The following is a 114,034-nucleotide window of genomic DNA, read 5'->3' on the forward strand; positions in this document are numbered from 1 at the left end:
ACGGCCTATCGCATTCCCAAGGCCTGGGCCAGTTCCAGCCATTGGCTGATGAAAACCATTGTCGGCACCACCTTCGAAATCGAGGGGCTGGAGAACCTTCCCCAGGGAGGCTATATCCTTGCTCCCAAGCACCAGTCCTTCTGGGATACCTATGCGCTGCTGCCCTGGCTGAACGATCCGGTCTACATCCTCAAGCGTGAATTGATGTGGATTCCGCTCTTCGGCTGGTATGCCGCCAAGCAGCGGATGATCCCCGTCAACCGTGGCGCCCGCGGCAAGGCCATGGTGAAGGTCATGCAACGAACATCGCAGGAGATGGCCAAGGGGCGCCAGCTTGTCATCTATCCCGAAGGCACGCGACGTCCTCCGGGGGCTGAACCCGTTTACAAATACGGCATTGCCCGCCTCTATCGCGATCTCGGCATTCCCGTCGTGCCTGTGGCCGTTCATGCGGGCCTGTTCTGGCCCCGCCGCAGCACCATGCGCTATCCCGGCCATTACAAGATCCGTATCCTGCCGCCAATAGCGCCGGGCATGGAGCCTGACCGCTTCTTCGAAAAGCTCACGACGGAGCTGGAAGCCGCAAGCGATGCGCTTCTGCTGGAAGCTGCCGCAACCAATCCCGATCTGCCGCTGCCGCCCACCGCACTTCAGCGGATCGAAACGCTGAAGGCCAGCCGCTGAGCAGGAAACCGCCCCGCAAGGAGCATGGCTGTTTCAGCCCGCCGTCTCAAGCATCGAGCTGGCTGGCAACGCTCTCCAGCCAGCGGTCGCGAATTCCCATGCTGCGCAAATGCGCTACGGTATTGAGAACATAGGCATCGTTCGGGCCGGAATGGCCCGAAGCATTTGCCACCACGCCAACGGCTTCGTCCACGGATAGCCTTCCGGCATATTGCGGATGATCACGATCCACGACATAGCCCAGAGCCTGCACGGCGCGGCCATCGCCGAGAAGCAGGGAGAGGGTGCGTTCCTTGTAGACATGCGTCACCAGTTCGCGCTCGCGCAGATAGCTGAGAGCGCCGGGCCATTCGGCAGGCCCCACCCGGAAGGCCACCCCATGGCAGGAGCCTCCGAAATCCAGCCCCAGCACCAGTCCCGGCCGCTCCTGCGAGCCGCGATGGTGCCAGGAGCGCACGCAAAGCGACCGGCGATAGCCATGTGCCCGTGCCGAAATCTTCTCTTGAAACGGGAAACCCGGGTTCCACATCAAAGAACCGTAGCCAAAGACCCAAAATTCGTTCATATCCCAATACATACCAAAAGCTTCGAAGCGGCACACAATTGGAGAAGCCTATGGCCACGTCAAGCCGAGCGGGTAAAAGCACTGGAAAAAGGCGCCTTCTTTCCGCGCTTGTCTGGGCCATCCTGGCCATTATCGCCTATACGGCGGCATGGTTTGCCGTTGCCAATTACACCACGCAAAAAGTCGAATCGGTGTTTGACGGGGATAATCCGCTCGCAGCAGCCCTTGATTGCGACGACATGAGCATAGCCGGTTTTCCGCTGAGGTTCGGCCTGTTCTGCTCGAAGGTGAATATCAACGACCAGCGCAACGGCATCATGGGAACGGCGGGGGCCTTCCGCTCCTCCGCACAGATTTTCAGGCCCGGCAACATCACCTGGGAGCTGGATGGCCCGGCCATCATCCAGACTGCCAATCAGATTGCCGCGACGCTTCGCTGGGACCGGATGCACTCCAACATGTCGGTGGGCTGGAGCGGCACCGAATCCGCATCAACGAAGCTCGAACGCTGGCAAGCCAACATCACCGAGGCCAGCACCGGCGCCATGCTGGCGCTGGCAGGTGAGGAAGGCCGCATCAAGGTGAAGCGGGAGGGCGCCGATCTCACTGCCAGCCTGCGTCTTGTTTCTCTTGCCATTGGTGAAAACGACGATGCACAGCGCCTGCCCAACGCCACGGTGCAGGGCCAGTTGCGGCTCTTCGGTCAGGCTGGTGTTCTGGATATAGACCATCCCGTTCCCTTGCAGATCCATGGGCTCGAAGGTCAGTTCGATACGCTGGAAGTGGATATGGGCGAAGGGCGCAAGCTCAAGGCAAGCGGCCCGGTTTCCATCGATGAACGCGGCCTTGTCTCCGGCACGCTGAAAGTGGAGCTGGACAAGGTCGATAGCTGGCGGGATATGGTCATCGGCGCCTATCCCGGCACCAGGGATGCCGCCCGCCTTGCCGCCAAGGGCTTGCGGGCGCTGTTCATGGGCCAGAACCAGGGCAATGTAACGCTTCAGATCACCAACGGCGTCATCGTTCTGGGCTTCATTCCGCTCGGAAACATTCCGCCGCTTTAGGAAAAGCGGAATAATTCCAGAAACTTACTTTTTCTCCTCCAGCGCATGGCGGCCGAAGTCGGGAACGTCCACGTCCTGACCGGCCTCGACGATGGAGCGGCGGATGGCGCGGGTGCGGGTAAAAAGTTCGAACAGCTTGTCGCCCTCCCCCCAGCGTATGGCACGCTGCAAGGAAGCGAGATCCTCCGAAAACCGCGCCAGCATTTCAAGGATTGCATCCTTGTTGTGCAGGCAGACGTCGCGCCACATGGTGGGATCGGACGCTGCCAGGCGGGTAAAATCGCGAAAGCCGGAAGCGGAATATTTGATGACCTCGGATTCCGTCACTGTCTCGAGGTCATCCGCCGTACCGACGATGTTATAGGCGATGATATGCGGCAGGTGGGAAACGATCGCCAACACCTTGTCGTGATGCTGCGGGTCCATTTCATCCACCTTGGAGCCCAGAGCCTCCCAGAAGGCCCGAAGCCGGGCCAGCGGCTCGGCCGGTGTTTCGGGCAGCGGCGTGAAAATGCACCAGCGCCCTTTGAACAGGCCGGAAAAGCCTGCATCCGGACCGGATTTTTCCGTTCCCGCCAAGGGATGGCCGGGAATGAAATGCACGTCATCGGGCATGTGCGGCGCCATCTGCGCGATGACGGAAGCCTTGGTGGAACCGACATCGGTGACGATGGCGCCGGGCTTGAGGGCAGGCGCCATCTGCACCGCCACGCTTTCCGATGCCCCCACCGGCACCGAGACGATGACGAGATCGGCATTCTCCACGGCTTGCGCGGCAGAGGTCGTATAGCGGTCGCCAAGGCCGAGTTCTTCCGCCCGCGTCAAGGTATGCTGCGAGCGGGTAGAGATCACGATTTCACGCGCAAGACCGAGCTTGCGAATGTCGCGGGCAATGGACGAGCCGATCAGGCCAATGCCGATCAGCGCGATCCGGTCAAACATCGGCTGCATCAGGCCTGTCCCAGAAAGTCTTTAAGAGCGGCAATAACCCCGAGATTGGCCTCTTCCGTGCCAACTGACATGCGCAGCGAATTGGCAAATCCATAGGCCTTGACGGCGCGCAGAATAAACCCGCGCGACGTCAGGAATTCATCGGCCTGCGGCGCACGCTTGCCATCCACATCCGGAAAATGGATCAGCAGGAAATTGGCGACGGAGGGTGTCACCTTCAGCCCCATGGCCTCGAATTCCTGCGTCAGCCGGTTGATCCAGCCAAGATTGAAATCCACCACCTTGTCGGTAAAATCCCGATCCAGAATGGCGGCGGCACCAGCGGAAATCGCCGCACTGTTCAGATTGAAGGGGCCGCGTACCCGGTTGACGGCATCGATAATGGCGGCGGGCGCGTACATCCAGCCGATACGCAGTGCAGCAAGACCATAGATCTTCGAGAAGGTGCGCGTCATCACGACATTGCGGTTTTCGGAAACGATCTCGATACCCGCCTCATAGTCGTTGCGGCGAACATATTCGGAATAGGCGGCATCCAGCACCAGCAGGACATGCCTGGGCAGACCTGCCACCAGACGGCGAATATCCGCACCCGGCACATAGGTGCCCGTCGGGTTGCCGGGATTGGCGATGAAGATCATGCGGGTCTTGTCGGTGACAGCGGCGAGAATGGCATCCACATCCACCTGGCCGTTATTTTCCTTGACCGTTACCGGCGTGGCCCCAGCGGCGGTAATCTGGATCTTGTAGACCAGAAAGCCGTGTTCGGTGATGATCGCCTCATCACCCGCCCCGAGATAGACATGGGCCAGCAGTCCCAGCAATTCATCGGAACCGTTGCCGCAGAGAATATTGGCCGGATTGAGGCCGTGGGCGCTGGCAATGGCCTGGCGCAGCTTCACCGCCTGCCCGTCCGGATAGATCTCAAGCTGGCTGGCGGCAGCCTTGAAAGCTTCGATGGCCTTGGGGCTGGGGCCAAGCGGGGTTTCATTGGAGGAGAGCTTGTAAACCCGCTCCACGCCCGGCGCATGTTCCTTGCCCGGAACATAGGCTGCAATGTCGAGAATTCCCGGACGTGGAACAGGCTCAAGCTTGGCACTCATGGCAACGGATCCTGATGAAATGGACTTTGATGGAGGGTTTTGCCTTATCCGCTCGCACTTACTTTGTCGAGGGTGGAAGGTGCGAGGAGAGGTGTTTGACAATATCACGGGTTGTAGGAACACCCTGCGGCGCAAGCACCGGGGCAAAAACCCGGCGGGAAGCACGCACTGCCACCGGCAGGCCCTGATAAAGCCGCTTCTGCGCTTCCACGACGATCACGCCGCTGAAGGCGGGCGAAAAGATCCGCCCCAAGCGCTCGAAGGCGCTGCGCAGGCCAAGAATGGTCTTGAGCTGCGAGGGCGGGAAAAACAGCGCCTCCGCCGTTGCCCCCGGCGTAAAATTGGTCTCGCGAAACAGCGCCGTCAACTGGCGGCGCGAATAGGGGCGCCCGGAACCGAAGGGCGTGTGCTCCATGCGCGCCCAGACCCCGCGCCGGTTGGGCGCGACAATGACGAGGCGGCCGCCCGGCGCCAGCACCCGCCAGATTTCCTTGAGCGTCTCGCGCGGATTTTCGGCAAATTCCAGCGAATGCACCATCAGCACACGGTCGATCGAACTGTCGGGCAGCGGCAATTCCTCATCGAAAACCAGCGCCGTGGCCGACAGCTCCCCCGGCGGCCAGTTCACGGCGCCCTGCCCTGCGGGCATGAAGGCAAAGGCGCGCTCGGTATCGGCACGGAAACGGTCCAGATAAGGAATGGCATAGCCCAGCCCCACCAGTCGCTCTTCAGGAAGCCGAGCCCATAGCGAGGCAAGCGCCATGGAGATGGATTGTTCCGCAACCCGTCCGAGCTGGGAATGATAGAACTGGCGAAGATCGACAATATCCACATGCATAAACACGAATGTGACAGCACATTCCCCTGATTTCAAGGCGCAAGACTGGGTATCGGCCCGGCAAAAGGGGCATCCGGCTTTTGACCTCGACGGCGCGCCGTCCTACAGTTCCTCGGCAAACATGTGAGGAATCGCCTGATGAAAAGCCTTGAACTGGAAGTCTGTCTCTGCCGCAGCGATAATTTTGGCGTCTTGGTCCATTGTCCGGAAACAGGCCTCACGGCTTCGATCGACGCGCCGGAGGCAGGCCCGATCATCGCCGCGGCCGAGCGGCGCGGCTGGACCATCACGCATATCCTCACCACCCACCATCATACCGACCATGTCGAAGCCAATCTGGCGCTCAAGGAAAAATACGGCTGCACCATTATCGGGCCGGTCAACGAGGCCGTTGCCATTCCCGGCCTCGACCGCACCGCCGCCGACGGCGACGAGCTGTTGTTTGGCGCCCATCGCGTGCAGGTTATCGAAACCCCCGGCCACACGGCGGGACATGTCTGCTATCATTTCGTGGACAGCAAGCTGCTTTTTGCCGCCGATACGCTGTTTGCGCTGGGTTGCGGGCGGCTGTTCGAGCGCTCCGCCAGCGAGATGTGGCATTCCCTGCAAAAGCTATGCGTATTGCCAGACGAAACAGCCATTTATTTCGGCCATGAATATACGCTCTCCAATGCCCGTTTCGCGCTGACCATCGATCCCGACAATGCGCGACTGAAGACACGGGTGGAGGAAATAGAAGCCCTGCGGGCGGAAGGCCGCTTCACCATTCCCACCACGCTTTATCTGGAAAAGGAAACCAACCCTTTCCTGCGCGTCGCAGACCCTTCCATTCGCCGGAACCTGCTGATGGAAAGCCGCAGCAACGAAGAGGTTTTTGCCGAGATCCGCAAGCGCAAGGACAATTTCTGACATGCGCGCGCAAGACATCATTACCGCACTTTCCATGCAACCGCACCCCGAAGGCGGCTGGTATACGGAAACCTTTCGCGACAGCGCCGACGGCACGCGCGGGCACTCGACAGCCATCTACTATCTTTTGGAGCGTGGGCAGCGCTCGCATTGGCACAGGGTGCGCGATGCCGCCGAAGTCTGGCATTATTACGCGGGCGCGCCGCTTGCGCTTCATCGCTGCGACGATGGCAGGACCGTAACGACCATTCGTCTCGGTCCGGATGTACTCAAAGGCGAACGCCCTCAGGCCGTTATTCCGGGTAATAGAGCATTTTCAGGAAAAGTGGAAACCGGTTTTCCGTCCGAAAATGCGTAGAAATAAACAGCTAGAGTAGGACATTGTTTCCTTGAAACAATGTCCTACTCTAGCTGGCAGGCGGCGGAAAGTAGCGGCGATTTCACGCTCATCGGCTGCACGGTGGCGCCCGGTTTCAGCTTCGCGGCCTTCGAGATGGCGCCGCCGGGCTGGGCGCCTTGCGCCTGAACATGTCGCTTGCCGCCAGCACCGCGCCGCCGGTGATCAGCCCGCAGGCAGCCGCAATGCGCAGGTCCGGCTCGGCATAGCCGAAGAGAATGAGGATCAGCGTGGAAAGAAGCGGCGCGGCATAGCTGGCGGCACCCAATATCTGGATGTCGCCGTTCTTTACTCCGAAATCCCAGGCATAGAAGGCCGCCCCCACCGGTAAAAGACCAAGACCTGCCACGGCCAGCCATTGCGACAGGCTTTCGGGCCAGATCGTCTCTTCCAGCCCCAGATGGCAGACAAGCGACAGAAGCGACGTTGCCAGGCAAAAACCTGTGACGACATCGGTGGAAGCTGCCTCGAAACGCCGGGTGATCAGCGAATAGCCGGACCAGGTGAAGGCGCAAAGAAAGGCCGCGCCATAGCCGAAGGCATAGGCCGGATCGAAATGAAAGCCGTTCTTGCCGACGATCAGCACCGTTCCGCAAAGGCCCGCCACCGCGCCTGCGCCATGATACCAGCGCAGCCTCTCGCCCGGCAGCAGCGCCGAGCCGAAAACGATGAGCAGCGGCCAGAGATAGGCAATCAGCCCCGCTTCGACGGCAGGCGCATTGCGAAGGGCCGTGAAGTACAGAAAATGATAGCCGAACAGACCGGCAATGCCGACGACCCACACTTTTGCCGGCTGGTTGAGCAGACGAAGCCGCTGAGGCCGCAGAAGGAAGGTGAAAAGCCCCGGAAGCGCACCGATGGCAAAGCAGATGGCGGAAAGCTGGAAGGGTGGCATTTTTCCCGAAGCCGCCGTCATCAGGGCTAAAAACGACCACATCAGAATGGCGCTGAAACCGATCAGCGTCGCCTTGATTTTCATGCGCCCTCCGGCGGCAACAACCGCCTGCGGTCAGGCGCCGAAACGGGTTGCCGTGATGTATAGCGGGCCAACGCGGGTCGGCACCTTGGCATAGACAGGAGCATATAGCTTCATGCCGCCAGCCTTGGCAAACCAGATTTCCATATCCTGAGCCTGACGAAGATATTCAATATCGCTGCGGCCCTTGTTGAAGCCCGATTTCGGCACATAGCGCACATTGCACACGGTTGCCTCGCCGGAAGTATCGCCCGCCGTGAACTTCGCCTTGCCCTTGGGCGAAAGCACCAGATCCATGCGGCTCTCGCCATCATAGATCGGGATGGTGCGATTGCAGAGCCCGCCATTATCCGAAAGCACCAGCCCGCCCAGCGGATCGAATACGGACCGCAAATCCCCAGGCGCAACCGGAATCCAGCGCTCCGCGTTACGCTTCGGCTCCGGGGTTATGCTCGTTCTGACCACCGATCCGCCGGAAAAGCGCACATCATAGGTGCGCGTGCGCTTGCCGCGGGTGTAGACAAGCTCGTAACTGGCAGGCTGAAGCTTCTCGGCGCCCACCATCTGCCCTTCCACGCTCGTGCTGGCCGTAAGGCTGGTGAAGACATTGACGAGCCCCGCCGAGGAAATGTCCCCGGCAATCCGGTAGTCGCGATCACTGATATGCGTGGTGAAGGAGGCCCGCGCCACGGGCAGGCCCGCCAGCGTCACCCTGTAGTCGGTGCGATAGCTTTCATCGGCCCATGCTGACCCGCCAAAGGCCGCGGCAGCGGCCAGAGCCGCCACAAACAATCTACCAACATCCCGAAAAGCCATCATCGTCAGCGCCATCCTGTTGCACTCGAAAGAAACTATCTAGGACGGCTACTGTGGCAAGACGATAGCGGGAGACTCGGGAAATGCGGCGATTTTAGAAGTTTGGCTTGACGGGGGCGGTCAAGCTGACTATAGAACCGCAACTTTCCAATCAGACCGCGTTGGATTGCGCGCCCGAGTTATAGCCGGGACGTTTTCCGATTGCCAAGAAGAATATAGGTGCAACATGTCCCGTGTATGTGAATTGACCGGCAAGGGCGTCCAGTCGGGCAACAATGTCAGCCACGCCAACAACAAGACCAAGCGCCGGTTCCTGCCGAACCTGTGCGACGTCACGCTGATTTCCGACGCTCTCGGCCAGCGTTACCGTCTGCGCGTTTCCGCTGCCGCCCTGCGCTCTGTCGAGCATCGCGGTGGCCTGGACGCCTTCCTCATCAAGGCTGATGAAACCGAATTGTCGATGCGCGCCCGTCTGCTGCGTCGCCAGATCGTCAAGAAGACCGCTGAAGCTGCCTGATTTTCGGCCCCTTCATTGAAGGGTAGCGTTCTTTTGGAATTGAGAGGCTTGGACGGGCAACCGTTCAAGCCTTTTCATTTGCAGGCATTCCCGGAATTATGGAAAGCCCTTGCCGGGGCATCCGGAGAGCGCGCCGAAACAGGCTGGTGGCATAACCCAGGATAAAAAAATGCTCTCTCTCAAGCACATGCTCGCCTATGGCGCATTGATGACCCTTGTGGTCGTTGCGTCCAACATTCTCGTGCAATATCCGCTGACCGGCGAACTGGCTGGCATTCAGTTGGGCGACCTCCTGACCTATGGGGCCTTTACCTATCCCGTGGCCTTTCTGGTGACAGACCTCACCAATCGGCAATTCGGCCCCTCCATGGCCCGCCGTGTGGTCTTCGTCGGCTTTCTGGTGGGTGTGACGATTTCCTTCCTCACCTCGCAGCCGCGTATCGCCATGGCCTCCGGCACTGCCTATCTGGTCGGGCAATTGCTGGACATCAGCGTCTTCAACCGCCTGCGCCAGCAAAGCTGGTGGAAGGCGCCGCTTGCCGGTTCGCTCTTCGGTTCAGTGCTGGATACGCTGCTGTTCTTCTCGATCTCCTTCGCCCCCGCCTTTGCCTTTATCGGCGCCAATGACGACTTTGCGATTGGCTGGGCGCCGCTGTTCGGCGTGTTTTCCACCGAAGCACCGCGCTGGATTTCCTGGGCGCTTGGCGATTTCACCGTGAAGATGACGGTGGGCCTGGTGATGCTGCTGCCCTATGGTGCGCTGATGAACGTTCTGAAGCCTTACCGGGCTACGGCAGCAACCTGAATTCCAGCATCAGACTGCGCTGCAAGATGGAATGGTTGTCGTCGGAGACGAGGATCAGCCGCAGGTCGCCCTCACCGGCATCGATCACGTCCAGACCTTCCATATTGTCGATCTGGAAGCTGTAATCGGCTTCCAGCAAAACCTCGCCGTCCACCGGAGAAGTTTCAAGACCGGCGGCAGGCTTCACCGCCTTGCCTGCAATGCGAAGGATGCGCATGGCAACACCCGTGGAGAAGCGAAAGCGCCGTTCCAGCAGCAGAAGATCGCCATTTGGCAACCACGCTCCGTCCGTCACGTCGAAGCCGTCATGGCGGGCAACACGGAAAGCGCCAGAGGCGGGGCCATCCACCACACCGGCCAGAAGATTGCCGTCATTGTCGAGGCTTTTCTCCGTCACCGTCACAAGCCCGCCAGCAAGCGGACCAGAGGATGGAGAAACCGTCAGCGTTTCAAGGCTTTGATTGCCACGCAACTCGGCAACGGGAAATGGTAGTTTCAAACTGCGTTCAGGTTTTGCCGTCTCGAAATCCTTCAAGGGATATTGATCGATGCGGTGCTGTTGCTCGAAACCGACATAGATCTTTTCGCCGCGAATAGCGAGGCTTTCGGCATCCATGGCCCATTTCGGCGCATTGCTGCGCCCGCCCGCATCCAGCATGGGCGCAATGGACAGGCCTGAGAGGCCTGAGAGCTTGCCCTTTTGATCGCGCTCGATCGTGCCGGAAATCCAGTCTCCGGTATCGAGAACACCAATGAAATGCCGCCGATCCGGCAGAAAGCGGATAGAGGACCATGCGCCGAACAGACTGTTGGGCGAGGTCATGGAAATTCCGCCCAGAAACTCCAGCTTGCCGAACAGCTTGTGATCACTGCCCGGCTTGAATTCCGTGATCTGCCGGCTTGTCACTGTCAGCGGCTCGGCCGAGGCGCGCAAGCCCCCCAGCATCGACAGTGACAGCACCAGTGCAAGCCCCGGCAGCCTGAAGGCTTTCAGCATCAGCCGGTCCTGCGGAAGGAGCCGAGGGGATTGCGGGCAGGCTTGTCCTCGAACAAGGCAGCCAGTTGCTCGGTCATCGCGCCCGCCAGCTCGTCGGCATCGACGATCGTCACGGCGCGGCGATAATAGCGCGTCACGTCATGGCCGATGCCGATCGCCAGCAGCTCCACCGGCGAACGGGTCTCGATCTGCTCGATCACGGCGCGCAAATGCCGCTCGAGATAATTGCCCGGATTGACGGACAGGGTCGAGTCATCCACCGGCGCGCCATCGGAAATCATCATCAGGATCTTGCGTTGTTCGCGCCGCGCGATCAGGCGGTTATGCGCCCACATCAGCGCTTCGCCGTCGATGTTTTCCTTGAGCAGGCCTTCACGCATCATCAGGCCGAGATTACGCCGCGCCCGCCGCCAGGGGGCATCCGCCGCCTTGTAGACGATATGGCGCAGGTCGTTGAGACGTCCCGGCGTTGCGGGTTTGCCATTGGCCAGCCAGCGCTCACGGCTCTGCCCGCCCTTCCAGGCCTTGGTGGTGAAGCCGAGAATCTCGACCTTCACGCCGCAACGCTCCAGCGTGCGGGCCAGGATGTCGGCGCAGGTGGCCGCAACGGTAATGGGACGGCCACGCATCGAGCCGGAATTGTCGATGACCAGCGTCACGACCGTATCGCGGAACTGCGTATCCTTTTCCCGCTTGAAGGAAAGCGGCTGCATGGGATCGATGATCATGCGCGTCAGCCGCGCCGGATCGAGATAGCCCTCTTCCAGATCGAAATCCCAGGACCGGTTCTGCTGCGCCATCAGGCGGCGTTGCAGCCGGTTGGCAAGGCGCCCGACGGCCCCTTGCAAATGCGCAAGCTGCTTGTCCAGAAACGCGCGCAGACGGTCCAGTTCGGCGTCGTCGCAGAGTTCTTCCGCCGTGATTTCCTCGTCGAACTCCTCGGTAAAGACCTTGTAATCGACCTTTTCGTTGAAATCGTCGAAGGGGCTGGCCGGGCGGCGCATTTCGCCGGGGGTTTCGCTGTCGTCGTCGCCTTCTTCCGACATGTCGTCGTCGGAAATTTCGGCGCCGTCCATTTCGCCGTCTTCCATCTGCTCTTCGGCAGATTCGCTTTCATCGGCAGGCGCGCTTTCGGAACCGGCCTCCTCCTGAGAGTTTTCCTGTTCCTCCTCGCCGCTGCGGGGCTGGTCCTCCTCGGAGTTTTCCTCCTCCTGCCCCTCTTCCGGGTCTTCGCCCATGTCCTCGGCCACTTCCATGGAAGAGAGCATATGACGCACCACGCGCGCGAAGGCCTTCTGATCCTCGATCACCGAGGCCAGGTCTGCAAAATCACTGCCCGCCTTGTCCTCGATGAAGGGCCGCCAGAGGTCGAGAACCTTGCCGGCACTTTCCGGCGGGGTCTGCCCGGTCAGCGCCTGACGCACCATCATGGCCACGGCCTCGGAAAGCGGCGCATCCTCGCGCCGCTCTATGCCGGTAAAATTGGCCTTGGCATATTTTTCGGTGTTCATAGAGTGCAGGTTGCGGGCCACGCCCTGCATTCTGAGCGCGCCGATGGATTCCACCCGCGCCTGCTCCACCGCGTCGAATACCGCCCGCGCATCCTGGCCCTCCGGGGCCATGGCGGCGTGGATCTTCTGGTCATGACAGGCAAGGCGCAGCGCAATCGAATCGCCAATACCACGGGTGACGGCAATTTCCTGCGCCGTGGGGCGCTTGGAAATCTCCGGCAGGCGCACACGTTCGCCCGCCAGCCCCGGCCGCTCATTGGCGAAGGCCACCTCCACATTGGGATTGCCGGCAATGGAACGCACACAGCCGGTTATGGCCCGGCGCATCGGTTCGGTATCCACCGCCGTGCCGGGTCTTGCTTGGGAATTATCGCCGCGACCTGCCATGATGAACCCGTCCCCGCTCAGGCGCCGAGGACGATATTGGCGGCGCTTTCCTTAAGCTCCACGCCGAAGGCGCGCTGATATTGCTCCGCCACCAGCGTCCGCTCCAGCTCATCGCATTTGTTGAGGAAGGTGGTACGGAAGGAGAAGGCGACGTCGCCGAAGATCTCGGCATTTTCCGCCCAGGTGATCACGGTGCGCGGGCTCATGACGGTGGAAAGATCGCCATTGATGAAGGCAGAGCGCGTAAGATCGGCAAGCCGCACCATCTTGTTGACCGTATCGCGGCCCTCAGGAGTGGCGTTGAAGCTCTTCACCTTGGCCAGCACAATGTCCACTTCCTTTTCATGCGGCAGGTAATTCAGCGTGGTGACGATCGACCAGCGGTCCATCTGCGCCTGGTTGATCTGCTGGGTGCCGTGATAAAGCCCCGTCGTATCGCCAAGGCCGACCGTATTGGCGGTGGCAAACAGGCGGAAGGCAGGGTGCGGGCGAATGACCCGGCTCTGGTCGAGAAGTGTCAGGCGGCCGGAGCTTTCCAGCACGCGCTGGATCACGAACATCACATCCGGGCGGCCGGCATCGTATTCATCGAAGACCAGCGCCACATTGTGCTGATAGGCCCAGGGCAGAATGCCGTCCTTGAACTCGGTGATCTGCTTGCCATCCTTGAGAACGATGGCATCCTTGCCGACGAGATCGATACGGCTGACATGGCTATCGAGGTTGACGCGCACGCATGGCCAGTTCAGCCGGGCAGCGACCTGCTCGATATGGGTGGATTTGCCGGTTCCGTGAAAGCCCGACACCATGACACGGCGGTTATGCGCAAAACCGGCCAGAATGGCCAGCGTCGTTTCCCGGTCGAACAGATAGTCGGGATCGAGGTCGGGCACATAGGGGTCGGCCTTGGAATAGGCCGGAACGCGCAGGTCGGTATCGATGCCAAAAACCTCACGCACCGAAACGGTCGTATCCGGCAAATTGGCAATATCCAGATCAATCTTGCTCATACTATCTCCAGGCCGGACGGCAAAGACCGGCGCATCTTGCATTGTCTGGCACGCCCCCGCGCACCGACTTCATTCAAACAAACGCCCGAAATCGAACTTCGTGCGCAACCGCAAACATCGATTACGATCTTGCAACGCAAACAGATCCAAAATCAAGGAAGCAAAGCGCTGCATGTGGCGGGATTTCATCATCAGGGCTTAGCAAAAACCCGACTGCTTTAACAACTGATAGGCCTGCACGACAGCGCGAAAACGTTCTTCCGAGCCGCGATCGCCGCCATTGGCATCGGGATGATGTTTTTTGACGAGTTCCTTGTAGCGTGTCTTGATGTCTTCCCCGCTGGCAGAACCGGTCAGCCCCAGCGTGTCGAAGGCCTTGGCCTCCAGCGTCTTCAGCTTGCGCTGCGGCTCCACCCGCGCTGCCCCCCCGTGCCCCTGATTGACGAAGCCGAAGGGATCCTTGACGCGGGAATGGCCCGTGGCCGCCCCCGAACGCAGCGTGGAATGCAGCGGCGCATTCTTGGCGTCGCGGTTCACCCCCACCGTCCAGGTCGGGCGGTGGCCGGTAATGGCTTCCTTCTGGTAGCGGGCGATCTCGCTATCCGAGAGGCCGGAGAAATAATTATAGCCCTTGTTGTAGTCCTTCACATGCTCGAAGCAAAACAGAAAGAACTGCCCCTCGGCATTGCGGCCCACGGGTGCGCGATGCACGCCCGGCTTGTCGCATCCGTCCCATTGACAGGTGGCGACAGGCTTGGCCTGCTCTTCCGCGCGCTTGCGGCGGGTGCGGATCTTGTCGAAATATTTTGAGTCGAGTTTCATTCCGCAATTATGGGGCTCAGCCCCTCTCACAACAAGAATTGACAAATCGGAATGTTCTTGCCTTTTTGAGGGCTTTTTCCAACCCACCGAAAAAGGCCTTCCCATGTCCCTGCGTCAGAGCATTGAAGCCAAGCTGACGGCCGCCTTTGAGCCGGACCGTCTTTTTGTCATCGATGAAAGCCACCTTCATGCAGGCCATCAGCCCGACATGACCGGCACCGGCGAAACCCATATGCGCATTCGCATCGTTTCCGCGCATTTTTCCGGCATGGGAAGGCTGGCCCGCCACAGGGCCATCAACACCTTGCTGCAACCGGAGCTGGACGCTGGCCTTCATGCACTGGCACTGGAACCGGCGGCACCGGGAGAAGCGGTGCGCTGGTAAACGCCCTCAGGCCAGCTTTTCGGTGAGGAAGGACAGGACTTCCGAAGGCGGCACATCATCCGCCACGAAGGATTGACCAATACCGTGGGTGAGAATGAAGGTGAGCTTGCCGGCCTTGACCTTCTTGTCCTGTCCCATGGCATCGAGCAGGATTTCCGCCGGAGGAATCTCGCCGGGAATCTGCGAAATGCGGGTAGGAAGCCCCACCTCACGCAAATGTGCTTCCACCCGCTTGCCATCATCGGGGCTTGCGAGGTTGAGGCGGGCGGAAAATTCATGCGCCAGAACCATGCCGATGGCGACACCTTCGCCATGCACGAGACGGGAACTGTCGTAACGGGTCACGGCCTCCAGAGCATGGCCGAAGGTGTGGCCGAGATTGAGGAGCGCGCGACGGCCATTTTCGCGTTCATCGGCCACCACCACATCCGCCTTGGCCTGGCAGGAGCGGGCAATGGCCTCGGTCCTTGCCGCACCACCGGCGAAAACCTCGCGCCAGTTGCCTTCGAGCCAGGCGAAGAAATCCGGCTGGTCGATCAGGCCATATTTGGCCACCTCGGCATAACCGGCGCGAAACTCCCGCTCGCTCAGGCTGTTCAGCACGCCGGTATCGGCCAGCACGAGATCGGGCTGGTTGAAGATACCGACGAGGTTCTTGCCCTGCCTTGCATTGATGCCGGTCTTGCCGCCAACGGAGGAATCCACCTGCGACAGAAGCGAGGTCGGGATCTGCACGAAGCGCACGCCCCGCCGCACGATGCCCGCGGCAAAGCCGGTCAGGTCGCCGATCACCCCGCCGCCCAGCGCAATCACGGTATCGTTGCGCTCGATGCGCGCCTCCAGCAGCACGTCGCAGACCTTTTGCAAATGATCGAAGCTCTTGGTCTTCTCGCCCGCCGGAAGCGTCAGCGAAATCGCCTCGATGCCATCTGCCTGGAGACTGTCCATCAATTCTTCGAGATAGAGCGGCCCGACATTCTCGTCCGTGACAATGGCGGCCTTGCGGCCCTTGATGCGGGTGGAAATCTCGCCACCGGCGCGACCAATCAGGCCGGAGCCGATCAGAATATCATAGGCGCGCTCGCCCAGCGGCACGTGAATGACGCGCTCGGCATTTTGCTGGTTCTCAGCCATGGCTTTTCCTGCTTTCACTCAGATAGGCAATCACCGCTTCCAGAACTTCCGCTGAAATGACTTCCTTGCGCACATCGCGCGACAAGATCGTCAGGTCGGCCCGTTCATAAATGGGGTAACGATCCTGCATCAGCTTCTCCAGCGTCTGCTTCGGATTTTCGGTTTTCAGCAAAGGGCGGTGGTCACGCTTGTTCACCCGCTCCCACAACACGTCGAGATCGGCCTTCAACCAGATCGAAATGCCGCCGCGCTCGATCTGGCGGCGCGTCTTGTCGTTGATGAAGGCGCCGCCGCCGGTGGACAGGATCTTCGGACCGCCGCGCAGAACCCGTTTGATGACCCGCGTTTCAAGGGCGCGAAACTCCGTTTCGCCATAGGTGGCGAAAAGCTCGCTGATCGACATGCGCGAAACGCGCTCGATTTCCGTGTCGCTATCCACGAAGGGCAGGCCGAGCTGGTGGGCCACCATGCGGCCTATGGCCGATTTTCCAGCCCCCATCAGCCCCACGAACACCAGGTTCCGGCGGCCAAGAACGGCGCGTGTTCGCTCTGCAAGCGTGAGAGCAAGGGGGGAGCTTGAATCTGTCATCCGCTTTTTCGTAACTGTTTTGCAACCCTATTGACAAATGCTGGTTCAACGTCAAGCCATCGCCGCAAATGGCCGCGATAAAGACTGTTGTTTACCCGCTTTTCCCGAACCATGGACCCTTGATGCCAAGCCTCCTGCGCCTTCTTTTCATGCTCATGGTGATCGCGGGTGTCTTTTACGTCGCCATGTGGGCGCTGGTGATCTTTGTGGAACCGAAAGCGCGTGACATAAGCGTGAAAATTCCGGCCGCCCCGATTGCCCGGCCCGCCAGCCCCTGAGACCGCGCCCCATGGATCTGAGTGCCGCCCGCATAGAGGCCTTTCTGGAAATGATGAGCGCCGAACGCGGCGCGGCCACCAATACGCTTGCCTCCTATCAGGGCGATCTCGACGATCTCTGCGCCTTTCTGAAGGAGCGGGCAACGACGGCCATGCAGGCGTCCTCGGCGGATCTTTCCGCCTGGCTGGCCGGTCTTGCCGCGCGCGGCTATGAAAGCTCCTCGCAGGCACGGCGGCTTTCCGCCGCCCGGCAATTCTATCGTTTCCTTTATAATGAGGGCCTGCGCGGCGACGATCCGACCGCCATTCTCGATCGCCCGAAAAAGGCCCGTACCCTGCCGAAAACACTCTCGGTGGCCGAGGTGGACAGGCTTTTGACCCTTGCGCGTGAGGAAGCCGATCTCGACGGGCCAGACCGGGTAAAGCGGTTGCGGATGCACGCCCTGATGGAGCTGATCTATGCCACCGGAATGCGCGTGAGCGAGCTTGTCTCCCTGCCTGCCAATGTCTTGCGGCAGGAAGGCCGCTTCCTGATCATCAAGGGTAAAGGCAACAAGGAGCGCCTTGTCCCGCTTTCGCGTCCCGCCATTGCCGCCCTTGCCCGCTATGGTGCGGAGAGGGGCACGGAAAAGGCGGGACAATCCGGCAAGGGTGAGGGATTTCTCTTTCCCTCCACCGGCGCCGACGGTTTTTTGCCGCGGCAGGTGTTTGCGCGCGAGCTGAAGGATCTGGCCATCCGCGCCGGCCTGAACCCGGATGCGATTTCGCCCCATGTGCTGCGGCACGCCTTTGCTAGCCACCTGCTGGAAAACGGCGCCGACCTCAGGGTTCTTCAGGAATTATTGGGTCATAGCGACATTTCCACCACGCAAATCTATACCCATGTGCTGGCCGAAAGGCTTCAGACGCTGGTTCAAACGCATCACCCTCTTGCCAAATATGGGAAAAACCACGATTAGAAGCCCGGCCAAGCCGGATTATAAAGGCGGAAGCCAAAATTGGCGTCCGTCGGGAAACAGTGGTAGGACCATGGCAAGACATTGCGACCATGACCTTTCCACGCTGAACAAGACGATCTCGACGCCCCTGGAAGAACGATCGGAACGGACCTGATGATCAATTATCTGGACTTCGAAAAGCCCATCTCCGACCTCGAAGGCAAGATTCACGAGTTGAAGAAGCTGAAGAGCGAAGACGAAAGCATCGACACCTCGGAAGAGATCGGTCGTCTGGAAACCCGCGTCCGCGAGGCGATGGAAGAGATTTATGCCAAGCTGACGCCCTGGCAGAAGACGCAGGTTGCCCGCCATCCCCAGCGCCCGCATTTCGTGGATTATGCCGCCGCCCTTTTTACAGAGTTCACGCCTCTGGCCGGCGACCGGAAATTTTCCGAGGATGCCGCCATTCAGGCTGGTCTTGCCCGCTTCAGGGGCCAGCCCGTGGCCGTGATCGGCCAGGAAAAGGGCAATGACACCAAAAGCCGCATCAAGCACAATTTTGGCAGCCCGCGGCCGGAAGGCTACCGCAAGGCCGTGCGCGTCATGGAAATGGCCGACCGTTTTGGCCTGCCGGTGATTTCGCTCGTCGATACGGCAGGCGCCTATCCCGGCGTAGGTGCGGAAGAACGCGGACAGGCGGAAGCCATCGCCCGTTCCACGGAAATGTGCCTCAACATCAAGGTGCCGCTGATTTCCATCGTCATTGGCGAGGGCGGATCGGGCGGCGCCATTGCCATTGCCACCGGCAACCGCGTTTTCATGCTGGAACATGCCATCTATTCGGTGATTTCGCCGGAAGGTGCCGCCTCCATCCTCTGGCGCGATTCCACCCGCGCCAAGGAGGCCGCCGCCAACATGAAGATCACCGCCGAAGACCTGAAGGCTCTGGGCGTGATCGACACCATCATCCCTGAGCCGGTGGGCGGCGCGCATCGCAATCCCGATGCCGTCATCACCAAGGCAGGCGAAGTGATCGCAGCCGCGCTTCAGGATCTTTCCAGCCAGACCGGCGAACAGCTGCGCAATGCGCGCCGCCAGAAATTCCTGGAGATCGGCCGCAATCTGTAATGCCAGGAGGCATTGGAATGACAGGTCAGGCCGAGGCTGCCCTCCGCAGCTTCGGGCCTTCTGCCCCAAAATGCGGCGGCAAACGCGGATGCTGAGAGATTTCTCGAAAATCAGCGTTCAAATGTTCGGCATGATTTGCTAGATTAATTAGCGGACCTCGTGCATTCAAAGCATGTCGCGCAAAAGTGTGCAGCGGTTTTGCGATAACGACATGCGACAAAACAATGACCTAGAGCATTTTCAGGAAAAGTGGAAACCGGTTTTCCGTCTGAAAATGCGTAAAAACAAATAGTTAGAGCGGTTCAATGTTTCCGTGAAACAATGAACCGCTCTAAAGCGTCAGGAGCGAACCTGAAAGATCGCGACACGCTTTAGATTTCGTAAACCATATACTGCCAAGGTGTTGCTCGGCCTTGCCGTAGCCCACATTCGGCAGCACCTTGCATGGCAATCACAAGCCCCAAGGAGCCGGAGCGAACCGTCGAGCTTGAACATGCCAGCTTCCAGAATGACCCTACCCAAAGCTGCCCTTCTGCTTGCTACCGCCGCCCTGCTCGGCGGCTGCAACGACACGCTTGACAGCGTCACCGAAAAGAAGCTTCCCGACAATGTGTCCAACAAGGTCGAGCAGCCGCTGCCGGACTCCATTCTGCAAAGCATGAAAGCGAAAGGCATGGAGCGGAATTCGCCTATCGCCATTCGAATTTTCAAGGAAGAAGGCGTTCTGGAAATCTGGAAGGCGAAAACGGACGGACGCTTCGACAAGATCGCCGATTACCAGATCTGCGCCTGGTCGGGCCGTCTCGGTCCAAAGGTCAAGGAAGGCGACCGTCAGGCTCCCGAAGGTTTCTACAATCTTACGCCCGCCAATCTGAACCCGGCTTCGAAATATTATCTGGCCATCAACACCGGCTTTCCCAACCGTTTTGATGCGGCCAACGGCCGTACCGGCACCAATCTGATGATCCATGGCGCCTGTTCGTCATCGGGTTGCTATTCAATGACGGATGCGCAGATTCTGGAAATCTACGCCTTTGCCCGTGACGCCTTTCGCGGCGGCCAGCAGACCGTGCAGCTTCAGGCCTTTCCCTTCCGCATGAGCGCCGAAAACATGGCGCGCCATCGCTATAGCCCGCATTACAGCTTCTGGCAGATGCTGAAGGACGGCTATGACCAGTTTGAGATCACCAAGCGCCCGCCAGAGGTTGGCGTTTGCGACCGGAAATATGTCTTCAATCAGCAGGTCGAGGGCGGCAAGGGCCTGAACCCGAACGCCTCATGCCCGCCCATGACGACGCCTCCGCAGCTTTCCGTAGCCTTGGCCTCCTATAATGCCGCCTATCAGCGGGATTATGCCAAAGCCATGAAGAAATTCGAGGACAAGGTCTGGTACGATCCAACCGAAGCCGAGCGCAAGGCACTCGTGGCCAACCAGCTGAAAAGCCACGATCTCGCCTTTGCGCCCACAGGGTCGGCATTGAAGGCTGGCAAGCTCCTGAAGATTTCAGAGGTTGCGGACCCGGCAAACCCCGTTCCCGGCAGCAAGCAATCCACCATGCCGGTTCTCTTCGCCTCCACCGAGACCGCCACGAAGGGTGGCCGCGTGGTGGGGCCGGAAACCACCGGCACGACAGCAGCGCCCCAATCCGTGGCAGCGCTCGCTCCGGCACCGACAGATGCCGGTCTGGCTTCGGCAACGGTTGCCCTGCCCGCCACCGGCCCCATGCCGCTTGCCAATCCGCTCAGCCCGCCGCCGCAAACCAGCATGGCTTCGCTGGATACGCCAACGGAACCTGCCGCAAAGCCCTTCTGGAAATTCTGGGCCACCCGCTGATGGACAAAGGTCCGGCGGAGGCTGACCAAACGGGTCAAAGCCACAGCGCCCCAACCCCGCCGGTGCTGGACCTGCGAGGGCTGAAATGTCCCTTGCCGGCGCTGAAAACCCGAAAGCGGCTCAAAGCCATGGCAGAGGGCCAGGAGCTGCTGGTGGAAACCACGGACCCCATGGCGGTGATCGACATTCCCCATATGTGCCGCGAAGACGGACACGTAATGGTCAATGTGCAGCCGACAGCCACAGGACACCGTTTCCTGATCGTCAAAGGCAGCGATGTTTAGAACATGTCGCACAAAAGTGTGAAACCGCTTTCCTGAAAATGCTCTAGAGCGGTTCATTGTTTCACGGAAACATTGAGCCGCTCTAACTATTTGTTTTTACGCATTTTCAAAGGGAAAACCGGCGTCCACTTTTCCTGAAAATGCTCTAGAACCTCACCCCCGGCACCGCGAGGGGGTTATCCTCCAGCGCCTGACGATCGGGCCGGTCTATGGCCACCTTGCCGGTAAAAGCATCGAAAAGATCGCGGATATAGGCCTCCTCCAACCCGTCCACGATCATCACCAGACGGCTCGACCGATCGGCCCCTTGCGGCCATGCGGGCAGGCGGACGGGCGGATGAAAGATGGTCTGCACGCCATGAAGGATCAGCGGCCGCTCGGGATTGTCCCGCAGGCAGACCACGGCCTTCATCCGCAAAAGCTTCTCGCCATGGGCAGAACGAAGAAGATCGATGAACATGTCCAGCGCCGCCGGATCGACCGGCTTGTCATGCAGAATGGAAAATGACCGGATGCTCGCCCCATGCCGCGTCACATCGTGGTGATGATGGGACCGGGGCTCATCATGGGTGTGATGGTGATGGTGATGGCAGTCAGGCCCATGGTGATGGTCATGGTCATGGTGATGTTCGTGCGAGCCGCCCTCTTCCAGCAGCCAGCGGGCAACGTCTGGCGTCTTGCTGCGGGGATCGTAAAGACCATTGTCCAGCAAGCCGGCAATCGCCATCTCGGACTGATCGGCATCCACACGCGGCGCACGCGGGTTGAGCGCGACAAGCTTCTCCTGCAATGCGCCAGTTTCCTCCTTGCCTGCCAAAGAAAGCTTGGTCAGCACCAGCCGGTCGGCCACCGCGACCTGCCGGACGGCTTCCTGATAGTTTTCAAGCGTGGCCAAACCGTTGACGGCATCCACCACCGTCACCACGCCCTCAAGCTGGAATGACTGGGCAAGCACCGGATTGCCGATAACCGACTGCATGACCGGCGCGGGATCGGCAAGACCCGTGGTTTCGATCACCACGCGCGAAAGCGGCTTGATGCGGCCTGTCTGCATCCGGTCCATCAGTTCGGCAAGCGTATCCACCAGATCGCCGCGTACGGTGCAGCACAGACAGCCATCGGCCAGTTCCACGATGGAATCATTGGAGCTTTCCACCAGAAGATGATCGATCCCCACCTCGCCGAATTCATTGATGATGACGGCGGCATCCCGCATGGCGGGATCTTTCAGCAGGCGATTGAGCAGGGTGGATTTGCCCGCACCCAGAAAGCCGGTGAGAATGGAAACGCGCACACGCTCTGCCGGATTTACCATGATCTTGCCTTTCGCGTGAAATGGTCAGGCCCTTGCCTTGAGGCAAGGAGCCGAAGCTGCGCACCGGTCAGAGGTCCGGGCGCGGCGCGGGAACGGGAACATTGGTCAACGCGCTCTGGTCGGCCGCCTTGGGCGGGTCCGGCGGCTCCGTACCGGGAATGATGCCGGCGAAAACCGCATTGGGCGGCGCCGTCAGCTCGTGAATATAGGGTGACGTCAAGCGCATACGGCCGTTTTCATCGCGCGTTTCGCTGCGGGCCTTGCGCGCTTCGGTGGAACACATTTGAGCGCTGACATCATTGACGTCATTGAGACCATCAACCGTATCCGGCTTGAGGCCATCAAGCCTTTCGCCGCGAAGCTGGCCGGTGGCGAAATATTTCTCCAGCAGATTGGCTGAAATATCCGCACGCTCCGCCAGACTGTCCGCCCCCAGCACCACGGAAAGCAGCGTGCGCCCGTTGCGCGTGGCGGAGGTGATCTGATTGAAGCCGGAGGCGCAGATATAGCCCGTCTTCATGCCATCCGCGCCATCGAAACGGCCGATCAACATGTTGACATTGGGATAGATCTTCTTGCCGGTATCGATGGCTTCGATCTTGAAATAATTGGCATATTCCGGAAATTCCCGGCGAATTGCAACCGCCAGCACAGCCAGATCGCGGGCGTTGGAATATTGCCCCTGCGCCGGCAGGCCATTGGGATTGACGAAATGGGTGGAGGTCATGCCAAGACGCTGGGCTTGCGCATTCATCTCCGCCACGAAATTCGCCTGTGTTCCCCCCACGGTTTCGGCAACAGCCATGGCCATGTCGTTGGCGGATTTCACCAGCGTCATTTTCAAGGCGTCATCCATCGTCACCTTGGATCCGGGCTTGAAGAACATCTTGCTGGGTGATTGCGAGGCGGCAAGCTGGCTGAGCGTCACCACTGTATCCGGCTTGACCCGCCCGCTTCGCAGCGCCTGAAACGTGACATAGGCCGTCATCAGCTTGGTGAGCGAGGCAGGATACCATTTCTTGAAGCTTTCGCGATGCTCCAGAACCGTCATGGTATTCACGTCCACCACCAGCACCGGATTGGCAAGCGCAGGGGCGGCGACCGAAAGAGCAGCCGCGAAACAAATCGCGCTCCTGAAACAGCTCGACAGCAGGGACACGGATTTCTCCTCAAGAAACGTTTGGCCTCGCAACCGGCGGGCTAATGGCATATATGTCGAAGCAATGACAAAGGGCCAAGGTCCAGTCAATCGGAACGAGTAGATTTAAGTGCCGGAAAGCCCTTCCGGTCAAACGCATGTGATCGGGATTACCCATGCCTATTTTGAACCGCGCCGCAGAACTTGAGGATGAAGTCAGGGCCTGGCGCCGCCACCTGCACGAAAATCCGGAAATTCTTTACGAGGTTCACGAGACGGCAGCCTTCGTAACCGGGAAGCTGAAACAATTCGGCGTGGACGAGGTTGTCGGTGGCCTTGGCCAGACGGGCGTGGTGGGCATTATCCATGGGCGCGGGCAAGGCAATCGTGTGATCGGCCTGCGCGCCGACATGGACGCCCTGCCGCTGACCGAAATCTCGCAAAAGCCCTGGGCCTCCAGGCAGGCAGGAAAAATGCACGCCTGCGGCCATGACGGCCATACGGCCATGCTGCTGGGCGCGGCGAAATATCTGGCCGAGACTCGAAACTTCAACGGCAGCGTGGCCGTGATCTTCCAGCCTGCCGAAGAAGGCGGCCAGGGCGCGCTCGCCATGGTGGAAGACGGATTGATGGACCGCTTCGGCATTTGCGAGGTCTACGGGATGCACAACATGCCCGGTATGCCGCTCGGCACCTTCGCCATCCGCAAGGGTGGCATCATGGCGGCACCGGACAAATTCGTGATCACCATCAAGGGACGCGGCAGCCATGCCGCCGAACCCCACAAGGCCATCGATCCCATCGCCATCGGCGCACAGATCGTGCAGGGCCTGCAAATTATTGCCGCCCGCAATGCAAATCCGGTGCGCTCGGTGGTGGTGTCCGTCACGCAGTTCCATGCAGGCACGACCCACAACATCATTCCGGAGGAGGCCGTGCTGACCGGCACGGTGCGCACCCATGATGAAGCCGTGCAGGATCTGGCCGAACAGCGGCTGCGGGAGATCGCCACCGGCATTGCCGCAAGCCACGGCGCAACGGCCGAGGTGGAATATGAGCGCCCCTGCCCCGTTACCGTCAATCACGCATCGGAAACCGACCACGCCGCCCGCGCGGCGCGCGACATCGTCGGCGATGCCAATGTCAACGCCGATGTCGATCCCTCCATGGCGGGCGAGGATTTTGCCTTCATGCTCAAATCCCGTCCCGGCGCCTATATCATGATCGGCAACGGTCAGACCGCAGGCCTGCATAATCCCGCCTATGACTTCAACGATGAAGCCCTTGTTTACGGCATGTCCTACTGGATCAGGCTGGCCGAGCAGAGATTGGCGGATTGAGCAAAAAAGCTTGGCTTGCGGCCAAGGGTTTTGTATGGAGACAGGAATGGTCCCGTAGCTCAGCAGGATAGAGCATCAGATTCCTAATCTGAGGGTCACGCGTTCGAATCGCGTCGGGATCACCATTTCATCAGACACGTTGGAAAAAGTCGGACAAACGAAGAAAAATCACATCCTGCCTCTAAATTTTCACAGGCTCTTGAGATGTGTCCTCTAGATTTCCATGAAATCTGCAAGGCAATTTCCTTTATGGGGCGGGCGGCCAACAGCCTCCTCATCCCGCAGCTTCACGGCATGGTGCGTGTCATCAAATCCACGGCCATTGCGCATGAAGCCCGTAAAGGCGGCTATTGGGTAACGGTTGCGCGAAGAACCGCGCAGAGCGGAGTGTAAAGGTGAGCTTGCGAAACGCAAAGAACGACCAGACGGCAATCTCAGCTTCGCCGCGACGGGCTTTTTCCGACCGTAATGCCCTGGTGGGGCCAACCTCTGCGGCGCGCTGGCTGCTGGTGGCGGTCTTGCTGGCAGGCGCTTATTTTTTCTATGGCTTTATCGTTCCGGTGCTGGCGGCCATGGTCATCGGCTTTGCCAGCTGGCCCCTTTACCGGCGCCTCCAGTCGGCGGTGGGCGGCAACAGCACCATTGGCGCCACGATTGCCATCTTTCTGGTCGTATCCTTCATCGTCGTGCCGATCTTTCTGGCTGGCGCCTACGCAGTCGATGAAATCAAGACGTGGAGCGTGTGGGCGCTCAAGGCCAACGAAACAGGTGCGCCAACCCCCGTCTGGCTGCTTCAGGTTCCCTTTGCAGGCGAATGGCTGGCCGAGCATTGGGCCCGCTATGTCGGCCATCCCGGCGCGCTGGGGGAATTGGTCCAGCTCATCAGCGGCGCCAATATCGGCACCATTTACCGGGGGGTTCTGGTCATCGGCTCCTCCGCCTTCCACGGCCTGCTGACCCTGCTTTTCATGCTGATTTCACTGTTTTTCGTCTATCGCGATGGCGAGCGAATCGTTCGGCAACTCGATGTCGTGGGCGAGCGCATTTTGCCGGGGCGCTGGGGGCGGGTTTCACGGCTGGTACCGCTGACCATCAGCTCCACAGTCACCGGCATGGGTGTCATTGCCGTGGGCGAGGGCATTGTTCTCGGTATCGCCTACTGGATCGCCGGTGTCCCCTCGCCTGTGACGCTTGGCATCATGACCGGCTTCATGGCGCTCATTCCAGGCGGCGCTCCGCTCTCCTTCACGCTGGTCTCGATCTATCTGGTCGCCAGTGGCTCCATGGTCGCCGGCATCGGCCTGCTGCTTTGGGGAACGGTGGAACTTTTCATCGTGGACAAGACCCTCCGCCCCCGCCTCGTCGGCGGCCCGATCAAGCTGCCCTTCCTGCCAACCTTCTTTGGCCTCGTTGGCGGGGTGAAGACCATGGGCTTCCTGGGATTGTTCGTTGGCCCGGTGCTGATGGCCATTCTGGTCGCCATCTGGCGTGAGTGGCTGCATGAAGCGCAGGAAACACCCGCACAGACCCCGGCACCGGCCGATTACACGGATCGCTGAACGATAGCTGTCTTCTCGTCCCTGCCCCTCGGGGGAGCAGTGGAAACGGTTCAGTTGATATAGCCAAGGCGAATGGCCTTGGCGATGGCCTGAATGCGGTTGACCGAATCCAGCTTGATCGTTGCCGAACCGAGATAGGCATTGACCGTATGGACGGATAGCCCGAGATTCTCGGCGATTTCTTCGCTGATACGCCCGTCTCCGGCCAGTTGCAAGCAGGCGATCTCACGGTCACTCAGGGCTTCGGAAGGCGTCACCCTGCGCTCGCTCTGAGAAAGCACGTCCAGCATCAGCTTGCAGCAGCGGTTATGCATGTCAATGATGGTGGAACTGGCAAGATCGACTGACGTATTGAAACCGAAGACCACATAACCATTGCCGACCGCGCCAAGCCGCACGGGAAAGGCAAGCCCTGCAAAACCCAGATTTCCCGCCGGCAGCCGGGTGACGAATGCACCGAATGAACTGCTATCGCAGATGATGCTGTTCTCGCGGCCATTCCAGAGCAGCGGCAGAAGAAACTCGTCAATATGCTTGAGCAGCAACTCGCCGTAGCACGCAACGAAGGCATCGCTCTGACCGCCATGCCCGCCAGCACCCCAGCTTTCATACTCGCAATGCAGCTTTCGCTTGCGCGGCAGACCTGAGCCAACCATGCGGAAAATCGCAAAGCTGCGGGCGCCAAGGCTCTTCTGCATGGCCATCAACTTCGGGAAAACGTCATTCGGCCCCGTGGTCAAACGTCCACGGATGTCGCCGGAAGCAGCACCGGTTCGTCCAACAGGCATGTCAGGATTGAAGGCCATGGAACTCTCTTAAACAAGATTGTTGCGAACCGCATAGGCAATGGCTTCAGACCGGGTCTTGGTTGCCGTTTTGCGCATGACGCTGGTGATGTAATTATTGATGGTATTGCGGGAAATGCCCAGAATCGTGGCTATTTCGTCGCTGGTCTTCCCCTCGGCGATCCAGAAGAGGCATTCCAGCTCACGTTCCGTCAGTTCGAAATCGCGGTCGGCCTTCTGGTCGCGGCCGGTGGACAGGCTCACACAATAGGCAGCAAGCAACCCCACCTCCCGCAAGCGGTCGGGAGAAATGATGAAGCCTTCCGGCAAGAGCATGACAAGCGCAAAGCGCGTGCGCCCCACATTGAACATGACCCAGCAATATTGCCGGCTGGAGCCTTCCGGCACATCCAGCTCATCCGGCAAAAGCACGAATTTCGCCTGAAGCAGGGAAAGGCATTTTTCAAGCTCTGTGGTGCGCGAGCAGGCCGAAGAAAGCTCGCAGGCAAGGCCCCGGACCAGATCGAAAGGCCAATCGGCCGTCACCACGAAATCCAGGCCCTGCTCCTGAATGAGGTCGTAGCGCGCCAGCAAAAAATAGGAGGCACCGGCATAGTTCGTCAGAATGCGCATGGCGGATCTGAGATTTCCCAGAGACGCCGAGGCCGACAGCTGCGCAATCATATGATCGCGACGAATATCGCCTTCCGTTGGCTCGACCATGTCGAGTACGTGCAAATCATGACCAACTCCCGATTCAAGGAGTTCAACGCCCATAATCTTCCCCCTTCAAGGGACGAAACGGCCATTCCTTTCTTGAAAACAGCTGCGGAAGCCGCCCATTCCGCAGTTACCCGTTGGCTCGAGCCCTTCGAATCAACTTGATTTATTTTAGATGAATGAGCGACGAATTCTATATGGTTGGAGCCTCAAGCTGTTGCAATTTAGCATCATTCACAAAGAAGCCTGCGACCTTTTTGCGGTGCGCAGGCTTCCTGGGGTCATTTGGTCAGCAAATCGTCAAGCGGCTTTGTCTACAGCCCATTTCCGGAGGATCTTCGCAGCCCGCTCCTCGGAGATCTCCACCATACGCGCCAGGCGACGTTCTGGACCTTCCTTGACACGGCGATTGAATCCGCCATTCGGGTCGTTGTCGAGGGCCAGAACATCGTCGGCGCTGTCAAATCCGAAGTCCGCGCCGAAGCCGTCCATCAGCGCGCCACCGCCCGCATCCAGCCCCGGCGAGAAGTCGGGCAGTTCAAGACCTGCCACGCCTTCGGCGCCACCTTCCGCGGTTGCCACGCCGCCACCGCCCATGGAGCGGACCATCGGACGGATGCCCATCCAGACGATGAGGAAGGCAACGGCCACGAAGGCAAGCGAGTTGATGATACCCGCCAGGTTGCGGCTCAGCATGTCCATGACGCCGGGGCCGGTCGAGGCTTCATCAAGAAGCTGGTTTTCCATGAAGTCCATGGCCGTCAGCGTCACGACGTCACCGCGCTTGTTGTCTATGCCAGCGGCAGACGTCACGATCTTCTGCATTTCAGCCAGATAGGCGTCGATCTTGGCCTGATCCACCGGCTCGCCAACCATGGTGGCAAGACGCTGCTTGTTCACGACGACGGCAACCGAGAGCTTCTCCAGCTTGTAGCCGTTTTTCACGGTGGCAATGGTCTTGCTGTTGATTTCGTAGTTGGTCTGCTCTTCCTTCTTGTCCTGCTGGTCGGAAGATTGCGGACCGGCACCACCGGATTGAGGCGCGGCCTGCGGAATGTTCTGTTCCACAGTGGCTGCGGTGTCGGACTGGCGCTGTTCAGACTTCTGCGCTTCCTTGGTGGTGCGAACCGAGCGCTCGACCTTGGATTCAGGATCATAGGTGGTTTCCTGGATCTGCTGCTGGTCGGTATTCAACTGCGCGGTCACGCTGGAGCGGAAGTTATCCATGCCGAGGAATGGCGCAAGCGCCTTGTCGATATTGGATTCCACTTCCTGCTGGAACGTCTGCACGGCCGTAAGATTGCGATTGGCCGCACCGCCCGTTTCATCACCGGAGGCAAGAAGCTGACCGGTTGAATCGAGGATCGTCACGTCCTCCACATCCAGGCCCGGCACGGCAGAGGCCACCAGATGGCGAATGGAGGCCGCCGACTTGCGGCCCGTTGCGCTGCTGGCGCGAATCATCACCGAGGCGCTGGGCTTTTGCTCGCCACGCCGGAAATTGCCGACATCCGGCATGACGATGTGAACGCGGGCTGCGGCAATGCCGCTGATCTGCTGGATGGTCCGGCCAATCTCCCCTTCAAGCGCCCGCACGCGGGTTACTTCCTGCATGAAGGATGTCAGGCCCAGCGAGCCGACATTGTCGAACAGTTCGTAACCTGCATTGGTGCTGTTGGGCAGGCCATGCTCGGCCAGCAAGAGCCGGGCCTTGCTGGTCATGCCAGCCTGCACCTGAATGCTCTTGCCATCCGTCCCGGTCTGGAAACCAATGCCGGCTTCGGCCAGCGCGATGCTGATCTGATTGACGTCATTGGCTTCGAGACCGACATAAAGCGTCTCATAGGCTGGTTTGTTGACGAAATAGGCCGCACCGATCACCAGCGCCATGGAAACAATGCCCACGCCGCCAAGGGCCCAGAGTTTTGCAGGCCCCAAGGTCGATAAATTCTTGAAGACTTGGAGGATTTGATTGAACAGATTCATTCTGTCTAGCACCGTCGAACGAGGAGGTTACGGCTTTTGCCCTGCCGCCACCCTAGCCAGCGAAACTTGCGCGAACGTTTCCTCCTCAAGCGGCCGGGCGGTTGTGGAAAAGCAAGTGCAGCACGTCGCGGCTACTGCATAATTCCTTAAATCGGAATCGAGTTAAGGTTAAAATCATGCAGCAGTTTTAAAGTGTTACAGCGTCCTTTGTGCGTTTGATAAAACGCACCGCGCTGTAATGCGCCCGGCACAGGAAAGCTGGAAAACAAAAAAGCATTTCTGCCAATCAAAGCAGAAATGCCTTCCGGATATTTCGACGGTATGTCTGTCACGCTATTCATCGCACCTGGGGCAGGGTGCGAGGATGCTTTGCGAAGGGGCCGTTCATCTGGCGTCCGGTCCCCGGAAAGCGTCTGGTTCTCACGCAAGCTCGAAACCGGTCGCCGTCCCTGTTTCATTCATGGCATCGAGGCAAGTCCGATGACCGGCTTTGCCGCAGCCAGATTAAAAGAAGTCGAAATCTCCGGAGGCCTTGTTGATCGGCTGAGAGTGTCCATGCCGCAGGCCATCACCAAGCGCCCGCTGCATTTCGGCAAGTTTCACCAGGCTGAGCGCGGTCGTCATGTCCACGGTCCAGCCCTCCGGCACATCCGCCGTGATCGTATCGATAAATTCGGCCAGGCCACGGGCCTTTTGCACGGCAAGGTCGATACCCTGCAATACTTTCAACGCCTCGGTGGATTCCAAAATCTTCGGTCCGCCGATCTCGAGAATTTGCGGCTCGATGCGTTCAATGAGATAGGCGACATCGTGCAATTCCGTCACGACACGCATTAAAATTTGAGGCAGGGATTCACCCGTGCCCGTGATCTCCGGTGATTGCTGCATCTGTCGCACGTGTCCCCAATTAGAAGAATTCGATAGAGTTTTCGACCGGCTTGGCCGCGGGTGCTGGCCTCTGCTGCTCCATGGCCACCGTCTTCTGCGTTTCGGCGCCCGTGAGCGGATATTGTCTGGCCCGTCCGCTGACCGGCCAGAATTCGAGCTTTCGCCCATGTTCACCGCCGACGGAGGAACCAACAACCTTGATCCCTTCATCGCGGAGGAACTGCATGGCAAAAGCAGCATTCTGCTCGCCCACATTCGAGAAGGTGGCGATGGTTTTCGCACCGCCAAAAATCTTCGCTTCAAGCCGATCGCGTCTTGCCCCCTGTTTTAGCAAGCCGTTGATCAACAATTCCATCAGATGCACGCCATATCGCGTGGCATCGCCACCGCCCATGCCGGGCGATGCTGATCCGGGCAGGAGGAAATGATTCATGCCCCCGACTCCCGCAACCGGATCCCGCAAGCATGCGGCCACGCAGGAGCCCAGAATGGTTGACAGCACCACATTCGGGTCGCTGATAACCTTGTATTCCCCTTGAATAATATGGACCCTGCGAGCCGCAGCTTCTTGGTTCATTTTAATGCTCCGAACACAGCTTCGATGGCCGCCTTCATCTTTTCGATGGTGAACGGCTTGGCCAGAACGTTATTGGCGCCCAATTGCGCCGCCTTCTGCACCAGCGCCCGGTCTCCCTGGGCGGTGAGAATGATGAAAGCCGCCTTCTTGGTCGCAGGGTTGCTGCGCACCGCCTGCAAAAGACCAAGACCGTCCATCTTCGGCATGTTGAAATCCGAGATCACCAGATGATGCGGCTGCTGGGCCATGATCTTCATGCCCTGCTCGCCATCACCGGCAGCGGTAATCTGCTTGAAGCCGAGCTGTGTGAGAGCATCACTGAGCAGCAATCGACTTGTTACCTGATCGTCCACGATGAGGACTTTAATTTTTTCAGCTATCGACATTATTGTTAACCTTCTTTCCGTGCGGCCGTAAGTTTGAGAATTTCTTCGCCGATCGATCCAAGCGGCAATTGATGCTCGACTGCGCCCAGTTCATGGGCGACCCGAGGCATTCCGTAGACCACACAGGTCTTTTCGTTCTGCCCGATGGTCCGTGCGCCTGCACTTCGCATCTTGAGCAATCCGGCCGCTCCATCGCGCCCCATACCCGTGAGTATGACGCCGACGGCATTGCGGCCAGCCAGTTCCGCCACCGAGTCGAACAGCACATCCACCGAAGGCCGATGTCCGTTCACAGGTGACTGCTCCACCAGGCGGCAGCTCGGTGCTGAGGGATTGACCACCTGAAGGTGACGCTCCCCGCCCGGTGCGAGATAGATTTTGCCGATCTCCAGCCGAGCCCCATCCGTTGCCTCCTGGACAACCGGCGCGCAAAGCCGGTTCAACCGCTCCGCGAAGCTCTTGGTGAAGGTCGGCGGCATGTGCTGCGTAATGACCGTGGGCGGACAATTACGCGGAAACTTTTGCAGCACCGTAATCAACGCTTCGACACCACCGGTTGACGAGCCGATCGCAACGATCTTGCGGCCCACGCGGAAATCGGTGGACGGCGCAATAGCGGGCGCCGCCGGCTGCGAGGCGTGCCGGCGAAGCTGCGAACGGGCAGCCGCCTTGACCTTTTCTGCCAGATCGCCGAAGGGACGCGGCTCGCCCGGCATCGGTTTTCCCACGCAGTCGAAAGCACCGATCTCCAGCGCCGCAAGCGTCGCCTCGGCGCCGCGATGGGTCATGGTCGAAACCATGATGACGGGCATCGGGCGCAGCCGCATGATCTTTTCAAGAAATTCCAGACCGTTCATGTCCGGCATTTCGATATCGAGCGTCACGACGTCCGGGTTGAGCTGCTTGATGGCGGCACGCGCCTCCATGGCATCCTTCGCCTGACCGATGACATTGACTTCCGGGTCGGAATTCAAGACAGCCGTGATCAGGCCCCGCATGGTGGGGCTGTCATCGACAACAAGAACGCGAGCGGGTAAGTTCATGCCCTGCGCCCTCCAAATTTTCCAGTATATTTATAGGTTGTAATGGCAGTGTTATCGAAGAGATTTTTCGCCTCGCCAGACACCCGCTCCGAATGACCAATATAAAGATGGCCACCTTCAGCCAGAAGCCCGGAGAAGCGCGACCAGATTTTCATCTGGGTCGGCTCATCGAAGTATATCACCACGTTACGGCAGAATATCACATCGAACGGGCCTTTTACCGGCCATTGCGACATAAGGTTCAGCTCGTTGAAGGTGATGAGTTTCTTGACCCGGTCATCGACCTGGAATTTGCGCCGGCCATTGATGTCCACCTCCCGAAACCACTGCTTGCGCATGGCCGGATTGACCGTTTCCAGCGAGTTTTCGTCATAGGCGCCAGCGCGCGCCAAGGCCAGGATCTTCGGATCTATATCCGTCGCCAGAATGCGGAAGTCGTAATCGGCAACATTCTGCATCATCGACAGAACGGTGAGCGCAATCGAATAAGGCTCCTGTCCGTCGGAGCAGGCAGCAGACCAGATGCGCACGCGCCCGCCTGCCTTGGCACGATTGAGCAGGCCAGGCAGGACCTCCGCCTTCAAATGTTCGAAGTGGTGATTTTCACGAAAGAAGCGCGTGAAATTCGTTGTCAGGTGCGAAAGCATCTCGCGCCGTGCCGCCGAGCCCTCGGCAGAGGCGACAAGCTGGCAATATTCCCTAAAGCCGCTCAGCCCCAGGGACCGAATATGCTTGGAGAGGCGCGAATACACGAGCGACGCTTTCGAATCGTTCAGCGCAATACCTGCATCGGCATAGATCATTGCAGCGATTTCGCTGAGGTCGCGGCGGGTCAGCGGATATTCACCACTGGCCATGACCTCATCGTCCGACTGCCGGCTATGCGCAGAAAAGCTGTTGATCATGCGGCTTCGCTTTCGCTTTCATTAATCAGGGCTGCCAGTTCGATCAGGCAGATCATGCGCTTGTCGATTGCCAATATGCCACGGGCATACTGCCGCTCGAGATCGGAGGAGACTTCCGGAGTGGGCTGAATATCCTCATCCGTCACGGTAAGAATATCCGACACCGCATCGACCAGCAGGCCAACCACCTTGGAGTGAACCTGCGCCACGATGATAACGTGGCGCGGGGTCGGTTCGGCGGGCTTCATGCCCAGACGGGTTGCCAGATCCATGATCGGCAAAACCACCCCGCGCAGGTTGATGACGCCCATCACGTAATGCGGAGAATGCGGCAAAGGCGTCACGGGTGTCCATCCGCGGATTTCCCGGACCGACATGATGTTTACGCAAAACTCCTGTTCACCGATGCGGAACGCGATAAGCTCGCGGCTGCCCTGAACGAGATTTTTGACCGCATACGACATACACTTACCCTGCGACGGCTAACGACATTTCCTGCTTTAGAGACTGACCGCGCGAAGCGGCGACGACGGCATCCACGTCCAGAATGAGCGCGACGCGGCCATCGCCAAGAATGGTTGCAGCCGCAATGCCCGGAACATGGGTGTAGTTGGCTTCCAGCGACTTGATGACCACCTGGCGCTGACCCTGGATGGCATCGACCATGAGAGCGCGCTGACCGCCGCCCTCCGATTCCACCAGCAGCGCCACACCGTCCATCGGATTGGCCTGGCTGGAGCGGAAGTTCAGGATCCGGCCGACATCGACCAGCGGGCAGAAGCTGTTGCGGATGGAAATCAGGCGCTGGTTGGCACCGAAGGAATGGATGTTCTGCGCTTCCGGCTGAAGTGTTTCCACGATGGCCGTCAACGGAACGACCAGCGTCTGACCGGCCACCGTTACCACCATGCCATCGAGAACGGCCAGTGTCAGCGGCAGGCTCATGGTGAAGGTGGAGCCCTGCCCCGGACGCGAGCTGATCGAGATACGGCCGCCAAGAGCCTGGATCGAACGCTTCACCACGTCCATGCCAACGCCGCGGCCGGAAATGTCGGAGATCTTGTCGGCTGTCGAGAAGCCCGGCATGAAGATCAGGTTGTCGATTTCCTCATCCGAAAGATTTGCGTCCGCCGGAATGAGATCGTTGTCGATTGCCTTCTGGCGCACCTTCTCGCGGTTGATGCCCGCGCCGTCATCCACCAGTTCGATAACGATACGGCCCGAGCGATGCTTTGCCGTCAGCTTGACGGTGCCTTCCGGGTTCTTGCCGGCTGCGCTGCGCTTTTCGGGCGTTTCGATGCCGTGGTCCACGGCATTACGGATCATGTGCGTGAGCGGCTCGGCAAGCTTGTCGATAACCGTCTTGTCCACTTCGGTGTTTTCACCTTCCGTCACCAGACGGATCGACTTGCCGACCATGTCGGCCACTTCGCGGACGATACGGGACATGCGCTGGAAGACCGGCTTGACCGGCTGCGCACGAATGGCCATCACCGAATCCTGGATCTCGCGGGTAAGCTGTTGCAGCTCTTCCAGACCCATGTTGATCGATGAGGTACCGTTATTGTCGTTCTCGATCACGCTTTGCGACAGCATCGCCTGGTTGATGACAAGCTCACCCACAAGGTTGATGAGGCGATCAACGCGGTCGAGATCGACGCGGATTGTCTGAACGGCCTGCGAGGCCTGATTTTGCGCTGCGGCAGCGGCTGCGGCGGCAGCGGCGGCGGCGGGAGATTCCTTCTTTTCCTTGGAGGCAGCCGCGGCCGCCATGTTGACGACCTTGGAGGCCGTCTCGGCAGCTTCCACGGCATCGGACACGATCGAATCGCCGCCATCGGAAGCGCCATCGTCCTCGCCATCGTCAAGGATCGAAAGGTCGAAGGGCACCGGCACCATCGGCAGCTCTTCACCGCCGGCGCTTGCCTCTTCCTGCTCCTTCACCTCGAGGTCGCAATCCCATTCAGCGAATTCGAAAACGGTGCGGACACCCTCCTCGCCTTTTTCGCTCTTGATCGAAATCGTCCAGTAGAAATAGGCCTCTTCCGGGTCGAGATTATCGAGATTGGGCAGGTTGTCGGTGTTGCAGTTCAGGCTCATCTCGCCGATGCGGGAAAGATCGCGCAGCAGCAAGGCGGCATCATTGCCCTTCGAATAGAGTTCCCGCCGCGGCTTGAAGACAACCTCAAGCGTGGGAGCCACAATAACAGGCTCCTCGTCGGAAAATGCGTCGAAGGAGAAGGGAATGGGCTGGAAGCCGCTGTCGTCGGTTGGCGGCGGCGCGGCAGCTGCTTCCGCCTTGGGTGCAGCCTTGGCGGGCTTTGCTGCTGCCGGCTTGGGCGCGGCGGCTGTAGCCGAAGGAGCTGGCGTTTCGCCATTGGCCAGAGCCTCGAGCTCCTTGACGAGGCCACTGGAGCGGGACGCATCGACGCTGCCGCCATCGCGGGCGGCATTGGTCAGATCCGCCAGCACGTCGGCAGAGCGGAGCATGACCTTGAGAACGTCCTGCGTGGGTTCCAGCTTGTTGGAGCGGACACAGTCGAGCGTTGTCTCGAAGACGTGTGCGAAGGATACGAGATCATCGAGACCGAATGCGCCCGCGCCACCCTTGATGGAATGAACTGCTCTGAAAACGGCGTTGACCGTTTCTGGATCGCGATCCCCATCATTCATTTTCAGAAGACCGGATTCCAGTTCCGCGAGCTGCTCCTCGCATTCCTGGAAGAAGATCTCTTTGATTTCGTTCATATCCATCGCGGGAAACCCTGCTTTAAGCGGTTACACGTTCGATTGCGTCGATCAGCTTGGTCGGATCGAAGGGCTTGACGATCCATCCGGTTGCGCCGGCCTGACGCGCACGGTTCTTCTTTTCCGCGTCGCTTTCCGTGGTCAGCACGAGAATGGGAACCGCGCGATATTTCTCATTCTTGCGAACGCCTTCGATGAAGCCGAAGCCATCGAGACGCGGCATGTTGATGTCGGTGACGATCACGTCCGGATTGCATTCCTCCAGGACTTCCAGCCCTTCGACGCCATCCTCAGCCTGAATCGTCTCAAACCCTGCATTGTTCAGGGTGACGAGGAGCATGTTCCGGATGGTCCGGGAATCATCCACCGTCAGTACTTTTTTCTTCATTGCCCAATCTCCTTCGCGATCAGTCGATCGTTGTTCAAGCCCAAGAGCTGCAGGGTTTTCGAAAAGGCATCAGAGGCCTTGGTGATGGAGAAGGGATGCTTGTCCTCTTCCCAGGTCTTTGCGCCGGACAAAAGCACCTGGGCGCATAATGCGCCCATGCGTTCCACACCGGATGCATCGATTTCAACTGCGCCGCCCCTCAGTCCGAGAAGCTTGTCCTTCAGTGCGGAAGCTTCGTTCAAGTCCAGAACCGAAGGAAGCTTCAGCTCCTTCGATGCACCCTTTTTGCCAGCCATCGCTCGTTCCTTAAAGTTGTCGTTACTCTACCCCTTACCGCCACTCGGTTAAGAACCCGTCTTTGAGGCCCTATGCGGCGATAAATTGCAGCAGCCGAATCCCGTTGTATAAGAGGTTGGTAAATAAACCGCTCACGCCGACAGTCCTTCCATACGAATTGGGAACAGAAAATCGGTTGTTTTTTCGGTTTCGAAAGCAATGAGCGGCGTCACATTCGTTTCTTCGGAGGCAGCAGGGCGGTGATAGACCCGATCCTGCTGGGCCCGCTCGAGGCGAAACTGCCGGACGGTCTTGCCCAATTCGAGGATAACAGTGTGGAGGTCCGCGACCTGGCCGCTGGTTTGTTCCGCCATCCGGGCCGCCGCATCGACCTCGCGGCCGCATAGCGAGACCCCACCGGCAAGCTGATCGAGCTCCGAGGCCTGACGGCCGGCATCGACGGCCAGCGCCGAGACGACTTCATTGATTCCTGAAACCTGATCGACGATGGCAGAGATCGCGTCCTGCGTGCGGTTCACCATCTGAACGCCCGCATCCACCTGCCCCTTGGTGGTGGCCACCAGGGTCTTGATCTGCCTTGCCGATTCCGCCGAGCGTTGCGCCAGCGCCCGCACTTCCTGCGCAACGACGGCAAAGCCACGGCCGGAATCGCCAGCGCGCGCCGCCTCGATGCCCGCATTGAGCGCAAGCAGATTGGTCTGGAAGGCGATTTCGTCGATGGAGCCGATGATCTTGCCGATCTCTTCGGCCGAAGCTTCGATGTCCGCCATGGCATTCATGGCCTTGCCAGCGATTTCGCCGCTTTCCTCAACCGCCTTTGCCGTGCGGGAAACGGCCGCCTCGGTCTGGCGGGAGCGGCCGGCGCTGTCCTTGAGGTCATCGGCCGCCCGGCGCAGCGCATCGCCGCTATCGGTCAGACGCGCCGACACGTCACCCGACTGTCGGCTGAAGCTCAGGGCATCGCCCTGCATCGCCGCACTGCCGCTTTCGGCCCTCGTCCGCGCCTCTTCCACCGCCGCCAGAGCAGCACAGATACTGTCCATGGCGCCATTGAAGGTGGAAACGAGATCCTGATATTCTTCCGGACCGTCCGTGCGCAGGCGGCAGGAGAGATCCCCTTCCGAAAGCGCCTGAAACGCATCATGAAAAAGCTCGTTCACCTGCTCGCGTTCCTTGCGGCGGGTGTCGGCCACATCCTTGTGATGCTTGACGCGCAACTCGTTGAAGCGCAACGACACGGCAATCTCGACATCGACCATCACCAGGCGGATCAACGCGCTGACAAGGTTTTGCAGCTCTTCCAGCCGCCGTTTTGACGAGGGAAAGAAGCCGCGCCCGGCGAGATCGGCCATCACGGCTGAAACCAGCTTTTCCAGCACCACGCCATGACCGGCAACGTGCCAGCGGGGATCAAGACCCATGCGGCTCTGCGTATCGGCGAGAAGCTTGACCCTTTCGGCGTATAGACCGTCGAAGCGCGCATCGGTCATGACCTCCCAATGGGAGGAATAAAGATCCTGCAACCGATCGATCTGCCGTTCGCCGGAAAATTGTCGCGCTGCGGTCGGGGAGGCCTGCAACTTGCGAAAGAATTCCCGCAAGCCCTGTTGTGAGTGAGGCTCGAGCTTCAGGCGGTTCTGCCTGATGAGATTGCAAAGCTCCTGATCGAGCCCCGCGAAATTCAACCGGTCTTTCAGACCGCCGGATTGCCCCGAATTCGTCTTTTCCGTATCACCCTGCTGCACCGCTGCCATCCCCGAAAACCGGCCATCAGGCCGAACATCACCCCATGCCATGCGCAAACCCGAAGGGTCGGCGCCTCGAAATCACCTGTGACGCAAGCCGCTGACGCAAAACCGAGGACATTTTTTGCACGGCTGGCGGAAACGGCTCCCTCAGGGCCTGCAATCGAGAGATTGCAGCAGATGGAAACCGTTGAGTGGAGATACCGGAGCGGAACCGGCACAAGGGGATGGCATCATGCCGAATGACAGCCTTTCAGCTTTCATTCCCAAGTCCTGCGAAGACGATTGCCGCCATGCGGCAAAGCTTCCAAAATCAGGCGGCAGACCCAGGGAAAGGCCGTGAACCGCGTTCTGAACTTTTTATGGCGCATTTGTTAATCTGAGGTTAATAAAGCTTAAAAGCCGTATCAAAGCCGGAAACATATGGCGATCCGGGCTTGAACCGCCTTGAAAAGCTTCACGCAAGGATGGTATGGTTTAGGAAGAAGACAACTCCGCGAAATAGTTCCTCGTGCCGGAGACAACGAGACGAACATTTGCCGGGTAGTCCCGATGAAGGGGGCCGTCTGCGGGCCGAACAGGCTTTTGGGGAGCGAACAATGATTGTTCTGGGTTTGGGGGCGGGCCTGATTGCCGCCTGTACTACTTTTGCCTTGTCACGTTTGGGCAGAAGCCGCTCGGCAACAGCGGCAACGCCGACATTCTGACTGATTTTTCCGGCAATGGCTCTGGCCTTCTTGCGTGTGGCGAACCAGCCGCGTGAAGGACACGGCAGGCCCATCGATCTCCGGTCCTGCGCAATCGCCTTGCGTGAGGGAGGCCCCTTGATCGCGCCTCCCGTCTTGCCGGTTGCTCACACGTATAATCCCTTGTAGAGGTGAACCGCTTTCGATTTGCCGGAAGCTTTACTGTCACTTCTGCCGGATAATTGCATGTGCATGGCCAAAGGCTCACCTCGCCGTCTGACGGTCCTCGGCTCTACCGGATCGATCGGCGTGAACACCCTCGATGTCATCGCTCAACTGGGCGGGCGCGACACCTTTGAGATTGCCGCCCTGACCGGTCAGAGCAATATTCCACTGCTGGCCGAACAGGCGCGAACATTCGGCGCCACCCTTGCCGTAACGGCGGATGATGCCCTTTATGCCGACCTGAAAGCCGCCCTTGCCGGCACCGGCATTGCGGTTGCCGCTGGCGCAAGCGGCCTTGCCGAAGCCGCCGCCTGCGAGGCAGACTGGGTGATGGCGGCCATTGCCGGTACAGCCGGCCTTGCTCCGACCCTGGCCGCGGCCGCACGCGGCGCCGATATTGCGCTGGCCAACAAGGAATGTCTTGTTTGCGCGGGCGAATTGTTCATGCACACGATCGAGAGTGCCGGTGGACGGCTTCTGCCGGTGGACAGCGAGCATTCGGCCATATTCCAGTGCCTCACGGGCGATCATCGTGAGGCTGTGGAACGCATCATTCTGACAGCCTCCGGCGGACCTTTCCGCACGGCCAGCCGTGCGGAAATGGCAAGCGTCACCGTGGAAACCGCCCGCAGCCACCCCAACTGGTCCATGGGCCTCAAGGTTTCCATCGGCAGTGCCTCGATGTTCAACAAGGCGCTGGAGATGATCGAGGCCAAACACCTTTTCCAGCTCCGGCCCGATCAGGTGGAAGTCATCATCCACCCGCAATCCATCGTGCATTCCATGGTGGGCTATTGCGACGGTTCGGTCATGGCGCAACTTGGCGTGCCGGATATGCGCACCGCCATTTCCTATGCCCTCACCTATCCCGAACGGGGCAGGCTGGATGTGGAGCGGCTGGATTTCACCCGCTTGTCGCGGCTGGACTTCGAAGCACCCGACGAGATTCGCTTTCCGGCATTGCGCCTTGCCCGGACCGCTCTGGAGCGCGGCGGCCTTCAGCCAGCCATCCTCAATGCCGCCGAGGAAACCGCTTTTCATGCTTTCGTGGCAGGTCGGATCGGCTTCCTTGCCATGGCGGAAATCGTCGAAAAGGTGATGGACGCCATGCAGGATGCGACGCAGGCCGGATCAATCGATGACATAATGGCCGTGGAGGGTGAAGCGCGTGCGCGCGCCAACGCCATCATTTCGGCAGACGCCACCATGACCGGCAAGTCCTGAATCGAAAAGGGGTCCGCTGCATCGAACCCCTTTTCAGCATTCTCCCGAAAAAACGGCTTTTTCAGGCAACCGCCCGTGCCAGCGCGCAACGCGACCACAATTGATGCAGCGCGCCAACCAGATGCTCAAGATCGGCATCGCTGTGCAGCGGAGTCGGCGTGATGCGCAGACGCTCGGTCTTTTTGGGAACCGTCGGATAGTTGATCGGCTGCACATAGATATTGAAATTGTCCAGCAGAATATCCGAAATCCATTTGCACTTGGCGGCATCGCCCACCATGACCGGCACGATGTGGCTTGGATTGGGCATGTGCGGAATACCGCTGGCATCCAGCATGGCGCGCAGGCGCCGCACCCGTTCCTGATGCGCGAAACGTTCGATCTGACTGGTCTTCAGGTGGCGAATGGAAGCCACGGCACCGGCTGCAAGAGCAGGCGGCAGCGCGGTGGTGAAAATGAAACCGGAGGCGAAGGAACGAATGAAATCGCAAAGCGCGTTCGACGCGGCGATATAGCCGCCCATGACCCCGAAGGCCTTGCCAAGCGTTCCCTCGATGATGGTCAGCCGATCCATCAGCCCTTCGCGCTCGGCAACGCCGCCGCCGCGCGGGCCATACATGCCAACGGCATGGACTTCGTCCAGATAGGTCATGGCCCCGTAGCGATCGGCAAGATCGCAGATTTCGCGAATAGGCGCGATGTCGCCATCCATCGAATAGACGGATTCGAACGCGATAAGCTTGGGCGCACGCGGATCGGCAGCCTTCAGCTTGGCTTCCAGATCCTTGAGGTCGTTATGCTTCCAGATGACCTTTTCGCAACGGCCATAGCGGATGCCCTCGATCATCGAGGCATGGTTCAAAGCATCCGAGAAAATGATCAGGCCGGGGATCTTCTGGCCGAGCGTACCCAGCGTTGCCCAGTTGGAGATATAACCGGAGGTAAAGATCAGCGCTGATTCCTTGCCATGCAGGTCGGCAAGCTCCTGCTCCAGCATGACGTGATAGTGATTCGTGCCGGAAATGTTGCGGGTGCCTCCAGCACCCGCGCCACAGTGATCGATGGCATTTTTCATGGCCTCGACCACGGCCGGGTTCTGGCCCATGCCGAGATAGTCGTTGGAGCACCACACCGTCACATCGTGCTGGCCGGTTGCCGTGTAGCGCGTGGCGCGGGGAAAATTGCCATGCTGACGCTCAAGATCGGCGAAAACCCTGTAGCGGCCCTCCTCATGGAGACCACTCAGTTCGCTCTTGAAAAACGCCTCGAAATCCATTGCGCCTGCTCCAACTGTTCTACTAATCTTTTGAGTGTCTTCCTGCCTGCGGTCAACCCCTTTTGTATATTCGTTCTAAACTGCGACAAAAGGCCCGCCCCTTCTGCCGCGCCCGAACAAGGCTTTGACCAGCGCCGCACACCCTGTCTAGGCGAGACGCGCGTCGCCATTCTTGACCTGAATCAAGTAGGAAAAAGTAAATTGGCAAAGCGCATTGGCCCTGTCGCCGCCATACAGAGAAAAAAACCCCGGCAACAATGGTGGACTTTCGCTTTTCCGACGATATTTTGCCTCCATGCCGCCTTTCCCGGGCCATAAGGTCCGGGCGGGCCGGGAGGCAGTTCGACCTGTCGCGTTCACTTTGGCCGCGTAGGGAGGAGTGTGGGGCTCCTGCGGCTCAATCGAACACATCTGGTGGAGAAAATCGATGAAGAAAGCAATCGTTCTGCTGTTGGCAGGTCTTGCAGTCGCCGGCTGCACGGAAACGGAAAAGGGTGCGGGCATTGGCGCGGCGTCGGGCGCCGTCATCGGGGGCCTGGCAACCGGCAATGTGCGCGGCGCAGCCGTAGGGGCCGCCATTGGCGGCGTTGCGGGTGCCGTGATCGGCAATGTGCGCGACCAGCCCGGCCAGTGCTACTACCGCGACCGTTATGGCCGCCGCTACATCGATGCCTGCCCGCGCGGCGGCTACTGATCTGCCTGATCAGTTCATTCGGGGTCTGGCCATTCATAGGGCCTGATCCCCTTGCCGGATGCCCCGCCTGGCATCCGGCGGGCTTTATGGCAACACCGCAGCCGTTTCCGACAAATGCAAACCTTCCCGTCTGGTCAGGGCTGTCTTTTGCGGTTACTGTGCCCATACGGGACAGGGGGCTGTCCGTTCTACTGCATAATTCCTTAAATCGGAATCGATTTAAGGTGAAAATTATGCAGCATATTTAAAGTGTTACAGCGTCCGTCGTGCGTTTGATAAAACGCACGACGGACGCTGTAGGGGACGGACCGGCGGGCAAGCAGTGAAGCGACGTATAGACGGAACGGTGTGCGTGGGTGCGCGCATTGTTTCTGCGGTGGATGGCATGACGCCCTCCACGGACAACTGACGACAAGCATGAGGAGCGTTGGACGCTGCTTGTACCGGATAGATTGACCGTGCCGAATATGTGTATTGCGTATCGAAGAAGCAGGGCGCGTGGGCCTTCGCCCGTGAGCGTGGCGAAAGCGTTGATATTCGCGAACCGGAACGAAATGTACGTGTCGTACATGAAAAACCGGAACGGGGAAGCTTGCCATTCGAAAACCGCTCCGAAGCAAAACTCCACTTATCCTTCATCACGCAGCAAGAGCCTTTGCTCTGCGACACAGCGCATCAACGCTCTCTCCGCCAAGGCATTGATTGTGGGCGCCTGCCTGCTCATGCCAGCCCAGTCCCACGCCTTCACGATTTTTGGCCTGACATTGTGGGGAGACAAGGACAAGGCGCCGGATGTCGTCGATCCGGTCCGCTACAGCATCGAATTCTCCGCCCCCGGCGCAGGCAAGGCCCTGAAGAAAGTCCTCGATGCCAGCTCCCTGATGCTGGCTGACAAAGAAAAGCCGGTTTCCGGCGATCTCGGTGTGGTGGTCAAGGCGCGTGAGGACCGCGAGCGGCTGGTTGCGGCCCTTTACGAACAATCCCGTTACGGCGGCACGGTGGCAATAACCGTGGGCGGCACCCCGCTCGATGCATTGCCGCCCAATCCGGTTTTTCCGCGCAATGCGCCCGTTCCAGTCACGATCACCATCGATCCCGGCCCGGAATTCACCCTGGGACATGTGACCCTTCAGGGCGATGCGGCCGGGCTCGATCCTGCCATCTATGATCTCGTGACGGGCAAACCCGCCGGCTCGCTTGTCATTCTGCGAGCCGGAAACCGCATGGTGGACGACCTGAAAAAAGCCAGCCATCCGCTGGCTGCCGTCGTGGACAGGCAGGTTGTGGCAGACCATGAGAACAACAGGGTGGATCTTACCCTGCGCATTGCGGCGGGCCCTGTGGCACCGCTCGGCCCTGTGCGGGTCACGGGTTCGAAGAAGGTGGATGGCGGCTTCATTGCCCGCTACTCCCGGCTCAAACCGGGTCAGGCCTACAATCCGGAAGACCTGCGCAAGGCCAATGATCGCCTGCGCAAGCTGGGCGTATTTTCAAGCGTCACCATCAAGCAGGCCGAAAAGCTGGATGCCAATGGCGCCATGCCGCTGACCATCGATGTGTCGGAAGGCAAGTTCCGCTATTTCGGCGTCGGCGCAACCTACAGCACCATCGATGGCGCCGGGCTCCAGGGCTATTGGGGACATCGCAACCTGTTTGGCGAGGCGGAATCGCTGCGGCTCGAAGGTTCGGTCAGCGGCATTGGCGAAAATGGCGGAGCGACCGATTTCAACTATTCCGCAGGCATCATTTTCACCAAGCCGGGCTTTCTCCTGCCCTCCGGCACGCTGGAAGCCAGCCTCAAGGCCGCCACGCTGAATACGGATTCCTATGATGCCGATACCATTACCGGCAAGCTTGGCTATTCCTACGAACTCAATGACTACGACACGCTTTCTGCCGCGACCGCGCTGGAATTCGCCCGCATAGACGACGCTTTCGGCCAGAATGATTACCTGACATTCTCCTTGCCGCTGGAATATGCTCGCGACACGCGCGACGACAAGATGAACCCGAAGGAAGGCTACAAGGCCACGCTTTCCATGGCGCCTTCCTATGAGTTCCTCGGCAGCAACGTGTTTTCGAATTTCGAAGGATCGGTTTCCGGCTATTACGGCCTGGGCATGGAAGACCGTGTGGTGCTGGCTGCAAGGCTTGCCGCCGGAACATTGTTCGGCACCGGAGAGTTGAGCGACATTCCGGCCACCCGGCGGTTTTTTTCAGGTGGCGGCGGTTCTGTGCGGGGCTATTCCTATCAGGGCATTTCTCCACGCAACAGCAATGACGAGGCAACAGGCGGGCTTTCCTATATGACAGCCTCCTTCGAGGCCCGCATCGGCATCACCGATACGATCGGCCTTGTTCCTTTTCTGGATGTCGGCACGGTCTCCACCGGACATGTTCCCGATTTTTCCGATATTCGCGCCGGCGCCGGACTTGGCCTGCGCTATGCGACACCCTTCGGACCCGTGCGGCTGGATGTGGCGCTACCACTCAATCCTTATCCGGGGGGAGACAAATACGGAATATATGTTGGAATTGGACAGAGCTTCTAGGATGTGTGGGTATTCAACGTTGGGCGGGCTGCAAACGGCAATTTGCTGCGCTTACCTAGGCTCATGTACATTAAGAATTGGACAGAACTTCTAGGGCGTTTCCAGCAAAAGTGTATTCGGTTTTCCGCCCGAAAATGCGTAAAAACAACCGCTTGGAGCCTGCTTGCAGGCAAGGGCCACTGTAAGGCCGATATTTTCAATTCGCACGAGGTGACGACGCATCGATGAGAGCTTTGAAAGCCCCTTTCCGTCTTGCCGGTTTCGGCCTGCTGATCCTGCTTGCCATGCTGGCCCTTGCCCTGGGGCTTGCCGGGGCAACGCGCATGGGCTCCCAGATGACGGCGGATTTTGCTGCTTCACTGCTCTCGAAGCCGGGCCGGATCATCGAAATCGACAATCCCTCGGGCCTCTTGACCGGGGAGTTGAAGGTTTCACGCATCACGCTTTCCGACCAGTCCGGTCCCTATCTCGACATTCGCGATGTCTTTATAGACTGGTCGCCATTGGCTCTTCTATCGCGGCGGGTGGAAGCCACCTCTGTTGCTGCCCGCTCGATCACGCTGGAGCGCAGGCCGCCGCCACAGCAGCAGCAGCAGGAGGAGGAGCAAACGCCTTCCCAGGCTGGCTTCAATCTCCCCGTAACCATCCATGTGGAGCGTGTGGACGTACCAAGCCTCAAGCTCGAAAAGCCGGTCATGGGCGCAGAGGCCGAACTGGCCCTGACAGGACGGCTGACCATGCGTTCGCAGGGCATCGAGAGCGAGCTGTCCCTCAGTCGGGCGCGCGTGCCGGACGCGCGGTTGAATGCAAACCTTTCCTTCGATCCCGCCGCCAACCGGCTGGATCTGGATGCCAGCCTGCAAGAGCCGCGTGACGGCATTCTGGCAAACCTGTTGCAAATTCCCGGCACGCCGCCCGTCACCCTGACCCTTAACGGACAGGGGCCGATCGACGACTGGCGCGCCTCCGTTCGCGCCGCCCTCGACGATCAGCAAAGACTTGCCATGGACCTCAGCCACCGGCTCGGCCCGGATGGCCGCCATGTGGCTCTTAAAGGTGCTGGCGACTTTGCCGACCTGCTGCCTCCTGACCTTCGCGGCCTGTTCAAGGGAAGCACATCGCTGGATCTTGCCGCCCTGGTCGGCGATGGGGGTGCCGTCACCGTCGAGCGCGGCTCCATCCAGACGGACAGCCTGTCCCTGACCGCCAGCGGCCGTTACGATCCAAAGGGTGCCAACGACCTCAAGGCCATCGCCACAGGCAAGCAAGGCCCGGTGCGCTTTCGCTGGCCGCTGGCCGATGGCGAGCTTTCCGCGGCATTCGATCGTCTTGCCCTCGATGTCACCGGGGATGCCGCTCAGGCATCGCTCAAGCTCAACCTCAATCTGCCTGAACTCGTGCTGCCGCAGGGCAGGCTGGCAGGTCTGACGCTTGAAGCAAGCTCATCGCGTTTCGATCTCGCAAGGCGCAACGGCCTCATCGATACGCGCCTCGTCATTGCCGAGGCAGATCCTGCCGACCCCAATCTTCGCCGTGCGCTGACCGCACCCCTGACACTGACCGCACCCCTCGCGGTGGCGGGCAACACGATCTCCACGGAGGATCTCGACTTTTCAGCGCAAGCGCTTTCCTTGCGCGGCCAAGCCCGCTACGCACTGGAAAGCAAACGCGCCAGTGCCGCGCTGACGCTTCAGGCCCGTGCCGAAACGCTGCCTGCCGATCTTGCCGGGCGCTTTGAGGGCCCAATTGGTCTGAAGGCGCAAATAACCTATGATCCAGCCAGCGGACTGGACATTCCCACCCTTGCCCTGACCTCAAGCCTGATCGACGCCAGCGGCAGCGCGGCTCTTACAGCAAACGTGCTGACCTCGCGGCTGGAGGGGCGGATCAAGGCACTTGACCGGCTGACGCCGCAGGCGCGCGGTGCGGCAGACTTTTCGCTTGCCGCAACCGGACCGCTCAGCGCACTGAACACAACGGCCAGATTGACCATCGACAAGGCCGAGATGGCCGGACGTCCGCTTGCCGGCTTCACCCTGGATGCAAAGGCGCAACTGGGCCGCACAGACCCCACGGCCAATCTCACCGCAAGCGGAACGCTGGACGGCAAGCCGGTCAAGGGCCTTCTGGACCTCGCCTCGAAGGACGGCCGCATCTCTTTGCCGAACATCAGGCTCGATGTGGGCGAGAACACCATGGAAGGCAAGCTCATGCTGTCGGGCGCCATGCTGCCCACCGGCAGGATCGGCTTTAACTTCCCCGATCTCGGACTTCTGGCGGCCCTGGGCGGCCAGCAGGCGGCGGGCGATCTTGCAGGCGCGGTCAGCTTTCAGGAAAATGGCGGCCGTATCGCCGCGACCGTTACCGCAAGGGGCAAAGGGCTCAACAGCAACGGCGTATCCATGGAAAGGCCTGACATCAATGTCAGCACCTCCGATCTCGCGGCGCTGGCCATCGAGGGCAAGGCGCAGGCAGCGCGTATCTCCACGGGCTCGGCGCTTCTGGAAAATCCGGCACTTGCCTTTGCCCGCCGCGGCAGCCGCACGGATATAACCCTGTCCGGCCGTTACGATGGCGCGCCCCTGAGCGGCGCGGTGCTCGTACAGCAGGACGTGGATGTGCTGTCGATCCAGTTGAGCAGCTTTTCGGCCTCTCCACGCGGCATCCCCGTGAAGCTCGACGGACCCGGCAGCATCCGCGTGGAAAATGGCACGGCCACGCTTGATCCTATTGCCCTGACAGCGGGCGGCGGCAGCGTGACATTACAGGGCCAGGCGGGGCGAAAGCTTGACATGCGCGCCGCAATCCGCGCCCTGCCCGCTTCGCTCGCCAACAGCTTTTCAGCCGGGCTCGATGCGGGCGGCAGCATTTCCGGCACGATTGCCGCCACCGGCAGCAGCAGCAATCCGGACATCGCCTATGAACTCAACTGGCGCGATGCCACCCTTGCCCAGTTGAAAGCGGCGGGGCTGGAGCCTCTGGCGCTCGAAGCAAGGGGCAATCTCCGCAATCAACGGCTGGAGGTGAAAAGCACTCTGTCCGGTGGCGGCCTTTCGGTCAGCGGCGGCGGCAGCCTGTCGCTCGCCGCACCGCGAGCGGTCGATATGAGCTTCGATCTGCGCCTGCCTTTCCAGTCGGTGCAGGGACTGCTCACGGCTCAGGGTCTGGCACTGGAAGGAGCGGCCAATGGCACCGTCAAGGTGGGGGGCAGCCTGTCTTCCCCCAGCCTGTCCGGATCGATTTCCACCAGCGGCGCGAAAATCATCGACCTCAAGCGCAATGTGGCGCTGGAAGGCGTGTCTGCAAGCGTTCTGCTGGAGGGTAAACGCGCCACCCTTTCGGCTTTCTCCGGCCGGATTTCGGCGGGCGGGCGGGTCTTGGCCAAGGGCAGTATCGACCTCTCGGGCCAGGGAATGCCAGCCGACATCAGCGTGCAGCTCCAGAACGCCGTCTATGTCGATGGCGACCTCGTGACCGCGACCGCCAGCGGCGATCTCGCCCTGAAAGGCCCGTTGGTTGCCGGGCCGACCTTGTCCGGCAAGGTGAGGCTCGACAAGACCTCCATTACCATTCCCTCAAAGCTTCCAGCCTCGATTTCCGCGCTGAACATCCGCCATCGCAATGCGCCGCAGGATGTGAAACGCCAGATGAAGGCAATCCAGCCCAAGGAGGCGAGCGGCACGTCCTCGCCGCTGAAGCTCGATCTACAGGTCTCCGCACCGTCGCAAATCTTCGTGCGCGGACGCGGCATCGATGCCGAACTGAATGGCGATGTCGCCATTCGCGGCACGGCAGCCGCACCGGAAGTCACCGGCGGCTTTACCATGCGGCGCGGCCGGATCGTCATTTTGACCAAGCGGCTGGATTTCAGCGAGGGCAAGATCACCTTCGGCGGCGGCCTCATTCCCATTATCGACTTCACCGCCTCCAACACCTCCGGCAGCACGACGCTGAATGCCACCGTGGAAGGCGTGGCGAACGATCCGCAAATCGGCTTTTCGTCCTCCCCCGCCCTGCCGCAGGATGAGATTCTGGCCCAGCTGATCTTTGGTCAATCGCTCTCCAAACTGTCACCTTTGCAGATTGCCCAGCTTGCCGATGCCGTCAGCCAGCTTGCGGGCGGTCGCTCGACCTCGCTGTTCAACAGTCTGCGCAGTTCCGTCGGTGTGGACGATCTCGACGTCTCCACCGATTCCAAGGGCGATGCCCAGGTCAGCGCCGGAAAATATCTCAATGACCGCACCTATCTTGAGTTCCAGCAGAGCAGCAGCGGCAGCCGGGCGGTGATCAATCTGGATGTCGGACGCGGCTTCAAGCTCAAGGGACAGGCTGGCGCCAATGGCGATAGCGGCGGCGGGGTGTTTTACGAAAAGGAATATTGAGCCCTGCCAAGATCCTTTGCAGTTTAGATTTAAGAAACGTTCTTACGCTAGTCTGCCCAAGACTGAGGTGCGATCAGGGCCTTTGCCCGCCAATCGCACCCGCATAAACGGCTCTCAGAAGACCATCCCGCCGGGATGGGCGCGACTGACAAACAGGCGGAACGGACCATGGCAACGACGATCAGCTCTAACAGTTTTGGCGGTGAAAACCTGGAAATCATCGCATTTCGTCTGCATGATCAGGAATTCTGTGTGAAGACGACCACGATCCGCGAAATTCGCGGCTGGGCACCCTCCACCCCCATTCCCCATGCGCCTGCCGACGTGATCGGCGTCATGAACCTGCGCGGCTCCGTTATCCCGATCATCGATCTGGCCTACAAGCTCGGCATGAAAAGCACGGTGGCCAACGAGCGTTCGGCAATTGTGGTTGCCGAAGTGCATAACATGGTCATCGGTATGCTGGTGGATCGGGTTTCCGACATCCTGACCATTTCCTCCAGCCAGATCCAGCCGGTGCCGGAAGTCTCGGCATCCTTCGACAAATCCTTCTCGGAAGGCATCATCGCCAATGAAAACGGCATGATCTGCTTCCTCAACCTGTCCAAGATGTTCAAGGGCAGCGATCTGGAAGATCTGGCAGCCTGATCCGGCCCACGCCCCTCCAGTAGAACCTCGTTTCACGCATTCTAGATTTAAAGTGTTACAGCGTCCTTTGTGCGTTTGATAAATCGCACGGCGCTGTAAGCTTTTGTTTTCCGCATTTCCAAACGGAAAACCGTGACGACACTTCTCTCGGGACAATTCTCTCAAAGCAGTCTGCCATCACAGGCTGCTTTTTCATTTTCAGGATATTGTGTCGAGTTTCCCCAGGCAGCAGCGAATGCGGTTCACGATACAGGCGTGACGGTGAAACCCCTCTTGCGCAGCAATTCGATGACGCCGCCTTCACCGGGCAGATGCAGCGCCCCCACGGCCATAAAGACATTTCCACGGTCCAGCAGAACGGCGCCGCGATCGGCCATGATTCTGTTGCGGTCGAGGATCATCAGTTTCTCGAACTCGCTGCTGCCTTCAACCTCGGCCCCAAGCATTCCAAGGGCCGGCATGATCATGCCAATCTGGCCTTCGAGATAGAGGTTGATCATGGTTTCAATCGCATCGTTTATCTTGTCTACGCTTTTGGCGGCGCCGACGAGAGATTTGATATGGCGCTCAAGCGGAACCTTGTTCATGGCATCGAATTGTTCGGCCAGGGTTTCAACCCCGAGAACTTCCTTGCCTGCTTTGCGGGCCTGCACGGCAAGCTTCATATCCAGAAAAAGAGCGCCCTTGTTCTTGCGCGAGACCTCGCAGCTCGGCAGCGATAGAACGGAGGCAACCAGCCACGGCTTCATGCGGTTCAGCCCCTCGACCGAGAGGCCTTTGGGCTTGAGCGCCGCATTGACCGTGGCAAGATCTTCCGGTGACAGCAACGCAGTCAATGTGGTCCCATCAACAAAGGTGGAATATTCCGCCTTTGAAAAAAGCGCTATCGCGGCCTTCTTAGGGTCGAGGATTTCGTCCGATTCCAGAACCACGCTATCGGCGTCTGCGAAGGCATCGCGTGCGGCGGGCGGCATTGCGGTAACGCGCGGGTCCGTGATGTGCATCGTACCCAGCAGCCACGACGGTTCGTGGCCCGGCTTTTCCACCTTCCAGAAGATATGGTCTCCATTGGGTATCGCCTTGGCAATCGCCTCCAGCTCAGCATAACCCTTTGGATTATTGGCCTTTTCATCAGGCAGGAGATTTCTGGCCTGGCAACTCGTTACCTCTTGCGCATGGGCAGGCAGAGCAAAAAGCAGCGTCGAAACCAGAAGCAGCAGAAGCACAAGCGGAAAGGCCGCGGCGAGCGTGAGAAGTCTGTCGAACTTGCGCGGCATATCAGCTCCCCGTCCGGTTTGGCAGCATCCAAGACCGTGCCTGTCCTTGCGAGCGGCGCAAAACCCGATGCTCTCATGCGTATTTCCACGGAAAGGCGGACTTAGGCTTTCCGTGAAAATACGTTGAAAAAATCTCTAGAGGCCGATCCTTCAGAATTTGTTAACGTCCGTCTCCGGCAACAGGCCAAAGTCGATCAGGCGCGCGGATGCGCCCGCTCATAAACGTCAAGCAGGCGGGCGGCATCGACGCCGGTATAGACCTGCGTGGTGGAAAGGCTGGCATGGCCCAGCAATTCCTGAATGCTGCGCAGGTCGCCGCCGCTGGAGAGAAGATGCGTGGCAAAAGAGTGGCGGAGCGCGTGCGGGGTGGCGCTTTGCGGCAAACCGAGTGCTGCACGCATTTTCTGCATCTGACGCTGAATGATGCCCTGTTGCAGCTTGCCGCCGCGCTGTCCGCGAAACAGTGGTTCTTGCGGCGGCAATGCATGGGGGCACAGGGCCTGATAGGTTTCGACGGCGCTCACGACCACCGGCAGAAGCGGCACCATCCGTGTCTTGCCACCCTTGCCGGTCACGCGCAGGCTGGTGGCCTCCCCGGCAAAATCCGAGGGCGTCAGGTCCAGCGCCTCGGAAATGCGAAGCCCGCAGCCATAAAGCAGGGTGAGAACAGCGGCGTCGCGGGCGGCAATCCAGGGCTCCTCCTGCAATTGCTCTTCGCGCGTCACCACCCGTTCCGCCTGCTCCGGGGAAAGCGGTTTGGGCAGGCTTTTCGGCTGGCGGGGCGCACGAAGCGCATTGGCTCCGGCGGCATTCGCCAACCCTTGCCGTTCGAGATAGCGCAGGAAGGAGCGGATTCCGGCAAGATGGCGCCCAAGGGATCGCGCACCTGCCCCATCCTTGCGACGGAAGGCCAGAAAGGCCCGAAGATCGGCAGGCTTCAACGCGGAAATCTCTGCCAGGGCGACCAGACCGCCCAGATATTCAGTCATGAAGGCCAGAAACTGCCGCGTGTCACGCTCATAGGCCAGCAATGTATTGGCCGAAAGCCGCCTTTCACCCGCAAGGGCCTTGAGCCAAGCCTGCCGCCTTTCCAGAAGATCGGCATCGGCAATCATCAGCAAATCTGCCACGTCTGTCCTCTTTTATCCTGTCTGCGCCATGAGGCATGACCCTTGAGCAACGACCGGCCCTCCACCGCACCGGCCCGATCCAGTCAGCGCGCCAACGTTTGTAGCGGATTTATCTCCAGAAAAGGTAAAAGCCGGCTTTCCTGCCCTCATGCCCCCATCTCCCCTGGCAACACTTCAGGAGAGGGCCGATTGGCCTTTTCTTTGCAGGCCAGACGGGGCAAGTTGCGCGCCTGATGAAAGAAGATTCGCACGACCTCCTTTTCCCTTCGCCGCAGAAGCGTGTGGTGCCGGTGCTGGTGCCCATGCCGGCGCCCGGACCTTACAGCTACAGCCTGCCGGAGGGCATGGATGCGGCACCGGGGGCCATTGTGCAGGTGCCGCTCGGTCCCCGCAAGGTTATCGGCGTCGTCTGGGATGGCGGCCAGACTGCGGTTGATGCCCGCAAATTGCGCCCTGTCGAAAAGATCTTCGATTGCCCGCCGCTGGACAAGCCCATGCGCCGCTTCATCGACTGGGTGGCCGCCTATACGCTCTCCCCGCCAGGACTGGTGGCGCGGATGGCGCTGCGGGCGCCGGCCGCTTTCGATCCGGACCCCATGGTGGAAGGCCTTCGCTTTTGCGGCCACGTTCCCGAAAAGCTCACCCCGGCGCGGCAAAAGGTGCTGGACATGGCCGGTGACGGGCTTTCCTGGACAAAAAGCGGCCTTGCTCATGCTGCGGGCGTCTCGTCTTCGGTCATTGAAGGACTTCTCCGGCAAGGCGTGTTCGAACAGGTGTTTTTGCCGCCGCCGCCGCTTGTGGCCCCGCCACAGGCGGATTACGCGCCGCACCGGCTGGCCGGACACCAGCACGATGCCGCAGAGGTCCTGGTGGATGCCGTTCGCGCCGCACGGTTTTCGGTCGCCCTGATCGATGGCGTGACCGGATCCGGCAAGACCGAGGTCTATTTCGAGGCCATTGCCGAATGCCTGCGGCAGGGACGCCAGGCCCTGATCCTTCTGCCGGAAATTGCCTTGACCACCGCCTTTCTCGACCGTTTCCATGACCGCTTCGGATCGAAGCCCGCCGAATGGCATTCCGACCTAGCCACACGCACCCGCGAAAAAGTGTGGCGCCAGACGGCGACCGGCGAAATCCGCGTCGTGGCAGGCGCCCGCTCGGCGCTGTTTCTGCCCTTCGAAAATCTGGGGCTCATCATTGTCGATGAGGAACACGATCCCGCCTTCAAGCAGGAGGATCGGGTTTTCTACAATGCCCGCGACATGGCCGTGGTGCGGGCGCGGCTGGGCAATCTGCCGGCGGTTCTCGTTTCCGCCACGCCCTCCGTGGAAAGCCAGGTGAACAGCCAGCAGGGGCGTTATCAGCGTATCCACCTTCCCACCCGCTATGCGGACGCCGCCATGCCGGATCTGCACCTGATCGACATGCGGCGACACCCTCCCGAACGCGGCGGTTTTCTTTCGCCGCTGATGCTGCGGGCCGTGCAAAAAACCATCGAGAAGAAACAGCAGGCGCTGCTTTTCCTCAACCGCCGCGGCTATGCACCGCTCACGCTCTGCCGTGTCTGCGGCCATCGCTTTCAATGTCCCGATTGCTCGAGCTGGCTGGTGGAGCATCGCTTTCGCGGGCAGATCCAGTGCCATCAATGCGGCCACGCCGAACCCACGCCACAGGCCTGCCCGGAATGCGGCACGCTGGATCACCTCGTGGCCTGCGGTCCCGGCGTGGAGCGCATTGCGGAAGAAGTGGAACGGCATTTTCCCGAGGCAAGAACATTGGTGCTGTCTTCCGATCTCGGTGGCGTCAAGCGCTTGCGGCTGGAACTGGAGGCCATTGCACGGGGAGAGGCCGACATCGTGATCGGTACGCAATTGGTGGCCAAGGGCCATAACTTTCCGCTCATGACGCTGGTGGGCATTGTCGATGCAGACGTCGGCCTTGCCAATGGCGATCCGCGCGCGGCAGAGCGCACCTTCCAGCTCCTGAGCCAGGTAACGGGCCGGGCGGGCCGCACCGGGCTCAAAAGCCACGGCCTCCTCCAGACCTACCAGCCCCAGCATCCCGTCATGCAGGCTATCGTTTCAGGCGATGCGCAAGCTTTCTACGACCGTGAAATCACCGAACGCGAAAAGGCGGCCCTGCCACCGTTCGGCAGGCTGGTTTCCATCATCGTCTCCGCCGACAGCCGCGCAGAGGCAGAAGGTCATGCCCGCCAATTGCGCCAGGCCGCACCACCGGTCAGCGGCATCATGCTGCTCGGCCCGGCCGAAGCGCCCCTGGCCATGATCCGTGGCCGCCATCGCTTCCGCCTGCTGGTGCATGGACGGCGCAACAGCGACATGCAGGGCTTTGTCCGGGCCATGCTGGAAAACGGGCCGAAGGAACGCCGCTCCATTCAGGTGCAGGTCGATGTCGATCCGCAAAGCTTCCTGTGACGGCGGCAGGGGCCGCATCGGCTATTTTCCCGCCGCCCTGCCCGTGCCATAAGGGCGCGGTGATTCTGAGCCGCCCTATGCGCTGGCGGAAGACGGACGGAGGCAGGCGTGGAACTTTATTTTCCGACGGAACTTGGAGAGCAGCTGGCTTTTATCAGCGCGGCCATCACCGCGGCCATCGGCTTTCTCACCATGTTCGCGCCCGGCCTCACGCTGCGTTTTCTCGGCCTTGAACCGCGCGAGGGCCGCAATGAGGGCTTTGCCGCCATGCGGGCCAATGGAGGAATGCTGCTGGGCTTCGCCCTCATGGCCATCCTCCTGGCGCAGTCCACGATCTATCTGACGCTTGGGGCCGCTCTTGCCCTTGGCTGCTTCGCGCGAATCCTGTCCATCCTTTCCGATCACGGCGCAGGCTGGCGCAATTTTCTTCTCCTGATTGTGTTTTTTATACTGGCTGCCCTTCCGCTTGCCTATGTTTATGAGCTGGTCTGAGCAACAACCGTTCAAAATCATCCCCAAGGCCGGAAATTTCCAACTTAACCGATAAAATTCCTCTTCCCCCATTGCCCTGACGGCTTATTCCGGTATTACCCGTGTTGCGAGTCCGGGCCCGCTATGCTAGACGGGCCTCGAAATTTGGATACGCAGGAAAAAAGCCTGGCGTTTCCGGGGGAATTTTTAACGAATTCAAGCTGGTGTCGTGTCGTTTCACGAGGGGGCCATCTTGAATCCAGATCAGGGAAAATTGTGCCCGTGGCAGACACATCCCAGCTGACATCCGGTGTTGCGGAGCGTTATGCGTCTTCGCTGTTTGAGCTGGCGCTCGAGGCAGGCGCCATTGATGCCGTCGCTGGCGATCTCAAGCGCTTCCAGGCGATGATCGACGAAAGCGCCGACCTCAAGCGGCTGGTCAACAGCCCGGTCTTTACCGCCGAGGAGCAGGTGGCTGCCATTGCCGCCCTCCTGAACAAGGCCGGCATTTCGGGCCTTGCCGGAAATTTCCTGCGCGTCGTCGCATCCAATCGCCGCCTCTTTGCCGTCAGCGGCATGATTGCGGCCTATCAAGCAATTGCTGCCCGTCATCGTGGCGAAGTCACCGCTGACGTGACCTCTGCCCATGCCCTGACGGATGCGCAGCAAACCGAACTGAAAGAGGCGCTGAAGAGCGTGACCGGCAAGACTGTCGCCCTGAACGTGACGGTCGATCCGTCGCTTCTGGGCGGCCTGATCGTCAAGGTCGGTTCGCGTCAGATCGACACGTCTCTCCGCACCAAACTTTCTACCCTTAAGCTTGCACTGAAAGAGGTTGGCTGATGGATATCCGCGCCGCGGAAATTTCCGCAATTCTTAAAGATCAAATCAAGAACTTCGGTCAGGAAGCTGAAGTTTCCGAAGTCGGCCAGGTGCTTTCCGTCGGCGACGGTATCGCCCGCGTCTACGGTCTGGACAATGTTCAGGCCGGCGAGATGGTCGAGTTCCCCGGCGGCATTCGCGGCATGGCGCTCAACCTTGAATCCGACAATGTCGGCGTCGTTATCTTCGGTTCCGACCGCGACATCAAGGAAGGTGACGTTGTCAAGCGCACTGGCGCCATCGTTGACGTTCCCGTTGGTCCGGAGCTTCTGGGCCGCGTCGTTGACGCTCTCGGCAATCCGATCGACGGCAAGGGCCCGATCAACGCCAGCCGCCGCGCCCGCGTTGACGTAAAGGCTCCCGGCATCATTCCGCGCAAGTCGGTTCATGAGCCGATGTCCACCGGCATCAAGGCCATCGACGCCCTGATCCCGGTTGGCCGCGGCCAGCGCGAGCTGGTCATCGGCGACCGCCAGACCGGCAAGACCGCAATCATTCTGGACGCCTTCCTCAACCAGAAGCCGATCCACGACAACGGCCCGGAAAACGACAAGCTTTTCTGCGTCTACGTTGCCATCGGCCAGAAGCGCTCCACCGTTGCCCAGTTCGTCAAGGTTCTGGAAGAGCGCGGCGCACTGAAGTACTCCATCGTGATCGCAGCCACCGCTTCCGATCCGGCTCCCATGCAGTATCTGGCGCCGTTTGCCGGTTGCGCCATGGGCGAATATTTCCGTGACAATGGCCAGCACGCCCTGATCGCCTATGACGATCTGTCCAAGCAGGCCGTTGCATACCGCCAGATGTCGCTGTTGCTGCGCCGTCCGCCGGGCCGTGAAGCCTATCCGGGCGACGTTTTCTATCTGCATTCCCGCCTGCTGGAACGCGCTGCCAAGCTCTCCGACGAGCGTGGCGCCGGTTCGCTGACCGCTCTGCCGGTTATCGAAACTCAAGGCAACGACGTTTCTGCCTTCATTCCGACCAACGTGATCTCGATCACCGACGGCCAGATCTTCCTTGAAACCGACCTGTTCTATCAGGGTATCCGCCCGGCCGTTAACGTCGGTCTGTCGGTGTCCCGCGTTGGTTCTTCGGCCCAGATCAAGGCGATGAAGCAGGTTGCCGGTTCGATCAAGGGTGAACTTGCACAGTATCGTGAAATGGCTGCCTTCGCGCAGTTCGGTTCCGACCTTGACGCCGCCACGCAGCGCCTGCTGAACCGCGGCGCCCGTCTGACGGAACTTCTCAAGCAGCCGCAGTTCTCGCCGTTGAAGACGGAAGAACAGGTCGCTGTGATCTTCGCGGGCGTAAACGGCTATCTCGACAAGCTGACGGTCGCACAGGTCGGCAAGTTCGAGCAGGGCCTGCTGCATTACCTGCGCAACGAAGGCAAGGCTGTTTTGGATGCCATCCGCACGGAGAAGGCCATCAGCGACGACACCAAGGGCAAGCTCAAGGCTGCCATTGATGCCTTCGCCAAGACCTTTGCCTGAACGGTAGACTCGAAGGACGGATAACGGATGCCTTCACTTAAGGATCTGAAGAACCGGATCGCCTCCGTGAAGGCGACGCAGAAGATCACCAAGGCGATGAAAATGGTCGCCGCGGCGAAGCTGCGTCGCGCACAGGAAGCGGCCGAGGCCGCCCGGCCCTATTCGCAGCGCATGGGTGCTGTTCTTGCCAATATCGCCCAGGCGGTTGGCAATGATCAGGATGCACCGCTGCTGATGACGGGCACGGGCAAGGACGACGTGCATCTGCTCGTCGTCTGCACTGCCGAACGCGGCTTGTGCGGCGGCTTCAACTCGCAGATCGCCCGCTTTGCGCGCGATCATGCCAGAAGCCTGCTGGCTGCCGGCAAGACGGTAAAGATCTATTGCGTCGGCAAGAAGGGCTACGACAGCCTGCGCCGGGAATTCGCATCGCTGATCGTCGAGCGCACCGAGCTTCGCGACGTCAAACGTATCGGCTTTGAAAATGCCGACGCGATTGGCCGCAAGGTGATCTCGATGTTCGAACGCGGCGAGTTCGACGTCTGCACGCTGTTCTATTCGGAGTTCAAATCCGTTATCAGCCAGGTGCCGACCGCGCAGCAGCTCATTCCGGCCACCGCCGGGGAGGCTGCCGTTTCGGACAGCACCGCCATCTACGAATATGAGCCGGACGCTGGCTCGATCCTCAAGGATCTGATCCCGCGCAACATTTCGGTCCAGATCTTCCGCGCGCTTCTTGAAAACGTCGCGGGCGAAATGGGCGCCAAAATGAGCGCCATGGACAATGCCACGCGCAACGCCGGTGACATGATCAATAAGCTGACGCTTTCCTACAACCGCCAGCGTCAGGCGAAGATCACCACCGAACTCATTGAAATCATTGCGGGCGCGGAAGCGCTCTGAGCTAAGAAAGAGGGTAAGAACATGGCCCAGACATCTCCCGCTGCCGGCAAGGTGACTCAGGTCATCGGCGCCGTTGTTGACGTGGCTTTCGACGGCGCTCTGCCGCCGATTCTCAATGCACTGGAAGTCGATAACGGCGGCAATCGCCTCGTTCTCGAAGTTGCCCAGCACCTCGGTGAAAACCAGGTTCGCACCATCGCCATGGACTCGACCGAAGGTCTGGTTCGCGGTCAGCCGGTTGCCGATACCGGCGCGCCGATTTCCGTTCCGGTTGGCGACGAAACCCTCGGCCGCATTCTGAACGTCATCGGCGAAGCCGTTGACGAACTCGGCCCTGTTCCGACCACGGCCCGCCGCGCTATCCACCAGCCGGCTCCGGAATATATCGAACAGTCCACCGAAGCCCAGATCCTGGTAACGGGCATCAAAGTCGTTGACCTTCTGGCTCCTTACGCCAAGGGCGGCAAGATCGGGCTGTTCGGCGGCGCCGGCGTTGGCAAGACGGTTCTCATCATGGAACTGATCAACAACGTTGCCAAGGCCCATGGCGGTTACTCGGTTTTTGCTGGCGTGGGCGAACGTACCCGCGAAGGTAACGACCTCTATCACGAAATGATCGAGTCCAAGGTCAACGTTGATCCGCATGAAAACAACGGCTCCGCCGCTGGTTCCAAGTGCGCTCTCGTCTATGGCCAGATGAACGAGCCTCCGGGCGCGCGTGCCCGAGTGGCACTGACCGGCCTGACCATCGCTGAAGACTTCCGCGACAAGGGTCAGGACGTTCTCTTCTTCGTGGACAACATCTTCCGCTTCACGCAGGCTGGCTCTGAAGTGTCGGCTCTTCTTGGCCGTATCCCGTCTGCCGTTGGTTATCAGCCCACGCTGGCAACCGACATGGGCGCCTTGCAGGAACGCATCACCACGACCACCAAGGGTTCGATCACCTCGGTTCAGGCCATCTACGTTCCGGCCGACGACTTGACCGACCCGGCACCGGCCACCTCCTTCGCGCATCTGGATGCAACGACCGTTCTGTCGCGCTCCATCGCCGAAAAGGGTATCTACCCGGCGGTTGACCCGCTCGACTCGACCTCCCGTATGCTGGATCCGATGATCGTCGGTGAAGAGCATTACGAAGTGGCTCGTAAGGTTCAGTCTACGCTTCAGCGCTACAAGTCGTTGCAGGACATCATCGCCATCCTCGGCATGGACGAACTGTCCGAAGACGACAAGCTGACCGTTGCCCGCGCCCGTAAGATCGAGCGCTTCCTGTCGCAGCCCTTCCACGTTGCCGAAGTCTTCACCGGTTCTCCGGGCAAGCTGGTTTCGCTGGAAGACACGATCAAGGGCTTCAAGGGCCTCGTCAGCGGCGAATACGACCACCTGCCGGAAGCTGCTTTCTACATGGTTGGCTCCATGGACGAAGCAATCGAAAAGGCCAAGAAGCTGGCTGCCGAAGCCGCTTGAGCATGATCCCCGGCGGGGCCCCTGGCCCCGCTCTCGGAGGCGGGAGGTCTCTCGCCTCGATAACCTGGTTTCACGCGGGTCGTAAGTTGGTGAACAAGCCGCAACGACATGCATTCGAGAAGTGAACAGTCATGGCCGACAATTTCAATTTTGAACTCGTTTCGCCCGAGCGTCTGCTGATCTCGGAGAAGGTCAGCGAAGTCGTGATCCCGGCAAGCGAAGGCGAAATGACCGTCATGGCCCACCACGCGCCGACCATGACAACCATCAAGCCCGGCGTGGTTTCCGTGAAATTCGCCTCCGGCAAGGCAGCGAAATATGTCGTCTTCGGCGGTTTTGCCGATGTAACGCCTAATGGCTGCACTTTGCTCGCAGAAAGCGCCGTTCCGGTGGATGAGTTGAGCCGCGATACGTTGAACAAGCGTATTGAAGTGGCGAAAACCGAACTGGAAAGCGCCGAGCACCACGAGCATCGCACGGCCTTGGAGCAATTCCTTGCAGAGCTGACCCACCTCAACAATGTGGTGGCACGCGGCTGATTTCTCCGCCTTTGTGGTGTTTTGTTATTTGCACCGGTCTGGTCCACCAGGCCGGTGTTTTGCTTTCGCGGGCAATAGGCGCATTGGCTATCCTACTGCATAATTCCTTAAATCGGAATCGATTTAAGGTGAAAATTATGCAGCAGCTTTAAAGTGTTACAGCGCCGTGCGTTTGACAAAACGCACGGCGCTGTAGAGCATTTCCAGCAAAAGCGTATTCGGATTTGCGTCCGGAAATACGATGCAACAGAAAGTTAGAGCTTTTCAAAGGACGATCTTGCCGATCCTCCTTTCACTCCGGTCGGATTATGATCTCGTAACTTTCGTCTTCGTATCGCCTCTTGTTATTTTCGCATAAAATTCCGCGCCGGAATTACAGCCTATGCGGGTCTTTGCGTTGCAAGGTCGCATTCCACCATTGCAGCAATCGGAAACCGCCACCCAGTCGCAAACACCTGAATCTTAACGGTGACAGCGATAACCTTTTGTTTGTTTGGCGTTTTAGAGACATGGGACTGATTGCGCTACCAAAACCTCCCGTAATTATACGGGGAAGTGGCGACCATTTTAGGCCAGTTTTACTCAACCAATTGACAGTCTCGCTCACGCTCGCCATCGTCGTTTCAAGGAATCGGCGCAGCTGAGCCTCCGGTCTGGAATTTGGCCAAATCAGTGCAGCCAATGGAAATGAGGGTAGTCACGCATGAAAATCGGTATCGTTGGCGCGGGCATGGTGGGCAGCTCGGCTGCCTATGCTTTGTCGCTCCTCGGTATCGTATCGGAGATCGTCCTCGTTGACCAAAATACCGATCTGGCCGCGGCGCAGGCAGCCGACATATCCCACGCCGTGCCGTTCTTTGGCGCCTGTACCGTTCGAGCGGGCGACTATCAGGAGCTGGCATCGGCGGCTGTGGTGATACTGGCAGCTGGTGTCGGACAGAAACCGGGAGAGTCGCGCCTTGCGCTTCTTTCGCGCAATGCGGAAGTCTTCCGTGACGTCGTGGCAAAGGTGCTGGCCGTTTCACCGGATGCCTTACTGCTCATTGCCTCGAACCCGGTTGACGTCATGACCGATGTTGCGACGCGGCTGTCTGGGCTACCGCCGCATCGGGTTATCGGTTCTGGTACGATACTCGATACAGCGCGGTTCCGCAGCCTCCTCGGCCATCATCTGGGCGTTTCGCCACAATCCGTTCATGCCTATGTGCTGGGCGAGCACGGTGACAGCGAAGTGCTGGTCTGGTCGAGCGTCCGGATCGGTTCGGTGCCGCTTCAAGACTTCGCCGCCGCGATTGGCAGGCCCGTCACGGAAGCGGTCCGTTCCCGGATCGAAGACGATGTGCGCAATGCGGCCTACAAGATCATTAATGGCAAGGGGGCAAGCTATTACGGCATTGGTGCCGGACTGGCGGCGATTGTGCGCAGCATCGCGCTGGACCAGCGGGAGGTTTTTTCAGTGTCCAGTTTGACAAGGACGCTGTGCGGTGTGCCCGAGGTTACGGCCTCGGTACCAAGAATTATCGGGAGGGAGGGAATTGTCGCAGAAGTCGTTCCGCCGCTGGAGAGGGCGGAGGAGTTGACGCTTGCAAAAAGTGCGACGCTTTTGAAAGACTTGTCAGCCGCTCTGAAATTATAGGGGTGAGAGGGGCCGGCTGGATAAATTTTGTTTCCACCTTATTCAGCACTGATCTGGGGATCATGAATACATTCGTTTTAGAGGCAGAACAGGCGGGGGAGAGCCTGCGGGATTTCATGTCAAAGGCAGCGACGGCAGCAACGCTGCTGAAGGCGCTGTCGCATGAAAGCCGGCTGCTTATTCTCTGCATTCTCGGGCAAGGTGAAAAGACCGTTGGTCAGTTGGAGGATATTCTGGGGCTCCAGCAGGCCATCGTCTCGCAGCAACTTGCAAGATTGCGTTTGGACAATCTCGTCAACAGCCGCCGTGAAGGGCGCCAGATTTATTATTCCGTGGCGGATCCGGTCGCTGGTGAACTGGTGGCCATGCTGCATAGGCTTTATTGCCCGACCGACAGGCCGAACTCAGCCATTGCCGGGGCTTGAACACATCAGGCCAGTCGTTACCAGTGTTCTTCCTTGTAATGCCCGCAAGGAACTGCGGGCAAAATTGTCCGCAGCCACTTCTTTGCGGTAGACGTTTGACGGTTCGAAACGTCTGTTTCGGGCAGAGCAATTCCTGTAAAGCCTTGTTCACCGGATACTCAAGGACAAGAGGCAGGATCCGCAGGATGATCGACAAGCTGGAATTTTTCATTGCGCTTGCGCGGCACCAGCATTTTGGCCGCGCGGCGGAAGAATGCGGCATTTCCCAGCCTACGCTTTCGGCTGCCATACGCCAGCTTGAGGACCATCTCGGGGTCATGCTCGTCAATCGCGGCTCACGCTTTCTGGGGCTGACGCCGGAGGGGCAGCGGGTTCTCGAATGGGCAAGGCGCATTGTTGGCGACGCACGCACCATGCATGAAGAAATGCGCGCCGCCCGCAAGGGCCTTGCCGGGCATATTCGTCTCGCGGTCATTCCCACGGCGCTTTCCATGGTGCAGATGTTGACGGAGCCTTTTCAGGCTCGCCATCCCGATGTCACCTTCACGGTTCTGTCCCGCACGTCGCTTCAGGTGCTCGGCCTTCTCGAAAATCTCGAAATCGACGCGGGCATTACCTATCTCGATCATGAGCCGCTTGGCCGCGTTACGAGCGTGCCGCTTTACAGCGAGCGTTATCATCTGATCGCCGCGGCAGGCACCCCGCTTGCTGATAGAAACACGGTAACATGGCAGGAGATCGCCGCGCTTCGTCTCTGTCTGTTGACCCCGGATATGCAAAATCGCCGCATCATCAATCACCACCTCGCCGAAGCAGGGGTCAAGGCGCGGCCGACGCTGGAATCCAATTCCATGATCGTGCTGTTTTCCCATATCCGCACCGGACAATGGGCGTCGATCATGCCGCGCAACGTGGCACAATCATTCGGCTTCTCTCAGGAAATTCGCATGGTCCCGATTGTGGAGCCGGAGGCGGAACATCTGGTCGGTCTGGTTGCGACCCACAGGGAGCCCTTCACGCCTCTCGTCTCCGGCTTGCTGCATGAGGCACGGCGTCTCGCAACTGCACAGGCTTTTGATAGAAATGTTCTATCGCCCAACGAAAGCGCGCTATTGACCTGAGTGTCTTCTGCTTCATTCTGCATCTTAAAGCATCATCGGGTGAACACAGGTTCACCCGATGATGCTCCAAGCTTTTATTTTTGCGCATTTCCGGACGGAAAACCGTGACAACACTTTTCCTGGAAATGCTCTCGCGGCGACAAGGCGCAGACCGGGAGGAGACGGTCTGTGCCGCGCGCTTGAGTATGGCCTCGTATGGCGCAGCGCTTCTTTTGTGCGGAGGGGCCTGAACGCAAGATAGCGGCGGGCATGGGTGGAGGAACGCATGACACTACACACGATGGCGGCAATCGATGCCGCCCGCATCGAGGCGATCGTCGCGGAGCACGCAGGTTTCGAGGGGCCGCTGCTGCCCATCCTGCACTCGATCCAGCGGGAGTTCGGCCACATTCCCGAGATGGCGAAGGAAATGATCGCCAGGGCCTTGAACCTGTCGCGCGCCGAGGTGCATGGCGTGGTGACATTTTATCATGATTTTCGCGCCCGGCCTGCCGGTCGCCATGTGCTGAAACTCTGTCGCGCCGAAGCTTGCCAGGCCATGCACGGCGATGCGCTTGCCGAAGGAATCAAGGCGCTCCTGGGTATCGACTGGCACGAAACCACCAGCGATGGCGCGGTAACGCTGGAGCCGGTCTTTTGTCTGGGCCTCTGCGCGCAGGCCCCCGCTGCCATGCTGGATGGTGAGGTCCATGCGCGACTGGATGAACACTGTCTGACCGGCCTTCTGCGGGAGGCCTGCCGATGAGTGTGACGGTATTCGTTCCCCGCGACGCGGCAGCGCTGGCTGTTGGTGCCGATAACGTGGCTGCCGCAATTGCCAGTGAGGCAGAGGCGCGCAAGCTGGATGTAACCATTATCCGCAACGGCTCTCGCGGGTTGTTGTGGCTTGAGGTGCTGGTGGAAGTTCGCACCGGCAATGGACGCATGGCCTATGGCCCGGTCAGGGCGGGCGATGTGCCATCGCTGTTCGATGCCGGGTTTCTTGTGGGCGGCGAACATGTCTTAGCGCACGGACCAACACGGGAAATCCCATTCCTGAAGAACCAGACCCGGCTTACCTTTTCCCGCTGTGGCGTGACCGATCCTCTCTCGCTTGCCGATTACCGCCACTATCAAGGCCTCAAGGGGCTGGAAAAAGCCTTGCGCCTTGCTCCGTCCGACATTGTCAAGGCGGTTACGGAGAGTGGACTGCGCGGGCGGGGCGGCGCGGGTTTTCCGACAGGCATAAAGTGGAAGACCGTGGCGGATGCCAGGGCCGACCAGAAATACATCGTGTGCAATGCGGATGAGGGCGACAGCGGCACTTTTGCCGATCGGATGATCATGGAAGGCGATCCCTTCGTACTGATCGAAGGCATGGTGATTGCCGGTATCGCGGTGGGCGCCACCAAAGGCTATGTCTATACCCGCTCGGAATATCCGCACGCCATCGAAACCATGCGGCAGGCGATCGATATTGCCCGTGAAGCCGGTATTCTTGGCCCATCTGTGTTGGGTTCGGTTTACGCTTTCGACATGGAGGTCAGGGAGGGCGCGGGCGCTTATGTCTGCGGTGAGGAAACCGCGCTGTTGAACAGTCTGGAAGGCAGGCGTGGCGTGGTGCGGGCAAAGCCGCCGCTGCCCGCCCTTGAAGGTCTGTTCGGCAAACCGACCGTCGTCAACAATGTCATGTCGCTCGCGACAATTCCCGTCATCATGGACCGTGGTGCGGCGTTCTACCGCGATTATGGCGTGGGCAAATCCCACGGCACCATCCCGATCCAGATTGCCGGAAACGTCAGATATGGCGGCCTTTACGAGACGGCTTTCGGCCTGACGCTAGGGGAGATCGTCAACGGGATCGGCGGCGGCACGCTGTCTGGCCGCCCGGTCAAGGCCGTGCAGGTGGGCGGTCCGCTGGGGGCTTATTTCCCGCCATCGCTGTTCGATACGGTGTTCGATTATGAAGCCTTTGCGGAAAGCGGCGGGCTGATCGGTCATGCGGGAATCGTAGTGTTCGATGACCGGGTGGACATGCTGAAACAGGCCCGGTTCGCCATGGAATTCTGCGCGGTGGAAAGCTGTGGCAAATGCACGCCCTGCCGCATCGGCTCCACACGCGGCGTGGAAACGGTGGATCGCATTGCCCGCGGCATTGAGCCCGAGCAGAACAAGGCCCTGCTGGCCGATCTCTGCAACACCATGAAATTCGGATCGCTCTGCGCGCTGGGTGGGTTCACACCCTATCCGGTGATAAGTGCGATGACGCATTTTCCGGAGGATTTTCGCCCCGCCCCCCTCGTTGAAGCTGCGGAGTAATCGCCATGTCTCTCATTGATGAAATCGACTACGGGACGCCTGCTTCCAAAGCCAGCGAAACGGTGACGCTAACCATCGATGGCCGCGAGGTGGCGGTTGCAGCGGGCACATCCATCATGCGCGCCTCCATGGAAGCCGGTATTCAGGTGCCGAAACTTTGCGCGACCGATATGGTCGATGCCTTCGGCTCGTGCCGCCTCTGTCTGGTGGAAGTGGAGGGCCGCAATGGCACGCCCGCCTCCTGCACCACGCCGGTTGCGCAAGGGCTTGTCGTTCACACCCAGACGGAACGCCTGAAGCAGATTCGCAAGGGGGTGATGGAGCTTTATATTTCCGACCATCCTCTGGATTGCCTGACCTGCGCGGCCAATGGCGATTGCGAATTGCAGGATATGGCAGGCGCGGTCGGGCTGCGGGATGTGCGCTATGGCCATGAAGGCGACAATCACGTCAAGGCGCGCGCCGGTGATCTTCCCAATGCCCGCTACATGCCGAAGGATGAGAGCAATCCCTATTTCACCTATGACCCGTCGAAATGCATCGTCTGTTCGCGCTGCGTGCGGGCCTGCGAGGAGGTGCAGGGCACTTTTGCGCTGACCATCGAGGGGCGCGGTTTCGACAGCCGCGTTTCTCCTGGTGCACATGAGGCGTTTCTGACGTCGGAATGCGTTTCCTGCGGGGCCTGCGTGCAGGCCTGTCCTACCGCCACACTGACGGAAAAATCGGTGATCGCGATTGGCCAGCCCGAACATTCCGTGGTGACGACCTGCGCCTATTGCGGCGTTGGCTGTTCTTTCAAGGCGGAAATGCGCGGCGAGGAACTGGTGCGCATGGTGCCCTTCAAGGATGGCAAGGCCAATCGCGGTCATTCCTGCGTCAAGGGCCGCTTTGCCTATGGCTATGCCAGCCATAAGGATCGCATTCTCAACCCGATGATCCGCAAGAACATCACCGATCCCTGGACGGAGGTGACTTGGGAAGAGGCTTTCGCGCATGTCGCCGCCGAATTCCGCCGCATCCAATATCAATATGGCCGCGATGCGATTGGCGGCATTACCTCCTCGCGCTGCACCAATGAAGAGACTTATCTGGTGCAGAAGCTGATCCGGGCCGGTTTCGGCAACAACAATGTCGATACCTGCGCCCGCGTCTGCCATTCGCCCACCGGCTACGGTCTGGGGCAGGCCTTCGGCACCTCTGCCGGCACGCAGGATTTCGACAGTGTGGAGCAGGCCGATGTGGTGATGGTGATCGGCGCCAACCCCACCGATGGCCATCCCGTGTTCGGTTCGCGATTGAAGAAGCGGCTGCGCCAGGGGGCAAAACTGATCGTGATCGACCCGCGCCGCATCGATCTGGTGCGCAGCGCCCATGTGGAGGCCGCCTATCACCTGCCGCTGAAACCCGGCACCAATGTCGCGGTGCTGACGGCCATGGCGCATGTGATCGTCACCGAGGGGCTGGCGGATGAAGTCTTTATTCGCGACCGTTGCGACTGGTCGGAATTCGAGGATTGGGCCGCCTTCGTGGCCGATCCGAAGCACAGCCCGGAAGAAAGCGAGACATTCACCGGCGTACCGGCAGAGGTGCTGCGCGGCGCGGTAAGGCTCTATGCCACCGGCGGCAATGGCGCGATCTATTACGGTCTGGGCGTGACGGAGCATAGCCAGGGCTCCACCACCGTCATGGCCATTGCCAATCTGGCCATGGCCACCGGCAATATCGGACGACCAGGCGTGGGGGTAAACCCGCTGCGCGGGCAGAACAATGTGCAGGGCTCCTGCGACATGGGGTCCTTCCCGCATGAATTGCCGGGCTATCGCCACATTTCCGACGATGCCACCCGCGAGAGCTTCGAAAAGCTCTGGGGTGTAACGCTGAACAGCGAGCCGGGCCTGCGCATTCCCAACATGCTGGATGCGGCTGTCGAAGGCACCTTCAAGGGCATCTACATTCAGGGCGAGGATATTCTCCAGTCAGACCCGGATACCAGACATGTCTCTGCCGGTCTGGAGGCCATGGAATGCGTGGTGGTGCATGATCTCTTTCTGAACGAGACGGCCCGCTTTGCGCATGTCTTCCTGCCGGGCTCCACTTTTCTGGAAAAGGACGGCACCTTCACCAATGCCGAACGCCGCATCAACCGCGTGCGCAAGGTGATGACGCCAAAGAACGGCTACGGCGACTGGGAGGTGACACAGAAACTGGCGAGAGCCATGGGGCTTGACTGGAGCTATGCTCATCCTTCACAGATCATGGATGAAATTGCCGCCACGACTCCCAGTTTTGCGGGTGTTTCCTATGACTATCTGGAAAAGATGGGCTCGGTACAATGGCCCTGCAACGAGAAATTTCCGCTGGGTTCGCCGATCATGCATGTGGATGGCTTCGTGCGCGGCAAGGGTAAGTTCATCCGAACGGAATATGTGCCGACGGACGAGAAAACCGGGCCGCGCTTCCCGCTGCTGCTCACCACGGGCCGCATTCTCAGCCAGTATAATGTCGGGGCGCAGACGAGGCGCACCGATAATGTCGTCTGGCATGAAGAGGACCGTCTGGAAATTCATCCGCATGACGCCGAACAGCGCGGCATCCGTGATGGCGACTGGATCCGGCTTGCAAGCCGCTCCGGCGATACGACGCTGCGGGCGTTGATTACCGATCGTGTTGCGCCGGGCGTGGTCTATACCACCTTCCACCATCCGGGCACGCAGGCCAATGTCATCACCACCGATTTTTCGGACTGGGCCACCAACTGTCCGGAATATAAGGTAACGGCCGTGCAGGTTTCCCCCTCCAACGGCCCAAGCGCATGGCAGCAGGATTACGATGCGCTGTCGCGCCAGTCCCGCCGTATCGCGGGAAAGCTGGAGGCGGCGGAATGAAAGGAACGAGATGACGAAGACGGGCGCCAGCCGGCAGGTTCGGGAAACGAGGTTTCAGGCCGGGATCATGGCACCCGGAAGCCGCATCGTGCCGGAAGAGGTGCCGATCGCCTTTTCCTATGGCGGCTCCACCCACGCCGTGATGATGGCAACACCGCAGGATCTGGAGGATTTCGCGCTTGGCTTTTCGCTGGCGGAAGGCATTATTTCCAACGCATCGGAGGTGGTTTCCATCGATCCTGTCGAGGTGGGAGCCGGTATCGACGTGCAGGTCGTGCTTCACGATGACAGCGCCGAAGCGCTTGTGGCGCGCCGCCGCCGCATGGCAGGGCCTGTGGGCTGCGGCCTCTGCGGCATCGAATCCATCGAGCAGGCAACGCGGCAGGTGCCGCCAGTCAGGCCTTGCGCCCTTGCCGTGACGCCGCAACAGGTGGAAGAGGCCATGCAGGCCCTTGCCCGCGCCCAGCGCCTGAACCGGCAGACCCATGCCGTACATGGCGCAGGCTTCTTCATTCCCGGCGAAGGCCTGCTGGCAATCCGTGAGGATGTGGGCCGCCACAATGCCCTGGACAAGCTGGTGGGTGCGGTGCTTCGCGCCGGACGCAAGGGGGCGGAAGGCATGGTCGTCGTCACCAGCCGGCTTTCCGTGGAAATGGTGCAGAAGGCTGCCATTCTCGGCGCGCCGGTGCTGGCGGCCATTTCCGCCCCGACAGCACTGGCGATCGAAACCGCAGACGCCGCCGGCATGACACTGATCGGTATTGCCCGTGGCGCGGAGTTCGAGATTTTCACCCGGCCCGGACGGGTAAGAGGAGGAGAAAACGCCGATGTCGCATGATGAAAGCGCCGCAAAGCTGGTGCGCATGGCCAACCAGATCGCAACCTTCTTCAAGTCCCAACCGGAGGCCGAGCAACTGCCGGGCATTGCCCTGCACATCAACCGGTTCTGGGAACCGCGAATGCGACGCCGCTTCTTCGAAATGGTGGATGATGGCGGGCAAGGACTGGACCCGCTGGTGATCGAGGCTGCCAGACATATCCGACGCCCGACATTGATGACCGCTCAGACCGCGACGTGAGCGGGCGGGCTTAAACCGTCACTCTTCTCTGTTTTTCCAAAGAAATCTGCGCGAAATGCGGTCAATTGTCCGCGCTTGACAATTGCTATTTTTCAGAAAAACCCCCAGAAATGGGCGGAAATTCACAAATGCTCACGCACGGCTTTTGTCGCCCCTTTTCATAGGAGCGGGCGACCAGATGGCCTTCGGGAGCCTGGTCCATGGCTTTCGCTTCAAGGCAAGGATGGATTGGCATCTTCGGACCTTGGCAAAGCTTGAACATTCATAATGCGGCAAAATAATGCCGAAAAGGAGAGACGGGATGAGTGCAACGGGTTCGGCGGGGATGGTGACATCGCCCGCAGGCGGTCTTCTGGATCGAGAGAGAATTGTCGCAAGGCCAGGTTTCAATCGCTGGCTCGTGCCGCCTGCCGCTTTGGCCATTCACCTTTGCATCGGCATGGCCTATGGCTTCAGCGTGTTCTGGCTGCCGCTCAGCAAGGCCCTGCCTGCGACGGATGCAAGCTGCGCGACGATGACGCTTCTGGATGCGCTGACCACGACAAGCTGCAACTGGCGCGTTGCCGATCTTGGCTGGATCTACACCCTGTTTTTCGTGCTGCTCGGTTGCTCGGCAGCCCTGTGGGGCGGCTGGCTGGAGCGCGTGGGTCCGCGCAAGGCGGCCTTCATCTCCGCCCTTTGCTGGTGCGGCGGCATTCTGGTGGCGGCCGTTGGCGTGATGATCCATCAATTGTGGCTGATGTGGCTTGGCGCCGGTGTCATCGGCGGCATAGGCCTCGGTCTCGGCTATATTTCGCCGGTGTCCACGCTGATCAAGTGGTTTCCGGACCGGCGCGGCATGGCAACCGGCATGGCCATCATGGGCTTTGGCGGCGGCGCAATGATCGGCGCGCCCCTGGCCAATCTGCTGATGAATATCTTCAAATCGGATGCCGGGCCGGGCGTCTGGCAGACCTTTATCGTCATGGCCATCATCTACTTCATCTTCATGATGGGCGGCGCTTTCGGTTATCGCATTCCCCCGGCTGGCTGGCGTCCAGACGGCTGGACACCGCCCGCCGCCAAGGGCCAGATGATTACCCATCGCCATGTTCACCTGCGCAACGCACACAAGACACCGCAATTCTGGCTGATCTGGGCTGTGCTGTGCCTGAACGTTTCGGCCGGTATCGGCGTCATCGGCATGGCCTCGCCGATGTTGCAGGAAATCTTCGCCGGTTCACTGATCGGCCAGCCCGGTCTTGCCTTCGCCCAGCTCGATGCAACGCAAAAGGCACAGATTGCTGCAATTGCCGCAGGCTTCACCGGCCTCATCTCGCTGTTCAACATTGGTGGCCGCTTCTTCTGGGCCTCGATGTCGGACCGTCTTGGCCGCAAGAATACCTATTTCTGCTTCTTCGTCCTCGGCATCATCCTTTATGCGCTTGTGCCTTCGCTGGCGCTGATGGGCAACAAGGCCCTGTTCGTTCTGGCGGTCGGCATCATCCTGTCGATGTATGGCGGCGGCTTTGCCACCATCCCCGCTTATCTGGCCGATATTTTCGGTACGCAGTTCGTGGGCGCCATCCATGGCCGCCTTCTGACCGCATGGGCAACGGCAGGCATCGTCGGCCCCGTCGTGGTCAACTATATCCGGGAAGCGCAGATTGCCGCGGGCGTTCAGCCCGGCCCGGCACTCTATGCCAGCACCATGTATATCCTCGCCGGTATGCTGGCGCTCGGCCTGATCTGCAATGCGCTGGTACGGCCGCTGTCGGACAAGTGGTTCATGTCGGATGACGAAGTGGCAGCGCTTCAGGCCAAGTCGGCTGCGGCAAGTGCCGGTCCCTCCGGCTCCTTCGGCATCGGCAAGGGCGGTCTGGATGCAAAGGCCCTTCTTGCCTGGCTGGCCGTGGGCATCCCGCTTGCCTGGGGTATCTGGGTTACGCTGAAAAGCAGCTTCGCCCTGTTCGGATAGAGCCTTTTCAGGAAGGTCGCTGCCGGTTTTCCCGCTGAAAATGCGGGAAAACAAACTATTACAGCGCCTTGCGTCTCATAGGACGCAAGGCGTTTTTCGCTTTTTTCATGCGCCCTTGGTCATACGCGCCAGAACATTGGTTTTCCAGTAAAACTGGTGTACCAGCGCGCCCGCGACGTGAAGGCCGATCAAAACCCAAAGCAGCATTTTCAAAATGCCGCCATGCAGCCCGCCCAGCGGCCCGATGCCGAAGTAATATTTCGCTATCCCGGTCAGAGGCATGGCAAAAAACAACAGATAAAGCGTAGCGTGCGTCACCTTGGCCGCAAGCTTCAACAGCGGCGGCTCACTTTCCGGCGGCAAGGGCGCACCCTGCGTGAAGCGCAGGAAGAGACGGATGAGACAGAGAATCAGAATGGCAATGCCGACATAGGCATGAATATTGGCTGAGGCTATGTCATCCGGTGTGATTGTTTCGCCCCGCCGCGCAAGACGATTCCAATGCTCCATTCCATCGGAAAAAATCAAATTGAAAAATATGAGCAGTGCCATCAACCAGTGAAGCACTCTTTGCGCCACGGAGTAACCGGTTACGGGAATCGCATTCATCTTTTTGCCCTTTGTCAAGAAAAGCAGACGACTTTCCCACATGATAAAAGCCGCATCCTGCAAGGCAAGATACGGCTTTCAATATTAACGAAATATAATAATCGTATTCAGAGCATTTCCAAGGGAAAACCGGTTTCCACTTTTCCTGAAATTACATGTGAATCGGCTTGAAGAAAGTCGAAAGCGCGGCCTCCTTCACTGCTTCCGACATAGTCGGATGCGCATGGCAAGTGCGGCCCAGGTCTTCCGAGGAACCACCGAATTCCATCAAAACGGCAGCCTCGTGGATCATCTCGCCTGCACCAAAGCCAATGATATGGACGCCCAGAACTCGGTCGCTATCCTTGTCGGCCAGAACCTTTACGAAGCCGTCCGTCGCCTGCATGGCACGGGCCCGGCCGTTTGCAGTGAAGGGGAACTTGCCAACCTTGTAGGCAATACCGGCGGCCTTCAGCTCCTCTTCCGTCTTGCCAACGGAGGCGACTTCCGGCTGGGTATAAACAACGCCCGGAATGACATCGTAGTTCACATGGCCATGCTGGCCGGCAAGGATCTCGGCAAGGGCAATCCCCTCGTCTTCAGCCTTGTGCGCCAGCATCGGGCCTTTCACCACGTCGCCAATCGCATAAATACCGGCGACATTGGTGCGGAAGTGACCATCGATTTCAACACGGCCGCGATTGTCGAGCGCCACACCGGTCTCTTCAAGACCAAGGCCTGCCGTATACGGCTTGCGGCCCGTGGCAATCAGCACGACATCGGCTTCCAGCGTCTGCGCTTCACCGCCCTTCACAGGTTCGAAAACCACCTTGGCGCCGTTACCGGCCTTGGAAACGGCCGTAACCTTGGCCCCGAGATTGAACTCCATGCCCTGCTTGGCCAGCATACGCTGGAACTGCTTGGAGACTTCGCCGTCCATGCCGCCGAGAATGGTATCGAGATATTCGACAACTGTAACCTTGGCGCCAAGGCGCGACCAGACCGAACCCAGTTCAAGCCCGATGACGCCACCGCCGACGACGATCATCTTGCCCGGCACCTTGTCGAGCGCGATACCGCCCGTCGAGGAAACGATGACCTTTTCGTCGATCTCGACGGAAACGCCTGGAATGCCGGCCACATCCGAACCCGTGGCAATCACGATATTCTTCGTTTCGAGAACCTGCTCCTCACCCTTGTCATTGGTGACGGAAACCTTGCCCGCAGCCAGGATCTTGCCGGTGCCCTGAAAGCCATCGACCTTGTTCTTCTTGAAGAGGAAGCCGACGCCATCGACATTGGCCTTCACGACGCTGTCCTTGTGCGCCATCATCTTCTCGATGTTCAGCTTCGGCGCGGAGACCTCAACACCGAGATCGGCCATGCCATGCGCCGCATGGGCAAACATTTCCGATGCATGGAGCAGCGCCTTGGAAGGAATGCAGCCGATGTTCAGGCAGGTGCCGCCATAGGTCGCACGCTTTTCGACAACGGCCACCTTCATGCCCAGCTGCGCTGCCTTGATGGCGCAGACATAACCACCGGGGCCGGAGCCGATTACCACGAGATCATATGCCATTTCCGTCGTTCCTTTGTCTTGATACCGCAGCCGGAGCTTGAACCGGCCTCGTCAGGGAGCGCCGCAACGCTCCGATTGAAAATTCATCCAGCCTTTTCCGTTGCCAGCTTCAGGCCCAGCACGATAAAGACCGCGCCGCTGATCCGGTCGATCCACTGGCTGGCTCGCGAGAAGGCCGCGCGCATTTTCGCCGTCGTCATGAAAACGCTTACGCCGATAAACCAGCCGATCAGGCAGCTTGCCATGACCAGCCCATAGCCGAACTTGACGCTCATTGGGGTGTGGACGCTGATGACAGCCGAAAAAATCGAAAGAAAGAAAAACACGGCCTTCGGGTTCAGCGCATTGGCGGCAAAGCCAAGCAGAAATGCCTTGGGCAGCCCTTGCTCCTGCGGCTCACCTTGCCCTGCAATCTCACCCGTCAGATCGGTCTTTCCCGCACGCAGCGATTTCACACCGATATAAAAGAGATAAGCGACGCCACACCATTTTACGATGTTGAAGAGAAAAATGGACTGCGAAATAATCAGCCCCAGCCCGAGGATCGTATAGCTGACATGCATCATGAACGCCGTGCCGATGCCGAAGCTGGTGACAATCGCCCGCTTGCGGCCATGCACGATCGCCTGGCGCATGACCATGGCGAGGTCCGCGCCGGGCGAGACGATCACGAAGGCAAAAATCGTCATTAGCGATGCAAGTTCGAAGAGATAGGGATGCATGACCCACTCCTGGCGCAGCATGGTTTGAAAATCAGAACATCAGGACGACAAACATCATCGCAAGCCCGATCATCGAACCGACCCAGACGAGCGACCGGATATAAGGAATACCGGCGAGATAGAGGGGAATGTAAACCACCCGCGCCGCCAACCACAGCCACGCACCGGCAAGGCCAAGCCCATGCGGGTCGCCCGCCATGATCAGGCCGAAGGCAAGCGCGATAAAGGCCGGGTAGGTTTCCCGGAAATTCAGCGAGGCGCGCTCCGCACGTCCGGCAAGCTTGCCTTCCGGTTTGCGATTGCCGTCACGCGGACCGGCATTCCACGCAGAGCCCAGTTCCTTCGTCGCCGTCATCCCCTGTAGCATGATGTGCACGATAAGAATTGCCACGCTCAAGCCGATGACAGGCAGAAAAGGCGATGCGGCAAGAAAGGTGGGTTCCATGCTCTGGCTCTCTCTTCACGTATTTGCCCGGATGAGGCGCCAATTCGCTCACCCGATGACAAGCGGCGGAGGTGATGCCTCCGCCGCCTGACCTATGAAATTTTAGAGGTCGAGAACCAGACGTTCCGGATCTTCGAGGCTTTCCTTGACGCGTACCAGGAAGGTCACGGCTTCCTTGCCGTCAACGATGCGGTGGTCATAGGACAGAGCCAGATACATCATCGGACGGATGACGATCTGCCCGCCAACCACCACGGGACGTTCCTGGATCTTGTGCATTCCCAGAATACCCGATTGCGGCGCGTTCAGGATCGGCGACGACATCAGCGAGCCATAGACACCGCCATTGGTGATGGTGAAGGTGCCGCCCTGCATGTCGGCCATGGAAAGCGTATTGTCGCGGGCGGCCTTTGCCAGACGGCCGAGTTCCTTTTCCACGCCGGCAATCGACAGCTGATCGGCATCGCGGATAACCGGAACCACCAGGCCCTTGTCGGTGCCAACCGCCATGCCGACATGGCAGTAGTTCTTGTAGATGATGTCCGTGCCGTCGATTTCGGCGTTGATGGCCGGAAGCTCCTTCAGCGCGTGGGTGACGGCCTTGGTGAAGAAGCCCATGAAGCCCATCTTCACGCCATGCTTCTTTTCGAAGATGTCCTTGTAGCGGGCGCGCAGGTCCATCACGGCCTTCATATCCACCTCGTTATAGGTGGTCAGCATGGCGGCGGTGTTCTGGGCATCCTTCAGGCGCTTGGCAATGGTCTGGCGCAGGCGGGTCATCTTGACGCGCTCTTCGCGAACCTGATCGTCGGCCGAGGAAACCGGACGGGGTGCAGCGGCTGCGGCCGGAGCGGCCGAGGTGGTGCCCTTGGCGATGGCGGCGAGAACGTCACCCTTCAGCACCTGGCCACGCTTGCCCGAGCCATCGACATCAGCGGTGTTGATGTTGTTGTCAGCAGCGAGCTTGGCAGCGGCCGGAGCGGCCGGCATAGCGGTAGCCGGGGCAGAGGCGGCGGCAGCCGGAGCGGCAGGGGCGGCAGCGGGTGCGGCGGCAGCGGCAGGTGCCGAAGCCCCGGCCGAAGCGCCTTCGGCAATCTGGCCGAGCAGCGCGCCGAGACCAACGGTTTCGCCGTTCTGCGCAACGATTTCGGTCAGGACGCCGGATGCGGGTGCGGGAACTTCAACCGTCACCTTGTCGGTTTCCAGTTCGACGAGCGGCTCGTCAGCCTTCACGACATCGCCAACCTTCTTGAACCAGGTGCCGACGGTGGCTTCGCTGACGGATTCTCCCAGGGTGGGAACGCGGATTTCAGTGGCCATAATTAGGGTTCCATTGATCTATGGGCGTTTCGGGCGAAGAGAATGGCGGGCGGCCTCAGCCGCCCAGCGCATCTTCCAGGAAGGCTTCGAGCTGTGCGAGGTGCTTGGACATCAGGCCGGTTGCCGGAGAGGCAGCCGCCGGACGGCCGGTGTAGCGCACGCGCTGATACTTGGCATCGATATGCGCCAGAACCCATTCCAGATAGGGGTCGATGAAGGACCAGGCACCCATATTCTTGGGCTCTTCCTGGCACCATACCATCTCCGCATTGCGGAAGCGGGAAAGCTCATTGATCAGCGCCTTGGCCGGGAACGGATAGAGCTGTTCGATACGCAGCAGGTAGATGTCGTCGATGCCGCGCTTCTCGCGCTCTTCCAGCAGGTCGTAATAGACCTTGCCCGTGCACATGACGACGCGACGGATCTTGGCGTCCTTCTGAAGCTTGATCGGGCCATCCTTGATCATCTCTGCATCGTCCCACAGCAGGCGGTGGAACGAGCTTTCGCCCGCCATTTCCGCCAGCGTGGATTGCGCCCGCTTGTGGCGCAGTAGCGACTTCGGCGTCATCAGGATCAGCGGCTTGCGGAAGTCGCGCTTCATCTGGCGGCGCAGAATGTGGAAGTAGTTGGCGGGCGTGGTGCAGTTGGCAACCTGCATATTGTCTTCGGCGCACATCTGCAACCAGCGTTCCAGACGGGCGGAGGAGTGTTCCGGGCCCTGGCCTTCATAGCCATGCGGCAGCAGGCAGACGAGACCGGACATGCGCAGCCACTTGCGTTCACCGGACGAGATGAACTGGTCGAACACCACCTGCGCGCCGTTGGCGAAGTCGCCGAACTGCGCTTCCCACAGCGTCAGCGCGCTTGGACGCGCCAGCGAATAGCCGTATTCGAAGCCAAGCACGGCCTCTTCAGACAGCATCGAGTTGATGACTTCGTAGCGGGCCTGGTTGGGCGCCAGATTGGCAAGCGGAATATAGCGGTCTTCGGTTTCCTGATCATAGAGAACCGAATGGCGTTGCGAGAAGGTACCGCGCTCGCAATCCTGGCCGGACAGGCGGATCTTGTGGCCATCGAGCACCAGCGAACCGAAGGCCAGCGCTTCGGCCATGGCCCAATCGATGCCTTCACCCGTCTCGATCATCTGAGCGCGGTTTTCCATGAAGCGCTGGATGGTGCGGTGCGCCCGGAAGCCTTCCGGAATAGTCGAGAGCTTGCGGCCGATTTCCTTGAGGCTCTTCATCGGCACGGCGGTCTTGCCGCGGCGCTGCTCATCGGCATTGTCTGCCGCACGCAGGCCCGACCATGCGCCGTCCAGCCAGTCGGCCTTGTTCGGCTTGTAGGACTGACCAGCCTCGAACTCCTGTTCGAGATGCGCGCGCCAGTCGGCACGCATCTTTTCCAGTTCGCCTTCGGTGATCAGGCCTTCGGCGATCAGGCGATCGGCATAGAGCCGCACCACGGTCTTGTGGGCGCGGATTTCCTTGTACATCTTCGGCTGCGTGAAGCCCGGCTCATCGCCTTCGTTATGGCCGAAGCGGCGGTAGCAGAACATGTCCACGACAACCGGCTTGTGGAACTTCATGCGGTATTCGGTGGCAACCTTGGCCGCATAGACAACCGCTTCCGGATCATCGCCGTTGACGTGGAAGATCGGCGCCTCGATCATCTTGGCCACATCCGACGGATAGGGCGAAGAGCGCGAGAAGGCCGGATTGGTGGTGAAGCCAATCTGGTTGTTGATAATGAAATGCATGGTGCCTGCGACGCGATGGCCGCGAAGGCCGGACAGGCCGAGAATTTCGGCAACCACGCCCTGACCGGCAAAGGCTGCATCGCCATGGATCAGCAACGGCAGAACCTTGGCGCGCTCCTTGAGCGGGATGACATCGCCATCCCAGACCTTGGCCAGTTGGTCCTGCTTGGCGCGGGCCTTGCCCATGACCACCGGATTGACGATTTCAAGGTGCGACGGGTTGGCCGTCAGCGACAGATGCACTTTGTTATTGTCGAATTCACGGTCGGAGGAGGCACCGAGATGGTACTTCACGTCGCCCGAACCTTCCACTTCATCCGGCTTGAACGAACCGCCCTTGAACTCGTGGAAAACGGCGCGATGCGGCTTGTGCATCACATTGGTCAGCACGTTCAGGCGGCCACGGTGAGCCATGCCGAGAACGACTTCCTCAAGGCCTTCCTGACCACCGCGCTTGATGATCTGCTCCAGCGCCGGGATAAGCGATTCACCACCGTCGAGACCGAAGCGCTTGGTGCCCTTGTACTTGACGTCGATGAACTGCTCGAAGCCTTCCGCTTCGATCAGCTTGGAAAGAATGGCCTTCTTGCCCTGAGCGGTGAATTCAACGCCCTTGTCCGGACCTTCGATGCGTTCCTGAATCCACTGCTTTTCTTCTGGATTGGAGATATGCATGAATTCCACGCCGAGCGTGGTGCAGTAGGTGCGCTGCAAGATGTCGATCATTTCCGGGATCGTGGCATATTCCAGCCCCAGAACGTTATCGATGAAGATCTTGCGGCCGTAATCAGCTTCGGTGAAGCCATAATTTGCCGGCGAAAGCTCGTTGTAATCCTCGACAGGCGCTGCAAGCCCCAAGGGGTCCAGCTTGGCATGAAGATGGCCGCGCATACGGTAGGCGCGGATCATCATGATGGCGCGGACGCTATCGCGCGTCGCCTGGAGGACTTCCGCTTCGGAAACCGGCTTGCCTGCACTTGCGGCTGCGGCTTCAGCCTTGTCCTTCACCTTCTTTTCGATGGCCTTTTCGACCTGACCCCAGTTTCCGTCCAGCGCGGAAACCAGTTCGCCACCCGGCGTCAGGGGCCAGTTCTTCTTCTTCCACGAAGCGCCGCTTGCAGCTTTCTTCACATCGGCGGGACTATCGCCCAGCGCCTTGAAGAAGGCCTGCCATTCGGCAGAAACCGAATTCGGATCTTCCTCGTAGCGCGCATAAAGCTGCTCGATATAGATCGCATTCGCTCCATCCAGGAACGACGTGACCTGAAACTGCTCGTTGGCTTCTTGCCTTGCCATGGTTTTCTGCGGGCGCCGAAGCCCGCCTCCCGACTTGTGATCACACCGAATTTCGGTTTTCGCCTATGCCAGCCAAGGCTTGCGCTTCGCTGGAGAAGGAGCGAGTGCTCCGCAATTTGTCCGAAAGGTCTTGTCTCGAGCGAGGCGAGACCTTCCTTTTCAACGCGGGCAGGCCGCTTGAATGCGCCTGCCCGTGCTCACCATAAGGTGGTTCAGCCCTTCAGGACTTCAACCAACGTCTTGCCCAGACGTGCCGGGGATGGCGAAACCTTGATGCCAGCCGCTTCCATGGCTGCGATCTTGGATTCTGCATCGCCCTTGCCGCCGGAAACCACAGCACCGGCATGGCCCATGGTGCGGCCCTTCGGAGCGGTACGGCCCGCGATAAAGCCTGCCATCGGCTTCTTACGGCCCTTCTTGGCTTCGTCGATCAGGAACTGGGCGGCGTCTTCTTCCGCGGAACCACCGATTTCACCGATCATGATGATCGACTGGGTGGCTTCGTCGGCGAGGAACATTTCCAGCACGTCGATGAATTCGGTGCCCTTGACCGGGTCGCCGCCGATGCCGACAGCCGTCGTCTGGCCAAGACCTTCGTTGGAGGTCTGGAACACGGCTTCATAGGTCAGCGTTCCGGAACGCGAAACGATACCGACCGAACCCTTGCGGAAGATCGAGCCCGGCATGATGCCGATCTTGCACTCTTCCGGCGTCAGAATGCCCGGGCAGTTAGGGCCGAGCAGACGCGAGCTGGACTTTTCAAGCCGGGCCTTGACGCGCACCATGTCCATCACCGGAATACCTTCGGTGATGCAGGTGATGAAGGGGATTTCCGCGTCGATCGCCTCGATGATGGCGTCGGCAGCGCCTGCCGGCGGAACGTAGATCACGGATGCGTCTGCACCGGTCTTTTCCTTGGCTTCGGCAACGGTCGCGAAGATCGGCAGGGTTTCGCCCTTGGAGCCGGTCCAGTTTTCGCCACCCTTCTTCGGATGGATACCGCCGACCATCTGCGTGCCGTAATAGGCCAGCGCCTGTTCGGTGTGGAAGGTCCCGGTCTTGCCGGTCAGGCCCTGTACGAGGACCTTGGTGTTTTTATTGACGAGAATCGACATGTCTTGCGGTTCCTCAAATTAGCCGTTGATCGCCGCGACGATTTTCTTGGCAGCGTCGTCCAGATCGTCGGCCGCCGTGATGGCGAGGCCGGATTCGTTCAGCAGTTTCTTGCCGAGTTCGACATTGGTGCCTTCCAGGCGCACGACCAGCGGAACCTTGAGGCCGACTTCCTTGACGGCGGCGATCACGCCTTCGGCGATGACGTCGCACTTCATGATGCCGCCGAAAATGTTGACGAGGATGCCCTCGACCTTCGGATCAGCGGTAATGATCTTGAAGGCAGCCGCGACCTTCTCCTTGCCAGCGCCACCGCCGACGTCGCAGAAGTTTGCCGGCTCCTTGCCGTAAAGCTTGATGATGTCCATCGTTGCCATGGCGAGACCGGCGCCGTTGACCATGCAGCCGATATTGCCATCGAGGGCAACGTAAGCCAGATCCCACTTCGAGGCTTCGATTTCCTTGGAATCCTCTTCCGTTTCGTCACGCAGCGCACGCACGTCGTCGTGACGGAACAGCGCGTTGCCGTCGAAAGAGACCTTGGCGTCGAGAACGCGCAGATGGCCATCGGTCATGACAATCAGCGGATTGACTTCAAGAAGAGCCATGTCCTTCTCGTTGAAGGCCTTGTAAATCGCCGGGAAGAGCAACTTGGCATCTTCAAGCGCGACCCCTTCCAGCGCCAGCGCTGCGGAAATCTTTGCCACGTCCTCTGCCGTCACGCCGGTTTCCGGGTCGATGGCGATGGTGTGGATCTTTTCCGGCGTGTCATGGGCGACGGCTTCAATGTCCATGCCGCCTTCGGTGGAGACCACGAAGGCCACGCGGCCAACCGAACGATCCACCAGCAGCGAGCAGTAGAGTTCGCGGGAAATGTCGGCGCCGTCTTCGATGTAGAGACGGTTGACCTGCTTGCCAGCCTCACCCGTCTGGGCGGTGACGAGCGTATTGCCGAGCATGTCCTTGGCGTGCGCCACGACTTCCTCGATCGACTTCGCCAAACGGACGCCACCCTTGGCCTCAGGGCCAAGTTCCTTGAACTTGCCCTTGCCACGGCCACCGGCATGGATCTGACTCTTGACCACGTAAAGCGGGCCGGGAAGCTGCTTTGCGGCGGCCTCGGCTTCGTCCGCGGAAAGAATTGCCACGCCTTTGGCAACCGGTGCGCCGTAGCCCTTCAAAAGAGCCTTGGCCTGATATTCATGAATGTTCATCGTCTGGTCCTATCGTTGGGCCTTAGATCGGAAATGAAATGCGAAAGAAGGCGGGCGCCTTTCAGCCCCCGCCATCGCATGTCGCACGGATTACTTGAGAGCGGGCGCGATGTTAGCGCAGGCCTCGCAAAGACCGGCAACGGCGCCGACCGACTTGTCGAACCCGGCCTGCTCTTCCTTGTTGAGGTCGATCTCGATAACGCGCTCGACGCCGCCCTCACCGATGACGACAGGAACGCCGACATACATGTCCTTCACGCCGTACTGGCCGGAGAGATAGGCGGCGCAAGGCAGAACGCGCTTCTTGTCCTTGAGGTAGGCTTCAGCCATCTCGATTGCGGAAGCCGCCGGCGCATAATAGGCCGAACCGGTCTTCAGCAGGCCGACGATTTCGGCGCCACCGTCACGGGTGCGCTGAATGATCTGCTCCAGACGCTCTTCCGTCGTCCAGCCGAGCTTGACGAGATCGGTCAGCGGAATGCCGGCAACCGTCGAGTAGCGCGCCAGCGGAACCATGGTATCGCCGTGGCCGCCAAGCACGAAGGCGGTAACGTCCTGAACGGAAACGTTGAATTCCTCGGCAATGAACAGGCGGAAGCGCGAGCTGTCCAGAACGCCAGCCATGCCGACGACCTTGTTGGCCGGAAGGCCGGAAAACTTTTGCAGCGCCCAGACCATGGCGTCGAGCGGGTTGGTGATGCAGATCACGAAGGCGTTGGGGGCATATTTCTTGATGCCCGCACCAACCTGCTCCATAACCTTGAGGTTGATGCCAAGCAGGTCATCGCGGCTCATGCCGGGCTTGCGCGGCACGCCTGCGGTGACGATGCACACATCGGCGCCTTCGATGGCGGCGTAATCGCTCGCGCCCGTCAGCTTGGCATTGAAACCATCGACCGGGGAGGACTGGGCAATGTCGAGGCCTTTGCCCTGCGGAACGCCATCGGCAATATCGAACAGAACGATGTCGCCCAGTTCCTTGAGGCCGGCGAGATGCGCCAGCGTGCCGCCGATCATTCCAGAACCAATGAGTGCGATCTTTTTGCGCGCCATGAAGAGCTTCCTTTTCAGATCCGTGACAAGGCGGCTTCAGTTTCGAAAGCCCTGCCTTTGCGGGTATTCGCATAGCCCGGACCGGAAAAAATGGCAACTGATATTTATCGAATGAGGTTTTTCAATCGGTTAGACATTATTTTTCTTACGTAAAGGTAAGAATTTTGGTCACGAATTCTTCACGTTTCGGCGCTTTCGTCTTCACGTGCCGAAAGATAGTCGCGGCTGCGCATTTCGAAGAGCCGCGAAACTGTGCGGTCGAACTCGAAACCTTCCGTACCCTTGCGCACCGTCAGCAACTTTTCCGGTTCCACGACGGCGGATGCGTGAAGATGGACATGGTGATCGTAGAGCGCATCGATCAGGATGATGAAACGTTTGGTCTCATTGCGGCGGTCGGCATTCAACACCGGAATGTGATCGATGAATATCCGCTCGAAGCGCTCTGCAATTGCCAGGAAATCGACAGCGCCGAGTGGCGCCTCGCACAGCTCCGCAAAAGTGAACCGCGCCATCCTTCCCACGGCCCGGCGAACCTTTATGCTGCGCCCTTTCATGGCAATCTCGATCGCTTGTTCCGGCTCGCCAGCAGCCATCATCGCCCAGGCCTGATCCATCCGCCGATCCGTATCCGGTCCCAGCGGCGAGAGGTAGACTGGCAGATGATCGCCTTTCTCCAGACGGTAGTCATTGGGCGAGTCCAGCGAAAGAACATCGACATATTGCTTCAGCAGACCGACGAAAGGCAGAAAAAGGCTACGGTTGAGGCCATTGGGATAGAGATTGTCCGGCTCGACATTCGACGTGGCAATCAACGTGCAGCCTCGGGCGAAAAGCTCGGTAAAAAGCCGCGACAGGATCATCGCGTCGGCAATATCCGTCACCGTGAATTCATCGAAGCAGAGCAATTCGGCTTCCGCTGCGATCTGCTCGGCAACGGGGGGCACGGGATCGGCCTGTTTCGTCTCGCCGCTCTTGAGCTTCTGGCGGTGGGCGTGGATGCGATTATGCACATCCGCCATGAACTCATGGAAATGCGCCCGTCGCTTCCGTTCGACCGGCGCCATTTCAAAGAAAAGGTCCATCAGCATGGTTTTACCACGACCGACGCTGCCGTGGACATAAAGACCCTTTATGCCTTGCCCACTCGCCCGCCGCCGGGCGAATATCCAGCCGAGGGCAGAGGATTTGCGGGCCGGCTTGCGGGCTTTGAGTTCGCTCAGCACCCGATCCAGTTGCTCCGCCACCGCCATCTGCGCCGGGTCGGCCTTGAGAGCCCCCGTATGTGTCCGGCGTTTCAGCTCCTCGCTGACGCTATGGGCATAGTCGGGAACAGGCTGCATGGAAAAAGGCTCCGGAAGACGGGAGATGCCGCCAGCCAGCCAGGGCGGCCAGCCTTGTCGATGGCATAAAAAAGGCCATGGCCTGCCGCCATGGCCTCAAAGACGATCAACGGCTCAGGCTGATTGGCTGGCCGTTACTGGATGAACCGCTGAAGCGGTTGTCCGCCGCCTTGTAAAGCGTGGCAATGACATTGCCGTCACGGTCCTTCAGCATAAGTTGCTTGTTGCCCACTTCCCAGGAGCCCATGGCCGTCAGCGGCCCCGCGCAACCGCGCGTACCACCGCGCGAACCGCTGCCGAGATTGGTCAGCGTCAGGAACATGTCGCAGCTCGCACCGCCATTGGCGACTTTCCAGTTACCGACCAGTTGCTCCTTGGTGAAATCCATCGCACTTGCGGGAGCAGATGCATTGGGCGTCAGGGAAGCCTGCTGGTTGGTGGCGGGAGCGGCAGGAAATTGCGAACTGTCAGCCGTGGGAGGCGCAAGCTGGCCGGCTTGCACCGGCGTCACCGGCTGCGCCTGAAGCGGGGGTAAAGAGGAGGAACCATAATCGCTGGACGTACGCTGACATCCTGACAAGGCAAGCACGGCAGCAACACCTGCCGCAGCGAATTTCAGATTCATCCTGTTACTCCTGAATGTTTGCATATCGGAAAGCAACGAAGCCGGTTCCTTGCAGCATCTGCGCGGCGCACGAGCAAAAACGCGCAAACGTTACCGCCAAACTCCACATGGAATCAAGTCAGACCTCTCTTTTGCGGCAAAAGACAGGCAAATCGCAAATCCCGCCCACCGGCTTCGATACCGTGTGGGCGGGAAGTCGCTTGTCGCTTCCGTTGGAAAAGCCATAGAGGGGTTCTGGGTTTCACTGAATCCCTGAACCGATCCGACTTTTTGCATCTCGGCATTTGCTCCGGTAAACCGGATTCCACCTTTCTCAGCACGATGCTTTAGAAGCGGCGCTCCAGCATCATCTTCTTGATCTCCGCGATCGCCTTGGCCGGGTTGAGCCCCTTCGGACAGGCTTGCGCGCAGTTCATGATGGTGTGGCAGCGATAAAGGCGGAACGGATCTTCCAGATTGTCCAGACGCTCACCCTTGGCCTCGTCACGGCTGTCGATCAGCCAGCGATAGGCCTGAAGCAGAACGGCGGGGCCGAGATAGCGGTCGCCATTCCACCAGTAGCTCGGGCAGGAGGTGGAGCAGCAGGCGCAGAGAATGCACTCATAGAGACCATCCAGCTTGAGACGGTCTTCGTGGCTCTGCTTCCACTCCTTGGCAGGCGTCGGGGAAACCGTCTTCAACCAGGGCTCGATGGAGCGGTGCTGGGCGTAGAAGTTGGTCAGATCCGGCACGAGATCCTTCACCACCGGCATATGCGGCAGCGGATAGATCTTCACGGTACCGTTCACGTCGTCCATGCCCTTGGTGCAGGCCAGCGTGTTGGTGCCGTCGATGTTCATGGCGCAGGAGCCGCAAATGCCCTCGCGACAGGAGCGGCGGAAGGTCAGCGTCGGGTCGATCTTGTTCTTGATGTAGAGCAGACCGTCCAGCACCATCGGGCCGCAATCATCCAGATCGACGTAATAGGTGTCGATGCGGGGATTGGCCTCGTCATCCGGGCTCCAGCGGTAAATCCGGTATTCCCGCAGGTTCTTCGCGCCTGCGGGCTTGGGCCAGACCTTGCCTTCGCTGACCTGAGAATTCTTGGGAAGAGTAATTTCTACCATCTCATTGTCCTCAAATCAGTAGACGCGGGCCTTGGGCGCGATCTTCTTGGGATCGATACCTTCGGCAATCAGATCGGTATGCACGGGACGATAATCCAGCTTCACGTCACCGGCCTCGGAGACCCAGGCCAGCGTGTGCTTGCGCCAGTTGTCATCGTCACGGCCACCCAGCGGACCGTCCTTGTAATCCTCGCGGGCGTGCGCGCCACGGCTTTCCTTGCGCGCTTCCGCGCCAAATACCGTGGTGATGGCGTTTGGCATGAGGTTGTGCAGTTCCAGCGTTTCCACGAGGTCGGAATTCCAGATCATCGAACGGTCCGTGACCTTGATGTCAGACATTTCCGTCCAGATCGCGCTCAGACGCTGGCAACCGCTTTCCAGCGATTCCTGCGTGCGGAACACGGCGGCATCTTCCTGCATGGCGCGCTGCATCTTGTCGCGCAGAACGGCGGTCGGCGTCTGGCCGGAGGCATGACGCAGGCCATCGAAACGGTCCATGATCGCGTCGCAGGCCGCCGTATCGAGAGCCGGAATGGCCTCGTTGCGGTTGATGACCTCTGCGGCCCGAATCGCGGCAGCGCGACCGAAGACCACAAGGTCAATCAGCGAGTTCGAGCCGAGACGGTTGGCGCCATGCACCGAGGCGCAGCCCGCTTCGCCCACGGCCATCAGGCCGGGCGCGATACGCTCCGGGTTCTGGCCATCGGCATTCAGCACTTCGCCCCAGTAATTGGTGGGAATGCCGCCCATGTTGTAATGCACCGTCGGCAGAACCGGGATCGGCTCGCGCGTCACATCGACGCCCGCGAAGATCTTGGCGCTTTCGGAAATACCGGGCAGACGCTCATGCAGCACCGCCGGATCGAGGTGATCCAGATGCAGGAAGATGTGGTCCTTGTTCTTGCCAACGCCGCGGCCCTCGCGGATTTCCATGGTCATGCAGCGCGACACGACGTCACGCGAGGCAAGATCCTTGGCCGAAGGCGCATAACGCTCCATGAAGCGCTCGCCTTCGGAGTTGACGAGATAGCCGCCTTCGCCGCGCGCGCCTTCGGTGATGAGGCAGCCCGCGCCGTAAATGCCGGTCGGGTGGAACTGCACGAATTCCATGTCTTGCAAGGGCAGGCCTGCGCGGGCAATCATGCCGCCGCCGTCACCGGTGCAGGTGTGGGCGGAGGTGGCCGAGAAATAGGCGCGGCCATAGCCGCCCGTCGCCAGAACCACCATTTTGGCGGAGAAGCGGTGGATGGTGCCGTCATCGAGGTTCCAGGCCACGACGCCGGTGCAGCGGCCATCGGCGCTCATGATGAGGTCGAGCGCGAAATATTCGATGAAGAATTCAGCGTTGTTCTTCAGCGACTGGCCGTAAAGCGTGTGCAGGATGGCGTGGCCGGTGCGGTCGGCAGCCGCGCAGGTGCGCTGCACGGGCGGGCCTTCGCCGTAATTCTGCATGTGCCCGCCGAAGGGGCGCTGATAAATCTTGCCTTCCTCGTTACGCGAGAAGGGCACGCCGTAATGCTCAAGCTCATAGACGGCCTTCGGCGCTTCCATGGCGAGATACTGCATGGCGTCCACGTCGCCCAGCCAGTCGGAACCCTTCACGGTGTCGTAAAGGTGCCACTGCCAGCAGTCCGGCGTCATGTTGGTGAGTGAAGCAGCGATACCGCCCTGGGCGGCAACGGTGTGCGAACGGGTGGGGAAGACCTTGGTGATGCAGGCAGTCTTGAAGCCCTGCTCGGCCATGCCGAGCGTGGCGCGGAGACCCGCGCCGCCTGCGCCGACGACGACGACATCGTAGGCATGATCGACATAGGTATAGGCCTTGCCGTTTTGTGCGGGAGAAGCTGTGCTAGCCATTTTGAATTATCCTACGAATGCGATCTTCAAGATGGCGAAGAGACAGAGGGCACCCACCGCGACCGTAAAGAACGTATTGAGCATCAGGAGGATCATCTTGAAGATTTCCCGATGAATGTAATCCTCGATAATCACCTGCATACCGAGGCGCATATGGATCAGCGCCGACAATACGACCAGCCCCATGACCACCGCCACCAGCGGGTTGGACAGGGCCGCGACTACCTCTGCATAGGGCGCGCCGGCGTGAATGAGCATGAAGATGATGAAGAACAGCATGAGCGGCACGTTGGAAACGGCCGTAATGCGCTGGCGCCAGAAATGCTCCGTGCCATCCTTGGCCGAGCCGAGCCCGCGCACCTTGCCGAGCGGAGTACGCATATCCATGGAATTACCTCAGCGAATGATGAATGCGACGATCCAGACCAGGATGGTCAGGGTCACGGAACTGATGATGGTGGCCTTGGCGAGCTTGGTGGTGAAGCTCTTCTCGAAGCCATACCCCATGTCCCACATCAGATGGCGAAGCCCGCCGACCATGTGGTGGATGAGCGCCCAGCTGTAACCGAACAGCACGATTTTGCCGAGGAAAGTGCCCATGATCCACGAAACCGTATCATAGGCGCCCGCCCCCATGGATGCGGCAATAAGCCATGCTGCAACCAGAAGCGTTCCGAAATAGAGTGCCCCGGCCGTGATGCGATGCACGATGGACATCACCATGGTCGGAATGGGTTTGTATATTTGCAGATGCGGCGACAACGGCCGTTGTTTTGTCACGTTCGCCATCTAAACCTCGCGGCGTTCATAAGCTGGCTGTCAAGGAAACAGCGTGAATATAGAGCGCACCCCGACGGGGTACAGGTCAGGTTCCATGGACCTTTAATCCTACCGGCATGTCTGGACAAGGCGAATTAACACCAGACTTCCATTTTAATCGATTGGGAAAACCGGACGAAGACCAAGGGTGAAGACCACCTATTCTGACATGGATTCCTGAACAGAAAATCAACCATGTTACGCTGCAAAGCGGTCCCTGGATCACACCCCTTGATTTGCACCCCGGTTTGGTTAATTTTCTCTTGATTGCATTGTCCGGCGCCCTCACGATTCCGAAGCAATTGTTTTGCCGGACATGCCCAGAACCGAAGATCCGGAGGCCAGACATGCCCGCTTTCATGGCCCTTTTCTGGCTCTTGACCGTTATGCCGATGTCGTTTTCACCGGCATCGGCAGCAAGCGGCAATCCCGCCTTTGAAAGCGCCCGTCATGGCGCTTCGGGCCTTTATGCCAGCGCACATCGAGAACGCTCCGCCGTCATTTACGGTCAGTGGGTGGTGCGCATGGCTGCAAGGGAAAACCGCCCGCAGCTTGCACCGAAGGCCCGGATCATCCACGTGGATGAAAGCACGCCATCGCGAAGCTGCATTTTTCAGGCCGGTGTCTGCATCCTCAAGTAAGCGCCTGTGCCTTAGAGCCTTTCACTGTTTCACGGAAACGATGAAAGGCTCTAACTGTTTGTTTTTACGCATTTCGGACGGAAAACCGGTTTCCACTTTTCCTGAAAATGCTCTAGACTACGATCCTGCGACGAAACGCCACACGGTCGTCTTCTTCACTTCACTGTCTTCCAACGCCCGCGTTACCGGCACTTCATAGGTGGCAAGCGGCTGAAACCCCTGGCGGGGAAAATAGCTGCGGCCGGGATCTCCAACCAGCACCATGACGCCTGAGGCCGAAACTGCGGCAAACCACGGCATGAGACGGTCGCAGAAATCGCGGTCATAGAAGACATCGCCAGCCAGAAGCACATCGGCATCGAGCGGTTGGCCGATCCTGTCATCTGCGTGGAAATCGATTGCCACGCCATTGGCGGCAGCATTCAGCCGGACGGCTGCACCGGTGAAGGGGTCGATGTCGAGCGCCGTTACGGATTTTGCCCCCGCACGCGCCGCGGCAATCGCCACAAGGCCGGAGCCGGTGGCGAAATCCACCACGCGCCGGCCCCGCACACAGTGCGGATTGTCCAGCACATAGCGCGCCAACCCCTGCCCGCCCGCCCAGGCAAAAGCCCAGAAAGGCGGCGGCAGGCCGATTTCCGCCAGATCCTCCTCGGTCTTCTGCCAGAGATCATGCACCTCGCTGGCCAGATGCAGCTTTATTTCCGGCACATGCGGCGGCGCGGCCAGCGACGTGTTCTGGCGGATGAACTGTTCGGGATCGATCCGCACCAGCTCAGACCGGCGGGTTTTCAAGGCCGCCCATGCGGCAAACCTCGAGATATTCCTCATGCGTTACCGGCTGGACAGAAAGACGCATGGATGTGACCAGCGACATCTCCGCCAGTTTCGGATTTGCCTTCACATCCTTGAGGCTCACGGGCCGGGGCATGTCGCAGACGGCGCGAATGTCCACGCATTCCCAGCGCGGATCGTCGGTGGTGGTATCGGGATGGGCCAGGGCGCAAACCTCAGTGATGCCGACGACTTCCAGCCCCTCGTTGGAATGATAGAAAAAGCCCTTGTCGCCGATTTGCATGGCCCGCATGTTGTTGCGCGCCAGATAATTGCGCACGCCATCCCACTGCTCGCCTGCCGCGCCTTTTGCCTTCAGCATGGCCCAGGAAAACTTGAAGGGCTCGGATTTGTAAAGCCAGAACGCCATGACGTCTCATGCCTCGGGATTGTTGAAGATCCAGTTGTAGGGGCGGATTTCGACGGTCTCGAACAAGCCTGCCTTGGCGTAAGGATCTTCTCCGGCAATCGATTTCGCCTCTTCTAGCGTCTGCGCCTTGATGATCAGCATCGAGCCGCAGGGCTTGCCATCGCCATCGAGGAACGGTCCGGCGATTTTCAGAACGCCCTCGGCGTTCAGCCCGTTCAGCCATTCCACATGCGGCGGGCGGGTGGCCATGCGCAAATCGAGATGGCCGGGCTTGTCGTTGCAGATGACGGCAAACAGCATGTCATTACTCCGTGGTGATCGGGCGGGTCATCAATGCTTCCACTGCCCTGTCGATATTGAGGGAACCTTCGATGATAGCCGCCACGGCCTGCGTGATCGGCATTTCAACCTGATAATGCTCCGCCAGCCTGGCGGCAACGGCAGCCGCAAAGGCGCCCTCCACCAGCGAGGAGCCGTGAAGCCCAGGCCCTTCGCCCCGCGCCAGCGCCAGACCGTAGCGCAGATTGCGGGACTGGTGGCTGGTGGCGGTGAGAACGAGATCGCCAAGACCTGAAAGGCCGCGCAAGGTATCCGCCCTGCCCCCCATGGCCTCGGCCAGCCGCGACATTTCCGCCAGCCCGCGCGAGATCAGGGCGGCCCGCGCCGACTCGCCCAGCCCCCGCCCCTCCACCATGCCGCAGGCAATGGCCAGAACATTCTTCAGCGCTCCGCCAAGCTGCACGCCAATCCGGTCGTCGGAGGCATAGAGGCGGAATGTGCGGGTGGAAAGCGCGCGGGCAGCCTCTTCCGCAAGCGCCATGGATCCGGCCGCCAGCGCCATTGCCGTGGGTAGCCCACGGGAAATATCCATTGCAAAACCGGGCCCGGAAAGCACAAGCACGGGGTGATGCGGCAGCTTTTCCTCCAGAACATCGCTCAAAAGGCGCGTACTGCCGCGATCTATGCCCTTTGCACAGCTCACCACCATGGCCTCCGGCGCAAGATAGGGGCCGTAGGAAAGAGCGGCATCGGCCTGCGCCTGCGAAGGCATGGCGAAAAGCACGACATCGGCCTGGGAAATGACCTCGGCTTCGGCGGAAAAAGTCAAGGTGTCGGGCAGGGAAACGCCGGGCAGAGCGGCATCATGGCGGCGGTCATTGGAAAGATCGGCCATCAAGGCGGCATCCCGCCCCACGAGTACCACGTCTGCGCGCCCTTCAAGGGCCAGAACCGCAGCCAGCGCTGTGCCGAAGGCCCCGGCACCGACCACTGCCACCTGTGCTTGCATCATGCCTTGGCACCCCGCTTGCCATAGCCGATCAGCGCCTGTGCCTGCCTGTCCAGCGGCCAGCGGGACCGTGGCGCCGTGGCATTATCGTCGGCGGGAAGGCCAAGCGCCATGCGCTCAAGCCCCGCCCAGGCAATCATCGCCGCATTATCGGTGCAAAGATGATGCGGCGGCGCGATGAAGCGGAAACCATGCCGCTCGCACAGTCCAAGAAGGGCAGCCCGCAGGGCCTTGTTGGCGGCAACGCCACCCGCCACGACCAGCGCGGGCTTTTCCGGCATATCGGGAAATTCCTCGTGAAAGCGCTGCAATCCACGGCCGATCCTCTCATCCATGGTGCGCACGATGGCGCGCTGGAAGGAGGCGCATATATCGGCAATATCCTTCTGCGTCACCGGGGCCGCCGCCTCGGCCGCCTGCCGGACGGCGGTTTTCAGCCCGGAAAAGGAAAAATCGAGCCGCGCCTCACCCACCAGCGGTCGAGGAAAGGTGAAGCGCTTTTCATCCCCGCCAGCCGCCGCACGTTCCACGGCAGGGCCGCCGGGATAGGGCAGCCCCAGAAGCTTGGCGGTCTTGTCGAAGGCCTCTCCCAGCGCATCGTCAATGGTCGTTCCCCAGCGCACATAATCGCCCACGCCCCGCACCAGTACCAGCTGCGTATGGCCGCCGGATACCAGAAGCATCAGAAAGGGAAACTCCACACCATCCGTCAGCCGCGCCGTCAGCGCATGGCCTTCCAGATGGTTGATGGCGTAAAGCGGCTTGTTCCAGGCGCGCGCGATGGCCTTGCCGGTCATCAGGCCGACAATCAGCCCGCCAATCAGCCCCGGCCCCGCAGTCGCGGCAATGGCATCGATATTGTCAGGCCCCGCACCTGCCTTGGCCAGCGCCTCCTCCACCAGAACGTCCAGCGCCTCGACATGGGCGCGGGCGGCGATTTCCGGCACCACGCCGCCATAGGCGCTATGCTCGTCCAATTGGCTCAGCACCACGTCGGACAGGATTTCGCCACGGCCATCGGCATGGCGCAGCACCACGGAGGCAGCGGTTTCGTCGCAGCTCGTTTCAATTCCAAGTATTCTCAAGACGGGTGCCATATGCCAGAAGATCAATCGAATGGAGTGATTGCAGCGCGATCAAAAGACGGATACGCCGCTGTCGGTAACAATGGAAGACTTCAGATGCAAACGAAACCTTTCCGCATCGGCACCAGAGGCAGCCCGCTTGCGCTGGCGCAGGCCCATGAAACCCGCCGACGGCTGATGGAAGCACATGGCTTGCCGCAGGAGATGTTCGAAATCGTGGTGCTGTCCACCACGGGCGACCGCATCACCGACCGGGCGCTGGCAGACATCGGCGGCAAGGGCCTGTTCACGCTGGAGCTTGAGCAGCAGCTCACCACCGGCGAGCTGGATTTTGCCGTTCATTCCTCCAAGGACATGCCCACCGCCCTGCCCGACGGTCTGCATATCGCAGCCTATCTGCCAAGGGAGGATATGCGCGATGCCTTTATCGGACGCGAAACTGCAAAGCTCATCGATCTGCCGCACGGGGCGGTGGTGGGCTCGGCATCGCTGCGCAGGCAGGCGCTGATCCGCCGCCTTCGGCCCGATCTTCAGGTCATCACCTATCGTGGTGCGGTGGAAACCCGCTTGCGCAAACTGGCGGAAGGTCAGGTGGATGCCACGCTTCTGGCCGTTGCCGGATTGAAGCGGCTGGGCAAGGAGGCCGTGGTCACGGAATTCCTCGATATGGAAACCTTTCCCCCTGCGCCTGCGCAAGGGGCAATCTGCATAGAATGCCGGATCGGCGATGCCCGGATCAACGACCTGCTTCTCGCCATCAATCACCGCCCGACCTTCGACGCCGTGTCCTGCGAAAGAGCGTTGCTGGCCGCACTGGATGGCTCCTGCCGCACACCGATAGCCGGCTATGCAGTTTCGGATGGCGAGGATATTCGTCTTGCCGCCACGATTCTCACGCCGGATGGGCAGGTTTCCCATTCGCTGCAAATGCAGGGCAAGGTAAGTGCTGCCTTCGAGCTTGGCTGGAAAACCGGTCAGGCGCTCAGGGAAAAGGCCGGGACCGGCTTCTTTGACAGCTGGAGTTAAAGCCTTGAACCTACTGCATAATTCCTTAAATCGGAATCGAAATAAGGTCAAAATTATCCAGTAGAACGGTAGAGGGAAGCGCCATGCGTGTGCTGATAACGCGGACAGAACAGGCAGGCGCGCAAACCGCGGGCAGGCTGGCCGCTGCCGGACATGAGCCTGTGCTTCTGCCTCTGGCGGCACCGCGCTATTTTCCGCAAGCGGCCCTTGCCGCGCTCAGCGCGAGCGCGGCTCGGCAGCAACGGCCTGCCCTTGCGCTGACCAGCACGGAAAGCCTGCGCAGCCTGGCGCTACTGGGAAAGTCCCTGCACCCTTTTCTCGACCATCCGGTCTTTGCCGTTGGCGCCTCCACGGCGCGTGCGGCAAAAGACCTCGGCTTCACCCAGGTTCGCTCCGGCACGAGCGATGGCCAGGCGCTGGCCGGGCTGGTTGCGGCGGAAAGACCCGATCACCTGCTGTATCTGGCGGGCTCACCCCGCGCCAAGGGCTTCGAGCGAGGTCTTCATGCGCTTGGCATTGCCGTGCAAACCATCGAAATCTACGAAATGCAGGATCTTGCCTATTCGCCAGATCAACTCGCTCTGCGGCTTTCGGCAAAGCCTATCGATGCGGTTCTTCTTTATTCCGCCGAAAGCGCCCGCCGGTTCAGGCAATTGCCGCTTGGCGCGCTTGAGAACAGGATTCTTGCCGATACACGCTACCTCTGCCTGAGCAAACAAGTGGCGGGCGCAATGGAACATCTCGCGGTAGAAAGAATTTTCGTTGCGCAGCAGCCTGACGAGGCAAGTCTTCTTTCACTTTTATAGGGCATGGGCAGAACGGGGAGGATTGGTTTCATGCGTATCCGCGACCGCATCACATCCGCAACACGGGCTGAGGGGAATGGGAACACCCATCACGAACGCAAGCCCTCTTCCCTTCACCGGGAGGGCTGATTAGAGTGTTCCCGTGTTCAATCAAAGCACAAAACGAACCTAAATCCTTGGCTTTACGCATTTCCGGGCCAAATCCGGTTTCTCCTTTCTCAGGGTAATGCGCCAGTTCCACCCCACGCACCAGCAAAAGACGAGGTTGCCATGGTCTCCGAAAAGCCCCCCCGCCGCTCCAGAAAGAACGACGAGCCGGTGACGATAGACCTCACGGCAAGCGAGGTTCAAAAGCCGGACGCCCAAAAAACCAGCGAGGAAGGTGCCGCGCAGGCAAGCGTCGAAGGTCATGAGCCTGAGCCCGCAGCCCCGGAAGCCGGGACGCAGGAAGAAAAGCCGGCTACCGAAATGGAGCCTTCCGGGCGCGAGGATGCTGCAACGGCCTCCAGCTTCGGCAGCCCGGACGGCACGCCGCGTCCGGAGGATGCTCCCGACGCTGAGGCGCAAAACCCACCGGACGATAACAATATTCAGCCCCGAACCCGGCCCACTTCGACCAGCGCCCTGCTGGCGGCCGGCATTGCAGGCGGCCTCATTGCCCTGATCGGCGCAGGGGCCGTGCAATATGCGGGCTTGCTGCCCGGCGCATCCGCCCCCCGTGAAGCCGCCGGTAGCGCCGCCCTTTCAGCCGAGGTCCAGTCACTGAAGGCCGAACTTGCCCGTCAGGCTGGCGCGAAGCCCGACCTTTCCTCCGTCGAAGAACGCCTCAAAAGGCTCGAATCCGCGGCCACTCCCGCTGACGTACAGGCCATGAATGACGTGCAGGCAAAAATTGCCGCCGCCAATCAGGCACTGGACAGCCTGCGTTCGGAAACGACCGGCCGCCTGCAAAGCCTGACCCAGAGCCAGACCGACCTTGGCACGCGCATCGAGACGATTGAAACCAAGCTGAACCGCCCCCGCGACGACATCGAGGTGGCGCGCGCCATCGCTGCATCCGCGCTGAAAACCGCAGTGGATCGCGGAGGTCCCTTCCTTGCCGAGATGACGACGTTGAAGGGGATTGTCCCGGAAGAGCCTGCCCTGCCGACGCTTGAAAAATATGCGACGACCGGTGTTGCCTCACGCACGGAACTGCTGCGCCGTTTCGCCGAAAGCGCCGACCATATCCTCGCCGCCATCAACCAGCCCGCCGAAAGCGCCAATATCGCCGAGAGGCTTTGGGCAAGTGCGGCTTCGGTGGTCAAGGTCAGGCCGGTTGGCAATGTCGAAGGCGCCTCGCCCTATGCCATCGTTGCCCGCATTGAAGACAAGATCCGCAACGGCGATCTGAAGGGCGCAGCTTCGGAATGGGAGAGCCTGCCCGAGGCCGGACGCAGCGCCTCAGGGGATTTCAAGAAGCAGTTGGATGAACGGATTGCCGTGGAGGCCGCCGTATCCGATGCCATGGCGCGTGCCGTCAATGGCCGTCAGGGCTGAGGAGACCAATGATGATCCGTCTTGTCGCATTCATTCTTCTCGTTCTGGCCCTGGGCTTCGGTTTTTCCTGGCTTGCCGACCGTCCCGGCCAATTGCAGATCGTCTTTCAGGGCCAGCTCGTGGAAATGAGCCTGACTGCCGCCGCGACATGTCTCGTGGTGCTGATCGCCGTCATCATGATCGGCTGGTGGCTGATACGCACGCTGTGGACATCGCCGCACTCGGTGCGCCGCTATTTTCGCGCCCGCAAGCGTGACCGTGGTTATCAGGCGCTGTCCACCGGCCTCATCGCCGCAGGGGCGGGTAATGCCCAATTGGCGCGACGCATGTCTTCCCGCGCCAAGGGGCTGATCCGTGCCGATCAGGAACCGCTGATTGCCGTTCTGGAAGCCCAGGCCGCAATGATCGAAGGCAAGCATGACGATGCGCGCCGGATTTTCGAACAGATGGCCTCCGATCCCGAAACGCGGGAGCTGGGCCTGCGCGGCCTTTATCTCGAAGCCAACCGCCTTGGCGCACATGAGGCCGCCCGTCACTATGCAGAGAAGGCAGCCGACGCCGCCCCCTATCTCCCCTGGGCCGCAAAGGCGGCGCTTGAATTCCGCTGCCAGGCCGGAGACTGGGATGAAGCGATCCATCTTCTCGACAAGCAGAAGGTGGCAGGCGTCCTGACCCGCGCCGAGGCCGAGCGCCTGAAAGCCGTGCTGCTCACCGCCAAGGCGCAAGCCCAGCTGGAAGGCGATCCGGCTGCGGCGCGCGACAATGCGCTGAGTGCATTGAAACTGGCCAAGGATCTGGTGCCTGCGGCCGTGGTCGCCGCCAAGGCATTGATTCGCGAGGATAATCTGAAGAAGGCCGCCTCCACCCTGGAAGCATCCTGGAAGATTGCGCCCCATCCCGATCTGGCGCAGGTCTATGTCCGTGCCCGCAGTGGCGATGGCGCGACCGACCGTCTCAAGCGCGCCGAGCGGCTGGAAAGCCTGAAGCCGAACAATGTCGAATCGCTGATGATCGTGGCGGAAATGGCGCTCGAAGCACGGGAATTCGCCACCGCGCGGGCCAAGGCCGAAGCTGCCGCCCGGATGCGATCCGGCGAACGGGTTTTCCTGCTGCTGGCCGATATCGAAGATGCCGAAACGGGCGATCAGGCTCGCATCCGCTACTGGATGAACGAAGCCCTGAAAGCCCCTCGCGATCCCGCCTGGATGGCCGACGGTCAGGTATCGGAGAAATGGCTGCCCTTTTCACCCGTTTCGGGCACCCTCGATGCCTTTCAGTGGAAAATCCCCTATGCACAACTGGCCGGTCCGGTGGAGGAGGGACAGGTGTTGAGCGGGGCCGCTTCTCTCACCGATGCCCCGCCCAAGGCGTCGGAGAGACCAGAGCAAGCGGCAGGCAGCCCGTCTGCACCCGAAGCCGTAAAGCCCGTCGCACCGCCGCGCCGCCCCGCCGCAGACCCGCATCCCTTCCATGGCCACGCTCCCGATGATCCGGGCGTAAAGCAGGTGGATTTGCACACTTCGGAAAAAACGCGCCTCAATCTCTTTTGATGGATTTTCCATGCTGGACCGCCTGAACGCCTTTTTCCAGACCCTCACGGCATCGGCCCCCACCCAGGAATTCGATGCCGACGATACGCGCGTGCTGATCGTTGCCCTCTGCTTTCAGGTCATGGAAGCCGACGGGCTTATCAAGGATGCCGAGCGCAACAGCCTGAAAGCCAGTCTCAAACAGCACCTTGCTCTTGATGACCGGAAGCTGAACCAGCTCTTGGAAACGGGCCAGCAGGTGGAAAGCGAGGCTGTGGACTACTACCGCTTCACCTCGGAACTGAAGCGTCGTCTCGATGAACCGCAGCGCCTGCGCCTGATAGAAACCCTATGGGATATTGTCTATGCCGATGGCGAACGCACGGAGATGGAGGACCATATCCTGTGGCGCATTGGCGATCTTCTCGGCGTCTCCGACCGGGACCGGGTTCTCGCGAGGCAGGACGCAGCCCGCCGGGCGGGGACCGCGGTGCAGGAGGATAATTAGAGCGCGTCCTGTGAGCAAAGGTTCGCCGCACGCGCCCTAAGCTTTTGTTTTCCCACATTTCCAGTCGGAAATGCGGCTGCCATCCCTGCTCAGGATGTGGTTTGATCGGCGGAATCGAGGCTGTCGATTTTCCGCAGCTTTGGGAAAGCCATTGCCCAGACCACCGAAACGCAAAGCGTTCCCACGCCGCCGATCACCACGGCGGCAACCGGACCGAAAATATGCGCCATGGTGCCGGCCCTGAATTCACCCAGTTCGTTGGATGCGCCGACGAAAACCGAATTCACCGCATTGACCCGGCCACGCACCTCGTCTGGCGTCCACAGGGCCAGCAATGTCTCGCGCACATAAACGGAAATCATGTCGCCAGCCCCCATCACCGCCAGGGCAAGGGCTGAGACCCACCACACCGTGGACAGGCCGAAGGCCAGCGTTGCAAGCCCGAAAATGGCGACCCCGACGAACATGGTGACGCCAGCCTTGTGCCGGATCGGAAATGTCGCAAGGAAGGTTGCCATGGCAATGGCCCCGATGCCGGGCGCAGAACGCAGAATGCCCAGGCCAAGCGGCCCCATATGCAGGATGTCGGAGGCGTAGATCGGCATCAAGGCCACAGCCCCGCCCAGAAGCACGGCAAAAAGATCGAGGGAAATGGCCCCGAGCACCACGGTTTCCTTCCGGATGAAGCCGAAACCGGCCAGAATATAGGAAAGCGTCTTCGGTTCGCTGACAGTTCGCTGCACGGGCTTTGGCACCAGAAGCACCAGAATGGCCGCCGCCAGCATGAAGGCCAGAGCAACCGAATAGGCCGTCACCGCGCCAACGCCGTAAAGCAGGCCACCGGCCACCGGACCCAAGATCGAGGCGGTTTGCCAGGAGGAGGCATTCCAGGCGAAGGAATTGGCCAGATCCTTTTCGGGAACGAGATTGGGCGCCAGCGACGACACCGCAGGCCCCATGAAGGCCCGCTCGACCCCGATGAAGGTGAGAATGACCAGCACCGGCACCGGCGAAAAGGCATTTTCGATCGTCAGCAGCAAAAGCCCGCCCACGCAGCCCACGGCAACGCCAAGGCAGATGGCCACGATGCGGCGCCGGTTGAAGCGATCGGCGACCGTGCCGGTCACGAGGATCAGCAAAAGCGCGGGCAGGAACTGCACGAGCCCTATCAGGCCAAGATAAAGCGCATTTCCGGTGACTTCGTACATCTGCCAGCCAACGGAAACGCTGACGATCTGCGTGGCAAAGGCCGCCAGAAAGCGCGCAAGGAAAAACTTCGTATAGGCGGGATGACGAAAGGCTGCGAACCGATCATCGGAGCTGGATAAAGACATCTGTGTCACTCGAAGCGTGGAACACTGCAAAACAGACTTCAAAAATCTGCCAATGGGACGATGCGAAAAAAGAGACGACGTTAAACATGACGCATAAATGCCCATGCGCTGGCTCTTGCCCGTTTAGGCACCAATGTCTACATGTCTGTCAACTCGGAATTACGGAGATGTTTATGCTTGCCCTGTTGAAGACGATCGATCTGGCGTTCGACATCTACACCTGGATCCTGATCGCCAGCGCGATTTTCTCCTGGCTTTATGCCTTCAACGTCATCAATTCCAGCAATCGTTTCGTCGGCCAGATCGGCTCGTTTCTCTATAACGTGACCGAGCCGGTGCTTCGCCCGATCCGGCGCTTCATGCCCGATCTTGGCGGCGTTGACATTTCGCCCATCGTGCTTTTGCTCATCATCTTCTTCATTCGCCAGCTGATGTGGACGGCAATCGCCCCTGCCCTGCTGTGAGCAGGCCCTTCCGGCCCTATGACGACCATGTAAGGCTCGCCGTCAGGCTCACGCCCAATGGCGGGCGCGACGCAATAGACGGGGTCGAGACGTCGGCCACGGGCGAAGCCCATCTGAAGATCAGGGTAAGCGACGTGCCGGAAAAGGGCAAGGCCAACAAGGCGCTGATTGCGCTTCTGGCCAAGAAGACCGGCATTGCGAAATCGACGATCAGTCTGGTTTCCGGCGATACCGCCAGACAAAAAATCCTCCGGATCGATGGCGACCCGGAGGATATAATGTCTCGGCTCGAAAATCTTGAGCATTTACGGTGAACAATGGTTCACCGTAAATGCTCCAAATCCATGTTTTACGCATTTCCGGACGCAAAACCGAATGCATTTTTGCTGGAAATGCTAGCCTAAATGTCGCGTCAGGCCTTTTTGGCGCGCTCGATGGATTCCAGGATCAGTTGCTTGGCAACGTCAACATCCTGCCAATCGCCGATCTTGACCCATTTGCCGGGCTCCAGATCCTTGTAATGCTCGAAGAAGTGAGCGATCTGCTTCAGCGTGATTTCAGGAAGGTCGGTGTAGTTCTGGATCTTGTCGTAACGGCGCGTCAGCTTCGGCACCGGAACGGCCAGAATCTTTTCATCCTTGCCGCCATCGTCTTCCATCAGCATCACGCCGATCGGGCGGACATTGATGACGCAGCCCGGCACCAGCGGGCGGGTGTTGCAGATGAGAACGTCGAGCGGATCGCCATCTTCACACAGCGTATGCGGCACGAAGCCGTAATTGCCCGGATAGGTCATCGGCGTGTAGAGGAAGCGGTCCACGATCAACGTGCCGGCATCCTTGTCCATCTCATACTTGATCGGCTGGCCGCCGACCGGCACTTCCACGATGACATTGATATCTTCCGGCGGGTTCTTACCGATCGAGATCGCATCAATACGCATGTCTATCCCCTAGGACGTTTGAAATGGGGATTTTGGTAAAGCGTTTCGCAGCGCAACGCAATAAAGCATTGCCTCAAACCCGGTGAATTGGCCGCGCATCCGCGTCGAAAACCGCAAGAGCTGAGCAATTATGGCCCAAATTGGGTCAATTCCACAAAAAACCCAGCTTTTTCAGCTGTACGCTGTCAAAATCCTCCAGCCCCTCCACCATGTCGCGCCCGCCATTGGAGCGGAAAAAACTGACGGAATTGGCGCAATCCTCCAGGCACCAGACCACCAGCCCCTTGCAGCCCAGACGCTTGAGAAAGCGGCGGCTTTCATGAAACAGCGCATATCCGAGCCCGATGCCCTGATATTCCGGACGCATATAGATCTCGTAGATCTCGCCCTCCTGCGGCAGTCCCCGCGCGCGGTTGAGCCCCATGGTGGCATAACCGGCCACCAGACCGCCCACATCGGCCAGAAGCACCGTTGCAGGCCCGTTGGCCGCCTTGCGCCACCAGTTTTCGTTCCGGCGCTCGATCATCGTCGTCAACGGCTTATGCGGTATCAGGCCGGAATAGGTGTTGATCCAGGCGGCGCGATGCACCTCCGACAGTGATCGCGCATCTTCGGCATTTGCCGCACGAACATCGATGGAAACAGTCTTCATACCGCCACTCTGCTCCGCCGGATCCTGCCCCGTGCAGCATTTGAACTGCCCCGTGACCAATGCCGCTTTCAGCCCCACAGATCGCGAGCTTAATCCTTTCTTAAGGATCTCGACAAGAGTCGGGCAGCAAAACCCACGAAAGAAAAAAGGCGCCGCTCGCAAGAGCCGCGCCTTCCATGCCTCAATGAAGCAATTAGAGCATTTCCAGCAAAAGTGTAGTCGGTTTTGCGTCCGGAAATGCGCTGAAACAAGAAGTTAGAGCATTGCAGGTGAACCCGTGTTCACCGGAAGTGCTCTAATTCCGCTTGTCAGGCCTGCGCGGCGCGGGCCTTTTCGAAGCGCTTGCGGTCGTTCGGGTCCAGATACAGCTTGCGCAGGCGAATGGACTTCGGCGTCACTTCCACCAGTTCGTCATCCTGGATCCAGGACAGCGCCCGCTCCAGCGTGAACTTCACCGGCGGCGTCAGCTTCACGGCATCATCCTTGCCGGCGGCGCGGATGTTGGTGAGCTTTTTGCCCTTGAGAACGTTGACGTCCAGATCGTTGTCGCGGCTATGAATGCCGATGATCATGCCTTCATAGACCTTTTCACCGGGTTCGATAATCATCGGGCCACGGTCTTCGAGGTTGAAGAGGGCATAGGCCACGGCTTCACCGGATTCGTTGGAAAGCAGCACGCCGTTGACGCGACCGCCGATTTCGCCCTTATAGGCCTGGTATTCGTGGAACAGACGGTTCATCACCGCCGTGCCGCGCGTATCCGTCAGCAGTTCGGACTGGTAGCCAATCAGACCACGGGTCGGCGCATAGAAGCGCAGGCGCACGCGATTGCCGCCGGAGGGGCGCAGCTCGACCATTTCAGCCTTGCGCTCGGACATTTTCTGAACGACCACGCCGGAATGCTCTTCATCGACGTCGATGACCACTTCTTCGATCGGCTCGAGAAGCTGGCCAGCCTCGTCCTTGTGCATGACGACGCGCGGACGCGAAACGGCAAGCTCGAAGCCTTCGCGGCGCATGTTTTCGATCAGAACGGCAAGCTGCAATTCACCACGGCCAGACACGAAGAAGGAGTCCTTCTCGGCGCTTTCCTCAATCTTGAGGGCGACATTGCCTTCGGCTTCCTTGAACAGACGGTCGCGGATGACGCGGCTCGTGACCTTGTCGCCTTCCGTGCCAGCCAGCGGGCTGTCATTGACGATGAAAGACATGGTGACGGTCGGCGGGTCGATCGGCTGGGCGGTCATTGCCTCGCTCACCGCCGGATCGCAGAAAGTATCGGCAACCGTGCCCTTGGAAAGACCGGCAATGGCCACGATGTCACCAGCCTGCGCTTCCTCGATCGGCTGACGCTCGATGCCGCGGAAGGCGAGGATCTTGGAAATGCGGCCCTGTTCGATCAGATTGCCATCCTGGCCCAGAACCTTGACGGCCTGGTTCGGCTTGATGGAACCGGAAGCGATACGGCCGGTGATGATGCGGCCCAGGAAGTTGTTGGCTTCCAGGATCGTGCCGATCATGCGGAACGGGCCTTCTTCGACCTTGGGTGCCGGGACATGCTTGACGACGAGGTCGAGAAGCGGCGCCAGACCCTGATCGGTCGGACCTTCCGGATTATGGTTCATCCAGCCGGCGCGGCCCGAACCGTAAAGGATCGGGAAGTCGAGCTGCTCGTCGGTGGCGTCGAGATTGGCGAAAAGATCGAAGACTTCGTTGACCACTTCGTCGGCGCGCGCGTCGGGACGGTCGATCTTGTTGATGGCAACGATCGGGCGAAGACCAACCTTGAGCGCCTTGCCGACCACGAACTTGGTCTGCGGCATCGGGCCTTCGGCGGCATCGACCAGAACGATGGCGCCATCCACCATGGAGAGGATACGCTCGACTTCACCGCCGAAATCGGCGTGGCCGGGGGTATCGACGATGTTGATGCGGGTGTCCTTCCACTCGATCGACGTCGCCTTGGCAAGAATGGTGATGCCGCGCTCTTTTTCGATGTCGTTGCTGTCCATCACGCGCTCGGCAACGCGCTGGTTGTCGCGGAAGGCGCCGGACTGCTTCAGAAGCTCGTCAACGAGCGTCGTTTTTCCATGGTCAACGTGCGCGATGATCGCGATGTTGCGAAGGTTCATAGGTAAATCTCTGAGGTTCTGGCGCGCAAACCATCAGGGATCGAGGAGCACGCCTGTTTCTTTGGGGCGCTCCATAGCTTGTTTTTTGCAAATGCGAAAGGGGCAAAGCGGCAGAGAGCATTTCCAGGAAAAGTGTAGCCACGGTTTTCCGTCCGGAAATGCGCAAAAACAAAAGCTGGAGCGCGTCCGGTGAACCTGTGTTCACCGGACGCGCTCTCGCTGCCGCCCTGCCCCTTCAGGGCCTGATTCACCGGGCTTTTTTCATCGAAACGTCATGAAACGAAGCGCTTCAGGCCGCAAGCCCGCGCTTCTTCAGCATGGCTTCGGGGCTTGGCAGGCGGCCACGGAAGGCCTTGTAGGTTTCTTCCGGGTCCACCGCGCCACCAATCGCATAGACATTGTCCTTGAGCTTCTGCGCCGTTGCCGCATCGAAGGCGTTGCCGGTTTCCTCGAAGGCGGCAAAAGCATCGGCATCCAGCACTTCCGACCACATGTAGGAATAATAGCCCGCCGAATAGCCCTCGCCGGAAAACACATGCTGGAAATGCGGCGTGGCGTGGCGCATGACGATGGAAGACGGCATACCGATCCTTGCCAGCATTTCGGCCTGCACGGCCATCGGGTCCTCCACGCTGTCACGGGTATGGAATTCCATGTCCACCAGAGCGGAGGAGGTGAACTCCACCGTGTTGAACCCCGCATTGAAGGTCTGCGCGGCGAGAACCTTGTCGAGCAGGGCCTGCGGCATGGGCTCGCCGGTTTCGAAATGCACCGCATAGGTTTTCAGAATGTCCGGCACCGTCAGCCAGTGTTCGTAAAGCTGCGAGGGCAGTTCCACGAAATCGCGCGAGACCCCCGTGCCGGAGACGGAAGGATAGGTCACATCCGACAACATTCCGTGCAGAGCGTGGCCGAATTCATGGAACAGCGTGCGCGCGTCATCCAGCGAAAGAAGCGCAGGCTTGCCCTCGGCGGGCCTGGCGAAATTGCAGACATTATAGATGATCGGCAATTCACCTTCGGCGCCATTTTTCAGCTTCAGCTTGTGCTGCGACTGGAAGGAACTCATCCAAGCCCCTGAGCGCTTGGAGGCGCGCGCGAAATAATCGCCGAGGAAGAGGGCCTTCAACGTGCCATCGGCCTCACGAATTTCAAACATCCGCACATCCGGATGATAGCCCTTCACATCCGTGAGCGGCACCGCCTTGATACCGAACAGCTTGCCCGCCACGGCAAAGCAGGCGTCGATGATCTTTTCCAGTTGCAGATAGGGCTTGAGTTCCGCCTCGGAGAAGCTGAAGCGCTCGGCGCGAAGCTTTTCGGCATAATAACGCCAGTCCCAGGGGGCCACCGCGTGGTTCTTGCCCTCTGCCGCAATAAGGCTGGCCAGGTCTTCCTCCTCGCGCCGCGCCTGCACCACGGCCTTTTCCCAGACCTGCATGAGCAAGCCGTTTACCGCTTCCGGCGTCTTGGCCATGGTGTCGTCGAGCTTGTAGGCGGCATAGGTGGAATAGCCGAGAAGCCGCGCCTTTTCGGTGCGCAGCGCCAGCGTTTCCTTGACGATGGCGCGATTGTCGGTCGCGCCGCCATTTTCACCCCGCGCCACCCAGGCCTTGAAGGCGCTTTCGCGCAGGTCACGCCGCTCGGAGAAGGTCAGGAAGGGCTCGATGATCGAGCGGGAAAGCGTCACGGCATATTTGCCCTTCTCGCCACGGGCGTCTGCTGCCGCGAACATCGCATCCTTGAGAAAACCGGGAAGCCCGGCCAGCTCGTCTTCCGCTGAAAGATAAAGCACCCAGCTCTTTTCGTCGGCCAGTACGTTCTGGCCGAAACTGGCGCCAAGGCTTGCCAGCCGCTCATTGATCGCCGCCAGCCGCTGCTGCTGTTCGTGGGCAAGCTTTGCCCCGGATTTTACGAAGCCTTTCCAGTGACGCTCCAGAACGCGCATCTCTTCCAGCGAAAGGCCAAGGCTGTCGCGCTTTTCCCACAGAGCATCGACGCGGGCAAAAAGCGCCGCATTCATGCTGATCTTCGAATAATGGCGCGACATTTTCGGCGCGATCTCACGCTCCAGCGCCTGAATGGCCTCATTGGTATCGGCGCCTGCCTTGTTCCAGAAGAGCGCCGACACCCGCGACAACCCGTCACCGGCAATTTCAAGCGCGATAATGGTGTTTTGGAAATCAGGCGCATCGGCATTTTCGGCGATCGCCTCGATTTCCGCCTCATGCTCGGCAAGCGCCTTGTCGAAGGCGGGCGCGAAATCCCCATCGTCCACGGCGGTAAAATTGGGCAGGCCGTGCGGGCCGGTCCATTCGGTGACAATGGCGAAGGCATTTCTGCTGGATGTCATGGCAAGCATTCCTTGTCTGTGTTCACCCAAGATATAGGTGATGACATTCGCAATTGTCACCCTGCGCTTTTCAGGGCCAGATCAGGGTCCTTCGGCATTTTCCTGTTTCCTTACATCTGTCTCTGGCTTAACGAGGCAGGACAACAATGCTCGTGAAGACAGCGCTGCCATGTCCCCTGCCCGTATGACCGAAGGCCGAACTTCCCTGTTGGGCGCCATGCTGACCATGATCGGCCCGCTTTCCATGGCCATCTACACCCCCGCCATGCCGGAACTGGTTCACGCCTTCGCCTCCACGGATGCGGCGATAAAGCTGTCGCTCTCGCTTTATTTTGCCGGCTTTGCCTGTGCGCAGCTCATTTCCGGCCCGTCATCGGATGCTTTTGGCCGACGAAACGCCACACTGGGCTTTTTGCTGATCTATACGCTGGGAAGCCTGATTTCAGCCTTCGCGCCGAGTGTCGAACTCCTGCTGGCCGGGCGTCTCATCCAGGGCATCGGCGCATCGGTGGGCGTCACCGTGTCGCGGGCCATCGTGCGCGATCAGTTTGCCGGGGGTGAAGCCGCCCGCATTCTCAACATGATCGGCATTATGTTGGCCATCGGCCCTGCCATGGGGCCGACAGTGGGCGGGCTGGCGCTGGTTGCCTTCGGCTGGCAGTCTGTGTTCTTCCTGATGGTCGGCTTCGGCATTTTGAGCTTTCTGGTGGTTGCGCTTCTGATGCAGGAAACCACGCTGCCTGACAGGGCTCTGCTCAGACCCGTCCGGCTGATGGCCGCCTATGCGACATTGATCCGCGATCCACGGGTGTTTTTCGCGGCGCTGGTGCTGGGCGGCAATGTCGGGGCGCTCTATGCCCAATCCACCATGCTGCCCTTCGTGCTGATCAAGACCGTGGGGCTGACGCCCGCGCAATTCGGCCTCGGCATGTTGATGCAGACCGGCTCCTATTTTTCCGGCTCGGTTGCCCTGCGCATGGTCTCAAAACGGCTGGCTCCCGGCGATGCGCTGAAATTCGGCCTCGTGCTGGCCGGGATCGGCGGCGTTGCGATGTTTCTCTCAACCCATCTTCTGAGCCCCACCTATCTGTCCATCATGCTGCCGGTCGGCATCTGCTCTTTCGGCATGGCCTTCATCATTCCGGACATCACCACGGCAGGCCTGACGCCCCATCCACGGCTTGCCGGTTCGGCGTCGGCGCTGCTGGGCTTCGTGCAGATGGGCTGCGGCTTTCTTGGCGGTGTCGCCGCCTCCCTTGTTGGCGATCCGCTGACGGCCTTCGGCATCATCATTCCCGCCATGGAGATCATGGCCGTTGCCGCCTTTTTCGGCTTTCGCCGGGCCTGGGCAAGGGCGGAATGAAAAAGCCGCCGCCGGTTTCCCGGCAGCGGCTTCTTTCAATTGATACCAAGGCGCGAAAATGCGAACGCATCCTCGCCTTGAAGGGATTACTTGCCGAGATTGCGCTTTGCCAGCGTGCGAAGACGCAGGGCATTGAGCTTGATGAAACCTGCGGCATCCTTCTGGTCATAGGCGCCCTGATCGTCCTCGAAGGTGACGAGGGTGTCCGAATAGAGCGACTTCGGCGATTCGCGGCCAATGACCATGACATTGCCCTTGTAGAGCTTCAGCGTCACTTCGCCTTCCACATGCTCCTGGCTCTTGTCGATCATGGCCTGCAACATTTCGCGCTCCGGCGAGAACCAGAAGCCGTAATAGATGAGTTCCGCATAACGCGGCATCAGCTCATCCTTGAGGTGGGCGGCACCCCGGTCGAGCGTGATCGACTCGATGGCGCGGTGGGCGGCAAGCAGGATGGTGCCGCCGGGCGTTTCGTAAACGCCACGGCTCTTCATGCCGACAAAGCGGTTTTCCACGAGGTCGAGACGGCCGATGCCGTTGTCACGGCCATAATCGTTGAGCGCGGCCAGAAGCGTTGCCGGGCTCATGCGCACGCCATTGATGGAAACGGCATCGCCCTTCTCGAAGCCGATCTTGATGACCGTTGCCTTGTCGGGGGCCGCTTCCGGCGAAATCGTGCGCATATGCACGTATTCCGGCGCTTCCTGCGCAGGATCTTCCAGAACCTTGCCCTCGGAGGAGGAGTGCAGCAGGTTGGCATCGACGGAGAAGGGCGCCTCGCCCTTCTTGTCCTTGGCCACCGGGATCTGGTGCTGTTCGGCAAAATTCAAAAGGTCGGTGCGGCTTTTGAACGACCAGTCACGCCAGGGGGCAATGATCTTGATGTCGGGGTTCAGCGCATAGGCCGACATTTCGAAGCGAACCTGGTCATTGCCCTTGCCGGTCGCGCCATGCGCGATGGCGTCGGCGCCGGTCTTCTTCGCGATCTCGATCAGGTGCTTGGAAATCAGCGGGCGGGCAATGGACGTGCCCAGCAGGTAGACACCTTCATACACGGCATTGGCGCGGAACATCGGGAAAACGAAATCGCGCACGAATTCCTCGCGCACGTCTTCGATGAAGATTTCCTTGATGCCCAGCATCTCGGCCTTCTTGCGGGCCGGTTCCAGCTCTTCGCCCTGGCCGAGATCGGCGGTGAAGGTAACAACTTCAGCGCCAAGCTCGGTCTGGAGCCATTTCAGGATGATGGAGGTATCGAGGCCGCCGGAATAGGCGAGAACGACCTTCTTGACGTCTTTCGGAAGTGCCATGGCTTCGTATCCGTAGTTCAGAAGAGGCCACTCGACCGGGCCCCGTGGTTGGCTTTGCAGAACTTGCCTGCGTGAAAATCGCTCGAAACAGAAAACATCTGCAAAGCCCGCTTCGCTTTTAGCCAATATGGCCTGCCTTGCAAGGCTCCCGGCCGCGTCTTTTTATCGGTTGCCTTCCTCTTGTCATGATCGTTCCGCAGTCATCACGCAATGTTACGATTTGACATGAAAGGATCCCGCTCCATATCGCCAACATGGCTTTCCATGCCTGCGCATCCATGCGGGCGATGCATCACCCACTCCACAGCAGAAGGAAGACGACATGGCTGACTTTCATTCCGTGATCGCCAAGGGCAAGGTTGCCGTCATCACAGGGGCGGCCTCAGGCATCGGGCTTGCCGCCGCAAAGGCTTTCGCGGGCCGCGGCATGTGCGTGGTTCTGGCCGATCTTGGCGGCGACAGGCTGGCAAAAGCCGCAAGCGCGGTGGCCGCCCTTTGTGAAAATCCCGATAGCGACATGATGGCCATCGAAACCGATGTCAGCAAGCTGGACGAGATCGAGGCGCTGGAGCGCACGGTCATGCAGCGCTTCGGCCGCGTGCATCTTTTGATGAACAATGCCGGTATCCAGCCGGGCAGCAGCATTTTCGCTCCGCAGGTTGCCTGGGACAATGTGCTTGCCGTCAATCTCATGGGCGTCATCAACGGTACGCGCGTTTTCGGTCCCGACATGATCGCGCACAAGGATCCTGCCATCATCATCAATACCGGCTCCAAGCAGGGCATTACCACCCCGCCCGGCGATCCGGCCTATAATGTGGCCAAGGCTGGTGTGAAGGTCTTCACCGAGGCGCTGCAACATGAATTGCGCAACACCGCCGAATGCAATGTCTCGGCACATCTGCTCATTCCCGGCTTCGTCTTTACCGGCCTGACCGCCAATGGCCGCAGCGAAAAGCCGCAAGCCGCCTGGACGCCGGAACAGACAGTGGATTTCATGCTGCAAAGCCTGGAACGCGGCGATTTCTACATTCTTTGCCCCGATAACGACGTGGACCGGGCCACGGATGAAAAACGCATTGCCTGGGCGGCGGGTGACATCATCGAAAACCGTCCGCCGCTTTCGCGCTGGCATCCCGACCATGCGGACGCCTTCAAGGCCCATCTGACGGCTTGAGCCATTGGCAAGACCCGTGAAAGCCGGTAGGACAACCCACCGGCTTTCCACCCGAGGTCATGTCATGGAATTCCTGCCCAACCTGCCTACGCTTCTCGCCTTTTCCGCCGCCTCCTTCCTGCTGGCGGCAACGCCGGGCCCGGACATGACGCTTTCCATCAGCCGGGCGCTGCGCGATGGGCGCATGGCGGGTCTGGCCGTTCTGCTCGGCACCAATATCGGCATTTCCGTGCATACGCTGCTGGTCGCCTTCGGCGTCTCCGCCCTGATCGTTGCCTCGCCTGCCGCCTTCATGGTGCTGAAAAGCGGCGGCGCCGCCTATCTCGCCTGGCTTGCCTTTCAGGCCGTGCGAAAAGGTTCGAAATTCGTGGCCAAGGCGGAAAGCGGCGAGAAGGGCAGCGTAAAATCCGCCTTCCTGAACGGCATCTGGGTCAATCTTCTCAATCCAAAGGTCATCATCTTCTTCATGACCTTCCTGCCGCAATTCGTCAGCGCGGGCGATCCGCATGTCACGGGCAAGCTGATCTTCCTCGGCTTCTGGTTCATGGTGGTATCGCTGCCGGTGACAATTGCCATCGTTCTCGCGGCAGACAGGCTTTCGGCCTGGCTACAGGCCAATCCCAAGGTGCTGCGCGGCATCGATCTGACCTTTGCCGGCGTGTTTTCGATCTTTGCCGTCAAGATCCTCATGACGCAGTCACGCTGACACACTGGTAATTACCGCAAAGTTCCGCCATATACCCGCTATGACAAGGATAGGGTAAGCGTCATGGGTGCATTGGTCGATTTTGCGAAGATGAACGGACTTGGCAACAAGATCCTCGTCGTCGATATGCGTGGCCGCACCGACCGCGTCACGCCTGAGGCCGCCATTGCGCTGGCCGCCGATCCTGCCACGCATTTCGACCAGATCATGGCGATCCATGATCCGAAGCATTCGGCAACGGATGCCTATATAGACATCATCAATTGCGATGGCACATTGGCGCAGGCCTGCGGCAACGGCACGCGCTGCGTGGTGCAGGCGCTTTCCAGCGAAACCGGCCGCAAGGCTTTCACCTTCCAGACGCTGGCAGGTATTCTGAGTGCTCTTGAACATGAGGACGGCACGATTTCCGTCGATATGGGTGAGCCGGTCTTCGAATGGAACCGCATTCCGCTTTCGGAAGAGTTTCACGACACGAGCCGCATCGAGTTGCAGATCGGCCCGATCGACCAGCCGCTCCTGCATTCGCCCTCCGTCATGTCCATGGGCAATCCCCACGCCGTGTTCTGGGTGGACCGCGACCCGATGGAGTTCGATCTCGAACGCTTCGGTCCGCTGCTGGAAAACCATCCGCTGTTTCCGCAAAAGGCCAATATCACGCTGGCGCATGTCACATCCGAAGGTTCCATGACCACCCGCACCTGGGAGCGTGGCGCGGGGCTGACGCTGGCCTGCGGCTCTGCCGCCTGCGCGGCAGCCGTATCGGGCGCGCGCACCGGCCGGACCGGCCGCAAGGTGAAGATCACTGTCGCGTCCAGCCCCAATCGCGGCGCGTTGACCATCGAGTGGCGCGAGCGTGACAACAAGGTGGTGATGACCGGCCCCGCCGAATGGGAGTGGGCGGGCCATCTCGACCCCGTCACCGGCACCTGGGCGCGGATCGTGGAAGCGGAAAGCGGAGCCGTCCTGCCGTGAGCGCCATCGACGTCATCACCTTCGGCTGTCGTCTCAACACCTATGAATCGGAAGTGATGAAGGCCGAAGCCGCAAAGGCCGGTCTCAACCGCGCCATCCTCGTCAATACCTGCGCCGTGACGGGTGAAGCGGTGCGGCAGGCGCGGCAGGCCATTCGCCGTGCCCGGCGGGAAAACCCTGAAGCCCGCATCATCGTTACCGGCTGCGCCGCCCAGACCGATGCCGCAAGCTTTGCCGCCATGCCGGAAGTGGATGCCGTGCTGGGCAATGAGGAAAAGCTGAAGGCAGAGCATTATCGCGCCCTGCCGGATTTCGGCGTTTCGGCGGAAGAGAAGATCGCCGTCAACGACATCATGAGCGTGACGGAAAGCGCGCCGCAAATGGTCTCCCACATCGACGGCCATGTGCGCGGCTTTCTTCAGGTACAGAACGGCTGCGACCATCGCTGCACCTTCTGCATCATTCCTTACGGGCGTGGCAATTCCCGTTCCGTGCCCATGGGGGCAGTGGTGGAGCAGGCCCGGCGGCTGGTCGAAAACGGCTACCGCGAAGTGGTGCTGACGGGCGTGGACGCCACCAGCTACGGCGCCGACCTGCCGGGCCAGCCCACCCTCGGCCTGCTGGCCAAGACGCTGTTGAAGCAGGTGCCCGAAATCTTGCGTCTCAGACTATCCTCCATCGACAGCATCGAGGCCGATCATCACCTCTTCGACCTCATCGGCGGGGAGCCGCGCTTCATGCCGCATCTGCATGTGTCGCTTCAGCATGGCGACGACATGATCCTCAAGCGGATGAAGCGCCGCCATTCCCATGCGGATGCGCTGGCCTTTGCCGCGCAGGTAAAGCGGCTGCGGCCCGAAATCAGCTTCGGTGCCGACATGATCGCCGGCTTCCCGACGGAAACCGAGGAGATGGCCGAAAATTCGGCACGGCTTGCAGAAGCAATCGGCATTGCCCATCTGCATGTCTTTCCCTATAGCCCACGCCCCGGCACCCCGGCCGCGCGAATGCCGCAACTGGACCGGACCACCATCAAGGCCCGTGCCGCAAGGCTACGCGCCGTGGCCGAACGCCTTCACGCCACCCATCTCGACGGATTGATCGGCACACGGCAAAAGCTGCTGGTGGAGCGCAATGAAATGGCCCATACGGAAGACTTTACGCTGGTTGCCGCCCCCGGTTTTCACCCCGGCACGCTTGTCGAGGTTGAGATTGCCGGTCACAATGGCAGGCACCTGACCTTTGAACCGGCAGTTCACGCCGCCTGAAGCATGTGGCGTCTGAGTGGCCCCGATTGGACGCCAACCCACATGCCGAAAACAGAAGCAAGAGAAGAAAAAGCATGGCGCTCGGTTTCATCAAGAAAGTCTTCACCTTCGGCAAGGACAAGCCAGCCGATGAGGCCAAGCCGCCAGAAACCGCTCTGACGCCGGAAGAACAGGCGGCAATCGCCGCCGAAAGCGAACCGCATGAGCGCGTGGAAGACCTTCCGCTTGCGCAAGATCCGGTTCTGGCGGAGGAAATGGAGACAGCAGGCGGCCCCGTCGATGACATCGCCCCGCAACAGGACGATGCCGACGAGCCGACGGCGCAGGATCTTGGCATGGTGCCGCTGGCGCTTCTGGAGGCTGAGGCCGAGGAAGAGGCCACAGAGGCGCCTGCCCTGCCCAAGGGTTTCGCCACGACCGCCCCCTTGGCGCCAGTGGAGGAAGAGACAGTCCCCGGCCCGAAGCTCAGCT

The 114,034-nt window shown here is 59.9% G+C and carries 107 protein-coding genes, 1 tRNA gene and 1 pseudogene (2 of these 109 only partly in view); 52 read left to right on the top strand and 57 right to left on the bottom strand.

The genetic code is table 11. The features are described from left to right. Positions 1-684, top strand: partial view of a lysophospholipid acyltransferase family protein gene (locus T424_RS0105860; RefSeq protein WP_027486897.1) — the 3' portion only. It extends 102 nt beyond the left edge of the window; the window shows 684 of its 786 coding nt (coding positions 103-786); the start codon falls outside the window, past its left edge; the stop codon is at positions 682-684. Positions 685-730: 46 nt separating this feature from the next. Here T424_RS0105860 and T424_RS0105865 read toward each other — a convergent pair whose 3' ends face one another. Beyond that, the gene (locus T424_RS0105865; RefSeq protein ID WP_027486898.1) at positions 731-1,261 is read right to left on the bottom strand and encodes a gamma-glutamylcyclotransferase; all 531 of its coding nucleotides are present in this window, start codon (positions 1,259-1,261) and stop codon (positions 731-733) included. Positions 1,262-1,299: 38 nt separating this feature from the next. Between T424_RS0105865 and T424_RS21710 the strand changes: the two genes are divergently transcribed. Then, a complete protein-coding gene (locus tag T424_RS21710; protein ID WP_027486899.1) occupies positions 1,300-2,313 on the top strand; it encodes a DUF2125 domain-containing protein in 1,014 nt (337 codons plus the stop codon). Positions 2,314-2,337: 24 nt separating this feature from the next. Here T424_RS21710 and T424_RS0105875 read toward each other — a convergent pair whose 3' ends face one another. The 3 genes from T424_RS0105875 to T424_RS0105885 are packed head-to-tail and all read right to left on the bottom strand — an operon-like array spanning position 2,338 to position 5,205. Further along, on the bottom strand, positions 2,338-3,264 hold the full coding sequence (locus tag T424_RS0105875; RefSeq protein ID WP_027486900.1) for a prephenate/arogenate dehydrogenase family protein: 927 nt from the start codon (positions 3,262-3,264) through the stop codon (positions 2,338-2,340). Further along, complete coding sequence (gene hisC, locus T424_RS0105880) at positions 3,264-4,367, bottom strand: histidinol-phosphate transaminase (protein ID WP_027486901.1); 1,104 nt, start codon at positions 4,365-4,367, stop codon at positions 3,264-3,266. Before hisC ends, T424_RS0105875 begins: the two co-directional genes overlap by 1 nt. A 58-nt stretch (positions 4,368-4,425) precedes the next feature. Then, on the bottom strand, positions 4,426-5,205 hold the full coding sequence (locus T424_RS0105885; RefSeq protein WP_027486902.1) for a class I SAM-dependent methyltransferase: 780 nt from the start codon (positions 5,203-5,205) through the stop codon (positions 4,426-4,428). Between the two features lie 138 nt (positions 5,206-5,343). Between T424_RS0105885 and gloB the strand changes: the two genes are divergently transcribed. Both gloB and T424_RS20310 read left to right on the top strand, forming a co-directional pair. Next, complete coding sequence (gene gloB, locus T424_RS0105890; protein WP_027486903.1) at positions 5,344-6,114, top strand: hydroxyacylglutathione hydrolase; 771 nt, start codon at positions 5,344-5,346, stop codon at positions 6,112-6,114. A 34-nt stretch (positions 6,115-6,148) separates the two neighbouring features. Continuing rightward, a pseudogene (locus T424_RS20310) lies at positions 6,149-6,640 on the top strand (cupin domain-containing protein). Here the strand turns inward: T424_RS20310 and yddG are convergent. Both yddG and T424_RS0105905 read right to left on the bottom strand, forming a co-directional pair. Then, positions 6,588-7,490 (bottom strand): aromatic amino acid exporter YddG, encoded by a 903-nt coding sequence (gene yddG, locus T424_RS0105900; RefSeq protein ID WP_027486904.1) that lies wholly within the window; start codon positions 7,488-7,490, stop codon positions 6,588-6,590. The pseudogene T424_RS20310 and the gene yddG overlap by 53 nt on opposite strands. A gap of 30 nt (positions 7,491-7,520) precedes the next feature. After that, entirely contained in the window at positions 7,521-8,306 is a 786-nt protein-coding gene (locus tag T424_RS0105905; protein ID WP_407921381.1) for a DUF3108 domain-containing protein, read from the bottom strand. A 223-nt stretch (positions 8,307-8,529) separates the two neighbouring features. Here T424_RS0105905 and rpmB point away from each other — a divergent pair, with 223 nt between their 5' ends. Continuing rightward, the gene (rpmB, locus tag T424_RS0105910; RefSeq protein WP_027486906.1) at positions 8,530-8,820 is read left to right on the top strand and encodes a 50S ribosomal protein L28; all 291 of its coding nucleotides are present in this window, start codon (positions 8,530-8,532) and stop codon (positions 8,818-8,820) included. Positions 8,821-8,989: 169 nt separating this feature from the next. Further along, positions 8,990-9,625 (top strand): VUT family protein, encoded by a 636-nt coding sequence (locus tag T424_RS0105915; protein WP_027486907.1) that lies wholly within the window; start codon positions 8,990-8,992, stop codon positions 9,623-9,625. On the opposite strand, the gene T424_RS0105920 is transcribed toward T424_RS0105915, so the two are convergent. From T424_RS0105920 to T424_RS0105935, 4 genes are all read right to left on the bottom strand, one after another. Beyond that, entirely contained in the window at positions 9,609-10,571 is a 963-nt protein-coding gene (locus T424_RS0105920; protein WP_407921383.1) for an esterase-like activity of phytase family protein, read from the bottom strand. The two genes, T424_RS0105915 and T424_RS0105920, sit on opposite strands and share 17 nt — an antisense overlap. Positions 10,572-10,621: 50 nt before the next feature. Further along, positions 10,622-12,520, bottom strand: a complete 1,899-nt coding sequence (gene cobT, locus T424_RS0105925) for a cobaltochelatase subunit CobT (protein WP_027486909.1) — start codon at positions 12,518-12,520, stop codon at positions 10,622-10,624. 17 nt (positions 12,521-12,537) lie between these two features. Then, positions 12,538-13,530 carry a cobaltochelatase subunit CobS gene (cobS, locus tag T424_RS0105930; protein ID WP_027486910.1) on the bottom strand — a complete coding sequence of 331 codons (993 nt, stop codon included), beginning with the start codon at positions 13,528-13,530 and terminating at the stop codon, positions 12,538-12,540. Positions 13,531-13,728: 198 nt separating this feature from the next. Then, positions 13,729-14,352: a J domain-containing protein gene (locus T424_RS0105935; RefSeq protein WP_027486911.1), complete on the bottom strand. Its 624-nt coding sequence runs from the start codon at positions 14,350-14,352 to the stop codon at positions 13,729-13,731. Between the two features lie 103 nt (positions 14,353-14,455). Between T424_RS0105935 and T424_RS0105940 the strand changes: the two genes are divergently transcribed. Beyond that, positions 14,456-14,737, top strand: coding sequence for a BolA family protein (locus tag T424_RS0105940; protein WP_027486912.1), 282 nt, complete (start codon positions 14,456-14,458; stop codon positions 14,735-14,737). A 6-nt stretch (positions 14,738-14,743) separates the two neighbouring features. Here T424_RS0105940 and aroB read toward each other — a convergent pair whose 3' ends face one another. Both aroB and T424_RS0105950 read right to left on the bottom strand, forming a co-directional pair. Continuing rightward, the gene (aroB, locus tag T424_RS0105945) at positions 14,744-15,871 is read right to left on the bottom strand and encodes a 3-dehydroquinate synthase (protein ID WP_027486913.1); all 1,128 of its coding nucleotides are present in this window, start codon (positions 15,869-15,871) and stop codon (positions 14,744-14,746) included. Continuing rightward, a complete protein-coding gene (locus tag T424_RS0105950) occupies positions 15,864-16,460 on the bottom strand; it encodes a shikimate kinase (protein ID WP_027486914.1) in 597 nt (198 codons plus the stop codon). Before T424_RS0105950 ends, aroB begins: the two co-directional genes overlap by 8 nt. Positions 16,461-16,582: 122 nt before the next feature. On the opposite strand from T424_RS0105950, the gene T424_RS22835 reads away from it, so the two are divergent. From T424_RS22835 to T424_RS0105975, 5 genes are all read left to right on the top strand, one after another. Continuing rightward, the gene (locus T424_RS22835; protein WP_027486915.1) at positions 16,583-16,738 is read left to right on the top strand and encodes a hypothetical protein; all 156 of its coding nucleotides are present in this window, start codon (positions 16,583-16,585) and stop codon (positions 16,736-16,738) included. A gap of 11 nt (positions 16,739-16,749) precedes the next feature. After that, a complete protein-coding gene (locus T424_RS0105960; protein WP_037066775.1) occupies positions 16,750-17,697 on the top strand; it encodes a site-specific tyrosine recombinase XerD in 948 nt (315 codons plus the stop codon). Between the two features lie 153 nt (positions 17,698-17,850). Beyond that, the gene (locus tag T424_RS0105965; RefSeq protein ID WP_027486917.1) at positions 17,851-18,804 is read left to right on the top strand and encodes an acetyl-CoA carboxylase carboxyltransferase subunit alpha; all 954 of its coding nucleotides are present in this window, start codon (positions 17,851-17,853) and stop codon (positions 18,802-18,804) included. A gap of 508 nt (positions 18,805-19,312) precedes the next feature. Then, the gene (locus tag T424_RS0105970; RefSeq protein ID WP_027486918.1) at positions 19,313-20,638 is read left to right on the top strand and encodes a L,D-transpeptidase family protein; all 1,326 of its coding nucleotides are present in this window, start codon (positions 19,313-19,315) and stop codon (positions 20,636-20,638) included. Beyond that, positions 20,638-20,922, top strand: a complete 285-nt coding sequence (locus T424_RS0105975; RefSeq protein ID WP_051558818.1) for a sulfurtransferase TusA family protein — start codon at positions 20,638-20,640, stop codon at positions 20,920-20,922. Before T424_RS0105970 ends, T424_RS0105975 begins: the two co-directional genes overlap by 1 nt. 145 nt (positions 20,923-21,067) lie before the next feature. On the opposite strand, the gene T424_RS0105980 is transcribed toward T424_RS0105975, so the two are convergent. Continuing rightward, on the bottom strand, positions 21,068-22,237 hold the full coding sequence (locus T424_RS0105980; protein ID WP_027486920.1) for a CobW family GTP-binding protein: 1,170 nt from the start codon (positions 22,235-22,237) through the stop codon (positions 21,068-21,070). 67 nt (positions 22,238-22,304) lie between these two features. Further along, positions 22,305-23,396: a D-alanyl-D-alanine carboxypeptidase family protein gene (locus T424_RS0105985; protein WP_037066778.1), complete on the bottom strand. Its 1,092-nt coding sequence runs from the start codon at positions 23,394-23,396 to the stop codon at positions 22,305-22,307. Positions 23,397-23,551: 155 nt separating this feature from the next. On the opposite strand from T424_RS0105985, the gene T424_RS0105990 reads away from it, so the two are divergent. The 4 genes from T424_RS0105990 to T424_RS20315 all read left to right on the top strand — a co-directional run bounded on the left by T424_RS0105990 (position 23,552) and on the right by T424_RS20315 (position 26,274). After that, complete coding sequence (locus T424_RS0105990) at positions 23,552-24,715, top strand: M20 aminoacylase family protein (RefSeq protein WP_027486922.1); 1,164 nt, start codon at positions 23,552-23,554, stop codon at positions 24,713-24,715. Positions 24,716-24,763: 48 nt separating this feature from the next. After that, positions 24,764-24,840: transfer RNA gene (locus T424_RS0105995), tRNA-Arg, on the top strand. A gap of 79 nt (positions 24,841-24,919) precedes the next feature. After that, entirely contained in the window at positions 24,920-25,108 is a 189-nt protein-coding gene (locus T424_RS22440) for a hypothetical protein (RefSeq protein ID WP_154664819.1), read from the top strand. A 38-nt stretch (positions 25,109-25,146) separates the two neighbouring features. After that, positions 25,147-26,274, top strand: coding sequence for an AI-2E family transporter (locus T424_RS20315; protein WP_051558834.1), 1,128 nt, complete (start codon positions 25,147-25,149; stop codon positions 26,272-26,274). A gap of 50 nt (positions 26,275-26,324) precedes the next feature. Here the strand turns inward: T424_RS20315 and visR are convergent, their stop codons facing one another. The 14 genes from visR to T424_RS0106070 form a co-directional block, all read right to left on the bottom strand. Further along, positions 26,325-27,080: a transcriptional regulator VisR gene (gene visR / locus T424_RS0106010; protein ID WP_027486923.1), complete on the bottom strand. Its 756-nt coding sequence runs from the start codon at positions 27,078-27,080 to the stop codon at positions 26,325-26,327. 9 nt (positions 27,081-27,089) lie between these two features. Then, entirely contained in the window at positions 27,090-27,782 is a 693-nt protein-coding gene (gene visN / locus T424_RS0106015) for a transcriptional regulator VisN (protein WP_407921384.1), read from the bottom strand. Positions 27,783-28,079: 297 nt separating this feature from the next. Next, complete coding sequence (fliF, locus tag T424_RS0106020; RefSeq protein WP_027486925.1) at positions 28,080-29,765, bottom strand: flagellar basal-body MS-ring/collar protein FliF; 1,686 nt, start codon at positions 29,763-29,765, stop codon at positions 28,080-28,082. 146 nt (positions 29,766-29,911) lie between these two features. Beyond that, positions 29,912-30,193 (bottom strand): hypothetical protein, encoded by a 282-nt coding sequence (locus T424_RS22445; RefSeq protein WP_154664820.1) that lies wholly within the window; start codon positions 30,191-30,193, stop codon positions 29,912-29,914. Positions 30,194-30,269: 76 nt separating this feature from the next. Beyond that, positions 30,270-30,653 carry a chemotaxis protein CheT gene (gene cheT / locus T424_RS0106025; protein WP_027486926.1) on the bottom strand — a complete coding sequence of 128 codons (384 nt, stop codon included), beginning with the start codon at positions 30,651-30,653 and terminating at the stop codon, positions 30,270-30,272. Positions 30,654-30,672: 19 nt separating this feature from the next. Next, entirely contained in the window at positions 30,673-31,230 is a 558-nt protein-coding gene (gene cheD / locus T424_RS0106030; protein WP_027486927.1) for a chemoreceptor glutamine deamidase CheD, read from the bottom strand. Then, positions 31,227-31,616: a response regulator gene (locus tag T424_RS0106035; protein ID WP_027486928.1), complete on the bottom strand. Its 390-nt coding sequence runs from the start codon at positions 31,614-31,616 to the stop codon at positions 31,227-31,229. Before T424_RS0106035 ends, cheD begins: the two co-directional genes overlap by 4 nt. Positions 31,617-31,621: 5 nt before the next feature. Then, positions 31,622-32,659, bottom strand: coding sequence for a protein-glutamate O-methylesterase CheB (gene cheB / locus T424_RS0106040; protein ID WP_027486929.1), 1,038 nt, complete (start codon positions 32,657-32,659; stop codon positions 31,622-31,624). Then, a complete protein-coding gene (gene cheR / locus T424_RS0106045; RefSeq protein ID WP_027486930.1) occupies positions 32,656-33,564 on the bottom strand; it encodes a protein-glutamate O-methyltransferase CheR in 909 nt (302 codons plus the stop codon). Before cheR ends, cheB begins: the two co-directional genes overlap by 4 nt. Then, on the bottom strand, positions 33,561-34,028 hold the full coding sequence (locus T424_RS0106050) for a chemotaxis protein CheW (protein ID WP_027486931.1): 468 nt from the start codon (positions 34,026-34,028) through the stop codon (positions 33,561-33,563). The genes cheR and T424_RS0106050 overlap by 4 nt, the downstream gene beginning before the upstream one ends. Before the next feature lie 4 nt (positions 34,029-34,032). After that, complete coding sequence (locus T424_RS0106055; protein ID WP_027486932.1) at positions 34,033-36,318, bottom strand: chemotaxis protein CheA; 2,286 nt, start codon at positions 36,316-36,318, stop codon at positions 34,033-34,035. Positions 36,319-36,334: 16 nt separating this feature from the next. Next, positions 36,335-36,700, bottom strand: coding sequence for a chemotaxis response regulator CheY1 (cheY1, locus tag T424_RS0106060; RefSeq protein ID WP_027486933.1), 366 nt, complete (start codon positions 36,698-36,700; stop codon positions 36,335-36,337). Beyond that, on the bottom strand, positions 36,697-36,996 hold the full coding sequence (locus T424_RS0106065) for an STAS domain-containing protein (RefSeq protein ID WP_027486934.1): 300 nt from the start codon (positions 36,994-36,996) through the stop codon (positions 36,697-36,699). The genes cheY1 and T424_RS0106065 overlap by 4 nt, the downstream gene beginning before the upstream one ends. Positions 36,997-37,128: 132 nt before the next feature. Continuing rightward, entirely contained in the window at positions 37,129-38,751 is a 1,623-nt protein-coding gene (locus tag T424_RS0106070) for a methyl-accepting chemotaxis protein (RefSeq protein WP_027486935.1), read from the bottom strand. A 923-nt stretch (positions 38,752-39,674) separates the two neighbouring features. Here T424_RS0106070 and dxr point away from each other — a divergent pair. Next, positions 39,675-40,877 carry a 1-deoxy-D-xylulose-5-phosphate reductoisomerase gene (gene dxr, locus T424_RS0106075; RefSeq protein ID WP_027486936.1) on the top strand — a complete coding sequence of 401 codons (1,203 nt, stop codon included), beginning with the start codon at positions 39,675-39,677 and terminating at the stop codon, positions 40,875-40,877. A 61-nt stretch (positions 40,878-40,938) separates the two neighbouring features. Here the strand turns inward: dxr and hemA are convergent, their stop codons facing one another. Further along, positions 40,939-42,153: a 5-aminolevulinate synthase gene (hemA, locus tag T424_RS0106080; RefSeq protein WP_027486937.1), complete on the bottom strand. Its 1,215-nt coding sequence runs from the start codon at positions 42,151-42,153 to the stop codon at positions 40,939-40,941. 427 nt (positions 42,154-42,580) lie between these two features. Between hemA and T424_RS0106090 the strand changes: the two genes are divergently transcribed. The 4 genes from T424_RS0106090 to T424_RS0106105 all read left to right on the top strand — a co-directional run bounded on the left by T424_RS0106090 (position 42,581) and on the right by T424_RS0106105 (position 50,429). Continuing rightward, positions 42,581-42,847, top strand: a complete 267-nt coding sequence (locus tag T424_RS0106090) for a YMGG-like glycine zipper-containing protein (protein ID WP_027486938.1) — start codon at positions 42,581-42,583, stop codon at positions 42,845-42,847. Between the two features lie 722 nt (positions 42,848-43,569). After that, on the top strand, positions 43,570-45,399 hold the full coding sequence (locus tag T424_RS0106095) for an autotransporter assembly complex protein TamA (RefSeq protein ID WP_037066853.1): 1,830 nt from the start codon (positions 43,570-43,572) through the stop codon (positions 45,397-45,399). A gap of 224 nt (positions 45,400-45,623) precedes the next feature. Continuing rightward, positions 45,624-49,781 carry a translocation/assembly module TamB domain-containing protein gene (locus T424_RS0106100; protein WP_027486940.1) on the top strand — a complete coding sequence of 1,386 codons (4,158 nt, stop codon included), beginning with the start codon at positions 45,624-45,626 and terminating at the stop codon, positions 49,779-49,781. A 168-nt stretch (positions 49,782-49,949) separates the two neighbouring features. After that, complete coding sequence (locus T424_RS0106105) at positions 49,950-50,429, top strand: chemotaxis protein CheW (RefSeq protein ID WP_027486941.1); 480 nt, start codon at positions 49,950-49,952, stop codon at positions 50,427-50,429. Positions 50,430-50,671: 242 nt separating this feature from the next. Here T424_RS0106105 and T424_RS0106110 read toward each other — a convergent pair whose 3' ends face one another. Both T424_RS0106110 and T424_RS0106115 read right to left on the bottom strand, forming a co-directional pair. Then, positions 50,672-51,706, bottom strand: coding sequence for a TraB/GumN family protein (locus T424_RS0106110; RefSeq protein WP_027486942.1), 1,035 nt, complete (start codon positions 51,704-51,706; stop codon positions 50,672-50,674). A 194-nt stretch (positions 51,707-51,900) separates the two neighbouring features. Continuing rightward, positions 51,901-52,821: a tyrosine recombinase XerC gene (locus T424_RS0106115; protein WP_407921385.1), complete on the bottom strand. Its 921-nt coding sequence runs from the start codon at positions 52,819-52,821 to the stop codon at positions 51,901-51,903. A 248-nt stretch (positions 52,822-53,069) separates the two neighbouring features. On the opposite strand from T424_RS0106115, the gene T424_RS0106120 reads away from it, so the two are divergent. The 16 genes from T424_RS0106120 to T424_RS0106200 all read left to right on the top strand — a co-directional run bounded on the left by T424_RS0106120 (position 53,070) and on the right by T424_RS0106200 (position 72,424). After that, entirely contained in the window at positions 53,070-55,271 is a 2,202-nt protein-coding gene (locus T424_RS0106120; RefSeq protein ID WP_027486944.1) for a primosomal protein N', read from the top strand. A gap of 108 nt (positions 55,272-55,379) precedes the next feature. After that, the gene (locus T424_RS0106125; protein ID WP_027486945.1) at positions 55,380-55,763 is read left to right on the top strand and encodes an AGROH133_08824 family phage infection protein; all 384 of its coding nucleotides are present in this window, start codon (positions 55,380-55,382) and stop codon (positions 55,761-55,763) included. 255 nt (positions 55,764-56,018) lie between these two features. Further along, entirely contained in the window at positions 56,019-56,585 is a 567-nt protein-coding gene (locus tag T424_RS0106130; protein WP_027486946.1) for a F0F1 ATP synthase subunit delta, read from the top strand. Further along, entirely contained in the window at positions 56,585-58,114 is a 1,530-nt protein-coding gene (gene atpA / locus T424_RS0106135; protein WP_027486947.1) for a F0F1 ATP synthase subunit alpha, read from the top strand. The genes T424_RS0106130 and atpA overlap by 1 nt, the downstream gene beginning before the upstream one ends. 27 nt (positions 58,115-58,141) lie before the next feature. After that, on the top strand, positions 58,142-59,017 hold the full coding sequence (locus T424_RS0106140) for a F0F1 ATP synthase subunit gamma (RefSeq protein ID WP_027486948.1): 876 nt from the start codon (positions 58,142-58,144) through the stop codon (positions 59,015-59,017). 21 nt (positions 59,018-59,038) lie between these two features. After that, a complete protein-coding gene (gene atpD / locus T424_RS0106145) occupies positions 59,039-60,484 on the top strand; it encodes a F0F1 ATP synthase subunit beta (RefSeq protein WP_027486949.1) in 1,446 nt (481 codons plus the stop codon). A gap of 131 nt (positions 60,485-60,615) precedes the next feature. Beyond that, on the top strand, positions 60,616-61,023 hold the full coding sequence (locus T424_RS0106150) for a F0F1 ATP synthase subunit epsilon (RefSeq protein ID WP_027486950.1): 408 nt from the start codon (positions 60,616-60,618) through the stop codon (positions 61,021-61,023). Positions 61,024-61,726: 703 nt separating this feature from the next. Further along, positions 61,727-62,659 carry an L-lactate dehydrogenase gene (locus T424_RS0106155; protein WP_027486951.1) on the top strand — a complete coding sequence of 311 codons (933 nt, stop codon included), beginning with the start codon at positions 61,727-61,729 and terminating at the stop codon, positions 62,657-62,659. 62 nt (positions 62,660-62,721) lie between these two features. Then, a complete protein-coding gene (locus T424_RS0106160) occupies positions 62,722-63,084 on the top strand; it encodes an ArsR/SmtB family transcription factor (RefSeq protein WP_027486952.1) in 363 nt (120 codons plus the stop codon). A 185-nt stretch (positions 63,085-63,269) separates the two neighbouring features. After that, on the top strand, positions 63,270-64,205 hold the full coding sequence (locus tag T424_RS0106165) for a LysR family transcriptional regulator (protein WP_027486953.1): 936 nt from the start codon (positions 63,270-63,272) through the stop codon (positions 64,203-64,205). A 265-nt stretch (positions 64,206-64,470) separates the two neighbouring features. Then, a complete protein-coding gene (locus T424_RS0106170; protein WP_027486954.1) occupies positions 64,471-64,950 on the top strand; it encodes a formate dehydrogenase subunit gamma in 480 nt (159 codons plus the stop codon). Further along, positions 64,947-66,503 carry a formate dehydrogenase beta subunit gene (locus T424_RS0106175; RefSeq protein WP_027486955.1) on the top strand — a complete coding sequence of 519 codons (1,557 nt, stop codon included), beginning with the start codon at positions 64,947-64,949 and terminating at the stop codon, positions 66,501-66,503. The genes T424_RS0106170 and T424_RS0106175 overlap by 4 nt, the downstream gene beginning before the upstream one ends. Positions 66,504-66,508: 5 nt before the next feature. After that, the gene (gene fdhF, locus T424_RS0106180; protein WP_027486956.1) at positions 66,509-69,388 is read left to right on the top strand and encodes a formate dehydrogenase subunit alpha; all 2,880 of its coding nucleotides are present in this window, start codon (positions 66,509-66,511) and stop codon (positions 69,386-69,388) included. Between the two features lie 10 nt (positions 69,389-69,398). Next, positions 69,399-70,226, top strand: a complete 828-nt coding sequence (fdhD, locus tag T424_RS0106185; protein WP_027486957.1) for a formate dehydrogenase accessory sulfurtransferase FdhD — start codon at positions 69,399-69,401, stop codon at positions 70,224-70,226. Further along, positions 70,216-70,467, top strand: a complete 252-nt coding sequence (locus tag T424_RS0106190) for a formate dehydrogenase subunit delta (protein WP_027486958.1) — start codon at positions 70,216-70,218, stop codon at positions 70,465-70,467. Before fdhD ends, T424_RS0106190 begins: the two co-directional genes overlap by 11 nt. 301 nt (positions 70,468-70,768) lie before the next feature. Further along, complete coding sequence (locus T424_RS0106200) at positions 70,769-72,424, top strand: OFA family MFS transporter (protein ID WP_051558820.1); 1,656 nt, start codon at positions 70,769-70,771, stop codon at positions 72,422-72,424. 105 nt (positions 72,425-72,529) lie between these two features. Here T424_RS0106200 and T424_RS0106205 read toward each other — a convergent pair whose 3' ends face one another. Continuing rightward, positions 72,530-73,033 carry a cytochrome b gene (locus tag T424_RS0106205; RefSeq protein ID WP_027486960.1) on the bottom strand — a complete coding sequence of 168 codons (504 nt, stop codon included), beginning with the start codon at positions 73,031-73,033 and terminating at the stop codon, positions 72,530-72,532. Here T424_RS0106205 and T424_RS22840 point away from each other — a divergent pair. Further along, entirely contained in the window at positions 72,926-73,204 is a 279-nt protein-coding gene (locus tag T424_RS22840; protein ID WP_169737296.1) for a PAZ domain-containing protein, read from the top strand. The genes T424_RS0106205 and T424_RS22840 overlap by 108 nt on opposite strands. On the opposite strand, the gene lpdA is transcribed toward T424_RS22840, so the two are convergent. From lpdA to sdhC, 14 genes are all read right to left on the bottom strand, one after another. Then, on the bottom strand, positions 73,185-74,591 hold the full coding sequence (lpdA, locus tag T424_RS0106210; protein WP_027486961.1) for a dihydrolipoyl dehydrogenase: 1,407 nt from the start codon (positions 74,589-74,591) through the stop codon (positions 73,185-73,187). The two genes, T424_RS22840 and lpdA, sit on opposite strands and share 20 nt — an antisense overlap. Positions 74,592-74,674: 83 nt before the next feature. Further along, positions 74,675-75,313, bottom strand: coding sequence for a LysE family translocator (locus tag T424_RS0106215; protein ID WP_027486962.1), 639 nt, complete (start codon positions 75,311-75,313; stop codon positions 74,675-74,677). Positions 75,314-75,344: 31 nt separating this feature from the next. Beyond that, positions 75,345-75,758, bottom strand: coding sequence for an MAPEG family protein (locus T424_RS0106220; protein ID WP_027486963.1), 414 nt, complete (start codon positions 75,756-75,758; stop codon positions 75,345-75,347). Positions 75,759-75,860: 102 nt separating this feature from the next. After that, positions 75,861-77,078: a 2-oxoglutarate dehydrogenase complex dihydrolipoyllysine-residue succinyltransferase gene (odhB, locus tag T424_RS0106225; protein ID WP_027486964.1), complete on the bottom strand. Its 1,218-nt coding sequence runs from the start codon at positions 77,076-77,078 to the stop codon at positions 75,861-75,863. Positions 77,079-77,133: 55 nt separating this feature from the next. Further along, on the bottom strand, positions 77,134-80,130 hold the full coding sequence (locus T424_RS0106230; RefSeq protein WP_027486965.1) for a 2-oxoglutarate dehydrogenase E1 component: 2,997 nt from the start codon (positions 80,128-80,130) through the stop codon (positions 77,134-77,136). A gap of 212 nt (positions 80,131-80,342) precedes the next feature. Next, positions 80,343-81,245 (bottom strand): succinate--CoA ligase subunit alpha, encoded by a 903-nt coding sequence (gene sucD, locus T424_RS0106235; RefSeq protein ID WP_027486966.1) that lies wholly within the window; start codon positions 81,243-81,245, stop codon positions 80,343-80,345. 18 nt (positions 81,246-81,263) lie between these two features. Further along, positions 81,264-82,457, bottom strand: a complete 1,194-nt coding sequence (gene sucC, locus T424_RS0106240; RefSeq protein ID WP_027486967.1) for an ADP-forming succinate--CoA ligase subunit beta — start codon at positions 82,455-82,457, stop codon at positions 81,264-81,266. A gap of 90 nt (positions 82,458-82,547) precedes the next feature. Continuing rightward, positions 82,548-83,510, bottom strand: a complete 963-nt coding sequence (gene mdh, locus T424_RS0106245) for a malate dehydrogenase (RefSeq protein ID WP_027486968.1) — start codon at positions 83,508-83,510, stop codon at positions 82,548-82,550. Between the two features lie 179 nt (positions 83,511-83,689). Continuing rightward, positions 83,690-84,853, bottom strand: a complete 1,164-nt coding sequence (zapE, locus tag T424_RS0106250; RefSeq protein ID WP_027486969.1) for a cell division protein ZapE — start codon at positions 84,851-84,853, stop codon at positions 83,690-83,692. A gap of 106 nt (positions 84,854-84,959) precedes the next feature. After that, entirely contained in the window at positions 84,960-85,478 is a 519-nt protein-coding gene (locus tag T424_RS0106255; protein WP_027486970.1) for a protease inhibitor Inh/omp19 family protein, read from the bottom strand. Between the two features lie 326 nt (positions 85,479-85,804). Further along, on the bottom strand, positions 85,805-86,584 hold the full coding sequence (locus tag T424_RS0106260) for a succinate dehydrogenase iron-sulfur subunit (RefSeq protein WP_027486971.1): 780 nt from the start codon (positions 86,582-86,584) through the stop codon (positions 85,805-85,807). A gap of 15 nt (positions 86,585-86,599) precedes the next feature. Continuing rightward, positions 86,600-88,441, bottom strand: coding sequence for a succinate dehydrogenase flavoprotein subunit (sdhA, locus tag T424_RS0106265; protein WP_027486972.1), 1,842 nt, complete (start codon positions 88,439-88,441; stop codon positions 86,600-86,602). A gap of 6 nt (positions 88,442-88,447) precedes the next feature. Further along, positions 88,448-88,828, bottom strand: a complete 381-nt coding sequence (gene sdhD / locus T424_RS0106270; protein WP_027486973.1) for a succinate dehydrogenase, hydrophobic membrane anchor protein — start codon at positions 88,826-88,828, stop codon at positions 88,448-88,450. Between the two features lie 9 nt (positions 88,829-88,837). Continuing rightward, on the bottom strand, positions 88,838-89,230 hold the full coding sequence (sdhC, locus tag T424_RS0106275) for a succinate dehydrogenase, cytochrome b556 subunit (RefSeq protein WP_027486974.1): 393 nt from the start codon (positions 89,228-89,230) through the stop codon (positions 88,838-88,840). A gap of 377 nt (positions 89,231-89,607) precedes the next feature. On the opposite strand from sdhC, the gene T424_RS0106280 reads away from it, so the two are divergent. Further along, positions 89,608-89,901, top strand: coding sequence for a hypothetical protein (locus T424_RS0106280; RefSeq protein ID WP_027486975.1), 294 nt, complete (start codon positions 89,608-89,610; stop codon positions 89,899-89,901). Between the two features lie 117 nt (positions 89,902-90,018). On the opposite strand, the gene T424_RS0106285 is transcribed toward T424_RS0106280, so the two are convergent. The 5 genes from T424_RS0106285 to tsaD are packed head-to-tail and all read right to left on the bottom strand — an operon-like array spanning position 90,019 to position 93,490. Beyond that, the gene (locus tag T424_RS0106285) at positions 90,019-90,672 is read right to left on the bottom strand and encodes a class I SAM-dependent methyltransferase (protein WP_027486976.1); all 654 of its coding nucleotides are present in this window, start codon (positions 90,670-90,672) and stop codon (positions 90,019-90,021) included. A 4-nt stretch (positions 90,673-90,676) separates the two neighbouring features. Continuing rightward, positions 90,677-91,105: an EVE domain-containing protein gene (locus T424_RS0106290; RefSeq protein WP_027486977.1), complete on the bottom strand. Its 429-nt coding sequence runs from the start codon at positions 91,103-91,105 to the stop codon at positions 90,677-90,679. 6 nt (positions 91,106-91,111) lie between these two features. Continuing rightward, positions 91,112-91,405 carry a YciI-like protein gene (locus T424_RS0106295; RefSeq protein WP_027486978.1) on the bottom strand — a complete coding sequence of 98 codons (294 nt, stop codon included), beginning with the start codon at positions 91,403-91,405 and terminating at the stop codon, positions 91,112-91,114. 4 nt (positions 91,406-91,409) lie between these two features. Then, a complete protein-coding gene (locus T424_RS0106300; RefSeq protein ID WP_027486979.1) occupies positions 91,410-92,393 on the bottom strand; it encodes an NAD(P)H-dependent glycerol-3-phosphate dehydrogenase in 984 nt (327 codons plus the stop codon). After that, complete coding sequence (gene tsaD / locus T424_RS0106305; protein ID WP_027486980.1) at positions 92,393-93,490, bottom strand: tRNA (adenosine(37)-N6)-threonylcarbamoyltransferase complex transferase subunit TsaD; 1,098 nt, start codon at positions 93,488-93,490, stop codon at positions 92,393-92,395. Before tsaD ends, T424_RS0106300 begins: the two co-directional genes overlap by 1 nt. 84 nt (positions 93,491-93,574) lie before the next feature. Here tsaD and hemC point away from each other — a divergent pair, with 84 nt between their 5' ends. The 5 genes from hemC to T424_RS0106330 all read left to right on the top strand — a co-directional run bounded on the left by hemC (position 93,575) and on the right by T424_RS0106330 (position 98,886). After that, positions 93,575-94,504 carry a hydroxymethylbilane synthase gene (gene hemC / locus T424_RS0106310; RefSeq protein WP_027486981.1) on the top strand — a complete coding sequence of 310 codons (930 nt, stop codon included), beginning with the start codon at positions 93,575-93,577 and terminating at the stop codon, positions 94,502-94,504. 83 nt (positions 94,505-94,587) lie between these two features. Further along, positions 94,588-95,310, top strand: coding sequence for a uroporphyrinogen-III synthase (locus T424_RS0106315; RefSeq protein WP_027486982.1), 723 nt, complete (start codon positions 94,588-94,590; stop codon positions 95,308-95,310). A 270-nt stretch (positions 95,311-95,580) separates the two neighbouring features. Then, on the top strand, positions 95,581-96,849 hold the full coding sequence (locus tag T424_RS0106320; RefSeq protein WP_027486983.1) for a mitofilin family membrane protein: 1,269 nt from the start codon (positions 95,581-95,583) through the stop codon (positions 96,847-96,849). An 11-nt stretch (positions 96,850-96,860) separates the two neighbouring features. After that, positions 96,861-98,399, top strand: coding sequence for a heme biosynthesis protein HemY (locus tag T424_RS0106325; RefSeq protein WP_027486984.1), 1,539 nt, complete (start codon positions 96,861-96,863; stop codon positions 98,397-98,399). Positions 98,400-98,409: 10 nt separating this feature from the next. Then, complete coding sequence (locus T424_RS0106330) at positions 98,410-98,886, top strand: tellurite resistance TerB family protein (protein ID WP_027486985.1); 477 nt, start codon at positions 98,410-98,412, stop codon at positions 98,884-98,886. An 89-nt stretch (positions 98,887-98,975) separates the two neighbouring features. Here the strand turns inward: T424_RS0106330 and T424_RS0106335 are convergent, their stop codons facing one another. Beyond that, complete coding sequence (locus T424_RS0106335; RefSeq protein WP_027486986.1) at positions 98,976-100,220, bottom strand: MFS transporter; 1,245 nt, start codon at positions 100,218-100,220, stop codon at positions 98,976-98,978. A gap of 173 nt (positions 100,221-100,393) precedes the next feature. On the opposite strand from T424_RS0106335, the gene T424_RS0106340 reads away from it, so the two are divergent. Then, entirely contained in the window at positions 100,394-100,684 is a 291-nt protein-coding gene (locus T424_RS0106340) for a YggT family protein (RefSeq protein ID WP_027486987.1), read from the top strand. Continuing rightward, positions 100,681-100,998 carry a DUF167 domain-containing protein gene (locus T424_RS0106345; protein ID WP_027486988.1) on the top strand — a complete coding sequence of 106 codons (318 nt, stop codon included), beginning with the start codon at positions 100,681-100,683 and terminating at the stop codon, positions 100,996-100,998. Before T424_RS0106340 ends, T424_RS0106345 begins: the two co-directional genes overlap by 4 nt. Before the next feature lie 98 nt (positions 100,999-101,096). Here T424_RS0106345 and ppa read toward each other — a convergent pair whose 3' ends face one another. The 4 genes from ppa to T424_RS0106370 all read right to left on the bottom strand — a co-directional run bounded on the left by ppa (position 101,097) and on the right by T424_RS0106370 (position 106,764). Next, positions 101,097-101,627, bottom strand: a complete 531-nt coding sequence (gene ppa / locus T424_RS0106350; RefSeq protein WP_027486989.1) for an inorganic diphosphatase — start codon at positions 101,625-101,627, stop codon at positions 101,097-101,099. A gap of 145 nt (positions 101,628-101,772) precedes the next feature. After that, positions 101,773-102,279 carry a GNAT family N-acetyltransferase gene (locus tag T424_RS0106355; protein WP_027486990.1) on the bottom strand — a complete coding sequence of 169 codons (507 nt, stop codon included), beginning with the start codon at positions 102,277-102,279 and terminating at the stop codon, positions 101,773-101,775. Between the two features lie 308 nt (positions 102,280-102,587). Beyond that, positions 102,588-104,411 (bottom strand): translational GTPase TypA, encoded by a 1,824-nt coding sequence (gene typA, locus T424_RS0106360; protein WP_027486991.1) that lies wholly within the window; start codon positions 104,409-104,411, stop codon positions 102,588-102,590. A 289-nt stretch (positions 104,412-104,700) separates the two neighbouring features. Beyond that, entirely contained in the window at positions 104,701-106,764 is a 2,064-nt protein-coding gene (locus T424_RS0106370; protein ID WP_027486992.1) for a M3 family metallopeptidase, read from the bottom strand. 169 nt (positions 106,765-106,933) lie between these two features. On the opposite strand from T424_RS0106370, the gene T424_RS0106375 reads away from it, so the two are divergent. Then, positions 106,934-108,127 (top strand): multidrug effflux MFS transporter, encoded by a 1,194-nt coding sequence (locus tag T424_RS0106375; RefSeq protein ID WP_027486993.1) that lies wholly within the window; start codon positions 106,934-106,936, stop codon positions 108,125-108,127. 86 nt (positions 108,128-108,213) lie between these two features. On the opposite strand, the gene T424_RS0106380 is transcribed toward T424_RS0106375, so the two are convergent. Next, entirely contained in the window at positions 108,214-109,437 is a 1,224-nt protein-coding gene (locus tag T424_RS0106380; protein WP_027486994.1) for an argininosuccinate synthase, read from the bottom strand. 322 nt (positions 109,438-109,759) lie between these two features. On the opposite strand from T424_RS0106380, the gene T424_RS0106385 reads away from it, so the two are divergent. The 5 genes from T424_RS0106385 to ftsY all read left to right on the top strand — a co-directional run. Next, positions 109,760-110,614 carry an SDR family NAD(P)-dependent oxidoreductase gene (locus tag T424_RS0106385; protein ID WP_027486995.1) on the top strand — a complete coding sequence of 285 codons (855 nt, stop codon included), beginning with the start codon at positions 109,760-109,762 and terminating at the stop codon, positions 110,612-110,614. 64 nt (positions 110,615-110,678) lie between these two features. After that, complete coding sequence (locus tag T424_RS0106390) at positions 110,679-111,320, top strand: LysE family translocator (protein WP_027486996.1); 642 nt, start codon at positions 110,679-110,681, stop codon at positions 111,318-111,320. 63 nt (positions 111,321-111,383) lie between these two features. After that, on the top strand, positions 111,384-112,295 hold the full coding sequence (gene dapF / locus T424_RS0106395) for a diaminopimelate epimerase (RefSeq protein ID WP_027486997.1): 912 nt from the start codon (positions 111,384-111,386) through the stop codon (positions 112,293-112,295). Continuing rightward, entirely contained in the window at positions 112,292-113,563 is a 1,272-nt protein-coding gene (mtaB, locus tag T424_RS0106400) for a tRNA (N(6)-L-threonylcarbamoyladenosine(37)-C(2))-methylthiotransferase MtaB (protein WP_027486998.1), read from the top strand. Before dapF ends, mtaB begins: the two co-directional genes overlap by 4 nt. Before the next feature lie 74 nt (positions 113,564-113,637). After that, positions 113,638-114,034 carry the 5' end (the start) of a signal recognition particle-docking protein FtsY gene (ftsY, locus tag T424_RS0106405; RefSeq protein ID WP_027486999.1) on the top strand. 911 nt of this gene lie beyond the right edge of the window, so 397 of the gene's 1,308 nt are visible here — the first part of the coding sequence; it begins with the start codon at positions 113,638-113,640; its stop codon lies off the right edge, out of view.

This window comes from Allorhizobium undicola ORS 992 = ATCC 700741 (assembly GCF_000621665.1).
GTDB classification, from domain to species: Bacteria; Pseudomonadota; Alphaproteobacteria; order Rhizobiales; family Rhizobiaceae; genus Allorhizobium; species Allorhizobium undicola.

Bases quoted from the DNA above. Each gene is read 5' to 3' on its own strand.
- T424_RS0105865 (WP_027486898.1), bottom strand. From the start codon at position 1,261: ATGTATTGGGATATGAACGAATTTTGGGTCTTTGGCTACGGTTCTTTG.
- T424_RS21710 (WP_027486899.1), top strand. From the start codon at position 1,300: ATGGCCACGTCAAGCCGAGCGGGTAAAAGCACTGGAAAAAGGCGCCTT.
- T424_RS0105875 (WP_027486900.1), bottom strand. From the start codon at position 3,264: ATGCAGCCGATGTTTGACCGGATCGCGCTGATCGGCATTGGCCTGATC.
- hisC (WP_027486901.1), bottom strand. From the start codon at position 4,367: ATGAGTGCCAAGCTTGAGCCTGTTCCACGTCCGGGAATTCTCGACATT.
- T424_RS0105885 (WP_027486902.1), bottom strand. From the start codon at position 5,205: ATGCATGTGGATATTGTCGATCTTCGCCAGTTCTATCATTCCCAGCTC.
- gloB (WP_027486903.1), top strand. From the start codon at position 5,344: ATGAAAAGCCTTGAACTGGAAGTCTGTCTCTGCCGCAGCGATAATTTT.
- yddG (WP_027486904.1), bottom strand. From the start codon at position 7,490: ATGAAAATCAAGGCGACGCTGATCGGTTTCAGCGCCATTCTGATGTGG.
- T424_RS0105905 (WP_407921381.1), bottom strand. From the start codon at position 8,306: ATGATGGCTTTTCGGGATGTTGGTAGATTGTTTGTGGCGGCTCTGGCC.
- rpmB (WP_027486906.1), top strand. From the start codon at position 8,530: ATGTCCCGTGTATGTGAATTGACCGGCAAGGGCGTCCAGTCGGGCAAC.
- T424_RS0105915 (WP_027486907.1), top strand. From the start codon at position 8,990: ATGCTCTCTCTCAAGCACATGCTCGCCTATGGCGCATTGATGACCCTT.
- T424_RS0105920 (WP_407921383.1), bottom strand. From the start codon at position 10,571: ATGCTGGGGGGCTTGCGCGCCTCGGCCGAGCCGCTGACAGTGACAAGC.
- cobT (WP_027486909.1), bottom strand. From the start codon at position 12,520: ATGGCAGGTCGCGGCGATAATTCCCAAGCAAGACCCGGCACGGCGGTG.
- cobS (WP_027486910.1), bottom strand. From the start codon at position 13,530: ATGAGCAAGATTGATCTGGATATTGCCAATTTGCCGGATACGACCGTT.
- T424_RS0105935 (WP_027486911.1), bottom strand. From the start codon at position 14,352: ATGAAACTCGACTCAAAATATTTCGACAAGATCCGCACCCGCCGCAAG.
- T424_RS0105940 (WP_027486912.1), top strand. From the start codon at position 14,456: ATGTCCCTGCGTCAGAGCATTGAAGCCAAGCTGACGGCCGCCTTTGAG.
- aroB (WP_027486913.1), bottom strand. From the start codon at position 15,871: ATGGCTGAGAACCAGCAAAATGCCGAGCGCGTCATTCACGTGCCGCTG.
- T424_RS0105950 (WP_027486914.1), bottom strand. From the start codon at position 16,460: ATGACAGATTCAAGCTCCCCCCTTGCTCTCACGCTTGCAGAGCGAACA.
- T424_RS22835 (WP_027486915.1), top strand. From the start codon at position 16,583: ATGCCAAGCCTCCTGCGCCTTCTTTTCATGCTCATGGTGATCGCGGGT.
- T424_RS0105960 (WP_037066775.1), top strand. From the start codon at position 16,750: ATGGATCTGAGTGCCGCCCGCATAGAGGCCTTTCTGGAAATGATGAGC.
- T424_RS0105965 (WP_027486917.1), top strand. From the start codon at position 17,851: ATGATCAATTATCTGGACTTCGAAAAGCCCATCTCCGACCTCGAAGGC.
- T424_RS0105970 (WP_027486918.1), top strand. From the start codon at position 19,313: ATGACCCTACCCAAAGCTGCCCTTCTGCTTGCTACCGCCGCCCTGCTC.
- T424_RS0105975 (WP_051558818.1), top strand. From the start codon at position 20,638: ATGGACAAAGGTCCGGCGGAGGCTGACCAAACGGGTCAAAGCCACAGC.
- T424_RS0105980 (WP_027486920.1), bottom strand. From the start codon at position 22,237: ATGGTAAATCCGGCAGAGCGTGTGCGCGTTTCCATTCTCACCGGCTTT.
- T424_RS0105990 (WP_027486922.1), top strand. From the start codon at position 23,552: ATGCCTATTTTGAACCGCGCCGCAGAACTTGAGGATGAAGTCAGGGCC.
- T424_RS22440 (WP_154664819.1), top strand. From the start codon at position 24,920: ATGTGTCCTCTAGATTTCCATGAAATCTGCAAGGCAATTTCCTTTATG.
- visR (WP_027486923.1), bottom strand. From the start codon at position 27,080: ATGGCCTTCAATCCTGACATGCCTGTTGGACGAACCGGTGCTGCTTCC.
- visN (WP_407921384.1), bottom strand. From the start codon at position 27,782: ATGGTCGAGCCAACGGAAGGCGATATTCGTCGCGATCATATGATTGCG.
- fliF (WP_027486925.1), bottom strand. From the start codon at position 29,765: ATGAATCTGTTCAATCAAATCCTCCAAGTCTTCAAGAATTTATCGACC.
- cheT (WP_027486926.1), bottom strand. From the start codon at position 30,653: ATGCAGCAATCACCGGAGATCACGGGCACGGGTGAATCCCTGCCTCAA.
- cheD (WP_027486927.1), bottom strand. From the start codon at position 31,230: ATGAACCAAGAAGCTGCGGCTCGCAGGGTCCATATTATTCAAGGGGAA.
- T424_RS0106035 (WP_027486928.1), bottom strand. From the start codon at position 31,616: ATGTCGATAGCTGAAAAAATTAAAGTCCTCATCGTGGACGATCAGGTA.
- cheB (WP_027486929.1), bottom strand. From the start codon at position 32,659: ATGAACTTACCCGCTCGCGTTCTTGTTGTCGATGACAGCCCCACCATG.
- cheR (WP_027486930.1), bottom strand. From the start codon at position 33,564: ATGATCAACAGCTTTTCTGCGCATAGCCGGCAGTCGGACGATGAGGTC.
- T424_RS0106050 (WP_027486931.1), bottom strand. From the start codon at position 34,028: ATGTCGTATGCGGTCAAAAATCTCGTTCAGGGCAGCCGCGAGCTTATC.
- T424_RS0106055 (WP_027486932.1), bottom strand. From the start codon at position 36,318: ATGGATATGAACGAAATCAAAGAGATCTTCTTCCAGGAATGCGAGGAG.
- cheY1 (WP_027486933.1), bottom strand. From the start codon at position 36,700: ATGAAGAAAAAAGTACTGACGGTGGATGATTCCCGGACCATCCGGAAC.
- T424_RS0106065 (WP_027486934.1), bottom strand. From the start codon at position 36,996: ATGGCTGGCAAAAAGGGTGCATCGAAGGAGCTGAAGCTTCCTTCGGTT.
- T424_RS0106070 (WP_027486935.1), bottom strand. From the start codon at position 38,751: ATGGCAGCGGTGCAGCAGGGTGATACGGAAAAGACGAATTCGGGGCAA.
- dxr (WP_027486936.1), top strand. From the start codon at position 39,675: ATGTGCATGGCCAAAGGCTCACCTCGCCGTCTGACGGTCCTCGGCTCT.
- hemA (WP_027486937.1), bottom strand. From the start codon at position 42,153: ATGGATTTCGAGGCGTTTTTCAAGAGCGAACTGAGTGGTCTCCATGAG.
- T424_RS0106090 (WP_027486938.1), top strand. From the start codon at position 42,581: ATGAAGAAAGCAATCGTTCTGCTGTTGGCAGGTCTTGCAGTCGCCGGC.
- T424_RS0106095 (WP_037066853.1), top strand. From the start codon at position 43,570: ATGCCAGCCCAGTCCCACGCCTTCACGATTTTTGGCCTGACATTGTGG.
- T424_RS0106100 (WP_027486940.1), top strand. From the start codon at position 45,624: ATGAGAGCTTTGAAAGCCCCTTTCCGTCTTGCCGGTTTCGGCCTGCTG.
- T424_RS0106105 (WP_027486941.1), top strand. From the start codon at position 49,950: ATGGCAACGACGATCAGCTCTAACAGTTTTGGCGGTGAAAACCTGGAA.
- T424_RS0106110 (WP_027486942.1), bottom strand. From the start codon at position 51,706: ATGCCGCGCAAGTTCGACAGACTTCTCACGCTCGCCGCGGCCTTTCCG.
- T424_RS0106115 (WP_407921385.1), bottom strand. From the start codon at position 52,821: ATGATTGCCGATGCCGATCTTCTGGAAAGGCGGCAGGCTTGGCTCAAG.
- T424_RS0106120 (WP_027486944.1), top strand. From the start codon at position 53,070: ATGAAAGAAGATTCGCACGACCTCCTTTTCCCTTCGCCGCAGAAGCGT.
- atpA (WP_027486947.1), top strand. From the start codon at position 56,585: ATGGATATCCGCGCCGCGGAAATTTCCGCAATTCTTAAAGATCAAATC.
- T424_RS0106140 (WP_027486948.1), top strand. From the start codon at position 58,142: ATGCCTTCACTTAAGGATCTGAAGAACCGGATCGCCTCCGTGAAGGCG.
- atpD (WP_027486949.1), top strand. From the start codon at position 59,039: ATGGCCCAGACATCTCCCGCTGCCGGCAAGGTGACTCAGGTCATCGGC.
- T424_RS0106150 (WP_027486950.1), top strand. From the start codon at position 60,616: ATGGCCGACAATTTCAATTTTGAACTCGTTTCGCCCGAGCGTCTGCTG.
- T424_RS0106155 (WP_027486951.1), top strand. From the start codon at position 61,727: ATGAAAATCGGTATCGTTGGCGCGGGCATGGTGGGCAGCTCGGCTGCC.
- T424_RS0106160 (WP_027486952.1), top strand. From the start codon at position 62,722: ATGAATACATTCGTTTTAGAGGCAGAACAGGCGGGGGAGAGCCTGCGG.
- T424_RS0106165 (WP_027486953.1), top strand. From the start codon at position 63,270: ATGATCGACAAGCTGGAATTTTTCATTGCGCTTGCGCGGCACCAGCAT.
- T424_RS0106170 (WP_027486954.1), top strand. From the start codon at position 64,471: ATGACACTACACACGATGGCGGCAATCGATGCCGCCCGCATCGAGGCG.
- T424_RS0106175 (WP_027486955.1), top strand. From the start codon at position 64,947: ATGAGTGTGACGGTATTCGTTCCCCGCGACGCGGCAGCGCTGGCTGTT.
- fdhF (WP_027486956.1), top strand. From the start codon at position 66,509: ATGTCTCTCATTGATGAAATCGACTACGGGACGCCTGCTTCCAAAGCC.
- fdhD (WP_027486957.1), top strand. From the start codon at position 69,399: ATGACGAAGACGGGCGCCAGCCGGCAGGTTCGGGAAACGAGGTTTCAG.
- T424_RS0106190 (WP_027486958.1), top strand. From the start codon at position 70,216: ATGTCGCATGATGAAAGCGCCGCAAAGCTGGTGCGCATGGCCAACCAG.
- T424_RS0106200 (WP_051558820.1), top strand. From the start codon at position 70,769: ATGAGTGCAACGGGTTCGGCGGGGATGGTGACATCGCCCGCAGGCGGT.
- T424_RS22840 (WP_169737296.1), top strand. From the start codon at position 72,926: ATGCTCCATTCCATCGGAAAAAATCAAATTGAAAAATATGAGCAGTGC.
- T424_RS0106205 (WP_027486960.1), bottom strand. From the start codon at position 73,033: ATGAATGCGATTCCCGTAACCGGTTACTCCGTGGCGCAAAGAGTGCTT.
- lpdA (WP_027486961.1), bottom strand. From the start codon at position 74,591: ATGGCATATGATCTCGTGGTAATCGGCTCCGGCCCCGGTGGTTATGTC.
- T424_RS0106215 (WP_027486962.1), bottom strand. From the start codon at position 75,313: ATGCATCCCTATCTCTTCGAACTTGCATCGCTAATGACGATTTTTGCC.
- T424_RS0106220 (WP_027486963.1), bottom strand. From the start codon at position 75,758: ATGGAACCCACCTTTCTTGCCGCATCGCCTTTTCTGCCTGTCATCGGC.
- odhB (WP_027486964.1), bottom strand. From the start codon at position 77,078: ATGGCCACTGAAATCCGCGTTCCCACCCTGGGAGAATCCGTCAGCGAA.
- T424_RS0106230 (WP_027486965.1), bottom strand. From the start codon at position 80,130: ATGGCAAGGCAAGAAGCCAACGAGCAGTTTCAGGTCACGTCGTTCCTG.
- sucD (WP_027486966.1), bottom strand. From the start codon at position 81,245: ATGTCGATTCTCGTCAATAAAAACACCAAGGTCCTCGTACAGGGCCTG.
- sucC (WP_027486967.1), bottom strand. From the start codon at position 82,457: ATGAACATTCATGAATATCAGGCCAAGGCTCTTTTGAAGGGCTACGGC.
- mdh (WP_027486968.1), bottom strand. From the start codon at position 83,510: ATGGCGCGCAAAAAGATCGCACTCATTGGTTCTGGAATGATCGGCGGC.
- zapE (WP_027486969.1), bottom strand. From the start codon at position 84,853: ATGCAGCCTGTTCCCGACTATGCCCATAGCGTCAGCGAGGAGCTGAAA.
- T424_RS0106255 (WP_027486970.1), bottom strand. From the start codon at position 85,478: ATGAATCTGAAATTCGCTGCGGCAGGTGTTGCTGCCGTGCTTGCCTTG.
- T424_RS0106260 (WP_027486971.1), bottom strand. From the start codon at position 86,584: ATGGTAGAAATTACTCTTCCCAAGAATTCTCAGGTCAGCGAAGGCAAG.
- sdhA (WP_027486972.1), bottom strand. From the start codon at position 88,441: ATGGCTAGCACAGCTTCTCCCGCACAAAACGGCAAGGCCTATACCTAT.
- sdhD (WP_027486973.1), bottom strand. From the start codon at position 88,828: ATGGATATGCGTACTCCGCTCGGCAAGGTGCGCGGGCTCGGCTCGGCC.
- sdhC (WP_027486974.1), bottom strand. From the start codon at position 89,230: ATGGCGAACGTGACAAAACAACGGCCGTTGTCGCCGCATCTGCAAATA.
- T424_RS0106280 (WP_027486975.1), top strand. From the start codon at position 89,608: ATGCCCGCTTTCATGGCCCTTTTCTGGCTCTTGACCGTTATGCCGATG.
- T424_RS0106290 (WP_027486977.1), bottom strand. From the start codon at position 91,105: ATGGCGTTCTGGCTTTACAAATCCGAGCCCTTCAAGTTTTCCTGGGCC.
- T424_RS0106295 (WP_027486978.1), bottom strand. From the start codon at position 91,405: ATGCTGTTTGCCGTCATCTGCAACGACAAGCCCGGCCATCTCGATTTG.
- T424_RS0106300 (WP_027486979.1), bottom strand. From the start codon at position 92,393: ATGCAAGCACAGGTGGCAGTGGTCGGTGCCGGGGCCTTCGGCACAGCG.
- tsaD (WP_027486980.1), bottom strand. From the start codon at position 93,490: ATGGCACCCGTCTTGAGAATACTTGGAATTGAAACGAGCTGCGACGAA.
- hemC (WP_027486981.1), top strand. From the start codon at position 93,575: ATGCAAACGAAACCTTTCCGCATCGGCACCAGAGGCAGCCCGCTTGCG.
- T424_RS0106315 (WP_027486982.1), top strand. From the start codon at position 94,588: ATGCGTGTGCTGATAACGCGGACAGAACAGGCAGGCGCGCAAACCGCG.
- T424_RS0106320 (WP_027486983.1), top strand. From the start codon at position 95,581: ATGGTCTCCGAAAAGCCCCCCCGCCGCTCCAGAAAGAACGACGAGCCG.
- T424_RS0106325 (WP_027486984.1), top strand. From the start codon at position 96,861: ATGATCCGTCTTGTCGCATTCATTCTTCTCGTTCTGGCCCTGGGCTTC.
- T424_RS0106330 (WP_027486985.1), top strand. From the start codon at position 98,410: ATGCTGGACCGCCTGAACGCCTTTTTCCAGACCCTCACGGCATCGGCC.
- T424_RS0106335 (WP_027486986.1), bottom strand. From the start codon at position 100,220: ATGTCTTTATCCAGCTCCGATGATCGGTTCGCAGCCTTTCGTCATCCC.
- T424_RS0106340 (WP_027486987.1), top strand. From the start codon at position 100,394: ATGCTTGCCCTGTTGAAGACGATCGATCTGGCGTTCGACATCTACACC.
- ppa (WP_027486989.1), bottom strand. From the start codon at position 101,627: ATGCGTATTGATGCGATCTCGATCGGTAAGAACCCGCCGGAAGATATC.
- T424_RS0106355 (WP_027486990.1), bottom strand. From the start codon at position 102,279: ATGAAGACTGTTTCCATCGATGTTCGTGCGGCAAATGCCGAAGATGCG.
- typA (WP_027486991.1), bottom strand. From the start codon at position 104,411: ATGAACCTTCGCAACATCGCGATCATCGCGCACGTTGACCATGGAAAA.
- T424_RS0106370 (WP_027486992.1), bottom strand. From the start codon at position 106,764: ATGACATCCAGCAGAAATGCCTTCGCCATTGTCACCGAATGGACCGGC.
- T424_RS0106375 (WP_027486993.1), top strand. From the start codon at position 106,934: ATGTCCCCTGCCCGTATGACCGAAGGCCGAACTTCCCTGTTGGGCGCC.
- T424_RS0106380 (WP_027486994.1), bottom strand. From the start codon at position 109,437: ATGGCACTTCCGAAAGACGTCAAGAAGGTCGTTCTCGCCTATTCCGGC.
- T424_RS0106385 (WP_027486995.1), top strand. From the start codon at position 109,760: ATGGCTGACTTTCATTCCGTGATCGCCAAGGGCAAGGTTGCCGTCATC.
- T424_RS0106390 (WP_027486996.1), top strand. From the start codon at position 110,679: ATGGAATTCCTGCCCAACCTGCCTACGCTTCTCGCCTTTTCCGCCGCC.
- dapF (WP_027486997.1), top strand. From the start codon at position 111,384: ATGGGTGCATTGGTCGATTTTGCGAAGATGAACGGACTTGGCAACAAG.